Source organism: Streptomyces sp. NPDC001380 (genome assembly GCF_042895785.1).
GTDB lineage: Bacteria > Actinomycetota > Actinomycetes > Streptomycetales > Streptomycetaceae > Peterkaempfera.
This window is the reverse complement of sequence record NZ_JBIAWP010000008.1, coordinates 182,904-287,044: the sequence shown is the minus strand read 5'-3', so window position 1 is coordinate 287,044 and position 104,141 is coordinate 182,904. Positions and strand designations below refer to the sequence as shown.

At 77.4% G+C, this 104,141-nt stretch carries 83 protein-coding genes and 3 pseudogenes; 37 read left to right on the top strand and 49 right to left on the bottom strand.

Annotation, left to right across the window (positions count from 1 at the left end; all coding sequences use genetic code 11):
- Window positions 1-297 precede the first annotated feature (297 nt).
- The 5 genes from ACFY07_RS13070 to ACFY07_RS13050 all read left to right on the top strand — a co-directional run bounded on the left by ACFY07_RS13070 (window position 298) and on the right by ACFY07_RS13050 (window position 4,750).
- Window positions 298-708, top strand: coding sequence for a VOC family protein (locus tag ACFY07_RS13070; protein WP_230653618.1), 411 nt, complete (start codon window positions 298-300; stop codon window positions 706-708).
- A 188-nt stretch (window positions 709-896) separates the two neighbouring features.
- The gene (locus ACFY07_RS13065) at window positions 897-1,376 is read left to right on the top strand and encodes a helix-turn-helix transcriptional regulator (protein WP_390868718.1); all 480 of its coding nucleotides are present in this window, start codon (window positions 897-899) and stop codon (window positions 1,374-1,376) included.
- A 190-nt stretch (window positions 1,377-1,566) separates the two neighbouring features.
- A complete protein-coding gene (locus ACFY07_RS13060) occupies window positions 1,567-2,055 on the top strand; it encodes an iron chaperone (protein ID WP_390868717.1) in 489 nt (162 codons plus the stop codon).
- Window positions 2,056-2,409: 354 nt separating this feature from the next.
- Window positions 2,410-2,655, top strand: a complete 246-nt coding sequence (locus tag ACFY07_RS13055) for a hypothetical protein (RefSeq protein ID WP_390868716.1) — start codon at window positions 2,410-2,412, stop codon at window positions 2,653-2,655.
- A 478-nt stretch (window positions 2,656-3,133) separates the two neighbouring features.
- Window positions 3,134-4,750 (top strand): glutamate synthase subunit beta, encoded by a 1,617-nt coding sequence (locus tag ACFY07_RS13050; protein ID WP_390868715.1) that lies wholly within the window; start codon window positions 3,134-3,136, stop codon window positions 4,748-4,750.
- 121 nt (window positions 4,751-4,871) lie between these two features.
- Here ACFY07_RS13050 and ACFY07_RS13045 read toward each other — a convergent pair whose 3' ends face one another.
- From ACFY07_RS13045 to ACFY07_RS13020, 6 genes are all read right to left on the bottom strand, one after another.
- Window positions 4,872-5,453, bottom strand: a complete 582-nt coding sequence (locus ACFY07_RS13045) for an FG-GAP repeat protein (RefSeq protein WP_390868714.1) — start codon at window positions 5,451-5,453, stop codon at window positions 4,872-4,874.
- A 35-nt stretch (window positions 5,454-5,488) separates the two neighbouring features.
- Window positions 5,489-5,977, bottom strand: a complete 489-nt coding sequence (locus ACFY07_RS13040; protein ID WP_390868713.1) for a glutathione peroxidase — start codon at window positions 5,975-5,977, stop codon at window positions 5,489-5,491.
- 170 nt (window positions 5,978-6,147) lie between these two features.
- Complete coding sequence (locus ACFY07_RS13035; RefSeq protein ID WP_230653660.1) at window positions 6,148-6,891, bottom strand: amino acid ABC transporter ATP-binding protein; 744 nt, start codon at window positions 6,889-6,891, stop codon at window positions 6,148-6,150.
- Window positions 6,888-7,856 (bottom strand): amino acid ABC transporter permease, encoded by a 969-nt coding sequence (locus tag ACFY07_RS13030; RefSeq protein WP_390868712.1) that lies wholly within the window; start codon window positions 7,854-7,856, stop codon window positions 6,888-6,890. Before ACFY07_RS13030 ends, ACFY07_RS13035 begins: the two co-directional genes overlap by 4 nt.
- Before the next feature lie 10 nt (window positions 7,857-7,866).
- A complete protein-coding gene (locus ACFY07_RS13025) occupies window positions 7,867-8,754 on the bottom strand; it encodes an ABC transporter substrate-binding protein (RefSeq protein ID WP_390868711.1) in 888 nt (295 codons plus the stop codon).
- Window positions 8,755-8,969: 215 nt separating this feature from the next.
- Entirely contained in the window at window positions 8,970-9,104 is a 135-nt protein-coding gene (locus ACFY07_RS13020; protein WP_390868710.1) for an SAM hydroxide adenosyltransferase, read from the bottom strand.
- Window positions 9,105-10,262: 1,158 nt separating this feature from the next.
- On the opposite strand from ACFY07_RS13020, the pseudogene ACFY07_RS13015 reads away from it, so the two are divergent.
- Window positions 10,263-10,679 (top strand): annotated as a pseudogene (locus tag ACFY07_RS13015) (PPOX class F420-dependent oxidoreductase).
- Window positions 10,680-11,141: 462 nt separating this feature from the next.
- Window positions 11,142-11,468 (top strand): hypothetical protein, encoded by a 327-nt coding sequence (locus tag ACFY07_RS13010; protein WP_390868709.1) that lies wholly within the window; start codon window positions 11,142-11,144, stop codon window positions 11,466-11,468.
- 157 nt (window positions 11,469-11,625) lie between these two features.
- Here ACFY07_RS13010 and ACFY07_RS13005 read toward each other — a convergent pair whose 3' ends face one another.
- The 9 genes from ACFY07_RS13005 to ACFY07_RS12965 all read right to left on the bottom strand — a co-directional run bounded on the left by ACFY07_RS13005 (window position 11,626) and on the right by ACFY07_RS12965 (window position 23,672).
- The gene (locus tag ACFY07_RS13005) at window positions 11,626-14,334 is read right to left on the bottom strand and encodes a hypothetical protein (RefSeq protein WP_390868708.1); all 2,709 of its coding nucleotides are present in this window, start codon (window positions 14,332-14,334) and stop codon (window positions 11,626-11,628) included.
- Window positions 14,331-15,053, bottom strand: a complete 723-nt coding sequence (locus tag ACFY07_RS13000) for an N-acetylmannosamine-6-phosphate 2-epimerase (protein WP_390868707.1) — start codon at window positions 15,051-15,053, stop codon at window positions 14,331-14,333. Before ACFY07_RS13000 ends, ACFY07_RS13005 begins: the two co-directional genes overlap by 4 nt.
- A gap of 12 nt (window positions 15,054-15,065) precedes the next feature.
- Window positions 15,066-16,898, bottom strand: a complete 1,833-nt coding sequence (locus ACFY07_RS12995; RefSeq protein WP_390868706.1) for an FAD-dependent oxidoreductase — start codon at window positions 16,896-16,898, stop codon at window positions 15,066-15,068.
- The gene (locus ACFY07_RS12990; protein ID WP_390868705.1) at window positions 16,895-18,574 is read right to left on the bottom strand and encodes a DUF4127 family protein; all 1,680 of its coding nucleotides are present in this window, start codon (window positions 18,572-18,574) and stop codon (window positions 16,895-16,897) included. The genes ACFY07_RS12995 and ACFY07_RS12990 overlap by 4 nt, the downstream gene beginning before the upstream one ends.
- Window positions 18,571-19,611, bottom strand: a complete 1,041-nt coding sequence (locus tag ACFY07_RS12985) for an ROK family protein (RefSeq protein WP_390868704.1) — start codon at window positions 19,609-19,611, stop codon at window positions 18,571-18,573. Before ACFY07_RS12985 ends, ACFY07_RS12990 begins: the two co-directional genes overlap by 4 nt.
- Window positions 19,608-20,447 carry a GntR family transcriptional regulator gene (locus ACFY07_RS12980; protein ID WP_390868703.1) on the bottom strand — a complete coding sequence of 280 codons (840 nt, stop codon included), beginning with the start codon at window positions 20,445-20,447 and terminating at the stop codon, window positions 19,608-19,610. Before ACFY07_RS12980 ends, ACFY07_RS12985 begins: the two co-directional genes overlap by 4 nt.
- Window positions 20,444-21,379, bottom strand: coding sequence for a carbohydrate ABC transporter permease (locus tag ACFY07_RS12975; protein ID WP_390868702.1), 936 nt, complete (start codon window positions 21,377-21,379; stop codon window positions 20,444-20,446). Before ACFY07_RS12975 ends, ACFY07_RS12980 begins: the two co-directional genes overlap by 4 nt.
- The gene (locus tag ACFY07_RS12970; protein ID WP_230653688.1) at window positions 21,376-22,254 is read right to left on the bottom strand and encodes a carbohydrate ABC transporter permease; all 879 of its coding nucleotides are present in this window, start codon (window positions 22,252-22,254) and stop codon (window positions 21,376-21,378) included. The genes ACFY07_RS12975 and ACFY07_RS12970 overlap by 4 nt, the downstream gene beginning before the upstream one ends.
- A gap of 98 nt (window positions 22,255-22,352) precedes the next feature.
- Window positions 22,353-23,672, bottom strand: a complete 1,320-nt coding sequence (locus ACFY07_RS12965; RefSeq protein ID WP_390868701.1) for an ABC transporter substrate-binding protein — start codon at window positions 23,670-23,672, stop codon at window positions 22,353-22,355.
- A 313-nt stretch (window positions 23,673-23,985) separates the two neighbouring features.
- Between ACFY07_RS12965 and ACFY07_RS12960 the strand changes: the two genes are divergently transcribed.
- Window positions 23,986-25,314: a DUF3370 family protein gene (locus ACFY07_RS12960; RefSeq protein WP_390868700.1), complete on the top strand. Its 1,329-nt coding sequence runs from the start codon at window positions 23,986-23,988 to the stop codon at window positions 25,312-25,314.
- Window positions 25,315-25,429: 115 nt separating this feature from the next.
- Here ACFY07_RS12960 and ACFY07_RS12955 read toward each other — a convergent pair whose 3' ends face one another.
- Both ACFY07_RS12955 and ACFY07_RS12950 read right to left on the bottom strand, forming a co-directional pair.
- Window positions 25,430-27,271 (bottom strand): glycoside hydrolase family 15 protein, encoded by a 1,842-nt coding sequence (locus ACFY07_RS12955; RefSeq protein ID WP_390868699.1) that lies wholly within the window; start codon window positions 27,269-27,271, stop codon window positions 25,430-25,432.
- A 169-nt stretch (window positions 27,272-27,440) separates the two neighbouring features.
- Window positions 27,441-27,866: a PPOX class F420-dependent oxidoreductase gene (locus tag ACFY07_RS12950; RefSeq protein ID WP_390868698.1), complete on the bottom strand. Its 426-nt coding sequence runs from the start codon at window positions 27,864-27,866 to the stop codon at window positions 27,441-27,443.
- Window positions 27,867-28,440: 574 nt separating this feature from the next.
- On the opposite strand from ACFY07_RS12950, the gene ACFY07_RS12945 reads away from it, so the two are divergent.
- Together ACFY07_RS12945 and ACFY07_RS12940 are read left to right on the top strand one after the other, a co-directional pair.
- Window positions 28,441-29,499 (top strand): hypothetical protein, encoded by a 1,059-nt coding sequence (locus ACFY07_RS12945; RefSeq protein ID WP_390868697.1) that lies wholly within the window; start codon window positions 28,441-28,443, stop codon window positions 29,497-29,499.
- A 574-nt stretch (window positions 29,500-30,073) separates the two neighbouring features.
- Window positions 30,074-33,928 (top strand): S8 family serine peptidase, encoded by a 3,855-nt coding sequence (locus ACFY07_RS12940; RefSeq protein WP_390868696.1) that lies wholly within the window; start codon window positions 30,074-30,076, stop codon window positions 33,926-33,928.
- A gap of 182 nt (window positions 33,929-34,110) precedes the next feature.
- On the opposite strand, the gene ACFY07_RS12935 is transcribed toward ACFY07_RS12940, so the two are convergent.
- Together ACFY07_RS12935 and ACFY07_RS12930 are read right to left on the bottom strand one after the other, a co-directional pair.
- Window positions 34,111-34,344 (bottom strand): hypothetical protein, encoded by a 234-nt coding sequence (locus ACFY07_RS12935; protein WP_390868735.1) that lies wholly within the window; start codon window positions 34,342-34,344, stop codon window positions 34,111-34,113.
- 50 nt (window positions 34,345-34,394) lie between these two features.
- A complete protein-coding gene (locus ACFY07_RS12930; protein WP_390868734.1) occupies window positions 34,395-35,312 on the bottom strand; it encodes an NAD(P)-dependent oxidoreductase in 918 nt (305 codons plus the stop codon).
- A gap of 212 nt (window positions 35,313-35,524) precedes the next feature.
- Here ACFY07_RS12930 and ACFY07_RS12925 point away from each other — a divergent pair, with 212 nt between their 5' ends.
- The 3 genes from ACFY07_RS12925 (at window position 35,525) to ACFY07_RS12915 (ending at window position 43,661) form a co-directional block, all read left to right on the top strand.
- Window positions 35,525-36,121, top strand: coding sequence for a TetR/AcrR family transcriptional regulator (locus ACFY07_RS12925; RefSeq protein ID WP_390868695.1), 597 nt, complete (start codon window positions 35,525-35,527; stop codon window positions 36,119-36,121).
- Between the two features lie 299 nt (window positions 36,122-36,420).
- Window positions 36,421-40,995 (top strand): HAMP domain-containing protein, encoded by a 4,575-nt coding sequence (locus tag ACFY07_RS12920; protein ID WP_390868694.1) that lies wholly within the window; start codon window positions 36,421-36,423, stop codon window positions 40,993-40,995.
- A gap of 275 nt (window positions 40,996-41,270) precedes the next feature.
- Window positions 41,271-43,661 (top strand): PP2C family protein-serine/threonine phosphatase, encoded by a 2,391-nt coding sequence (locus tag ACFY07_RS12915; protein ID WP_390868693.1) that lies wholly within the window; start codon window positions 41,271-41,273, stop codon window positions 43,659-43,661.
- 153 nt (window positions 43,662-43,814) lie between these two features.
- On the opposite strand, the gene ACFY07_RS12910 is transcribed toward ACFY07_RS12915, so the two are convergent.
- The 4 genes from ACFY07_RS12910 to ACFY07_RS12895 all read right to left on the bottom strand — a co-directional run bounded on the left by ACFY07_RS12910 (window position 43,815) and on the right by ACFY07_RS12895 (window position 50,242).
- Window positions 43,815-45,503, bottom strand: coding sequence for a glycoside hydrolase family 13 protein (locus tag ACFY07_RS12910; RefSeq protein ID WP_390868692.1), 1,689 nt, complete (start codon window positions 45,501-45,503; stop codon window positions 43,815-43,817).
- Window positions 45,504-45,916: 413 nt separating this feature from the next.
- Window positions 45,917-46,954 carry a cation diffusion facilitator family transporter gene (locus ACFY07_RS12905; RefSeq protein ID WP_390868691.1) on the bottom strand — a complete coding sequence of 346 codons (1,038 nt, stop codon included), beginning with the start codon at window positions 46,952-46,954 and terminating at the stop codon, window positions 45,917-45,919.
- 248 nt (window positions 46,955-47,202) lie between these two features.
- Window positions 47,203-49,599: an ATP-binding cassette domain-containing protein gene (locus tag ACFY07_RS12900; protein ID WP_390868690.1), complete on the bottom strand. Its 2,397-nt coding sequence runs from the start codon at window positions 49,597-49,599 to the stop codon at window positions 47,203-47,205.
- Between the two features lie 217 nt (window positions 49,600-49,816).
- The gene (locus tag ACFY07_RS12895) at window positions 49,817-50,242 is read right to left on the bottom strand and encodes a helix-turn-helix transcriptional regulator (protein ID WP_390868689.1); all 426 of its coding nucleotides are present in this window, start codon (window positions 50,240-50,242) and stop codon (window positions 49,817-49,819) included.
- A 157-nt stretch (window positions 50,243-50,399) separates the two neighbouring features.
- Between ACFY07_RS12895 and ACFY07_RS12890 the strand changes: the two genes are divergently transcribed.
- Window positions 50,400-51,599 carry a CopD family protein gene (locus ACFY07_RS12890; protein WP_390868688.1) on the top strand — a complete coding sequence of 400 codons (1,200 nt, stop codon included), beginning with the start codon at window positions 50,400-50,402 and terminating at the stop codon, window positions 51,597-51,599.
- 117 nt (window positions 51,600-51,716) lie between these two features.
- Here the strand turns inward: ACFY07_RS12890 and ACFY07_RS12885 are convergent, their stop codons facing one another.
- The 6 genes from ACFY07_RS12885 to ACFY07_RS12860 all read right to left on the bottom strand — a co-directional run bounded on the left by ACFY07_RS12885 (window position 51,717) and on the right by ACFY07_RS12860 (window position 57,561).
- The gene (locus ACFY07_RS12885; RefSeq protein ID WP_390868687.1) at window positions 51,717-52,418 is read right to left on the bottom strand and encodes a GNAT family N-acetyltransferase; all 702 of its coding nucleotides are present in this window, start codon (window positions 52,416-52,418) and stop codon (window positions 51,717-51,719) included.
- Between the two features lie 242 nt (window positions 52,419-52,660).
- A complete protein-coding gene (locus ACFY07_RS12880; protein WP_390868686.1) occupies window positions 52,661-53,839 on the bottom strand; it encodes a lysylphosphatidylglycerol synthase transmembrane domain-containing protein in 1,179 nt (392 codons plus the stop codon).
- Window positions 53,836-54,702: a methyltransferase domain-containing protein gene (locus ACFY07_RS12875; RefSeq protein WP_390868685.1), complete on the bottom strand. Its 867-nt coding sequence runs from the start codon at window positions 54,700-54,702 to the stop codon at window positions 53,836-53,838. Before ACFY07_RS12875 ends, ACFY07_RS12880 begins: the two co-directional genes overlap by 4 nt.
- The gene (locus ACFY07_RS12870) at window positions 54,699-55,952 is read right to left on the bottom strand and encodes a glycosyltransferase family 4 protein (RefSeq protein ID WP_390868684.1); all 1,254 of its coding nucleotides are present in this window, start codon (window positions 55,950-55,952) and stop codon (window positions 54,699-54,701) included. Before ACFY07_RS12870 ends, ACFY07_RS12875 begins: the two co-directional genes overlap by 4 nt.
- Before the next feature lie 11 nt (window positions 55,953-55,963).
- Window positions 55,964-56,362 (bottom strand): 6-carboxytetrahydropterin synthase, encoded by a 399-nt coding sequence (locus ACFY07_RS12865; protein ID WP_230653737.1) that lies wholly within the window; start codon window positions 56,360-56,362, stop codon window positions 55,964-55,966.
- A gap of 197 nt (window positions 56,363-56,559) precedes the next feature.
- On the bottom strand, window positions 56,560-57,561 hold the full coding sequence (locus ACFY07_RS12860) for a zinc-binding alcohol dehydrogenase (RefSeq protein ID WP_390868683.1): 1,002 nt from the start codon (window positions 57,559-57,561) through the stop codon (window positions 56,560-56,562).
- Window positions 57,562-57,993: 432 nt separating this feature from the next.
- On the opposite strand from ACFY07_RS12860, the gene ACFY07_RS12855 reads away from it, so the two are divergent.
- Window positions 57,994-58,890, top strand: a complete 897-nt coding sequence (locus ACFY07_RS12855) for a CDP-alcohol phosphatidyltransferase family protein (RefSeq protein WP_390868682.1) — start codon at window positions 57,994-57,996, stop codon at window positions 58,888-58,890.
- On the opposite strand, the gene ACFY07_RS12850 is transcribed toward ACFY07_RS12855, so the two are convergent.
- The 3 genes from ACFY07_RS12850 to ACFY07_RS12840 all read right to left on the bottom strand — a co-directional run bounded on the left by ACFY07_RS12850 (window position 58,866) and on the right by ACFY07_RS12840 (window position 60,734).
- Window positions 58,866-59,549: a RibD family protein gene (locus tag ACFY07_RS12850; protein WP_390868681.1), complete on the bottom strand. Its 684-nt coding sequence runs from the start codon at window positions 59,547-59,549 to the stop codon at window positions 58,866-58,868. The two genes, ACFY07_RS12855 and ACFY07_RS12850, sit on opposite strands and share 25 nt — an antisense overlap.
- Before the next feature lie 92 nt (window positions 59,550-59,641).
- Window positions 59,642-60,436 carry an SDR family NAD(P)-dependent oxidoreductase gene (locus tag ACFY07_RS12845; protein WP_390868680.1) on the bottom strand — a complete coding sequence of 265 codons (795 nt, stop codon included), beginning with the start codon at window positions 60,434-60,436 and terminating at the stop codon, window positions 59,642-59,644.
- A 148-nt stretch (window positions 60,437-60,584) separates the two neighbouring features.
- Complete coding sequence (locus tag ACFY07_RS12840) at window positions 60,585-60,734, bottom strand: hypothetical protein (RefSeq protein ID WP_390868679.1); 150 nt, start codon at window positions 60,732-60,734, stop codon at window positions 60,585-60,587.
- 185 nt (window positions 60,735-60,919) lie between these two features.
- Here ACFY07_RS12840 and ACFY07_RS12835 point away from each other — a divergent pair, with 185 nt between their 5' ends.
- The 3 genes from ACFY07_RS12835 to ACFY07_RS12825 all read left to right on the top strand — a co-directional run bounded on the left by ACFY07_RS12835 (window position 60,920) and on the right by ACFY07_RS12825 (window position 63,286).
- The gene (locus tag ACFY07_RS12835; protein ID WP_390868678.1) at window positions 60,920-61,225 is read left to right on the top strand and encodes an STAS domain-containing protein; all 306 of its coding nucleotides are present in this window, start codon (window positions 60,920-60,922) and stop codon (window positions 61,223-61,225) included.
- A gap of 325 nt (window positions 61,226-61,550) precedes the next feature.
- A complete protein-coding gene (locus ACFY07_RS12830; RefSeq protein WP_230653753.1) occupies window positions 61,551-61,937 on the top strand; it encodes an ATP-binding protein in 387 nt (128 codons plus the stop codon).
- A 284-nt stretch (window positions 61,938-62,221) separates the two neighbouring features.
- Window positions 62,222-63,286, top strand: a complete 1,065-nt coding sequence (locus ACFY07_RS12825; RefSeq protein ID WP_390868677.1) for an NAD(+)/NADH kinase — start codon at window positions 62,222-62,224, stop codon at window positions 63,284-63,286.
- Window positions 63,287-63,339: 53 nt separating this feature from the next.
- Here ACFY07_RS12825 and ACFY07_RS12820 read toward each other — a convergent pair whose 3' ends face one another.
- Window positions 63,340-64,461, bottom strand: a complete 1,122-nt coding sequence (locus ACFY07_RS12820) for an NADH:flavin oxidoreductase (protein ID WP_390868676.1) — start codon at window positions 64,459-64,461, stop codon at window positions 63,340-63,342.
- Between the two features lie 687 nt (window positions 64,462-65,148).
- Between ACFY07_RS12820 and ACFY07_RS12815 the strand changes: the two genes are divergently transcribed.
- Window positions 65,149-65,916, top strand: coding sequence for a hypothetical protein (locus ACFY07_RS12815; RefSeq protein ID WP_390868675.1), 768 nt, complete (start codon window positions 65,149-65,151; stop codon window positions 65,914-65,916).
- On the opposite strand, the gene ACFY07_RS12810 is transcribed toward ACFY07_RS12815, so the two are convergent.
- A complete protein-coding gene (locus tag ACFY07_RS12810; protein ID WP_390868674.1) occupies window positions 65,904-66,056 on the bottom strand; it encodes a hypothetical protein in 153 nt (50 codons plus the stop codon). The two genes, ACFY07_RS12815 and ACFY07_RS12810, sit on opposite strands and share 13 nt — an antisense overlap.
- Window positions 66,057-66,891: 835 nt before the next feature.
- On the opposite strand from ACFY07_RS12810, the gene ACFY07_RS12805 reads away from it, so the two are divergent.
- Window positions 66,892-67,596 carry a type 1 glutamine amidotransferase domain-containing protein gene (locus ACFY07_RS12805; protein WP_390868673.1) on the top strand — a complete coding sequence of 235 codons (705 nt, stop codon included), beginning with the start codon at window positions 66,892-66,894 and terminating at the stop codon, window positions 67,594-67,596.
- A gap of 104 nt (window positions 67,597-67,700) precedes the next feature.
- Entirely contained in the window at window positions 67,701-69,080 is a 1,380-nt protein-coding gene (locus ACFY07_RS12800) for an aldehyde dehydrogenase family protein (RefSeq protein ID WP_390868672.1), read from the top strand.
- A 187-nt stretch (window positions 69,081-69,267) separates the two neighbouring features.
- Here ACFY07_RS12800 and ACFY07_RS12795 read toward each other — a convergent pair whose 3' ends face one another.
- On the bottom strand, window positions 69,268-70,065 hold the full coding sequence (locus ACFY07_RS12795) for a GNAT family N-acetyltransferase (protein WP_390868671.1): 798 nt from the start codon (window positions 70,063-70,065) through the stop codon (window positions 69,268-69,270).
- A 989-nt stretch (window positions 70,066-71,054) separates the two neighbouring features.
- Here ACFY07_RS12795 and ACFY07_RS12790 point away from each other — a divergent pair.
- The 7 genes from ACFY07_RS12790 (at window position 71,055) to ACFY07_RS12760 (ending at window position 80,115) form a co-directional block, all read left to right on the top strand.
- Complete coding sequence (locus ACFY07_RS12790) at window positions 71,055-72,212, top strand: DUF1611 domain-containing protein (RefSeq protein WP_390868670.1); 1,158 nt, start codon at window positions 71,055-71,057, stop codon at window positions 72,210-72,212.
- Window positions 72,213-72,238: 26 nt separating this feature from the next.
- Entirely contained in the window at window positions 72,239-74,173 is a 1,935-nt protein-coding gene (locus ACFY07_RS12785) for an ATP-binding cassette domain-containing protein (protein WP_390868669.1), read from the top strand.
- Window positions 74,174-74,318: 145 nt separating this feature from the next.
- Complete coding sequence (locus ACFY07_RS12780; RefSeq protein ID WP_230747773.1) at window positions 74,319-74,534, top strand: hypothetical protein; 216 nt, start codon at window positions 74,319-74,321, stop codon at window positions 74,532-74,534.
- A gap of 538 nt (window positions 74,535-75,072) precedes the next feature.
- Window positions 75,073-76,167 (top strand): glutamate--cysteine ligase, encoded by a 1,095-nt coding sequence (locus tag ACFY07_RS12775; RefSeq protein ID WP_390868668.1) that lies wholly within the window; start codon window positions 75,073-75,075, stop codon window positions 76,165-76,167.
- A 202-nt stretch (window positions 76,168-76,369) separates the two neighbouring features.
- Window positions 76,370-78,094 carry a DUF3556 domain-containing protein gene (locus ACFY07_RS12770; RefSeq protein ID WP_390868667.1) on the top strand — a complete coding sequence of 575 codons (1,725 nt, stop codon included), beginning with the start codon at window positions 76,370-76,372 and terminating at the stop codon, window positions 78,092-78,094.
- A complete protein-coding gene (locus ACFY07_RS12765) occupies window positions 78,087-79,496 on the top strand; it encodes a phytoene desaturase family protein (RefSeq protein ID WP_390868666.1) in 1,410 nt (469 codons plus the stop codon). Before ACFY07_RS12770 ends, ACFY07_RS12765 begins: the two co-directional genes overlap by 8 nt.
- 91 nt (window positions 79,497-79,587) lie before the next feature.
- The gene (locus tag ACFY07_RS12760; protein ID WP_390868665.1) at window positions 79,588-80,115 is read left to right on the top strand and encodes a YcxB family protein; all 528 of its coding nucleotides are present in this window, start codon (window positions 79,588-79,590) and stop codon (window positions 80,113-80,115) included.
- A 146-nt stretch (window positions 80,116-80,261) separates the two neighbouring features.
- Here ACFY07_RS12760 and mihF read toward each other — a convergent pair whose 3' ends face one another.
- A complete protein-coding gene (gene mihF / locus ACFY07_RS12755) occupies window positions 80,262-80,594 on the bottom strand; it encodes an integration host factor, actinobacterial type (RefSeq protein ID WP_230747785.1) in 333 nt (110 codons plus the stop codon).
- A gap of 194 nt (window positions 80,595-80,788) precedes the next feature.
- Here mihF and ACFY07_RS12750 point away from each other — a divergent pair, with 194 nt between their 5' ends.
- Window positions 80,789-81,226, top strand: a complete 438-nt coding sequence (locus ACFY07_RS12750; protein ID WP_390868664.1) for an ATP-binding protein — start codon at window positions 80,789-80,791, stop codon at window positions 81,224-81,226.
- A 63-nt stretch (window positions 81,227-81,289) separates the two neighbouring features.
- Window positions 81,290-82,237: a Rieske 2Fe-2S domain-containing protein gene (locus tag ACFY07_RS12745; protein WP_390868663.1), complete on the top strand. Its 948-nt coding sequence runs from the start codon at window positions 81,290-81,292 to the stop codon at window positions 82,235-82,237.
- Window positions 82,238-82,680: 443 nt separating this feature from the next.
- On the opposite strand, the pseudogene ACFY07_RS12740 reads toward ACFY07_RS12745, so the two are convergent.
- The 6 genes and pseudogenes from ACFY07_RS12740 to ACFY07_RS12715 all read right to left on the bottom strand — a co-directional run bounded on the left by ACFY07_RS12740 (window position 82,681) and on the right by ACFY07_RS12715 (window position 89,436).
- Window positions 82,681-84,641: pseudogene (locus ACFY07_RS12740) on the bottom strand (HelD family protein).
- A 422-nt stretch (window positions 84,642-85,063) separates the two neighbouring features.
- Window positions 85,064-85,879, bottom strand: coding sequence for a glycosyltransferase (locus tag ACFY07_RS12735; RefSeq protein ID WP_390868662.1), 816 nt, complete (start codon window positions 85,877-85,879; stop codon window positions 85,064-85,066).
- Window positions 85,876-86,502, bottom strand: coding sequence for a methyltransferase (locus tag ACFY07_RS12730; RefSeq protein ID WP_390868661.1), 627 nt, complete (start codon window positions 86,500-86,502; stop codon window positions 85,876-85,878). Before ACFY07_RS12730 ends, ACFY07_RS12735 begins: the two co-directional genes overlap by 4 nt.
- Entirely contained in the window at window positions 86,499-87,269 is a 771-nt protein-coding gene (locus tag ACFY07_RS12725) for a PIG-L deacetylase family protein (RefSeq protein WP_390868733.1), read from the bottom strand. The genes ACFY07_RS12730 and ACFY07_RS12725 overlap by 4 nt, the downstream gene beginning before the upstream one ends.
- Window positions 87,270-87,337: 68 nt before the next feature.
- Complete coding sequence (locus ACFY07_RS12720; protein ID WP_390868660.1) at window positions 87,338-88,507, bottom strand: acyl-CoA dehydrogenase; 1,170 nt, start codon at window positions 88,505-88,507, stop codon at window positions 87,338-87,340.
- Between the two features lie 377 nt (window positions 88,508-88,884).
- A complete protein-coding gene (locus ACFY07_RS12715) occupies window positions 88,885-89,436 on the bottom strand; it encodes a L,D-transpeptidase (protein ID WP_230747792.1) in 552 nt (183 codons plus the stop codon).
- 496 nt (window positions 89,437-89,932) lie between these two features.
- On the opposite strand from ACFY07_RS12715, the gene ACFY07_RS12710 reads away from it, so the two are divergent.
- Together ACFY07_RS12710 and ACFY07_RS12705 are read left to right on the top strand one after the other, a co-directional pair.
- Complete coding sequence (locus tag ACFY07_RS12710) at window positions 89,933-90,604, top strand: L,D-transpeptidase (protein WP_390868659.1); 672 nt, start codon at window positions 89,933-89,935, stop codon at window positions 90,602-90,604.
- Window positions 90,605-90,775: 171 nt separating this feature from the next.
- Entirely contained in the window at window positions 90,776-91,693 is a 918-nt protein-coding gene (locus tag ACFY07_RS12705; protein ID WP_390868658.1) for a rhomboid family intramembrane serine protease, read from the top strand.
- A 59-nt stretch (window positions 91,694-91,752) separates the two neighbouring features.
- Here the strand turns inward: ACFY07_RS12705 and ACFY07_RS12700 are convergent, their stop codons facing one another.
- Window positions 91,753-92,004 carry a WhiB family transcriptional regulator gene (locus ACFY07_RS12700; protein WP_390868657.1) on the bottom strand — a complete coding sequence of 84 codons (252 nt, stop codon included), beginning with the start codon at window positions 92,002-92,004 and terminating at the stop codon, window positions 91,753-91,755.
- Between the two features lie 214 nt (window positions 92,005-92,218).
- Entirely contained in the window at window positions 92,219-92,539 is a 321-nt protein-coding gene (locus ACFY07_RS12695; RefSeq protein ID WP_390868656.1) for a nuclear transport factor 2 family protein, read from the bottom strand.
- Window positions 92,540-92,553: 14 nt separating this feature from the next.
- Here ACFY07_RS12695 and ACFY07_RS12690 point away from each other — a divergent pair, with 14 nt between their 5' ends.
- The 4 genes from ACFY07_RS12690 (at window position 92,554) to ACFY07_RS12675 (ending at window position 96,915) form a co-directional block, all read left to right on the top strand.
- A complete protein-coding gene (locus tag ACFY07_RS12690; protein WP_390868732.1) occupies window positions 92,554-92,640 on the top strand; it encodes a putative leader peptide in 87 nt (28 codons plus the stop codon).
- Between the two features lie 149 nt (window positions 92,641-92,789).
- Window positions 92,790-93,902, top strand: coding sequence for an isopenicillin N synthase family dioxygenase (locus ACFY07_RS12685; protein ID WP_390868655.1), 1,113 nt, complete (start codon window positions 92,790-92,792; stop codon window positions 93,900-93,902).
- A 528-nt stretch (window positions 93,903-94,430) separates the two neighbouring features.
- Window positions 94,431-95,813 carry a PHB depolymerase family esterase gene (locus tag ACFY07_RS12680; RefSeq protein WP_390868731.1) on the top strand — a complete coding sequence of 461 codons (1,383 nt, stop codon included), beginning with the start codon at window positions 94,431-94,433 and terminating at the stop codon, window positions 95,811-95,813.
- 346 nt (window positions 95,814-96,159) lie between these two features.
- Window positions 96,160-96,915 (top strand): Pr6Pr family membrane protein, encoded by a 756-nt coding sequence (locus ACFY07_RS12675; protein ID WP_390868654.1) that lies wholly within the window; start codon window positions 96,160-96,162, stop codon window positions 96,913-96,915.
- 360 nt (window positions 96,916-97,275) lie between these two features.
- Here the strand turns inward: ACFY07_RS12675 and ACFY07_RS12670 are convergent.
- From ACFY07_RS12670 to ACFY07_RS12650, 5 genes and pseudogenes are all read right to left on the bottom strand, one after another.
- Window positions 97,276-98,340, bottom strand: a pseudogene (locus ACFY07_RS12670) (MFS transporter); the annotation flags it as partial.
- 525 nt (window positions 98,341-98,865) lie between these two features.
- Window positions 98,866-99,855 carry an LPXTG cell wall anchor domain-containing protein gene (locus ACFY07_RS12665; RefSeq protein ID WP_390868653.1) on the bottom strand — a complete coding sequence of 330 codons (990 nt, stop codon included), beginning with the start codon at window positions 99,853-99,855 and terminating at the stop codon, window positions 98,866-98,868.
- A gap of 487 nt (window positions 99,856-100,342) precedes the next feature.
- Entirely contained in the window at window positions 100,343-101,179 is an 837-nt protein-coding gene (locus tag ACFY07_RS12660) for an oxidoreductase (protein ID WP_390868652.1), read from the bottom strand.
- A 125-nt stretch (window positions 101,180-101,304) separates the two neighbouring features.
- Window positions 101,305-101,892: a TetR/AcrR family transcriptional regulator gene (locus tag ACFY07_RS12655; protein ID WP_390868651.1), complete on the bottom strand. Its 588-nt coding sequence runs from the start codon at window positions 101,890-101,892 to the stop codon at window positions 101,305-101,307.
- Between the two features lie 60 nt (window positions 101,893-101,952).
- Window positions 101,953-102,909 (bottom strand): helix-turn-helix domain-containing protein, encoded by a 957-nt coding sequence (locus ACFY07_RS12650; protein WP_390868650.1) that lies wholly within the window; start codon window positions 102,907-102,909, stop codon window positions 101,953-101,955.
- A 117-nt stretch (window positions 102,910-103,026) separates the two neighbouring features.
- Between ACFY07_RS12650 and ACFY07_RS12645 the strand changes: the two genes are divergently transcribed.
- The gene (locus tag ACFY07_RS12645) at window positions 103,027-103,989 is read left to right on the top strand and encodes a phytanoyl-CoA dioxygenase family protein (RefSeq protein WP_390868649.1); all 963 of its coding nucleotides are present in this window, start codon (window positions 103,027-103,029) and stop codon (window positions 103,987-103,989) included.
- Window positions 103,990-104,141: the final 152 nt, after the last annotated feature.

Below are 104,141 nucleotides of genomic sequence, written 5' to 3'. Positions count from 1 at the left end.
GCGCGGGGCGCCTCCCCCCGGGCGGGGGTGGCGGGGGGGGGCGGCCCCCCCCTCGGCCGCCGCCGCGGCCCGCTGGCGGTTGGCGCCCCCCCCCCCCCCGGGGCCCCCCGGCGGGCGCCCCCGCGGCCCGGGGCCCCGCCCCTTGCCCGCCGGGGTCCCGGGCGGGCAAGGGGCGGGGAGCCGGCCGGGGAGGGCGGGGAGCCGGCCGGGGAGGGCGGGGAGCCGGCCCGGGCGGCGGGCCGGACCGGTCAGGAACGGAGAAGCGCGGAACACCGTGCCGCGCCTACCGTGATGGCCATGGACATCACCATTCACACGAGCGTTCTCCCGCACGAGGACCCGGACGCGTCCCTGGCCTTCTACCGCGACACCCTCGGCTTCGAGGTCCGCAGCGACGTCGGGCAGGGCAGGATGCGCTGGATCACGGTCGGCCCCGCCGGCCAGCCCGACACCTCCATCCTGCTGGCCCCGCCGGCCGCAGACCCCGGGGTCACCGAGGACGAGCGCCGCACCATCCGCGAGATGATGGCCAAGGGCACCTACGGCTGGATCCTGCTGGCCACCCGGGACCTCGACGGCACCTTCGAGAAGCTGCAGGCCGGCGACGCCGAGGTCGTCCAGGAGCCGACCGAGCAGCCGTACGGCATCCGCGACTGCGCCTTCCGCGACCCGGCGGGCAACCTGGTCCGCCTCCAGGAGCTCCGCTGAGCCGTCCGGTGACCGGGCCGGGCCGGGCCTGCCGGTCACGCCGGTCGCGCCGGCGGCGGAAGCGCCCCCGGCGGCCCGCCCCGCCCCGCCCCCGCCGGCAGGCGTCCCATCCCCACCCGCGGGCACCCCGCCGCCCACCCCGCCGGGCGGCCCGGGGCCCGCGGACACCGACGCAAGGGAGTTCCCGCATGTGCCATCCCGCATGGGGGCGCGCACGCGCCGAGGCGATGCTCCTGGCAGACCTGGCACGGCTGCGCCGCGTCCGCGACCGGATCACCCGGGAGTACGCGCGGTCGCTGGACGTCGAAGCGCTCGCCCGCGACGCGGGCATGCCGCCCGGGCAGCTCGGCCGCCGGTTCCGGCTCGCCTACGGCGCGTCGCCGTACGCCTGGCTGACGGCGCGTCGCATCGAGCGTGCGGCGGCGCTGCTGCGCCGCGGCGACCTCGGCGTCGCCGAGGTCCGCTCGCTGGTCGGCTACCGGTCGCCGGGCGTCTTCGGCACCCGCTTCACCGAGCTGGTGGGCACGCCGCCCGGCGCGTACCGGCGCGGGGCGGCGGCCACGGCGGCCGCCGCCGCAGCGGCGGGTGTGCCGCCGCACGTGGCGGAACGGGCGACCGGACCGGCAGGATGCCGGGAGGCGTCGGCCGCCGAACCGCAGCCGGCGTGACCGCGGCCGGCCGGTGGGCAGGCGGCGGGTGTGCGCCGCCACCGCGCCCGCCCGGACGGCAGGCCGGTCACGGAGCGGCCCGCCGCCGGGACGGACCCCGGCAGGGGGCGGCCCCGGCCGGGCGCTCCGAGCACGTCGGGCACGTCGAGCACGTCAAGCACGTCGAGCACGTCACGAGAGGAGACCTGCGATGGGAAGCACGCGGACGTCCGCCGGTGGCACCGGCGCGGCCGGGAAGAAGGCCGACGGGACCTACGACGGGTTCACGGACGAGGAACGGGCCGCGATGAAGGAGCGCGCCGGCGAGCTGAAGGCGTCGGCGCGGCGCGGCGCGCGCGCGGCCAAGCCGGACGGGGAGAGCGAGGTGCGCGCGAAGATCGCCGAGATGCCGGAGGCGGACCGCGTGCTCGCCGAGCGCATCCACGCCGTCGTCAGGTCCAGCGCGCCCGACCTCACGCCGAGGCTCTGGTACGGCATGCCCGCGTACGCCAGGGACGGCAAGGTCGTCTGCTTCTTCCAGAGCGCGCAGAAGTTCAAGACGCGGTACGCCACGCTCGGCTTCAGCGACCAGGCGAAGCTCGACGACGGCACCATGTGGCCGGCCGCCTACGCCCTGGCCGGGCTGAGCGCCGACGACGAGGAGCGGATCGCCGCGCTGGTCAAGCGGGCGGTGGGCTGAGACCGGTGCGACGCGTGGGCGGCCGGACCCGGACGGGTCCGGCCGCCCGCGCGTCGGGCGGCGCCGGGCCCTCTCCCGAAGGTGCCGCGGCCCCGGCGTCCGCAGCGTCCGCCGAGGCCGGCGCCCGCCCTCTCCCCGCCCGCACGCGCACGCGCAGGACCCACCCCGTGCGGGACGCCGGGGCTCCCCGTCGCGGTGTCGCGGCGGCTCTCCCGCACCGGAGGCGGAAAGCGCGCCGGAATGTGCTTGCCCGGCGCCCCGCGAGCACATAACGTCCCATCTCGTCGGACGATTCGTCCAGGAAGACCGGACATCGGACGCCCTCCCCCCTTCCCCGCCCGCAAGGAGACGACCGTGACGGACACCGGCGAGCTCCCGGCGCGGACCGCCGGACCGCCGCCCCGCCGCGCGGCCCCGGACCGGTTCGGCGTCGGCCTCGGCCTGGATCTCGGCCTCGGTCTCGGGCTCCTGGAGCTCACCGCCGCCCCGCGGCACCCGGCCGGCATCGCCGCCGGCAGCACCTCCCCCGCTGCGGACGGCCTCCCCGGCGACGCCGCCGGCAGGGCCGGCCCCGGCCGGTGGACCGACCCCCTGCAGTGACCCCCGGACCGCCGGGTGCCCGCGTTCCCCCCCGACCGCGGGTGCCCGGTGCAACGCCTCCCGGATCCCTCCGCCCGGCCCGGATCTCTCGGGGTCCACCGCCCCGCCGCGGGCGGCGGACACACCCGGCCCGCTCGGCAGCGGATCCGGGAGGCCCGCCCCCACAGGGCCTCCCCCTCCCCCCGCCCCCTCCCGCCCCAGCGCCGGGCGGCGCGTCCGGGCGGGGAGGCGCCGGCCCGCCCGCCGGCGCCCGATCCGTTCCGCGCGGGGGCGCGCGCCCTCCTCCGGGCACCCCGCCGTCGCACACCCGCGCCACCGCACCGCCCCGGGGCAGGGGCGTCCGGGCAGGGGCGCCGAAGCCGTCGAATTTCCGGCATGACGGGCGTATCGTGACGGAACGACGTGGTGTGCCCCGCTCGCGGGCCCGGTCCGGCAGCGGCCGGACTCCCCCACTCCGCCCGCTCCCCCGGAGGCCGCCGTGGCCGACCCCAAGGGCTTTCTCACCATCCCGCGCCGCCCGCTGCCGCGCCGCCCGGTCCGGGAACGGGTCGCCGACTGGAACGAGGTCCACACCGGCCAGGAGCTGCTGCCGGTGGTGGCGGCGCAGGCCGACCGCTGCATGGACTGCGGCATCCCCTTCTGCCACAGCGGCTGTCCGCTGGGGAACCTGATCCCGGAGTGGAACGAGCTGGCCGCCCGGGGCGACTGGCGGGCCGCGGGCGAGCGGCTGCACGCGACCGACAACTTCCCGGAGTTCACCGGCCGGCTCTGCCCCGCGCCGTGCGAGTCCGCCTGCGTGCTGGGGATCAACGCCGACCCGGTGACGATCAGGGACGTGGAGGTGGCCGTCGCCGACCACGCCTGGGCGGGCGGGGCACTCCCCGCCCGCCCGCCGGAGCGGCTCTCGGGCCGGACCGTCGCGGTGGTCGGCTCCGGCCCGGCGGGCCTGGCCGCGGCCCAGCAGCTGACCCGCGCGGGGCACACCGTCACCGTCTACGAGCGGGCCGACCGCGTCGGCGGGCTGCTGCGGTACGGCATCCCCGAGTTCAAGATGGAGAAGCGCCACCTGGACCGGCGGATCCGGCAGATGCGGGAGGAGGGCACCCGCTTCCGGACCGGGGTGCGGGTGGGGGCCGACCTGGACGCCGCCGAGCTGCTGCGGCGCAGCGACGCGGTGGTGGTCGCCGTCGGCGCCACCGACCCCCGCGAGCTCCCGGTGCCCGGCCGGGGGCTGGCCGGGGTGCACCAGGCGATGGAGTACCTGCCGCTGGCCAACCGGGTGTGCGAGGGCGACTTCGCGGTGCCGCCGGTCACCGCCGAGGGCAGGGACGTGGTGATCGTCGGCGGGGGCGACACCGGCGCGGACTGCCTGGGGACGGTCCTGCGGCAGCGCGCGGCCTCCGTGGTGCAGCTGGACATCAACCCGCGGCCGGGCGGGGACCGGGCGGAGGACGAGCCGTGGCCGGTGTACCCGCGGGTGTACCGGGTCTCCCCCGCGCACGAGGAGGCGCGGGCGCTGGCCCTGCCGCACGGCACCGGCCCGCGGCGCCCCGGGCCGGGCGGTCCGGACCCCTGCGGCGGGGCGGACCCGGGCGGTCCCGGGCATCACGGCGGGGCGGCCTCCGGCGGGGAGCCGTCGGGCGCGGACCTGCCGCCGCCCGGGGCGGTGGGCGACGTGCGCGTCTTCTCCGCGTCGACCCTGCGGTTCGAGGGGGACGCCGCCGGCCGGGTCCGGGCGCTCCACCTGGCCGAGGCGGAGCCCGGCAGCAGGCGCCCGCGGCCCGGCACGGAGCGGGCGGTCCCGGTGCAGCTGGTCCTGCTGGCGCTCGGCTTCCGCGGGCCGGAGCGGGACGGGGGCCTGGTGGAGCAGCTGGGCCTGCGGTTCGACGCACGCGGCACCCTGGCGCGGGACGCCGGCTTCGGCGCGGGCACCGAGGGGGTATTCGTGGCGGGCGATGCGGGCCGGGGGCAGTCCCTGGTGGTCTGGGCGATCGCGGAGGGCCGGTCGGCGGCGGCGGCCGTGGACCGCTACCTGACGGGCGGCACCGACCTGCCGGCCCCGGTCCGTCCCGCCGACCGGCCGCTGGCGGTGTGACCGGCTCCTGCGCCGGGCCGCCCGATCGGCGGGCGGACCCCGCCGCCTCGCGCGCCCGTCGCACGGGCACGGCCGGCATCCGGTGCGTCCCGGCCGCCCGGGAGCGGCGGGACCGCGCCCCTCAGCGGTGGAGGAGCGGTCGGCCCCCGCCGCGGGCATCGGGGCGCTGCCGCCGGACGGTGCTCCGGCGCGGCGGCGCGGCCGCCGCCCCGGACACGGTCACATCTGGAGGTCGGCGCCCAGCATGTCCACGACCGCGGACGGTCCGCCGACCGCGGACGCGCCGAGCATGACGGCGGACCCGTAGGCGGGCTGGGACGTGCCGCCCGGAAGGGCCCACGCGGCTCCCCGGGCGCCGTCCTCGCCGGAACGCGCCGACCACGACGTCGGGGCGCCCGTCGCGGTCCGCGTCCCCGGCCGTCACGGTCGAGCCGAACGCGTCGCCCGGCTCCGAACCGCCCGGAACCCCTGCCGTGCTCTGCGAGAAGCTGGAGGAGCCCGCACCGAGCTGACCGGTACGCCGCCCCGGGACGACCACCACGTCCCCCGCGCCGGCCGCCGCGCCGAGCCCCTCACCCGGGACACCGACGACGATGTCGCCCACGCCGTCCCGGTTCAGGTCGGCCACGGCGACCGAGGCGCCGGAGGAGTCGCCGTGCTCGCCCGCCCCGGGGACACCCGCGGTGTCCTGGTGGATGCCCATCGGCCGCGCCGGGCGGGAGCGACTCTGACCAAGCGTCAGGCCGGGAGGTGGGACTCGACCGCCTTGACGACCTCCTCCGCCTCCGGCTCGGTGCGCGGCCGGATGCGGGCGACGGGCTCGCCCTCCGGCGAGAGGACCCACTTCTCGAAGTTCCACTGGACGTCGCCGGCCTCGCCGTCGGCGTCGGGGACCTGCGTGAGGGCGGCGAAGAGCGGGTGGCGGCCCTCGCCGTTGACCTCGACCTTCTCCATCAGCGGGAAGGACACCCCGTAGGTGGTCGAGCAGAAGGTGCTGATCTCCTCGGCGGTGCCCGGCTCCTGCCCGGCGAACTGGTTGCAGGGGAAGCCCAGCACGGTGAAGCCCCGGTCGGCGTAGCGCTGCTGGAGGCGCTCCAGGCCCTCGTACTGCGGGGTCAGGCCGCACTTGGAGGCGACGTTCACCAGCAGCAGCACCTTGCCGCGGTGGTCGGCGAGCGAGGTCGGCGCACCGTCCAGGGTGCGCAGGGGGATGTCGTACAGGTCCATGGGGTCTCCCTCGGGATGCGGGGGCGCGCGGCGCGCCCCACCGCACAACCTACGCCCGGGCAGGGGGGCCTCCTCCCCCGCGGGGGCTCCCCGCGGGCGCGGCCCGGGGCGGGCCGGGGGGGGGCCGGCGGCGGTACCCGGGCCGGGGCCCGCCGCCGGCCCGGTCCGGTTCAGCGCCGGTCGAGCACCCGGGAGAGGAAGCGCCGGGTCGACGGGTGCCGCGGATCGGTCAGCACCTGCTCCGCGGTGCCCTCCTCCCGGATCACACCGTCCTCCAGGAAGCAGACCCGGTCGGCGACCTGCCGGGCGAAGCCCATCTCGTGCGTGGCCATCAGGATGGTCATCCCCCGCTGCTTGAGGTCCGCGACCACGTCGAGGACCTCCCCCACCAGCTCCGGGTCGAGCGCCGAGGTGATCTCGTCGAGGAGAAGCAGCTCCGGCTCCGTCGCCAGGGCGCGGGCGATGGCGGCGCGCTGCTGCTGCCCGCCGGAGAGCCGGTCGGGGTGGTCCCGCTCCTTGTCCGCGAGCCCGAGCCTGGCCAGCAGTCCGCGGGCCGTCTCCTCGGCCTGCCGGCGCGGCACGCCGTGGACGATCCGGGGCGCGAGCGTGATGTTGTCGAGCACGCTCAGGTGCGGGAAGAGGTTGTACGCCTGGAAGACGACGCCGATCCGCCGGCGGGCGACGTCGGCGTCCAGCCGGGGGTCGGTCAGCTCGGTGCCGCCCAGGTGGACGGTGCCGTCGTCGACGACGTCCAGCAGGTCCACGCAGCGCAGCAGGGTCGACTTGCCCGAGCCCGAGCCGCCGATGAGGCAGACGACCTCGTGCTCGGCGACGTCCAGGTCGACCGAGCGCAGGACCGTGCGGGAGCCGTACCGCTTGTGCAGGCCGCGGATCCTCAGCAGGGGCTCGTTCACCGGGCCGCCTCCGCCCGGGTGCGCTGCGCCGCCCGCCGCTGCAGGCGGTCGGCGACGCGGGTCAGCGGGACGGTCACGGCGATGAAGAGCAGCGCCGCCCCGAGGTAGGGGGTGTAGTTGAAGTCGTAGTCCGCCTTGATCTGGGCGACCCGCAGGGCTTCGAGGGGACCGAGGACGGCGACCAGGGCGGTGTCCTTCTGGAGGGCGATGAAGTCGTTGAGGAGAGGCGGGAGCACGTTCCGCACCGCCTGCGGCAGGACCACGTGCCGCAGGGTCTGCGAACCGCTCAGCCCCAGCGCCCGGGCGGCGTGGCGCTGGGCGGGGTGGACCGACTCCAGTCCGGCGCGCAGGACCTCGGCGACGTAGGCGGTGTAGGAGAGGACGAGGGCGATCACGCCGAGCACCCACGGCTGCGACGGGGTGCCCTGCAGCCGAAGGGCCGGCAGGCCGAAGCCGACCAGGAAGACCAGCAGCAGGGTCGGCACCCCGCGGAAGACGTCCACGTACACGGTCGCGGCCAGCCGCAGCGGCTGGAGGCCGGGTGCCCGGGTCACCCGCACCAGGGCGACGGCGAGCCCGAGGAGCAGGATCAGCGCCTCGGCGACGAGGAACATCCTGACGTTGAGCCAGAAGCCCTGCAGGATCTCGGGGAGGGCCGCCCGGAACTCCCCGGCGTCCAGGAAGAGGCCGTGGACCCGGTCCCAGCCCGGGGAGGCGACGGCGGCCGCCGCCAGCAGCCCCAGGAAGGCCAGGGTGGACAGGGCGGCGATCCAGGTGTCGCGCCGCCGGCGGGAGCGCCGGAACCGCTCCCGCTCCTGCTCACGGGGGCTCGGCCGGTGCTCCTCGTCCGCAGCCCCGGTGGCCGGTGTCACGGGGGCGGGTGTGCCGGGGGCCGGTGCGGGCCGGTCCGGTACGGCTTCGCTCTCGGGCCCGGCGGTGCCGGGTTCGGTGGTGCCGTGTTCCATGGCGGGTCCGTTACTGCTTCAGCTCGGGGACGTCGGCCGAGGCGGACAGCCACTGGTCGGTGATCCTCTTCAGCGTGCCGTCGGCCTTCAGGTCGGCGAGGGCGCGGTTCACGCAGGCGGTCAGTCCGCTGCCCTTCTTCAGCAGCAGGCCGAACTCCTCGGGCGTGCCGCCGCTGTAGCCGAACTGGCCGAGGATCCTGCCGTGCTCCAGCTCGGCGCCGGCCAGGTAGAACACGGTGGGCATGTCGGTGACGATCGCGTCGATCTGGCCGTTCTGCAGGGCGCGGATCTCGTCGTTGGTGGTGTTGAAGACGCTGGGCCGGTGCGAGGGCCGGATCCGGTCGAGCACGGCCTGGTAGCTGGTGGTGGCGACCTGCACGCCGATCCTGGCGCCCTTGAGCCCGGCCAGCGACGCGGTCTTCGCGTACGGCGACCCGTCCAGCACGAGGACGCCCTGGCTGGCCGTGTAGTAGCTGGTGGAGAAGTCCACCGCCTTGGCGCGCTGGGGGGTGACGGAGATCTGGTTGATGTCGAAGTCGAAGTTCTTGGCGCCCGGGGCGTAGGAGTTGTCGAAGGGTTCGACGACCCACGTCACCCGGCTGCGGTCGAAGCCGAGCTTCCCGGCCACCGCGTAGGCGACCGCACTCTCGAAGCCCTTGCCGTTGGCGGGCTTGTTGTCCTGGAACCAGGGCGCGTAGGCCGGGGAGTCCGTCGCGACGGTCAGCCGGCCCCTGCGGTACAGGTGCGGGCTGTCCGGCGTGCAGGCGGAGGCGGCCTTGCCGGAGGGTGCGGCCGCGGCCGACGCGGGCTTCGCCTCGGGCTGGGGGGCGCACGCGGAGGCCGCCAGGGCGAGGGCGGCGCCCGCGCATGCGGAGACGAGGGTACGGAGACGGAGCACGGGGGTTTCCTTCACAGGGGAGTCCGGAGAGGGACGGTACGGGGGGAGGGGCCCGGGTCGCGCGCTCAGCGGCACAGGTCGGCAGCACAGCGCACGTGGGCCACGTGGCGGCGGCGTACCAGCGGGAAGGGTCCGGACATGCGTTTCAGCATTCCGGGCGGCCGAGCACGGTGTCAATTGCGGCGATCACCTTCCGATAACACCGCGACAACATGTCAGCTGGTGAGACGGAAGACCGGGTCGCCCTCACGCAGACCGAACCGTTCGGACGCGGAGCCGCCGCGCACCACGAGTTCGGCGAAGCCGATTCCCGAACTCCCGACGGTGATCCCGGGCTCGCCGTACGGCACGTCGGGCAGCCGGTCGTAGCGGCGCACCAGGACGCTCCGGCCGTCGCGCCGGCTGCGGACGGGCAGGGCGTCCGCGCCGCCCGGTCCGTCGGCGCCGTCCGCGCCGGGGGGCCGCGGCGGGCCGGTCCAGCTTGCAGTTGCCGAAGTTGTCCACGACGGCGACCCGCACCTCCGCGGGCTCCGGGGCCCGGACGGTGTGCGGCTGCGCGGGGACCGGGCGGCCGTCGACCAGCCAGCGGGCCAGCAGCGGCGCGTACCAGAGGCTGCGGAACTGGGTCCGGGCGATCTCCTCCACCTCGGCCGCACCGAGCCGCGCCCACTGCGCCGCGGCGGCCTCCAGGACCTCGCGCACGTCGGTGACCTGCACCTCCTCCAGGCCCAGGTAGGCCGAGAGCGGGGCGAGGACCCGGGGGTTCAGCGTGCTGACGACCAGGTGCTCCCCGTGGCGGAACCAGCAGAACGGCGCGCCGTTGGGCCAGTGCCCGTCCCGGGGGGCGATGTTGACGAGCACCACGGTGGGGTGGGTCGGTCCGCCGGTCAGGCCGGTGGAGCGCAGCAGGTCGAGCAGGGTGGGGGCGGCGGCGCCCTCCGGGTCCGGGCCGACCAGCGGGAGGAGGATCGGCGTGGCGCCGAAGAGCGCGGCGATCCTGGCGGACTGCCGGGCCACCGCGTTGGGGTCGGCGCAGTCGGTGAGGGAGATGACGGGGGGACAGGACATGGCGGGCCCTTCGGATTCCACACGGGGACAACAAAAAGGACCCTCCGTTTCCGGAGGGTCCGTCGCGTCGTGCGCGCACACGGCTTCGCTAGCGAAGCGCCTCCGGTGTCGGGGGCATCATTCGCATCATGGCGGACGCGGCGGTGTGCGGCATGCGGCGGAATACAGCACCGCCGGATATCGCGCGTTCACCGCTTCCGGTCCGTGGACACGCGGCACGGCACGGCGGAGCGGGGCGGGGGGTGGCACGGAGGAGGTGGCCTGGAGGAGGTGGCACGGAGGGGGGTGCGCGGCCCCGGGGCGGCGGGGCTGACCCGCGGGGAGCGGATGCGGGGTGCGGCGGCCCGGGTGTGGCACTGTGGGCACGGACGCCGCGGGGCGCACCCGCACCGCCGGCGCCGGGGGGTGTGGACACCGGTACGACAGCAGGAGGAGAGCCCATGTCGAACCCGCCGCTCCCGGAGGCCGCGGTCGCCATGCTGAGGAAGCCGAACCCGGCGGTCATCACCACGCTCCGGTCCGACGGCCAGCCGGTGTCGACGGCCACCTGGTACCTCTGGGACGACGGCCGGGTCCTGGTCAACATGGACGAGGGCCGCAAGCGGCTGGAGCACCTGCGCAACGACCCCCGGGTCACGCTCACCGTGCTGGACGGGGGCGACTGGTACACCCACGTGAGCATCATCGGACGGGCCGTCGGGATCCGCGACGACGAGGGCCTCGCCGACATCGACCGGCTGTCCCGGCAGTACACGGGCAAGGACTAACCGCGACGGGACCGCGCGCGGGTCAGCGCCTGGATCGAGGTCGACCGGTGGCACGGCTGGGGCTCGCTCAAGGACAGCAGCCAGGCCTGACACCCCAGCCCCGCGCCCCCCCCCCCCCCGGGCGGGGGCGCGGCCGTTTCCCGGTACCGGCACGGCCCCGGCCGGGACGGCCGGCCCGAGGCGGCCGGTGCGCGGCGGCCGGTGCGAGACAGCCGGGATTCCTCCGGACCGCGTTTTCCGCGGTGCTCGTTTTCCGCGTTCCGCCGACGGGGCGGTGGTCCGCACCCTCGACGGCGACGGTTTTCCGGACCGCGCGCCGCCCCTCCCCCGCCGGGTGCTCCCGATGACCGCCCGGCGGCCGCCCGACAGCTTCCGGGAACGCCATGAGCAGCGGTTTTGCTGCCCGCTAGCAAGGCGGACATAAAGGCGGCGTAAGATTTTTCCGACGGTTGGAGAATTGCCGCCGAAAGGATGAAACGAGGATTTCCCGCCCGGTTTCCGGTGGTAGGCATGGAGCGTTCCGCACGCTCTCCGGAAAGGGAGAAACCCATTATGGGAAACCGGTTCGTCCGCACCCTCGCCCTCGGCGTGGCCGCCACCGCACTCGTCGGCGGCGCCACGCTCACCTCGGCATCGGCCGCCTCGGCCGCCCCCGCCCGCACGGCGGCCCCGGCCGCCGCGTCCTGCGACCACGGCCACGACGGCGACCGCGACCGCGGCCGGGACCACGCCCGCGGCCACGGCCGGGAGAGGTGCGCCTGGCACGCGGGCTACTGGACCCGGACCTGGCACAGGGGCCACCGCGACCGCCACCACCGCTGGCACGCGGGCTACTGGACCCGGGTCTGGCACCAGGGCTACCAGCACTGCCACCGGTGAGCGTCGGCTAGGTCCGGCAGCGGCGGGAGGGCCCCGGTCCCCGGGGCCCTCCCTCCTCCCTGCCGTGCGGACCCCGCCGTCGGGGCCGGCGGGGTTCCGGGACCGCCCGGCGGACCCGGGGCGGGACCGGGAGAGCGGCACCGCCCCGGGCACCGCCCTACCGCGCGGGCGGGGCGGTGAGCCGCAGGGTCAGCAGGCCGCAGGGGCCCAGCGGGAGTTCCACCGGACCGCCCGGCACGGCGGGGGGCGCGAGGGCGGGGCCGTCCGCCGGCGACTCGTCGAGCCGGGCCGGCACGGCGCGCACCCCGGCCGGCAGGCGGAGGCGGGCGGTGAGGGCCGACCGGGTGGGGTTCGAGATCCGCAGGACCAGGCCGTCACCGTCCTCGGCGGTCTTCAGCGCCGTCAGCAGCGCCCCCTCGACCCGCAGTCCGGGGTCGAGGACGGGCTGCGGGGCGGTCCCCGGCCGCACCTGGAGGGCGTACAGCGGCGCGCGGGCGGCGGCGCCGAGCCGGGCGAGGCCGGGCTCCCCGGCGGTGTCCCCGTCCTCGCCGACGAGCACGTCGAGGTCGAAGCGCTGCGGGCCGCGGCACTGGGCCTCGGGGGTCGCGAGCATGGGACCGGCGCCGGTGGTGCGGGAGGCCAGGTCGAAGCGGGAGAGCCAGCCGACGGACCGCAGCAGGGTCACGGCGAGCTCCTCGGCGCCCGAGGGGCTGTGCTCGGGCGCGATGCCGGTGCGCTCGGGCAGGCCGGGGGCCGCGACGGCGACGCGCAGCGCGCCGGAGCCGACGGCGGAGACGCTCTGCACGGGGACGGCGCCGCACTCGGCCTCGTGGGCGCGCTCCTGCGGGAGCGGGCCGAGGTCGGGGCCGGTGGGGTGGTCGAGGAGACTGTAGTGGGCGTCGGCGGTCCAGCGGCCGCGGGCCCCGGGGGTGGGGAAGTGCAGGCGCAGCCGGTGGTCGTCGGCGGTGTTGTCGAACCGGACGGTCCAGCGCAGCGGCGCGTGCCCGTGCCAGCTCTCCACGGCGATGCGGACCGGCAGCGCGGTCGTCCCGAGGAGGCGGGCGGCGCGGTCGGGGGTGAGGCCGGCGGGCAGGTCGAGGACGGCGTCGAGCTCCAGCACGGTGCGGACGGCGGAGGTGCGGCGGCGCGCGGCGGTGAGCCGGGGGGCGGCGGGGCGGTCGCCGGGGACGGGGTCGAAGGTGTAGGTGTCGCCGCGGTCGCCCTCGTCGAGCAGCCTTCCCAGGCCGGGGAGGACGGTGCCGTCGGCGAGGCGGAGGGTGAGCGAGGCGTCGTCGGCGGCCTCGGCGCGGGCGCCGCCGGGGAGCGGCAGGGTGCGGGTGTCCGCCTCCGTCCGGACGCCGGCGGCGGGGGCGGGCGCGTCGCCGAGGCGGACGGTGTGCACGGCGCGGCCGAGCGGCGGGACGTCGCGGGCGAGCAGCGCCAGGCGGTGGCGCACGGCGGGCCGGGAGTCGGGCAGCAGGTCCAGGTCGGCCTCGAAGGCGGTCTCCTCGCCGAGCGTCTCGCACGCGAAGGGGACGTCGGTGCCGTCGGGGGCGGTGACGGCCTGCGGGTGGCGGCCGGGGGCGGTGAGGATCTCGACGAGGACCGGGCCGCTCGCGGTGTCGGCGTGCGGGTTGAGGACGGCGAAGGCGGCGGTGTCCGCGGCCGGATCCCCGTACAGGCGGGTGTCGAGGCCGGAGGCGGCGAGGGCGCGGCGGACGACGTGGTCGCCGGCCTGGCGGACGCGGTCGAAGCGGACCTCGTTCTCGCGGTGGACCTCGTCGACGCTGCAGCCGCACAGGGAGTCGTGGGGGGCGTTGCGCAGCAGCAGCTCCCAGGCGTGGCGCAGCTCCGCGTGCAGGGCGGCGTCGTGCGGGGCGTGGAGGGCGGTGAGGGGTTCGGCCCAGCGCTCCAGCAGGGTCTGGGCGGCGGCGTTGGCCTGCTTGAGGCGGATGCGGGCGGAGAGGGTGCCGGGGAGGAGGAAGGTGAGCCGGCCGGGCCGGTGCCGCAGCGGCCCCTCGACGACGGGCAGGTCCCCGTCGGCGGCGGCGCTGCGGGCGGCGGCGAAGAACTCCTCCAGGGTGCTCTCGCGCAGGGCGGTGCCCTGCTCCTCCGCCGCGGCGGCCACGGCGCGCAGCGCGGCGGCGGGGTCGGTGGGCGCGAGGTGGTCGCCGCCGTTCATCAGCAGCCAGGGGCCCTCGGGGAGGCGGGCGCGCTCGGCGGCGGCGAACTCCTTCAGGCGCGCCGCCCGCCCGTCGTCGCCGTCCGGCTCCGGCCAGAGGACCTCGGCGGCGTGGTAGCCCTGGGAGGCCGCCAGCACCTCGGAGCCGTCCGGGGAGCGCCAGCGGAAGCGGGCGACCCCGTCGGGGGCGCCGCGCCACACGAGGGCGGTGTCCATGCCGAAGCCGCGCAGGATGCGGGGCAGGTCGGCGGGGTGGCCGAAGGCGTCGGGGCAGTAGCCGACGCCCGCGAGGGCGCCGGCCTCGGCGCCGTGGCGGCGGGCGGTGAGCAGGTTGCGGACCAGGTTCTCGCCGGAGACGAGCTGGTTGTCGGCGAGGACGTGCCAGGGGCCGACGGTGAGGCGGCCGGCGGCGGCGTGGGCGCGCAGCCGGTCGGCGAGGTCGGGGCGGAGGGCGGCGACGTCGGCGAGGACGATGGTCTGGCCGTCGAGGTGGAAGGTGCGCATGCGGCCGTCGTCGAGTTCGGCGCAGACCCGCTCGGCGAGTTCGACGAGGCGGGCGCGGAACGCCTCGAAGGGCCGGTACCACTCCCGGTCCCAGTGCACGTGGGTGACGACGTGGCAGTCGACGGGGCCGGTGCGGGGCGCGGGGGCGGCGGGGGAAGGGGCGGGGCCGGGGGGCGTCACGACGGGGTCTCCTCGGTGCGGAGGGCGGCGGCGAAGCGGGCCGTCAGGGCGGCGGGGCGGGTGATGGCGCCGCCGACGACGACGGTGGCGGCGCCGGCGGCCAGGGCCGCCGCGGCCTGCTCGGGGGTGGCGATGCGGCCCTCGGCGACCACGGGCACGGCGAGGCGGGCGGCGAGGGCCGCGACCAGCTCCAGGTCCGGCCCGCTGCGGGCGGGACTGGCGGGGGTGTAGCCCGAGAGGGTGGTGGCCACCAGGTCGGCGCCGGCCGCCGCGGCGGCGAGGCCCTCGTCGAGGGTGGAGACGTCGGCCATCACGAGGGTGCCGCGCGCGTGGAGGGCGGCGGCGGTGGCGGCGAGGTCCAGTCCGTCGCCGCGGGGGCGGCCGGTGGCGTCGAGGGCGACGATGTCGGCGCCCGCCTCGGCGACGGCGAGGGCGTGGCGGAGCGTGGGCGTGATGTAGACGCCCTCGTCGCCGTCCTTCCACAGGCCGATCACCGGGAGGCTGCTGGCGGCGCGGACGGCGGCGACGTCGGCGGGGCCGTTGATCCGCAGGCCCACGGCGCCGCCGAGCTCGGCCGCTCTGGCCATCTCGGCCATGAAGTGCGGTCCGTGCAGGGGCTCGCCGGGCAGCGCCTGGCAGGAGACCACCAGGCCGCCGGCGAGCGCCTGCGGGAGGGGCCGCTGCGGTGTGCGGCGGGGCGATGTGTCGTGGGGGTACACCGGTTGCCTTTCTCAGCTGCGGGCACTGCGGTCCAGTGCCCGGTCCACGGCCGTCCCGAGGGCGGCGGTGACGTCCCGCCAGGTGGAGCCGGGGGCCGCCGGTCCGGCGGACGCGGCGGCACCGGGCGCGAGCCGCTCGGCCGCGGCGGCCAGGGCCCGCAGGTCGGCGCCGGTGGCGGGCTCGTCCGGGAGGGCGTCGAGGGTGCCGGTCCGCGGACCGGCGAGGCCGCCCGCTGCGGCGAGCAGGTGGGCGGAGGGGAAGAGGGGGTCGTCGGACGCGACGTCGAGCAGCCAGGCGAGCGGTACGCCGTCGCGGGCGAGGGTGCGCTGCAGCAGGGCGCGTTCGCGGGGGTCGGCGACGACGCGGGCGGGGCCGGTGCCGCGTCCGGCGGCGTGCGCGGCCAGCGCCCCGGCGGCCTCGCCGACCGCCCACTCGCCGTGGTGGACCCGGTAGGCGGCCGCGGCGACCTGGGTGGCGGCGAGGTTCTTGGCGGCGGCCAGCAGGTTGGCGGGGGTGTCGGCGACGAGGACGGACAGCGGCACCTGGAACGGCGCGGTGGGCGCGTACGCGGACTGCGGGTGCCCGACCCGGGCGTGCAGGTCGAGGTGGTACCAGGCGACGCCGGCGCCGTCGTGCCGGTGGGCGGCGCGGGCCTGCCCGGGGACGGGCAGCAGGTCCTGCTCGCGCACGGGGCGGTCGGTGAGCAGCCGCCGGGACTCGCGGACGTAGGGCTCGGCGGCCAGGCCGTCGGGGGTGCCCGCGGCGGCCGGGGCCAGGCGCAGGCCGGAGTAGCCGCGGCCGGAGCCGTCGTCGCGGGGGCACTCGGTCTGCAGCCAGTGGAGGAAGGCGAGGGAGAGGGCGCGGGCCTCGGCGCGGGCGCGGCGGGGCTCGTGGACCAGGGAGGCGTCGGCGTAGTCGTTGCCGGCCCAGTTGACCAGGGCAATGTCGCGTCCGCCGAGCAGGGCGCCGTCGCGCAGCCGCCGGTAGGTCCAGAACGGCGGGTGGCCGTCGGGGCCGTCGGCGAACATGCGGTAGCGGTGGAGGCGGTCGTCCCAGCCGGCGATCTCCAGGGTGAAGGGCTGGGAGTCGCGCCAGCGCCGGTAGCCGGCGGGGCGGGGGACGGTGTGGTCCTCCCCCGGGCGGTGCTCGACGGCGAAGCCGACGGTGCAGGACTGCACGGCGTGCGGTTGCGGGCCGCCGGGCAGGGCGAGGCCCTCGCCGTGGGCGTCGCGGCCCTCGGAGCCGACGGTCCAGGGGGCGCCTGCGAGGGGAAGCAGCTCACCGGTCTCGGTGGCGTCGCAGAAGACGTCGGCGGCGAGGGCGAGGCGGCCGTCCGCCCCGGCGGGGCCGTCCTGCGGCCCCGGGCGGTCCGGGGCGGTCGCGGGCGGGGGGGCCTCGGCCAGGTGGACCTCGGCGAGGCGGTCCCCGTCGCGCCGCGCCGCGTACGGGCGGACGCCGGTGAGGACGCGCAGCCGGCCGGCGGCGACGTGGGGGGCGAGCAGGTCGGCGAGGGCCTGCTCGGCGGCGGCGGGTTCGAAGCACAGGCGGCTCACCCAGCCGCCGCCCGGGTTGGCCAGGCCGCCGTAGCGGGAGCGGACGAGGGTGCGGAACTCCCGGTAGGAGGCGGACACGCCGCCCTGCTCGACGTGGGGGTGCTCGTCGAGGGCGGGGACGAGCTGCGAGGTGACCTGGCCGCCGAGCACGGGCTGGTCGCAGGTGAGCACGACGGTGCGCCCGGCCCGGGCGGCGGCGAGGGCGGCGGCGACACCGCCGAGTCCGCCGCCGACGACGGCGACGTCGGCGGTCAGGGTGCGGGACGGCCTGCCGTCCTGACGGTTCGTCACTCCTGCTCCTCGGCCGGACGTGCGCCGGCCGCGGGGCCGGTGGCGGGGACGGCGGTGGCGGGGACGGCGGCGGTGGCCTGGACGGCGGCGGCGCCCCCCGTGAGGGCGAAGTCGACCTCGAAGGTGCGGTTCCACGGCAGCACGACGGACCGGGGGTCGACGGCCAGGCCGCCGAAGCCGGGCAGCCGGTCGCGGCAGGCGGCGAGGTCGGCGGCGACGGCGGCGAGCACGGGGTGGTCCGCCGGGACGCGGTCGTGGCGGGCGGGGTCGCTGCCGAGGGCGGCGCGGGCCCGGCCGCGGGCGGACGCCATGTACCCCCAGTCCTCCAGGAGGCGGTGGAGCAGGAGCCTGCGGTGGGCGTCCGCGTCGAAGCGGCCGGCGCGGCGCGCGGCGACGGCGGCCACCGTGTGCGCGGCCACGGTGCCGAGGGTGTTGCCGGCGGTGTTCCAGCCCGCGTACGAGGTGAGCCGCTCCAGGACGCCCTCGGCGGCGAGCGCCGCGACCAGGGCCGGGTCGGCGCCGTTGGGCTGGGCGCAGTCGGCGACGGCGACGCCGTGGCCCCCGTCCAGCAGGCGGGCGGCGCGGGCGGCCAGGGCGGCGGCCGGGGCCGGGTCGGTGGCGGCGGGCGGCGCGACGGCCCAGTCGCCGGCCCCGTCGGGGGTGTGCACGAGGAGGACGGCGTCCGGGGCCGGCCCCTCCGGGGCGACGGCGGTCGCCCCGCACGCCTCCAGCTGGCGGGCGGCGGTCGTGCCGACGGGCACGTTCTCGTACGGGGCGGTGCGCAGCAGTCCGGCGGGGTCGACGGCCTCGACGCGCACGGCCACCGGCCCCCCGCCGAAGAGGCCGAGGAGGGTGCGGGCGACGAGCGCGGTGCAGGCCTCGTCGGCGCCGGGGCGGACCGCGACGCGGCCGCGCAGGCCGAGCCAGTCCGCCCACCGGTCGAGCCAGTGCAGCTCGGCGGTGGCCAGGCCGTGGGGGGCGGTGTCGTCGGCGCCGACGACGAGGGAGCGGACGGTGCCGTCGGCGGCCAGTTCCAGGGCGGCGAGGTTGACGGCGTGGTTGCGCAGCCGCCGGGTGAGGAAGTCGGCGCGGACCTCCGGCGGCACGCGGCCGGCGGCGTCCCGGGCCTCGGCGGCGGCGCCCGCCTCCCCGTCCGCGGCACGGTGGAGGGCGGCGGAGAGCCGGTGGAGGTCCGGGCCGTGGGGGTCCCAGTAGGCGGGCTCCTCCATCGCGTCGGCGGAGTCGGGGGTGCGGGTGACGAGCGTGACCGCGTGGACGGGGGTGCCGCGGGCGGCGAGCGCGCGCAGGGGCTCCCAGGCGGCGGTGGCGGAGGCGACCGTCGCGGGCCGGGTGCGGGAGGCGATGAGGCCGCCGTGGCCGAGGGTCTCCAGGGACACCACGGCGGCGTCGGCGTCCGTGGCGGCGAGCCAGGAGCCGAGCGCGGCGGGGTCGCCGGGGCGGCGCAGCGCGGGGAGGGCGGCGGCGGGCGGCAGCAGCAGGTCGGCGCCGGCCACGGCGGCGACCATGCGGGGCAGCGCGGTGCAGGCGGGGCGCTCGTCGAGGGGGACGAGGGCGATCCGGGGCCTGCCGCCGGGACGCGGGGCGGCGGTGTGCGGGGCCGTGGCGTGCGGGGTGGCGGTGTGCGGGGTGGCGGGGCGGCCGGGGCCGGCGGTCACGCGGTGGCTCCGTTCGGGTGGGCGGGAACGGCGTCGGCGGGGGCGGCGGGGACGGGGTCCGCGAGGGCGGCGCGGGCCTCGGCCGCCGCGCCGAGGAGGACGGCGTCCGCGTCCAGCACCGACTGCACGACCGGGACCGCGCGCAGCAGCGGCAGGGTGTGCCGGGCCAGGGCGGAGCGCAGGGCGTCCGCGTACCAGGGCCCGGCGGCCAGGACGCCGCCGCCGAGCACGACGACGTCCGGGTCGAGGACGGCGACCACCCCGGCCAGGGCCGTGCCCAGGGCCTCGCCGCCGGCGCGCAGCACGCCGGCCGCGGCGGGGTCGCCGTCGCGGGCCAGCCGGGCCGCCGCGCGCAGGTCGGGCACCGGCAGGCCGGGCCGCAGCCGCCGGACCCCGGCGGCCATCGCGGGCCCGGAGGCCAGCGCCTCCACGTGGCCGTCGCGCCCGCAGGGGCAGGGCCGGCCCTCCGCGCCGGGGACGGGGACGTGGCCGAGGTGGCCCGCGGCCCCGGACGCGCCCCGCAGGACGCGCCCGCCGACGGCGACGGCGCCGCCGATGCCGGTCCCGGCCATCGCGGCGACGGCGAGGTGCGCGCCGCGGGCGGCCCCGGCGGCGGCCTCGCCGGCCAGGAACGCCTGGACGTCGCCGAGGACCGTGGCGGGGACGCCGAGCGCCTCCTCGAACCGGTCGGCGACCGCGGTCCCGGCCCAGCCGGGGAGGGCGGAGGTCGCCGCGGCGACCGTGCGGCCGTCGGGGCCGACGACGCCCGCCGTGCCGACGCCGGCGGCGGCCGGGGCGGCCGCACCGCGGTCGGCCGCGGCGTCGCGGACGGCGCGGGCCAGGCGCAGCGCGGTGGCGAGGACGGCGTCGGGGCCGTCCTGCGCCGGGGTGGGCGCGGCCGCCCGGACGGCGATGCGGTGGCCGGGGAGGACGGCGGCGGCCGTGGTCGTGGTGCCGCCGATGTCGACGGCGAGCACGGGGACGGGCGGGGGGACGGGGCGGGCGGGCGCGGGCGCGGAGGGGTCCGCGGGGTTCATGTGCGGCGCTCCCGGGTGATGGTGAGGCGGAAGTCGTACCGGTCGGCGCGGTAGAGGCTGACGGCGCGCTCCACGGCGCGGCCGCGGCCGTCGCGGGTGACCCGCTCGACGTGCAGGGCGGGGAACTGCGGCGGCACGTGCAGCAGTGCGGCCTGCCGGGCGTCGACGACGGTGGCGCGGACGGTCTGCTCGGCGCTCTCGGGTGCGGACCCGGCGCGCTCCAGCCACCCGTACAGGGAGCCGGGGTCGCCGTGCTCCAGCAGTCCGGGCACGAGCTGCTCGGGCAGCCAGACGTTCTCCAGGCACATCGGCTCGCCGTCGGCGGTGCGCAGCCGCTCCAGGTGTACCAGGGGCGCGCCGGGCTCGACGAACAGGTCGCGGGCGTTGGTGACGTCGGCGTGGACGCGCTCCAGGACGAGCAGCCGGCCGGCGGGGACCATGCGGCGCTCGCGGATGTCCTCCGAGAAGGAGGTCAGGCGCAGCGACTTGCTGATGGTCGCCGGTTCGGCGACGAAGGTGCCCGCGCCCTGGACGCGGTAGATGCGGCCCTCCTGGCCGAGGCGCTCCACGGCGCGCCGCACGGTGACGCGGCTGACGTCGTAGCGCTGCATCAGCTCCCGCTCGCTGGGGAGCATCTGGTGCGGGCTGCCGGCCTCGACGAGGTCGAGCAGGGCGCGGCGCAGCACCTCGTGCTTGGGCTCGCGCGGGGCGTCCCGGTCCGGGGGCGCCGCCTCCGTGCCGGTTCCCGTGGCCGTGGCCGTGCCGGTGCCCGTGGCCGTGCCGGTGCCCGTACCGGTGTCCGTACCGGTGCCGGTTCCCGTGTCCGTGGTGCTCATCCCTTGACCGCCCCCTCGCCTGCGCCTCGGAAGAAGAGCCGCTGCAGGGCGAAGAAGAGCGCGAGCAGCGGCACGACGGCCATCATCGTGCCCGCCGCGATCACCCGCTGGTCGTTGGTGAAGGTGCCGGACAGGTACTGGATGCCCACCGTCAGCGTGTAGTGGGCCGGGTCGGAGAGCACGACGAGCGGCCAGAGGAAGTCGTCCCAGGCGAAGACGAAGCTGAAGACGGCGACGGCGGCGAGGGTGCCGCGGGCCGACGGCAGGGCGATGCTCCGGAAGCGCTGCCACTCCCCCGCGCCGTCCAGGACGGCCGCCTCCTCGACCTCGGCGGGCAGCCGGCGGAAGGCGTTGCGCATGAGGAGCACCGACAGGCCGGAGGCGGCGAGCGGCAGCATGACGCCGAGCAGCGTGTCGGTGAGGTGCAGGGAGCGGGCCACCAGGAACTCGGAGACCATGATGCTCTCGAAGGGGATGATCATCGTGGCGAGGAAGACGCCGACGGCGACCGCCCGGCCGCGGAACCGCATCCGGGCGAGCGCGTACCCGGCCATGGACCCGAAGAGGCAGTTGGTGACGACGGAGCCGACGGCGACGACCAGGGAGTTCCCGGCGTACCGCAGGACGGGCACGGTGTCGAGGACCTCGCCGTAGTGGCGCAGCGTCGGGTGGTGCGGCACGAGCTGCGGCGGGTAGCCGAAGACCCGCTCGCCGTTGCCCTTGAGGGAGGTGGACAGCTGCCACAGGAAGGGGCCGACGGTGAGGACCAGCACGGCGGTGAGCAGCAGATAGCGGACCGCGAGGCCGGCGGCGCGGCGCGGGTCGCGGGTGCGGGGGGCCGGTCCGGGGGCGGCACCGGCGGTCCGGCCGTCGGCGGAGGCGGAGGCGGGTGCGGACGCCGACGCGGCGGCCCCGGTGTGCAGGGACGTCATGCGCGCTCCTCCCGGGTGTTGAGGCGGGTGACGGCGACCGACAGGCCGAGGGTGCCGAGGAAGAGGACGAGGCTCATCGCGGAGGCGTAGCCGGCCTCGCCGCCGAGGCCGAGGCCGGTCTCGCGGATGGTGTAGACGAGGGTGCGGGCCTCGCCGCCCGGTCCGGCGGTGCCGCTGCTGAGGGTGAAGACCTCCGCGAAGACCTTGGCGCCGGCGATGGCCGACAGGGTGGCGACCAGAACCATGGTGGGCCGGACCAGCGGCAGGGTGACGCTGCGGAAGCGGCGCACGGGGCCCGCGCCGTCGACCTCGGCGGCCTCCAGCAGCGACCGGGGGACGTTGGCGAGGGCGGCGAGGTAGACGACCATGTAGTAGCCCAGGCCCTTCCACACGGTCATGGCCATGGAGCCGAGGAGCAGCATCCGGGCGTCGGTGAGGAAGGGCAGCGGCGCGTCCACCAGGTGCAGTCCGCGCAGCAGGGAGTTGACCAGGCCGTCGCTGGACAGCAGCCACGACCAGATCAGGCCCGCGACCACCATCGAGGCGACGACCGGCGAGTAGAAGACGGCGCGGAAGAAGCCGATGCCGGCGACCCGGCGCTGGACGAGGACGGCGAGCAGCAGCGGCAGCACGACCATGCAGGGCACCACGACGGCGACGTAGAGGGCGGTGTTGCGCACCGAGAGCCAGAAGTCGGGGTCGTGCGCGAGCCGGACGTAGTTGTGCAGCCCGGTGAAGGTGCCCCCGCCCAGGGTGCTGGCGTCGGTGAAGGACAGCACGACGGTGTTGGCGAAGGGGACGAGGAAGAAGGCCGTGGCGACGGCCAGCGCCGGGGTGAGGAAGAGCCAGGGGACGTACCAGCGGCGGCCGGTCACGGATGCCTCCTTGTCCTGCGGGAGCAGGGGGTCTCGGGAGCGCGGGGGCCGCGGGCCGGGAGCGGTGCGCGCCCGGCCCGGCGGCGGTCCTGCGCGGGTCAGCCGGCGGCGCCGGTGATGCGGTTCGCGGCGTCGACGGCCTCGTCGAGCGCCTTCTGCGGCGCCAGGCGGCCCTGGAGGGCGAGCTGGACCTTGCCGATGACGGCGGCGGTCACGCGGGCGTCGTACTGGACGGGCACCAGGTTCTTCGCGCGGGCGATCTGCTCGGCGGAGATCCGGCGGGCCTTCGCCTCGGGCGAGCCGTCGCCGGCGGCGGTGAAGTACGGGTCCTTGAGGGAGGAGAGGGTGCTGGGCAGGATCGTCACGATCTTGCTGAAGGCGAGCTGGTTCTGCGCGTTGGACAGGTACTTGGCGAAGTCCAGGGCGGTGGCGCGGTTCTTGCTGCTCTTCGGGACCATCAGGCCCATGACGGACATGTTGACGGCGCCGTCGGGGCCGGTGATCTGGGGGCCGACGCCCGTGTCGGCGGCGATGTCGGCGGCGTTCTGCTTGACGACGGCGAGGAAGTTCGGGCCCGAGGGGAAGAGGCCGATGCGCCCGGCCTGGTAGGCCTCGGTCTCCTTGCTGTGGTTCTGGGTGAGGGAGTCCTTCGGGAAGACGCCGCCCTTGTAGGCGTCCACCAGCTTCTGCAGGTAGGCGGCGGCCTCGGGGGTGTTGAAGGTCCACTTCTTCCCGGAGGCGTCCAGCAGGGGCACGCCCTGCTTGGCGAGGTCGGTGATGAACCGGTTCTCCAGGGCGGGGTGGATGCCGTAGAAGTCGCCGTGGCCCGCGTCGGAGAGCTTCCGGCCGTCGGCGAGCAGCTCGTCGAAGGTCGTCGGGGGCTTCTCGGGGTCCAGGCCGGCCTTCTCGAACAGCTTCTTGTTGTACATGGTGACCTCGGAGGTGAGGTACCACGGCAGGTCGAAGGAGCCGGTCCGGCCGGGGACGGCGAAGGCCTCCCACGCGCCGGGCACGTAGCCGGACTTCACGTCGGCCGCGGCCTGGTCCATGTCGACGAAGAGGCCCTTGGACTCCAGCGCCTGGGCGAACTGCGGGTTGAGGTTGACCACGTCGGGCAGCGCCCCGGCGGCGGCGTCGGCGGTGAGCTTCTCCTGGGCCCCCTCGAAGGGGATGTCCACCCACTTCACGGTGGTGCCGGGGTGGGACTTCTCGTAGGCCTTGACCACGCCGTTCATGTAGTCGGTGAACGTCGGCTTGAGCTGGAGGGTCTCCAGCGTGATGGTGCCGCCGACCTTCCCCCCGCCGGACGCGGCGCCCGTGTCGGTGGACGAGCCGTCGGAGCCGAGCCCGCACGCACTGCTGGCGAGGGCGACGGCGACGGCGGTGACGGCGAGGCGGACGCCTCTGCTGCTGGGCATGACTCTCCTACGGGCTGCGGGCGGGCAGAGCCTGACGGGCCGGGATGCGGCAAGTGGTAGTGACCACTTGGCGAGCAAGGTGCCAGGAGGTCCGCCGGTCCGTCAACCCTTCGTTCACCGGACGGACCGGCAGGGGCCTTTCAGGGAGGGACACTCCACCGCAAACCTGAGCACGATCGGCGGCCAGCCGGGGAATTCCGGTCGGACCGCTTCCCGGGACGACGCGCCCCTGGTATCTACCTCTTGGCTCCGATGGACGCCGCAGACCGCCGACGCACCCGCTCGGACGGCTCCCGGACACGAGGAGAGCTCCATGACCCGCGGTTCCACCCCCTCCCGCAGGACCCTGCTGGGGCTCGCCCCCGCCCTCCTGGCGGGCAGCGCCCTGCCGCTGGCCGCCGCCGGCACCAGCCGGGCCGCTGGTAGGGACCACTCACTGCCGGACCGGGCGGCCCGGCGCGCCGCCGCGTCGGCCGGGGCGGCGGACACGGTGATCGGCACCGACGCCTGGTCCGCGGGGACGCCCGCCGCGCCCGGGCCCACCGTCCCGCGCGACCTGCTGCTCCAGCTGCCCGGCGGCCCCGGCGGCCCCGAGATGTTCGTCTCCAACAACCCCGAGACGTTCACCGGCCCCGGGTGGCTCGCCCAGTGCGGGCGCACCACCGCCAACCGCGGCGGCGCCGCCCACCCCCTCTCGGGCACCTTCCCGGTGTACCTGTACCACCAGAACAGGACCGGGGCCACGGCCTGGCTGCACGTCCTGGCGTCCAACCCCGGCACCGCGCCCGTCACGGTCAGCGCCCGCGGCTCGGTGTGGACCAACGCCGACAAGCCCCTCGTCCAGGACCCGGCCCAGCGCGCCGGCACCGGCCCCTGCTACGCCACCTCCCTCGACTGGGCCACCGGCTCGCTGCGCGAGTACCTCGCGCCCACCTCCGTGGCCCCCCGCACCATGGTGGAGATCGCCCGCATACCGCTGACCTCGTCGATCGCCGACGGCCTGCTGGAGGTCACCGCGAGCGGCGGCGTGCACGTCTACACGGCGGCCACCGCGGACGGGAGCACCGCCGCCGCGATCAACTCCACCCAGCACGACGACCAGGCCGCCCCGGGCGACATCGCCTCCCAGACCGCCACCACCTACGGCCGCGAGGCGGGCGTCTACGCCGCCTCCCGCTGGGACACCGGCACGGTGGCCGTGGACGTCCCCGCGGCCGGCCGGTACCTCGGACTGGCCGTCAAAACCACCGTCCGGCAGCGGGCCGAACTCGACCAGACGGTGCCGGCGACCGCCGCCCTCTCCGACTCCTCGCAGCGCAGCTGGGGCAACTACGGCATGCGGTACGCCGTCGCGCTGCGGCTGCGCAACCCCTCCGGGACGACCCGCACGGTGGCGCTGACCTTCGGCTCGAACGTCACCGGCACCGTGGACGTGCCCGGCGACACCTGGAACGGCGCCGCAACGCTGCGGGTGGACGGCGGGACGGCCCAGGTGAGGACCGTCTACGTCCGGCCCACGGTTCCGCGCTGCGGCCTCGGCAGCTTCCTGCTCCCGGCGGGCGGGGAGACCCTGCTGGAGCTGGACTTCGAGGTGCCGGGCCTCATCACGGCGGGCTCGCAGCTGCTGCTGGAGAGCGTCTGAGGGTCCCCCGGCCGGGTCCCGGGGCGGCGCGCCTCCCCGTGACCCGGCCCGTCGCAGGCCCGGACCGTCCCAGGGCCGGACCGTCCCAGGGCCGGACCGTCGCAGGGCCGGGCCGTCACAGGGCCCGGTCGAGGGTGAAGGCGGCGCTGATGAGGGAGAGGTGGGTGAACGCCTGGGGGAAGTTGCCCTGCTGCTCGCCCGTGGGCCCGATCTCCTCCGCGTACAGGCCCAGGTGGTTGGCGTAGGTGAGCATCTTCTCGAAGGCGAGCCGGGCCTCGTCCAGGCGTCCGGCACGGGCCAGCGCCTCGACGTACCAGAACGAGCAGATCGAGAAGGTGCCCTCCGCCCCCTGCAGCCCGTCGGGGCTGGCCTCCGGGTCGTAGCGGTACACGAGGGAGTCGGAGACCAGGTCCGCGGTGAGGGCGTCCAGGGTGGACAGCCAGCGGGGGTCGGTGGGCGACACGAACTTCGCCATCGGCATCATCAGCACCGCGGCGTCGAGGACGTCGCCGTCCAGGCACTGGACGAAGGCGCGGCGCTCCGGCGACCAGCCGCGCCGCATGATCTGGCGGTAGATCGCGTCGCGGCTCGTCATCCAGCGCAGGAGGTCGGCGGGCAGTCCGCGGCGCCGGGCGGTGCGCACGGCGCGTTCGAGCGCGACCCAGCACATGAGCCGCGAGTAGAGGAAGTTCCGGCGGCCGCCGCGGGTCTCCCAGACGCCCTCGTCGGGCTGGTCCCAGTGGTCGCAGACCCAGTCCGCCAGCAGGCAGACGTCCTCCCACTGGTCGCTGGAGATGGGCTGCCCCCACTTGTCGTAGAGGTAGACCGAGTCGATGAGGGCGCCGTAGATGTCCAGCTGCAGCTGGGAGGAGGCGTCGTTGCCGATGCGCACCGGGGCGGAGTCGAGGTGGCCCCGGAGGTGGGCGAGTTCGCGTTCGGGCAGGTCGCTGCGGCCGTCGATGCCGTACATGATCTTCAGCGGGCCGGAGGCGCCGCCGTCCTGCGCCTTGATGCGCTCGGAGAGGAAGCCCATGAACGCCTCGGCCTCGGCGGTGAACCCCAGCCTGAGCAGCGCGTACACGCAGAAGGCGGCATCGCGGATCCACACGTACCGGTAGTCCCAGTTGCGCTCGCCGCCGATCCGCTCCGGCAGGCTGGTGGTGGGCGCGGCCACGATGGCGCCGGTCGGCGCGTAGGTCAGCAGCTTGAGGGTCAGCGCGGAGCGGTGCACCATCTCCCGCCACCGGCCGCGGTAGCGGGAGCCGGCGATCCAGCGCCGCCAGAAGTCGACCGTCTCCTCGAACGCGCACTGCGCCTCCGCCTGCGGGCAGGCCCGGGGGACGACGTCGCCCCCGACGCGGTCCAGGGCGAAGACGGCGCACTCGCCCTCGGCCAGCTTGAAGCGGGAGTGGACGTCGGGCCCGTCGCAGTCCAGCGGCACGTCGGAGGTGAGCGCGAGCGACAGCGGAGAGGAGTGGAAGAGCACGTGGCCGGGTCCGAGCGCCTGGACGGTGTGCGGCTCGCTCCCGTAGCCGAACCGGGGGGCCACGCGCACCCGGAACGGCAGCGTGCCGCGCACGCACATCACCCGCCGGATGAGCCGGTGGCGGTCCACCTCGCCCGGCCGGTCGGTGACCGGCATGAAGTCCTGGACCTCGCCGACCCCGTCGGCGGCGAAGAAGCGCGTGATCAGGACGTTGGTGTCGGGGAAGTAGAACTGCCGGACCCGGGCGGGCAGGTCGGCGGCGAGCTCGAAGGAGCCGCCCCGCTCGGGGTCCAGGAGCGCCGCGAAGACGCTGGGGGCGTCGAAGCGCGGGCAGCAGTACCAGTCGATGGTGCCGTCGCTGCCCACCAGGGCGGTGGTCCTGAGGTCACCGATCAGCCCGTGCTCGGCGATCGGCAGGCACCGGGGGCTGTCCGCCCCGGCGCCGGCACGTGGTGGGTCGTCCGTGGTCATCGCCCGGTCTCCCTGCGCCCCGCACGGCGGTCACGGGGCATCGGCCGCTTCCGGTTCGTTCCAGGGTAGCCCCGGCCGCCCGGACCCACCCGGCGGGCGGGCGGCCGGGCCCGCAGGGGCGGGCCGGGGCGCCGAGGGCGGGCCGGGGCGCCGGGGGCGCCCGGCGGGGTCAGACGTCGCGGGCGTGGGGCGGGGCGAAGGCGCCGGTGTCGAGGCCCCAGCCGAGGATGCGGCGCGGGGTGATGCGGATGAGCCCCTCGGGGAAGGCGGGCGGGAGGTCGGGGCTGCCCGGGGCGACGGCGGCGGCGACGCCGCGGATCTCGACGCCGCGGGGGGACCAGGGGTCGGTCGAGGCGAGGTCGTCGACGACGAAGGAGACCCGCGGGTCGGCCTGGATGTTGCGGAACTTGCGGCTGGCGGCCAGGTGGAGGCCGCCGATGTCGATGGTGCCGAGGTCGGCGTTGACCGTGTAGACGACGGGCCGGCTCTGGGGGGCGCCGTCCGGGCCCAGGGTGGCGAGCCTGCCCAGGCGCTGCCCCAGCAGGTACTCCTGCTCGGCCTCGGACCAGGGGGCGGCCGACGGGGTCTCGGTCATCTCGGTGCCTCTCCGGTGGCTGCACTGCCGTTCACGGCGTCCATCCTGCCGCGGGAGGGCCGGGAGCGCCCGTCGGGCTCCGGCCGCCGCGGTCCTGGACGGGCTCACCGGCCTCCGCCTCACCGCCGCCGCCCGCCCCGTCGGACTCCTCCACCTCGTCACCGGCGTCATCACCGGCGTCCTGCCCGTCCTTCCGACCGGCTCCTCCCCGGGTGCGTCGCTGCGGCCCGCCCCGCGGGATGTTACAGAGAGGGAAATTCCTTCCCCGTGTGTAAGGGCGGGAGGAGGCCGCCGAACAGCACGACGACACCGCCGGACCGCGCCTCGGCGGGGCTCCCGCCGCAGCCTGGCCGCCCCTGTCCCTGCACCCCACCTGCGCTTCCTTGCTGCGCCGTCCGGCCGCCGTGCTCCGCGACGGCCGGAGGGGGGCATCGGCCCGGCGGCGCGGACCGGTAAGGGCGGCTACCCGCCCCTGCCGTCCATCTCTGCGTTACACCTAGTGCAACTGATGGCTTCTCTGTATCTTCCGTGCTGGCTGCGCAGCCCCACCCCCGCCCCCCTTACAGGAGGACCCGTGCGTCCGCACCTGAACCGCCCGCTCCCCCGCAGGCTCGCCGCCCTCGGACTGTCCCTCACCGCCCTGACCGGCGCCGCACTGGTCGCCCCCCAGACCGCGCAGGCCGCCGTCACCCGCATCCGCCTCGGCAGTTCCTCCGACGTCAGCCGCACCGCGTGGAACGGGCCGGCGTTCACCATGAACGGCAGCGGCGCGGTCGTCACCGCCACCATGGCGAAGGCCGTCACCGCGATCACCGGCGGCAGCGGCAGCATGGACGTCGTGGTGCTCGCCGACGCCAAGACCACCTCGGGCAGCCAGACCCCCGAGTGCGACGTGATCATGACCCTCGGCGGCGTCAACTCCTGTACCACCGAGGTGCTGACCTCCGCGCGGGACGGCAACAACGCCCAGGTCAACACCGACATCCGCAACGCCGAGTTCGTCTACTTCGCGGGCGGCAACCAGTGCGACTACGCCGCGTGGAAGGGCACCGCCCTCCAGGCGTCGGTGCAGTCGGTCGTCGCCAAGGGCGGCGGCTCGGGCGGCGGCAGCGCGGGACACCACATCAACAGCGCCGTCGTCTACGACGCCTGCGGCGGCAGCACCGACTCCGCGACCGCCCTGGCGAACCCGTACGACAGGACGGTCACCTTCACCACCGGCATGTTCTCCTGGCCGAACTACGGCGACACCGTCAACGACTCCCACTTCGTCACCCGGGACCGGATGGGCCGCACCATGGCCTTCGTCGCCCGCATGCTCAAGGGCGGCCTGACCGGCTCCGGCAAGGCCTGGGGCGTGGGCGTCGAGCAGGGCGGCTCGCTCTTCCTCGACAGGAACGGCCTGGCCACCCTCTCCGGCGCCGACGCCTACGTGGTGCTGGGCGACCACCAGCCCGAGCAGGCCGTCTCGGGCAAGCCGCTGACGTTCTCGAACTACAAGATCTGGCGCCTGACCGACGGCTCCACCTACGACTTCGCCCACCGCCCGACCTGCGGCTACTACCTCCGGAGCGTCACCAACGGCGTCGCCGACGCCAACCTCTACAGCGGGACCCCGGTGACGACCTGCTGAACCCCGGCACGACCTGCCGGACCCCGGTCCCCGCCGCCCGCCCGCGCACGCCCCGGGCGGGCGGCGGGGACCGGCCCCGTCCGGGACCGCGCGCCCTCACGGGCGGCGGAGGCGGGCGGCGGGTGACGGACGGCGGCCCTGCCGGACCGGGCCCGGACCGGGCCCGGACCGGGCCCGGCTCAGTCCCCGAGCTGCCCGCGCACGCGGCGGGAGGGGGTGAAGGCGTACAGGTCGAGGACGCGGGGACGCCGTCGACCTCGACCACGACGGCGGTGCGGCCCCCGTCCTCCAGGTCCGCGGCGGCGGCCAGGGCGCGGGCGGCGGCCCGTGCGGAGGGTGACGAACCGTCAGCGCAGACGCGCGGCACCGGCCGGGCACCGCTCCGGCGCGCCCCGGCACCCGGTCGCGGCCGGCGCACCTGCCGCCCCGCGCCGCTTCCCGCCCCCGCCCCCGCCCCCGCATGTCCGACATGGACAGCACAGCACGTCAAAACCGTTGGCAGGTTTGCGTCACGGCGTCTTCCCGTCGCGCCGCGCCGTTCCGCCCGCCCGGGACCGGCCGGTAGACCCTCCCCATGACGAATCCCCCCTCCCGCCGGCGGACCCGCTCCGCGGTGGCCGCAGCGGCGACCGGCCTGGCGGTGACCGCCGCGCTGTTCGCCCCCGCGACCGCCGGGAACGCAGCCGCCGCGGTGCCCGGCGCCGCTCCCGGAGCGAGTCCGCAGCAGAGCCCGCCGGTCCGGGACCGGACGACGGTCACCCTGGTCACCGGCGACACCGTGACGGTCACGACCCTGGCCGACGGGCACCAGACCGCCGAGGTGGAGCGCCCGCGGGGCGCCGTCGGCGGTGTGCGGACCCAGACCGTCGGCAAGGACGTCTACGTCCTCCCCGACGAGGCGCTGCCGTACGTCGCCGCCCGGAAGCTGGACCGCCGCCTGTTCGACGTGTCCGCCCTGGTCCGCGACCGGTACGACGACGCGCACACCGACGGCCTGCCGCTGCTGGTCTCGTACACCGCCGCGCGGTCGGCGGCGCGGTCGGCCGCCGCGCCGGCCGGCGCGACGGTGACGCGCCCGCTGCCGGGCATCCGCGGCGCGGCCGTGCGGGCGCGGAAGAAGGACGCGCGGCGGTTCTGGGACGCGGTCGCCCCGGCGGCGGCACGGTCCGGGAAGGCCGCCCCCGCGCTCGGGAACGGCATCGCCCGGATCTGGCTGGACGGCCGCGTGAAGGCGCAGATGGCCGACAGCAACGCGCAGATCGGCACCGCCGCCGCGTGGTCCGCCGGGTACGACGGCAAGGGCGTCAAGGTGGCGGTGCTCGACACCGGCTACGACACGCACCACCCCGACCTGGCGGGCCGGGTGGGCGACTCGGCGAGCTTCGTGCCGGGCGAGACCGTCGAGGACGGCTTCGGCCACGGCACGCACGTCCTGTCCACGGTCGGCGGCAGCGGCGCGGCCTCCGACGGCCGGGAGAAGGGCGTCGCGCCGGGCGCCGACCTGCTGGTCGGCAAGGTGCTCGGCAACGACGGCTGGGGCCAGGAGTCCTGGATCATCGCGGGCATGGAGTGGGCGGCCCACTCCGGCGCGCGGGTGGTCAGCATGAGCCTGGGCTCCACCGACGCGTACGACGGCACGGACGCGGAGAGCACGGCGCTCGACAACCTCACCGCCGAGACCGGCGCGCTCTTCGTGGTCGCCGCGGGCAACCGCGGCTGCGAGGGCTGCATCGGCTCGCCCGGCGCGGCCGACGCGGCACTGACCGTGGGGGCGGTCGACTCCCAGGACCGGCTGGCGTACTTCTCCAGCCGGGGCCCGCGCTTCCGCGACTACGCCATGAAGCCGGACATCGCGGCCCCGGGCGTGGGCATCCTGGCGGCGAAGGCCGGCGGGACCGCCGCGACCGGCTGGTACACGAGGATGGACGGCACCTCGATGGCCACCCCGCACGTGGCGGGCGCCGCGGCGCTGCTGGCCCAGGAGCACCCCGGCTGGCGGGCGCAGCAGCTCAAGGACGCGCTGATGAGCACGGCGAAGCGGCTCGACGGCTACGACGCCTACGCGGTGGGCGCGGGCCGGCTCTCGGTCCCCGACGCGGTGGACGCCTCGGTCACCGCCACCGGCTCGGCGTACTTCGGCTTCGTCCCCTGGGGGCAGGCGGACGGCGGGCGCGTCGACCGGACCCTCACGTACACCAACACCTCGGACGCGCCGGTCACCCTGCACCTGAGGGAGACCGCGGCTGTGGCGGGCGGCCCCTACGACGGCGCGGGCGGCGGGAGCGGCCCGGGTCCGCGCAGCACGGCGGCGCGGGCGGCCGGCAGTGCGCCGGCGGTGGGCGACGCCGCTCCGGAGGGCATGTTCACCCTCGGCGCCGACACCGTGACCGTGCCCGCGCACGGCACCGCGGACGTCACGGCGTCCGCCGAGCCGCGCCTGGGCGCACCGGGCACCCGCTACCTCGGGCAGGTCACCGCCACCGACGACGCGGGCGCGGTGCGCACCCGCACCCAGGTGGGCCTCTACGAGGAGGACGAGCGGTACACCCTCCACGTGGCGGTGAAGGACCGCGAGGGCGGCCCGGCGGGCGGCACCCTGGTCTACCAGCAGGTGGGCGACCCGGACTTCTCCTTCGCCCAGGTCGACCCGGGGACCGGGACCGCCGACCTGCGGTGGCGCAGGGGCACGTACAACGCGTTCATGCTCGTGGACGTGCAGGGGTCCGGCGGGCCGGACACGCAGGGCCTGGCGCTGATGGGCGACCCGGAGCTCGTGCTCGACCACGACCGGGACCTGGTGCTGGACGCGCGCCGCGCCGTCCCCGTGAAGGCCGTGGTGCCCCACGAGACGGAGCCGCGCTTCCGGCAGATGGAGTGGTACCGCTCCCCCGGCGGCACGGGGTCGGACTCGGACACCACGTACCTGCTGCCCGCGCGGTACGACGACATGTTCGTCCTGCCGACGGAGAAGGTCACCGGCGGCTCGTTCGAGTACAACACCCGCTGGCGGCTGGCGAAGCCGCTGCTGAAGGCGTCCGACGGCGGCACGGACCTGCCGGTGGCCGTGCAGGCCGGCTCCGGCCTCTACGACGGCAGCGGCACCCTCGACGCGGTCTGGGCCGGGGACGCCTCGGCGCCGGACTTCGGCGCGGTGCGCGGGAGGATCGCCGTGGTCGCGGTCGGCGGCGGCTTCGACGGCCCGGCGCTCGCCCGGTCGGCCGCCGACGCCGGGGCGCGGCTGGTGCTCCTGGCGAACACCCTCGGCGGCAGGCTGTCCGCCTGGGTGGGCGACCCCGACGGCGGGCGCAGCCGGGTGCCGGTGGCGTCCGTGCCGACGGCCGCCGCGCAGCGGCTGCTCGCGGAGGTGCGGGCCGGAGGCGCCCGGCTGCACCTGGAGGGCACCCCGGACACCCCGTACGTCTACGACCTGCAGGACGCGCACGCCGGCCGGGTGCCGGACGCGCTGACCTACCGGCCGCGGGCGTCGGACCTGGCCCGGGTGGACATGCGGTTCCACGGCGGGGCGCGCGCCGAGGGCTCCGAGTTCCGCTGGGACTTCCGCCCCCACCGCACGAGGGAGTTCGCCTTCCAGCAGGTCCAGACCATGCCGGCGACCCGCGTCGACTACGTCTCCGCCGAGCCGGGCACCGGCTGGCACGAGGACCTGCGCACCGGGCCCGACAGCGCCTGGGAGTCGCGCGGGCCGGGCATCGTCTCCTACGGCCCGGGGCAGCACGTCGTGCGGGAGTGGTTCGGCCCGGTGGTCGCGCCGCGCAACGGCGTCGGCTACTGGCTCTCGAAGAGCGACTACGGCTGGACCTCCGTCAACCTGCAGCCGTGGTCGGACGGGGGCGACGGCACGGCAGGCACCATCGACGGCCCGACGGCGTCGGTGGTCCTCAAGGCGTACAAGAACGGCACGCTGGTGAAGACCAACACCTACGACGCCTCCGCCCACATCAGCACCGCGGGCGACACCGCCCCGGCCGCGATCGGGCTGGACCTGGAGGCGCGGCGGGACGGCGCGGTGTACGGGACCAGCATCCGCACGCACACCGTGTGGTCGACCCACGCGCCGCTGCGCGGGCCCGACGACGGCCCGGCGGTGCTGCCGCTGCTGCAGCTGGACTACCGGGTGGCCACCGACCTGGCCGGGGCCGCTTCCGGCGGCGTCCAGACGGTGGGGCTCTCCGCCTACCACCTGAAGGGCGCGGAGGGCGGGACGGTCGGCGCGCCGACGCTGGACGTCTCCTTCGACGACGGCGGGACGTGGCAGCCGGCCCGGGTGGCGCGCGGTGCGGACGGCACCTGGAGCACCGTCTTCACGGCGCCGGACCACGGCTTCGTCTCGCTGCGGGCGGCGGCCTCCGACGACCGGGGGAACGCCGTCACCCAGGAGGTGGTCCGCGCCTACGGGCTGAAGGGCTGACGACCGGACGGCCCGGGTGACGGGGCGGCCGCGGCGCACGGTGCGCCGCGGCCGCCTCCGCGTCTCCCCCTGCGGGGGCGGCCGCGGCGGGGCGGGCGCCGGGCGGGGGCGGCGGCGGCCCCGGACGGTACGGCACGGGCGCGACCGGCCGCCCGCACGCCGGCCCCCGGGGGTGCTGATGTTCAATCAGGGGCCGGCAGGCCGATGGGGTTGGGGAAGCGGAGCGAGGCCGCGCAGGCGCGGGCGAGCGGGGCGGCGAGGCGGTCCGCCGCCCGGGGGCCGAGGAGGGCCCACGGGCGGGCGGCGGCGCGGTCGGCGGCCTCCTCCACCGCCCGGTGCAGGGCGTGCCCGCCGCCGGTCGCGGAGCCGTCGGGGTCCAGGAGGCCGCGGGCGGCGAGCCGTTCCCGGGCGGTCAGGACGGCCGGGGCGGTCAGGACGGCCGGGGCGGTCAGGACGGCCGGGGCGGTCAGGGGGCGGGGGGCGGGGTGCCGGCCGGTCCGGCGGGGGGCCGGCCGGCGTCGGTCCGGGCCTCGATCGCCCGGAGGACCGCCACCATGTCGGACCCGCCGTGGCCCTGGGCCACGGCCTCGCCGAAGAGGGTGTGGCAGACGTCCAGCAGCGGCGAGGCCAGGCCGGAGGCGCGGGCGGCCTCGGCGATCAGCCGGTTGTTGTACAGGACGTCCCGCGCCGCGGCCTGGACGGTGAAGTCGCGCTCCGTCAGCTTGGGCGTCTTGGCGGTGGAGACGCTGCTGGCCATCGGCCCGGCGGCGAGGACGGCCGCGAACTGCCGGGTGTCGAGTCCGTGCCGGTCCGCGAAGTGGAAGGCCTCGGTGAGGCCGGTGACCATGGTGATCAGGAAGAGGTTCACCGAGAGCTTCATCAGCAGGGCGCCGGGCACGGGGCCGCAGACGAAGGACTCCCGGCACACGGGGGCGAGCAGCGGCCGGACCTCCTCGACCGCCGCGGGCTCCCCCGCGAGCATCGCCACGAGCTGCCCGGCCTCGGCGGGGCCGCGGGAGCCGGAGACGGGCGCCTCGACGTAGCTGCCGCCGGCGGCGCGGATGTCGGCCTCCAGGGCGCGCGAGTACCCGGGCGGGGCGGTGCCCGTGGAGACGACCACGTGCCCGGCGACGTTCGCCGCGAAGGCGGGCGTGCCGCGCCCGAGGACGGCGTCGGCCGCGGCACCGTCGGCGAGCATCAGAAGGACGGTCCGGGCCCGCGCGAAGACCTCGGCGGGACTCGCCGCGACCGCGGCCCCGGCCGCGCGCAGGGGTTCGCAGGCGCCCGGGGTGCGGTTCCAGACGACGAGCGGGGTGCCCGCCCGGGCCAGGTTGAGCGCCATGGGCTGCCCCATGACACCGAGTCCGACGAAACCGACGTCCATCCCGCACCGCCGTCCCTGGTCGAAGGACCCGCCGACTATGACAGCTGTCATAGTAGCGGCCCGCGGCGGCCGCCGCGGCGGACGGGCGCACTCCCCCGCCGGCGGCCGCGGCGCCCCCGCCGAGGGCCGCGGCCGGCGTCCCTAGACTGGTCGGGACCGCGGGGCGCGGACCGCTCCCCGGCCGGGGACCGGTGGTCGGCGGGAGGTGGGTGATGGCGGATGCCCGGCGGGGGCCGCGGGAGCGGATGGTCTTCAGCGCGGCCCAGCTCATCCGGCGCGACGGCGTCACGGCGACGGGCATGCGCGACGTCGCCGCCCATGCGCAGGCGCCCCGGGGGTCGCTGCAGCACTACTTCCCCGGCGGCAAGGAGCAGCTGGTGGGCGAGGCGCTGGCGTGGGCCGGCCGCTACGCCGGCGACCGCGTGGCGCGCTTCTGCGCCGGGATGCCCGAGCCGACGCCCGGCGGACTGTTCGCGGCCATGGTGCGGCAGTGGACCGACGAGTTCGAGTCGGCCGGCTTCGCCGCGGGATGCCCGGTGGTCGCGGCGACGGTGGACTGCGCCGGGTCCGCCGCGCCCGTCCGGGCCGCGGCCGCGGACGCCTTCGCGGCCTGGACCGGGCCGGTCGCCCGGGCGCTGGCCGGGATGGGCGTGCCGGCGGAGCGGGCCGAGCCGCTGGCGACGCTGATGGTCAGCGCCCTGGAGGGCGCGATCGTGATCGCCAGGGCGGAGCAGGACGTGCGCGCCCTGGCCACCGTGGCCCGCGAGCTCGCACCCCTGCTGGACGGCAGCGTCGTCCGGACGGGGTGAGGGCGGCCCGCAGGAGCCGGCGGACCGCCCGCCCGCCGGGCACGGCCACGGCGGACGGGCGGGCAGGCAGGCGGGCAGGCGGGCGGGCAGGCGGGTGGAGGAGCAGACGGCCGCCACCCGGGGACGGAATACTTGCCGGAGAGCAGGGGTGGGGTACCCTCCGATACTGCCGTACAGGTACCTAAAAACAAATATGGAAGAGCTCAAGTATCGGGCGGCCACCTCGTGTCCTCCCCGTGCTCGGGCGCGCCGCGGCCCTCCTTCGGGGCAGGCGTCGGTCATCCGGAGTGGGGTCGGGCATGGGAGAGATATCGGTCGACGGTTCGCGGCCGGCGGCGCGCAGCAGGACGCCCCGCGGCGTCGGCAAGGTCGGCGAACCCGAACTGCGCCTGCTGCTCGCCGGGCTGACCGCCGTGCGCGACGGGGACTTCGGCACCCGGCTGCCCGACGACGCGGACGGCCTGCTGGGCGAGATCGCCACCGTCTTCAACGGCATGGTCGACCAGCTGTCCCTCTTCACCTCCGAGGTCACCCGCGTCGCCCGCGAGGTCGGCACCGAGGGGCGGCTGGGCGGCCAGGCCGAGGTGCCCGGGGTGTCCGGCACCTGGGAGGACCTCACCGACTCCGTCAACGCGATGGCCGGCAACCTCACCAGCCAGGTGCGCGACATCGCCCAGGTCGCCACGGCGGTCGCGAGCGGCGACCTCTCCCAGAAGATCGACGTCGACGCCCGCGGCGAGATCCTCGAGCTCAAGAACACCGTCAACACGATGGTCGACCAGCTCTCCTCCTTCGCCGACGAGGTCACCCGCGTCGCCCGCGAGGTCGGCAGCGAGGGGCGCCTGGGCGGCCAGGCGCAGGTACCGGGGGTGGGCGGCGTCTGGCGCGACCTCACCGACTCGGTCAACTTCATGGCCGGCAACCTCACCGACCAGGTCCGCAACATCGCCCAGGTGACCACCGCCGTCGCCCGCGGCGACCTCTCCCAGAAGATCGACGTCGACGCCCGCGGCGAGATCCTCGAGCTCAAGAACACCGTCAACACGATGGTCGACCAGCTCTCCTCCTTCGCCGACGAGGTCACCCGCATGGCCCGCGAGGTCGGCACCGAGGGCCGCCTCGGCGGCCAGGCCGACGTCAAGGGCGTCTCCGGCACCTGGCGCGACCTCACCGACTCGGTCAACTTCATGGCCGGCAACCTCACCGCGCAGGTCCGCAACATCGCCCAGGTCGCCACCGCGGTCGCCCGCGGCGACCTCTCCCAGAAGATCGACGTCGACGCCCGCGGCGAGATCCTCGAGCTCAAGAACGCCATCAACACGATGGTCGACCAGCTCTCCTCCTTCGCCGACGAGGTCACCCGCATGGCCCGCGAGGTCGGCACCGAGGGCCGCCTCGGCGGCCAGGCCGACGTCAAGGGCGTCTCCGGCACCTGGCGCGACCTCACCGAGTCCGTCAACGTCATGGCGGCCAACCTCACCGCGCAGGTCCGCTCCATCGCCGAGGTCACCACCGCGGTCGCCCGCGGCGACCTCTCCCAGAAGATCCGGGTGGACGCGCGCGGCGAGATCCTGGAGCTGAAGGAGACCATCAACACGATGGTCGACCAGCTCTCGGCCTTCGCCGACGAGGTCACCCGCGTCGCCCGCGAGGTCGGCACCGAGGGCAACCTCGGCGGCCAGGCCACCGTCCGCGGCGCCTCCGGCACGTGGAAGGACCTGACCGACAACGTCAACGTGATGGCGAACAACCTCACCGGCCAGGTGCGGAACATCGCCCAGGTCGCCACCGCCGTCGCCCGCGGCGACCTGTCGCAGAAGATCACGGTCGAGGCGAAGGGCGAGGTCGCCGCGCTCGCCGGGGTGATCAACACGATGGTGGACACCCTGTCGGCCTTCGCCGACGAGGTGACCCGCGTCGCCCGCGAGGTCGGCACCGAGGGCATCCTCGGCGGCCAGGCGCGGGTGCCGAACGTGGCCGGCACCTGGAAGGACCTGACCGACAACGTCAACTTCATGGCGAACAACCTCACCAGCCAGGTGCGGAACATCGCCCAGGTGACCACCGCGGTCGCCCGCGGCGACCTGACCCGCAAGATCGACGTCGACGCCCGCGGCGAGATCCTGGAGCTGAAGACGACCATCAACACGATGGTCGACCAGCTCTCCTCCTTCGCCGCGGAGGTCACCCGCGTCGCCCGCGAGGTCGGCAGCGAGGGCCGCCTCGGCGGCCAGGCCGAGGTGGAGGGCGTCTCCGGCACCTGGAAGCGGCTGACGGAGAACGTCAACGAGCTGGCGGGCAACCTCACCCGGCAGGTCCGCGCGATCGCCGAGGTCACCAGCGCGGTCGCCGAGGGCGACCTGACCCGCTCGATCACCGTGGAGGCCCCCGGCGAGGTCGGCGAGCTCAAGGACAACATCAACTCCATGGTGGGGTCGCTGCGCGAGACCACCCGGGCCAACCGCGACCAGGACTGGCTGAAGTCCAACCTGGCCCGCATCTCCGGCCTCATGCAGGGCCGCCGCGACCTGGCCGTCGTCGCCGAGCTGGTCATGGACGAGCTCACCCCGCTGGTCTCCGCCCAGTACGGCGCGTTCTTCCTCGCCGAGGACACCGCGGAGGGCGTGGAACTGCGCCTCGTCGGCTCCTACGGGCACTCCGGCGGGGACGGGCCGCAGGCCCGGTTCCGCCTGGGGCAGTCCCTGGTCGGCCAGGCGGCCCGCAGCCGCCGCACCATCGCCGTCGACGACGTGCCCCCCGGCTACGTCGCCGTCTCCTCCGGCCTGGGCAGCACCGCCCCCGCCTGCCTGCTGGTCCTGCCGATCGTCGTCGAGGACCAGGTGCTCGGCGTCATCGAGCTGGCCTCCGTGCACCGCTTCACCCAGGTCCACCGGGACTTCCTCGACCAGCTGATGGAGACCGTCGGCGTCAACGTCAACAGCATCGTCGCCAACGCCCGCACGGACGAGCTCCTCGGCGAGTCCCAGCGCCTGGCCTCCGAGCTCCAGGCCCGCTCCGAGGAGCTCCAGGCCCGCCAGGAGGAGCTGCAGAGCTCCAACGCCGAGCTGGAGGAGAAGGCCGCGCTGCTGGCGACGCAGAACCGCGACATCGAGACCAAGAACCTGGAGATCGAGCAGGCCCGCCAGGAGCTGGAGGCCCGGGCCCAGCAGCTCGCCCTCGCCTCCAAGTACAAGTCGGAGTTCCTGGCCAACATGAGCCACGAGCTGCGCACCCCGCTCAACAGCCTCCTGATCCTCGCCCAGCTCCTCGCCCAGAACCCCGGCCGCAACCTGACGCCCAAGCAGGTCGAGTACGCGGGCATCATCCACTCCGCGGGCTCCGACCTCCTGCAGCTGATCAACGACATCCTCGACCTCTCCAAGGTCGAGGCGGGCAAGATGGACATCACCCCCGAGCGGGTCCCGCTGCGCCAGCTGCTGGACTACGTGGAGGCGACCTTCCGCCCCATGACCACGCAGAAGGGCCTGGAGTTCCGCATCACCACCGCCCCCGGGGTGCCCGCGGACCTGCTCACGGACGACTCCCGGCTGCGCCAGGTGCTCCGCAACCTCCTCTCCAACGCGGTGAAGTTCACCGAGTCCGGCCGCGTGGAGCTGCGCATCGAGCCCGTCGGCACCGCCGAGCTGCCCGCCCAGGTCCACTCGCACGGACCGGCCGTCGCCTTCCGCGTGGCCGACACCGGCATCGGCATCGCCGAGCAGCAGCTGGAGACCATCTTCGGCGCGTTCCAGCAGGCCGACGGCACCACCAGCCGCAAGTACGGCGGGACCGGCCTGGGCCTGTCCATCAGCCGGGAGATCGCCTACCTGCTGGGCGGCGCCATCACCGCCCGCAGCAGCCTCGGCCGCGGCAGCACCTTCACCCTCTACATGCCCGTCGCGCGGCCGGACTTCGAGGTCCTGCCCGCGGCCGTGCCCGCCGCGCAGCCCCTCCCGGACGCCGCGGGCGGACCCGGCGCGGAACCGGCGGCCGCGGCGGCCCCGCAGCCCCCGCAGCCACGCCGGCTGCTGGTGATCGAGGAGCGGCCGCGCGGCCTGCTGTCCCTGGTCGCCGAGAACGCGGTCGCGGACCTCGCCGACAACCCCGGCCCGAGCGGCGCACGCGGTCCCGTCGAGATCGTCACCGCCCTCAGCGAGCAGGAGGCGGCGGCCGCCCTGGCCGCCGACGCCTGCCACTGCGTCGTCCTGGAGCTCGACATGCCGGGCGGCGCGGCGCAGCGGTTCCTGGAGGCGGTGGACGGCGACACCGCGCTGCGGGCGCTGCCCATACTGGCCCACAACAACCGGCGCCTGGACCCGGTGCAGGAGCGGAGCCTGCAGTCCCGCGCGGACACCCGGCCGCTGGAGCTGCTCTCCAGCCTCGACGAGCTGCGCGAGCGGATCACCCTCCACCTCTCGGCGGACCAGCCGGGCGACGTGCTGCCCCTGGTGCGGCCGGAGGAGGTGCAGGAGCCGGCGCTCCCGGAGGCCGACAGCCGCCTGGCCGGCCGCACGGTCCTGGTCGTCGACGACGACGCCCGCAACGTCTACGCCCTCACCGGCATCCTGGAGCTGCACGGCCTGCGGGTGCTCCACGCGGAGAACGGCCGCAAGGGCATCGAGACGCTGACCGCCCACCCAGAGGTCGACCTGGTCCTGATGGACGTGATGATGCCGGAGATGGACGGCTACGCCGCCACCGCCGCGATCCGGGCGACCGCCGAGTACGCCCAGCTGCCCATCGTCGCCGTCACGGCCAAGGCCATGCCGGGCGATCGGGAGAAGAGCCTCGCGTCCGGGGCCAGCGACTACGTCACCAAGCCGGTCGACGCCGACGACCTCATCCGCTGCATCCAGCGCTGGCTCGCCGCGTGAGCGGCGGCCAGGGCCGGCCCGCGGGCCCCGCGGCGACGAGGGGGGCGGACCCCGGTGCGGTCGGCGGCGCCGGACGGCCCGGGGAGGACGCCCCGACGGGCGGCCCGTCGGGCTACACCGCCCCGCTCCCGGTCGTCCCGCCCGCGACGGCGCCCGCCGGGAAGGAACCGGACGGCGAGGCGTCCGGGGCTCCCGGCGACGGCGCCGTGCCCGGCGCCCGGACGGACGCCGTGCGGACGGACGGTGTGCGGACCGACGGTGTGCGGACCGACGGTGTGCGGACCGACGGTGTGCGGACGGACGGCCCGGGGACGGACGGCCCGGGGACGGACGGTGCCGGGGCGGAGGTCGGCCGGCTGGCTGCGACGGTCGAACGGCTCCAGCGGCAGATACGGGAGGCCCAGGCCGCCGCCGACGGGCGCGCCCTGATCGAGGTCGCCAAGGGCGTCCTGGTGGAGCGCCTGCGCTGCGGACCGGCCCAGGCCGCCGCGCAGCTCGACGCCCTCGCCGCCCGGGCGGGCCTGTCCCGGCTGGAGCTCGCCGCCGACATCGTCAACCAGGCCGCCCAGGACCGGCTCACCGAGGCCGCCAGCGACTTCCTGGCGCAGACCAGCGCCGAGGAGCGGAGCACAGCGTCGGTCGCGGTACGGCTGCGCACGGCGGAGAGCGGCGTCCTCGCCGCCGACGACGACACCCAGGCCGTCGCCGCGTCCCTCCTGGAGCACGCCCTGACCCCCCTGGGGGCGACCGCGGTCGCCGTCTGGGCCGCCGGCCCGGACGCGTCGCTCGCGCTGGCGGGCTGCGCCGGGTTCTCCGCCGAGGAGGCGCGGCGGTGGCACTACGTGCCCCCGGCGGTGGCGACGCCCGCCCGGCGGGCCCTGAGCGAGCGCCGGACCGTGTGGTTCCCCGCCCTCTCCGTCACCGGCCTCCCCTCCATCGGCCACCGGGAGAACCCGGGCGGCGGCCGGGTGGCCGTCCCCGCGGGCACGGGCGGCCGCATCCTGGGCGTCCTGGAGATCTGCTGGCCGGCCCCCCTGGATCCGCAGCCGCCGCAGATCCAGCGGCAGGTCGAGGCGCTCGCCGAACTCTGCGCCCACACCCTGGACGGGCGCGCCCAGGACGGCGGCCACGGCGCGCCGGGCACGCGGGCGCCGTCCGGCGTCTCCGAGCTGGTGGACCTGGCCGACGGCCTGCACGACCCGGCGCTGGTGCTCCTGCCCCACCTGGAGGACGGGCGGCTCACCGACTTCCGCGTCCACCACGCGAACCCGTCCTTCGTCGACCCGGCCGGACGCCCCCGCAGCAGCGTCGTCGGCGCACTGCTGCTGGAGACGTACCCGCTGGCGGCCGGGGAGGGCGGCCTCCTCGAGAAGGCCGAGCGCGTCCACGCCACGGGCGAGCCCTTCCGCGCCGAGCGGATCGCCCTCACCGCGCTGGTGGGCCAGGTGCCGCTCACCGCAGTCGCGGGCATCAGCCTGAGCCGCCACCGGGACGGCGTGCTGCTCATCTGGCGCGTCGAGGACGAGGCCGCGCGGCTGGCCGGACTGCTCCAGCACGCCCAGCGCCTGGGCCGCATCGGCGGCTTCGAGGAGAACGTGCAGACGGGCGAGCGGATCTGGAACGAGCAGCTCTTCAGCCTGTACGGGCTCCCGCCCACCGCGGAACCCGTCCCCCTGGAGCGGCTCGCCGACCACGCGCACCCCGACGACGGGGCGGCGATCGGGCGGTTCCTGCGGACCCTGCTCCACCACCGCCGCCCCGCCTCCACCGCCTTCCGGCTCCGGAGGTCCGACGGGGTGGCCCGGCACATCCGGGTGGTCGCCGAACCGGTGCTGGACGCCGAGGGCCGCCTGCTGGCCCTGCGCGGCGCCTACCAGGACGTCTCGGCGCAGCACTGGACCGAGGTCGCCCTGGCCGCCACCCGCGACCGCCTGGCGCACTCCGAGCAGCAGGCCGAGGAGCACAACCGCCTGGCCCTGCAGCTGCAGCACGCCATCATGCCGCCCGCCCGGGGGCCGGTGGACACCAGCGGGCTGGGCATCGCGGTGCGCTACCGCCCGGCGGAGGAGGAGCACCTGGTCGGCGGCGACTGGTACGACGCGGTCACGCTGCCCTCCGGGCAGGTGCTGCTGTGCGTGGGCGACGTCGCCGGCCACGGCATCGACGCCGCGACCGGCATGGTGGCCCTGCGGGGCGCCCTGCGGGGCCTGGCGGCCACCGGCACCGGCCCCGGCCAGCTCCTCGCGTGGCTGAACAACGTCACGTGCCACCTCACCGAGCGGGTCACCGCCACCGTGGTGTGCGGCCTGTACGACCCGGAGAGCCGCGTCCTGCGCTGGGCCCGGGCGGGCCACCTGCCGCCCGTGCTGCTGCGCCGGGGGCGGGCGTCCTCCCTGCCGCTGGTCGACGGGGTGCTGCTGGGGGCCGCCCCGGACCTGCCCTACGAGGAGGGCGCGCTGCAGCTGGAGTCCGGCGACACCCTGCTGATGTACACGGACGGGCTGATCGAGCGGAAGGACCGCTCGGTCCAGCAGTCGCTGAAGCAGCTCCTGGCGACGGCCGAGGAGTCCGCGGGCTCGCTGGAGGAGCGGCTGGACCACCTGCTCACCCACAGCAGCGCCGACACCGACGACGACACCTGCGTGGTCGGCGTCCACCTGCCCTGAGCGGACGCGCCGGGCGGGGCGGGCCCGGCGGGGGCGCGGGCCCGGCGGGGGCGCGGACGGCCCCCGCGGACGCCGGACCGGGCGGGGCCGCCGCACCCCGGGAGGGGCGGGCGGCGGGTCCGCCGCCCGCGGCCGACCCTCCCGGGGTGCCCGTCACACGAGCCAGGCGGTCGTGTCGGCCGGGAGCCGGCCGTCCTCCAGCGGGCCGCTGGCGACCGCGAGGATCCCCGGGGGCAGGTCGACGGGCTCGGGGCCGAAGTTGGTGACGGACTGCCAGCCGCCGGGCCGGCGCAGGTGGAGCACCCCCTCGCCGGAGCCCTCCACCCACTCCAGCTCCTCGGGGCCCTGCAGCCGGCGCCGCCAGGCGAGCGCCTCCCGGTAGAGGGTCAGGGTCGCGTGCGGGTCCCGCTCCTGCACGTCGGCGGCGAGCGCGGCGAACCAGGCCGGCTGCGGCAGGTGCGCCGGCCCGTCGCCGAACCCGAAGGAGGGCCCGTCCGCGGTCCACGGCAGCGGCACCCGGCAGCCGTCCCGTCCGACCTCCGTGCCGCCGCTGCGGAAGAAGGTCGGGTCCTGGCGCCGGTCGGCGGGGATGTCGGCGACCTCGTGCAGGCCGAGCTCCTCCCCCTGGTACAGGTAGGCCGAGCCCGGGAGGGCGAGCATCAGCAGGGTCGCGGCCCGGGCGCGGCGCAGGCCGAGCTCCGCGTCGAGGACCGGGGAGGTGCCGCCGGTCAGCAGCCAGTCCACCCCGTCCTGCCCCTGGCCGTGGCGGCCGCCGCCGGGCGGCAGGCCGTAGCGCGTGGCGTGGCGCACCACGTCGTGGTTGGAGAGGACCCAGGTGGAGGAGGCGCCGGACTCGGCGGCCTGTGCGAGGTTGTCGGTGACGACGGTGCGGAACTGCTTGGCGTCCCAGTCCGCCTGGAGGAGGTCGAAGTTGAACGCCTGGCCGAGCCCGCCGGGGACGGCGTAGCGGGCGCGGCGCGAGGCGTGGACCCACGCCTCGGCGACGGCCGTCCGCGGGGGCGTGTACGAGTCGAGGACCTCGCGCCACTCGGTGTAGATCGCGTGGACCTCGTCGCGGTCCCACAGCGGGTGGGTGCCGTGGGCGGCGTCGGCGATCTCCGCCGCGGAGGGCAGCGGCTCGGTGAGGTCCTTGGCCAGGGCGTGGGCCACGTCCACGCGGAAGCCGTCCACGCCGCGGTCGGCCCAGAAGCGCAGCGTCGTCAGGAAGTCCTGCCGGACCTCGGGGTTGTCCCAGTTCAGGTCGGGCTGCTCGGCGGCGAAGAGGTGGAGGTACCACTGGCCGGGCGTGCCGTCGGGCTCGGTGACCCGCGTCCAGGCGGGGCCGCCGAAGACCGACTGCCAGTCGGAGGGCGGCAGGGAGCCGTCGGGGCCGCCCCCGTCGCGGAAGAGGTAGCGGTCGCGGGCGGGCGAGCCCGGGGGCGCGGCGAGCGCCTCCCGGAACCAGGCGTGGCGGTTCGAGCTGTGGTTGGGGACGATGTCGACGATCAGCCGGATGCCCGCGGCGTGCAGGGCGGCCGCCATCGCGTCGAAGTCCTCCAGGGTGCCCAGGCGCGGGTCGACGGCGCGGTAGTCGTCGACGTCGTAGCCGCCGTCGGCGAGGGCGGAGGGGTAGAACGGGCTCAGCCACACGGCGTCGACGCCGAGGGACCGCAGGTGGGGGATGCGCGACGTGACGCCCCTGAGGTCGCCGAGGCCGTCGCCGTCGGAGTCGGCGAAGCTGCGGGGGTACACCTGGTAGACGACGGCCTGGCGCCACCAGTCCGCGTCGTCCCCGGGGGTGCGGGGCGGCACGGGCGCGGTCGCGGCGGGGTCTGGGGTCACAGGGCGGCCTTTCTCGGGTGTACGGGCAGGTGCGGCGCGGACGGCGGGCGGCGGGCGGGGTCGAGGCCGGGGCCGGGGCCGGGCGGCCTCCCCGGGCGGGCCGCGCCGCGGGGCCGAACGGGCCTCGGGTCACGGGTCACGGGCCGGGCGGGCCCCGGGTCGCGGGTCGGGGGTCGGGGGCGGGCCGGGCGGGCCGGGCGGGTCGGGCGGGTCGGGCGGGTCGGGTCGGGACTCCGCAGAGGACAGCGTCGCCGTCCCCACGGCCTCCTGTCGAGGACGGGCGGGGGGCGCACCGCGGCACCGCGGCGGATCGCGGCGCCCGTGCGGCGGGGACCCCCTACCCGGAGCCCCCGCGCGCACGCGCCCGGCCGGGGCCGGTCCGTCGGCGGCGGCGGCCGGACCGGCGGTGCCCGTCAGTGCCCGTGGGGGCCGGGCCGGTGGACGGGGCCGTGGGCGTCCTCGCAGTGGGTGTCGGCGGGCGGCCCGCCCGGCCGGGGGGAGATGTCGAGCAGGTCGGCGTCGGGGTCCTCGCCGACGTGGTCGACCTGGAGGGTGGCGTGGGTGATGCCGTAGCGCTCGCGCAGCTGCCGCTGCAGGGTGCGGCGCACCTGGTGGCAGTCCCCGCCGGGGGCAACCAGGACGTGGGCGGAGAGGGCGTTGTCGCCGGAGGTGATCTGCCACAGGTGGAGGTCGTGGATCTCGGCGACCTGGTCGGCGGAGGCGAGGCGGTCCCCGACCTCGGCCGGGTCCATCCCGGCCGGCGCGGCCTCCAGGAAGATCCGGCCCGACTCGCGGATCAGCCCGGTGCCGGCCCGCAGCATCAGGACGACCACCACCAGGGTGGCGACCGCGTCGGCGCGGGTGAGTCCGGTGGTGACCATGACGACGCCCGCGACCGCGGTGGCGAGGAAGGCGTACAGGTCGGTGAGGATGTGCTGGAAGGCGCCCTCGACGTTGAGGGAGGTGCGGTTGGCCCGGGAGAGCGCCCAGGCGGCCGCCAGGTTCACCGCGACCCCCACCAGGGCGGTGGCCAGCACGAGGCCGCCGGCGACCTCGGCGGGCGAGAGCAGCCGCCGCACCGCCTCCCAGGCCAGCCACACCGAGAGCAGGAGCAGGGTGATGCCGTTGGCCTGGGCGGAGAGGATCTCCGCGCGCTTGAGGCCGTAGGTGTACCGGCCCCGGGCGGGGCGGGCGGCGAGCCGCATCGCCACCAGCGCCAGCCCGATGGAGGCGGCGTCGGTGAGCATGTGGGCCGCGTCCGACAGCAGCGCCAGCGACTGCGCGACGACGCCGACCACGACCTCGCCGGCCATGAACACCAGGATGAGCACGAGGGCGACGACCAGCCAGCGGCGGTCCGCGTCGGCCGACACGCCGTGCGCGTGGCCGGCCGGCCCGTGGGCGTGGCCGTGCCCGTCCTGGCCGTGGCCGCCGTGTCCGTGGTCGCTCATGCTGCCCGGTCCTCTCCACCGCCGCGTGCACCCCTGTGACGGCAGTGAACCGCGAAACGGCCGAAGATCCAAAGACTGCAGTGGTGACCGTTGTCGTTGCCGGTTGCGGCGGACCGGCCGGGAGGACGCCCCCCGCAGCCGGCGGCCGGTGCCCTCCCCCTGCGGTCGGCCGGCCCCTCCCCCGGACACCGGGCGGGGCGGGCCCGTCCGGACGGACGGACCCGCCCCGCGGCGGCCGCGGGGGCCGGTCAGGCCCCGACGTAGGCCGCGAGGTGCTCGCCGGTGAGGGTGGAGCGGGCGGCGACGAGGTCGGCGGGGGTTCCCTCGAAGACGATCCGGCCGCCGTCGTGGCCGGCGCCGGGCCCGAGGTCGATGATCCAGTCGGCGTGCGCCATGACCGCCTGGTGGTGCTCGACGACGATGACCGAGGTACCGGAGTCGACGAGCCGGTCGAGCAGGCCGAGCAGCTGCTCGACGTCGGCGAGGTGGAGGCCGGCGGTCGGCTCGTCGAGGACGTAGACGCCGCCCTTCTCGGCCATGTGCACGGCCAGCTTGAGCCGCTGCCGCTCGCCGCCGGACAGCGTGGTGAGGGGCTGGCCGAGGCGGAGGTAGCCGAGCCCGACGTCGGCGAGCCGGCCGAGGACGGCGTGCGCGGCCGGCGTGCGCGCCTCGCCGGCGCCGAAGAACTCCCCGGCCTCGTCCACCGACATCGCGAGCACCTCGCTGATGTCGCGGCCGCCGAAGCGGTACTCCAGCACCGACGCGTCGAACCGCCGCCCCTCGCACTCCTCGCAGGTCGTGGCGACGCCGGCCGTCATCACCAGGTCGGTGTAGACGACGCCGGCGCCGTTGCAGGCGGGGCAGGCGCCCTCGGAGTTGGCGCTGAACAGCGCCGGCTTCACGCCGTTGGCCTTCGCGAACGCCTTGCGGACCGGGTCGAGCAGTCCGGAGTACGTCGCCGGGTTGCTCCGCCGCGAGCCGCGGATCGGGCCCTGGTCGACCGCGACCACACCGGCGCCGGCGCCCGCCGGACCGTCGACCAGCGACCCGTGCACGAGCGAGCTCTTGCCGGAGCCCGCGACGCCCGTGACGACGGTGAGCACCCCGAGCGGGATGTCGACGTCGACGCCCCGCAGGTTGTTCGCCGTCGCGCCGCGGACCGGGAGCGTGCCGGTGGGGGTCCGCACCGTCCCCTTGAGGGCGGCCCGGTCGTCGAAGTGGCGGCCGGTGACGGTGCCTGCGGTCCGCAGCCCCTGGACGGTGCCCTCGAAGCAGACGGTGCCGCCCGCCGTACCGGCGCCGGGGCCGAGGTCGACGACGTGGTCGGCGATCGCGATCACCTCCGGCTTGTGCTCCACGACGAGCACCGTGTTGCCCTTGTCCCGCAGCCGCAGCAGCAGGCCGTTCATCCGCTGGACGTCGTGGGGGTGAAGGCCGGTGGTGGGCTCGTCGAAGACGTAGGTGACGTCGGTGAGCGAGGAGCCGAGGTGGCGGACCATCCTGACGCGCTGCGCCTCGCCGCCCGACAGCGTGCCCGCCGGCCGGTCGAGCGAGAGGTAGCCCAGCCCGATCTCCACGAAGGAGTCGAGGGTCCGCTGCAGCGCCGTGAGCAGCGGGGCCACCGAGGGCTCGCCGACGCCGCGGAGCCAGGCGGCCAGGTCGCTGATCTGCATCGCGCACGCGTCGGCGATGCCGGTCCCGCCGATCCGCGACGACCGGGCGGCCTCGGCGAGCCGGGTGCCGTCGCACGCGGGGCAGGCGGTGAAGGTGACCGCGCGGTCCACGAACGCCCGGATGTGCGGCTGCAGCGCCTCCCTGTCCTTGGAGAGCATCGACTTCCGGATCCGCGGGACCAGCCCCTCGTAGGTCATGTTGATGCCCGCGATCTTCATCCTGGTCGGCTCGCGGTGGAGGAGGTCGTGCAGCTCCTGCGCGGTGTACTCGCGGACCGGCTTGTCCGGGTCGTGGAGGCCGGACTCGGTGTAGAGCCGGTGGTTCCAGCCGCCCCCCTGGTAGCCGGGGACGGTGATCGCGCCGTCGGCGAGCGACCTGGAGTCGTCGAGGAGCCGGGCGGGGTCGATGTCGGAGACCGTGCCCATGCCCTCGCAGCGGGGGCACATGCCGCCGGTGCGGGTGAAGGACGCCTTCACGGCCTTCCCGGCGCCGCGCTCGACGGTGATCGCGCCGCTCGCCCGGACCGAGGGGACGTTGAAGGCGAACGCGCTGGGCGGGCCGATGTGCGGCTGCCCGAGCCGGCTGAAGAGGATGCGCAGCATCGCGTTGGCGTCGGTGGCGGTGCCGACCGTGGAGCGGGGATCGGCGCCCATCCGCTGCTGGTCGACGACGATCGCGGTCGTCAGCCCTTCGAGGACGTCGACCTCGGGCCGTGCCGGCGTCGGCATGAAGCCCTGGACGAAGGCGCTGTAGGTCTCGTTGATCAGCCGCTGCGACTCCGCGGCGATCGTGCCGAACACCAGGGAGCTCTTGCCCGAGCCGGAGACGCCGGTGAACACCGTCAGCCGGCGCTTCGGGATCTCGACGCTGACGTCCTTGAGGTTGTTCACGTGCGCGCCCTGCACCCGGATCAGGTCGTGGCTGTCGGCACCGTGCGGCGCAGGCGGCTGCGCGTCCGTCGTCGTGGCCATGCTCGGCGTCTCTCCATCCGTCGTGCGGGGCCGGCTCCGCGGTCCCCGTCGGGGTCGGCCGGACCGGTCCGGCCGGCCTCGGGCGGTGCGTACGGTCCTCCTTCGCCGGCGGGCTGCGGCAGCGGCACGCCGCCCGGCCGGCGGTGCCGGCCGGTGCGTCGGACCGGGTCGTGGCCGTCGACGGCGGAGCAGGGCGGGAGCCCGGTGTCCACGCGTCTCACGCTACGGGCGGGGAGGGAGGTCTCGCTTCTCCGTTCCTGACCGGCCTCGTGTGGACCTTGGCCACGCAGGCCGGGAGGGCGGAGCCCTCGTCGGGGCGGCGGGCCCGGTACGCGCTCGGGCTCTCGCCGACCAGCTCGGTGAACCGCGAGCTGAACGACCCCAGCGAGGTGCAGCCGACCTCGAAGCAGACCTCCGTCACCGTCAGGTCGCCCCGCCGCAGCAGCGCCATGGCCCGCTCGATCCGGCGCGTCATCAGGTAGCTGTACGGCGTCTCCCCGAAGGCGGCGCGGAAGCTGCGGGAGAAGTGGCCCGGCGACATGAGGGCGACGCGCGCCAGCGCCGGGACGTCGAGCGGCTTCGCGTAGTCGCGGTCCATCAGGTCACGGGCCCGGCGCAGCCGGACGAGGTCCTCCAGGTTCACCCGGCCAGCCTCCCACAGCACCGGGCGGCGCCGCTGGCGGTGACGGCGGCGGCGATGGCGTGGGGGCCCGGCCGCCCGGAGGCGTGGCGCGCCGACCGCGCGCCCCTCGGTCCCGAGGGGCACCGACGCCCTCTCAAGTTAGGTTAGGCTAACCTTCATGAGCATATCGCTGGCTGCCGCGTCCGCAGCCCCCGACGCCGTTCCCCCGCTGTGGCGGATCCTCACCAGGTTCGGCTGGTTCGCCGGACTCTCCGGCGCCCTCGGCGCCACCCTCGCGTACGCGGCCGCGGTCCGCCCCGGGCTGCGCGGCGGGGAGGCCGGCGCCGCCGCCACGGCAGCACTGGAACGCCGGGCCGCGCGGTACCTGGCCTGGACCGGCGTCGTCCTGCCGGTCGCCGGCTACGCCCAGCTCGCCGCGCGGGTCGCGCGGGCCGACGAGGGGACCCCCTTCGGCCGGGCGCTGGCCCCGGGGCGCATCGCGGACCTCCTGGGCGCGCCCGCCGAACCAGGCGCCTGGGTGGCGCGGGGCACGCTGCTCACGGTGCAGAACGCGGTGCTGGTCCTGGCCGCCCTCGCGCTGACCGCGCTCTTCACCCGCAGGGGCCGCAGGCACCTGGACGCGCTCGTGCTGACCGCCCTCCCCCTCTGCGCGGCGGTCACGCTCGTCGGGTCCGTCCCGGTCAAGGCCGCGCCCGAGGTCCTGGACGACACCCTGGACCGCCTGCTCGTGCAGGCCCACATCCTCGGCGGCGCCGCCTGGGTCGGCGGACTCGCCGCCCTCGCCGCCTTCGCCGGGCTCCGCGGGGGGCGCGGCGGGCACGCGGGGGTGCTCTGGGCGGGCGTCTGGCGGCGCTTCGGCACCGTCGCGCTGGCCGCCGTGGGGGCGGTGCTCGTCTCCGGCCTCTGGCTCACCTGGCGGAGCGTCGGCGCGCCGGAGCAGCTGTGGACCACCGCCTTCGGGGTCCTCCTGCTCGTCAAGACCGCGCTGGTGCTGGGCATGGTCGCGGCGGGGGCCTTCAACCAGTTCCGGCTGATGCCGCGCATCGCCCGGGCCCGGGCGGCAGACGCCACCCCGACGCTGCTGCGGCTGACCCTGCGCCACTTCCCCCGGGTGGTCCTGGGCGAGACGGTCCTCGGCGTCGCCGTCCTGGCCGTCGTCCCCTTCCTGAACGGGTCGGCGCGCGCCCAGGCGGGCGACGCGGGCGACCCGCCGGCCGCGACCGGCGGGATCCTCGCCGCGGGCCTGGCCCTGGCCCTCACCCTCGCGGCCTCCCTCTACGCCACCGCGAGGGCCTCCGAGGCCCTCTCCCGCCGCACCGTCCGGGACGGGGGCACGGCACCGGCCTCGGCGCCCTGACGCGGCCGCCGGGCCGCAGCCGGGGAGCAGCGCACCGCTGCGGCCCGGCGCGGGCGCCGGTCGGCCGGGCCCGGGGCGGCGGGGTTGCGGCCCCGGGCGGCCGCGCGGAGCCCGGGCTCAGACCGCCGGTACCGGGTCGAGCGGGCGGGAGCCGACGAAGGAGGTGGTGCGGCGCAGGCGGAAGCCCAGCGCCTCGTACAGGCGGATCGCCGGGGTGTTGTCCGCGGCGGCGTGGAGGAAGGGCGTCTCGCCCCGGGCGCGGATGCCGGCCGCGACCGCGAGGACCAGCCGGGCCGCCAGGCCCTGCCCGCGGAAGTCCGGGTCGGTGCAGACCGCGCTGATCTCCGTCCACCCCGGGGGCCGCAGCCGCTCGCCGGCCATCGCCACCAGCGCGCCTCCGCGCCGGATGCCGAGGTACGTGCCCAGTTCGACCGTGCGCGGCAGGAACGGGCCGGGCCTGGTCCGCCCGGCCAGGTCCAGCATCTCGGGCACGTCGGCGGCGCCCAGCCGCACGGCCTCCGCGTCGGGGGCCGCGGCGAGCCCGTCGTCCACCAGCTGCACCCCCTCGACGCTGAAGAACGTCTCCCACCCCTCGGGCGGGGCGGCCGCCACGCCGGTGGTGAGGAGCGGCTCCGTGCCCGAGGCGGCGAGTTCGGCGACGCCCGCCCAGTCGGCCGTGTCCGGCTCGTCGGGCACCGCGGCGAACGGGGAGACGTCGGCCGGGTAGCGCAGGGCGCCGCCCCGCCGCTCGGCCAGGTGGGCGTGGGGGCCGGTCAGCGACCACCACACGGGGTTGTCCAGGGGGTGCGGTGCGCTCACGACGCGGCCCCGGTCGTGCGGGGCGGGGCTGCGGGCGGCTGCGCCTGGGGCATGGCGGGCGTCCTTCTGGTGCCGGGACTGCGGAGACGCCGCTTCAACCCGCGCCGGGTCCCCGGTATTCCCGCCCGTCCGGGCACCGGGGCCCCGGCGCGGGCACCCGGACCGCACCCGGACCCCGGCGCGGCGGCGGGCCGCCGGCCGGTACGGCGGCCCCGCCCCCGCCGGTGCCGCACGACGGGGCGTCAGGCGGCCGCGTCCCCGCGCCGGCCGGGGGATCCCCGCAGGGCGGCGGGCGGGGCGGCGGTCCGCAGGCGGCGGGCGCCGCCGGGGGCGGCCGGTGCGTCGGATGCGCCGGGTGGGGCGGCTGCGCCGGGTGCGACGGCTGCCGTCCGTGCGGGCTCCCCGGGGAGCGGACGGGGCGCGCCGCGGCGGAGGCGTCCGGCGAGTGCCGCGGCCGCCGGGGCGAGCAGCACCGCGGCGCCCGGCAGGGCCGCCACGAGGGTCAGCACCCCGTACACCACCGAGGTGGCGAGGCCCCGGTCGGCGCCCAGTCCGGCGGCGCCGAACGCCAGCGCGGCGGCGGCCTCCCGGGGGCCCCACCCGCCGACGTTGAGCGGGATGCCCATCACCAGCAGCGCCAGCACCAGCGGCGGCACCAGGTCGGCGGCGGGGGCCGCCGAGCCCGCGGCGCGCGCCGCGACGAGGAAGAGCGCGACGTGGCCCGCCATCGCGGCCGCCGACGCGAGCACCACGCCCGGCCAGACGCCGCGGGCGAGCAGGACCCGGCGCGCGTCGGCCGGGGCCGTCGCCGGGGCGCCCCTCCCCCGGTCCGTCTCCCGCCGGGCCGCTTCCCGCCGGGCCGCTTCCCGCCGGGCGGCCCTCCTGCGCAGGGTCCGGAGGGCGAGGACCGCGGCCACCGCCGCCACCGCCGCGCCGGCCGCGGCGAGCCGGCCGACCGGTCCGGGGGCCGGGGAGGAGGCGAGCGAGGCGATCAGGGAGGGCCGGGCGAGCAGCACCGCTCCCCCGAGGACGAGGACGACCGCCTGCCCGGCGACGCGTTCGAGGACCACGGCCCGCACCCCCCGGCCCACGTCGCCGGACCGCCGCCCGTGGTGCACCGCGCGGTGGACGTCGCCGAGCACCCCCGCGGGCAGGACCGCGTTGAGCAGCAGCGCCCGGTAGTAGTCCGCGACGGCCCGGCCCAGCGGCAGCCGCAGGCCGAGGCGGTCGGCCACGAGGCGCCAGCGCCACGCGCTGAGGACGGTGGTGAGCAGGCCGATGCCGAGCGCGGCGAGGACCGCCCGGCCGTCGACCTCGCGCAGGGCCGCCGTGAAGGCGCCGGCGCCGAGCCGCCGCACGAGGACGGCGAGGATCACGGCGCCGCCCAGGGCCCGCAGCAGGGGCCCGGTGCGCCGCCTCACCGGACGCCGCCGGGGGCGGCGGGCGGCAGCGCCAGCAGATCCCCGTGGCCGACCGTGACGCGCAGCGCGCCGGCGGCGCAGGCGTCGAGCCTGCGCCGGAGGTAGGCGTCCGCCCGGGGTGCGAGGCCGGGCTCCTGCTCGCACGCCGCGCCGACCCAGCCCCGCAGCCACTCCTCCGCCAGCGCGGCCCGGTCCGGCCCGAGCCGCCACGGGCTGGGGAGGTGCAGCACCGTCGCGCCGAGGCGTTCGAACGCCTCGGCCGCGGCGGCCACCGCGTCCGGACCGAGCAGGCGGCGGCCGCCGGTGCGGCGCCGCTGGTGGGCGTCGAAGGCGGCGGCGACCGCGGTGTCGAGGGGGTCGGCCGGGTGGAGGGCGACGCTGCCCGTGACGGAGAGGGTGAGCAGCGCCGGACGGCCGGCCCCGGTGCAGGCGGCGGCGAGGGCGTCCACCTCCTCGGCGGTGAGCAGGTCGAGGAGGGCGGAGGCGGTGACGAGCGAGGTGTCGGCGAGGTCCGCGGCGCGGAGGTCCGTGAGGTCCCCCTCGCGGGTCTCGGCCGTGACCGCGGTCCCGTGGGCGGTGAGGCGGGCGGTGCCCGCGGCGGCGAGGGCGAGCAGGGCGGGATCGCGGTCGTGGAGGATCCAGTGCTGGGGGCCGGGCAGCCGCCCGGCGAGCCAGCGGGCCTGGGAGCCGGTGCCGCAGCCGAGGTCGCGCACGACCAGGCGGCCGTCCCGGCGGGGGGCGCCGGCCGCCGCGAGGTGGTCCCGCAGCGGTCCGAGCAGGCCGGTGGCGCGGGCGTCGGCGTCGGCGTCCTCCCGCAGCGCCAGCCAGTGCGGGGTGAACTGCGGTGCCTCCGGGGCGTTCAACGGGTCTCCTCGTCCGGACGGGGCTCCTCGCGGGGGCCTGCCGTCCCGTGCGGGCCGGTCCCCCGGCGCAGGTCGGTCTTCCCGTGCAGGCCGGTCCCGCGGCGCGGACCGGTCCTCCCGTGCAGGTCGGCCGCCGTGTGCGGGGGCTCCGCGTGCAGCAGCCGCAGTACCGCGTCCAGGCGCCCGGCGGCCCGGTCCCAGCCCTCCAGGGCGGAGCGCCGCCGCAGTGCCGAGGCGCGCAGGCGCCGCCGCTCCTCCGGGTCGCCGAGCCAGCGGCGGAGGGCCGCCGCGAGGGCCGCCCCGTCGTCCGGGGGGACGAGGACGCCCGGCAGGCCGCCGTCGGGGTCGCGGCCGAGGGCGTCCGGGACGCCGCCGACGGCGGCGGCCAGGACGGGCAGTCCCCGGGCGAGCGCCTCGGTGACCACCATGCCGTAGGTCTCGGCGCGGGACGGCAGCACCAGCAGGTCGGCGGAGGCGTACGCCGCGTCCAGCGCCTCCCCCGCCAGCGGTCCGGGCAGGTGCACGCGGTCCGCGAGGCGGTGCCGTGCGATGCGCTCCCGCAGGCGGGCGGCGTAGCCGGGGTCGCGGCCGTGCGGCCCGGCGAACGTGCAGTCCCAGGGGAGGCCGGAGACGGCGGCGAGCGCCTCGACGAGCAGGTCCTGCCCCTTGCGCGGGGTCAGGGAGGCGACGCAGAGCAGCCGGTTCCCCGCGTCGCTGCCGGGTGCGGGCGGCGCCGGGTCGACGCCCGGGGCGACGACGTGGACCCGGGCCGGGTCCAGTGCATGACGTACCGTCAGGCCCTGTGCGGCCCGGGGGCTGGTGGCCACCACCAGGTCGGCGGCGCGCAGGGTCTCCCGCTCACGGGCGTCGAGCCGGGCGGCGCGGTCGGGGGCCAGTCCGGTCTCGTCGGCCAGGGGCAGGTGGACGAGGACCGCCGTCCGCAGCCGGCGCGTGTGCGGCACGACGACCTCCGGCACGCCGCACGCCACGAGCCCGTCGAGGAGCACGGCGGCGCCGTCGGGGAGGGCGGCGAGCGACCGGTCGAGCTCCGCCCGCGCGGCGGGGCCGGGCTGCGGCCAGTCGCCGGCGACGGCGACCTCGCGGACCGGCCGGCCCGCCGCGGCCAGGCAGCGGCTCATGCGGCGGTCGTAGACGTTGCCGCCGCTGGGCGCGCCCGGGTCGTCCACGTCGCCGGGGACGACGAGGTGGACGGGCCGGGCCCCCGCCGTCCCCGGCGGGGACCCCGTCACGGCGGACGTCCTCACAGCGTGCGCTCGTAGCTCGCCCAGGCGACGTGCGACTCGTGCAGCACGACCGCGAGCGACGCCAGCCCGCGGGCGCCCTCGCCGAGGGCGCCGGCCGCCACCCGGTCGGCGAGCCGGTCGGCGATGACCTTGGCCAGGAACTCCGTCGAGGTGTTGACCCCGGCGAACTCGGGGTCGTCGTCGAGGTTGCGGTAGTTGAGCCCGCCGAGCACCCCGGCGAGCTCCGCGGAGGCCAGCCCGATGTCGACGACGAGGTTGTCGGCGTCGAGTTCGGCGCGGCGGAACGTCGCGTCCACCAGGAAGGTCGCGCCGTGCAGCCGCTGCGCGGGGCCGAAGACCTCGCCGCGGAAGCTGTGGGCGACCATGATGTGGTCGCGGACGGTGACGCTGAACAAGGGGTCCCTCCCGGGGCGGTGGGCGGTCCCGCGGTGCGGGGACCGGGCGGTGCGGGGTCGGGGGTCGGGGGTCGGGGGTCGGGGATCCGGCGGTGCCGGGGCGTGCGGTGCTGCGGTGTGCGGCGCTGCGGCGGGCGGTCGGGCCGGGTGCGGCCCTGCCGGCGGGCGCCGCCGCGGCGTCCGGTCCGGGGGCCCGGTCAGGCGGTCCCGTAGACGATACGGTGGCAGAGCGCCGGAAGTTCACCTCCGGCGATCATCGGCATCACCCGGGGCAGGTCCTCGAAGGCGCTCTCGCCGGTGACCAGCACGTCGAAGGCGGGGTCGGCGAGCAGGCGCAGGGCCAGGGCCATGCGGTCGGCGAAGCCGCGCCGCGCGCTGCGGGCCGGCGAGACCGTGCCGACCTGGCTGCTGCGCACGGTGAGGCGGCGGGAGTGGAAGGCCTCCCCCAGGGGCAGCGCGACCTGCCGGTCGCCGTACCAGCTGAGGTCGACGACCGTCCCCTCGTGCCCCAGCAGGTCGAGGGAGCGGGCGAGCCCCTCCGCGGTGGCGCTGGCGTGCAGCACCAGGTCGCAGCCGCCCTCGGCCCGGTCGGGCAGCGCGAAGTCCGCGCCGAGGGCCTCGGCGACGGCGGCCCGCGCGGGGTCGACGTCGACCAGCTGGACCCTGGCCCCGGGGACGCGGGCGGCCAGCGCGGCGACACAGCAGCCGACCATCCCGGCGCCGACGACGGCGATCCGGTCGCCCACGAGCGGCGCGGCGTCCCACAGCGCGTTGACCGCGGTCTCCACGGTCCCGGCCAGCACCGCGCGCGCCGGGGGCACCCCGTCCGGCACGGGGGTGACCGCGGCCGCCGGGACGACGTACCGCGTCTGGTGCGGGTGGAGGCAGAAGACGTGACGGCCGGCCAGGTCCGGCGGGCCCTCCTCGACCACCCCGACGCTGAGGTAGCCGTACTTGACCGGCCCCGGGAAGTCCCCCTCCTGGAAGGGCGCCCGCATCGCCTCGCGCTGGCTCTGGGGGACGCCGCCGCGCAGGACCAGGGACTCGGTCCCGCGGCTCACCCCCGAGTAGAGGGACCGGACCAGGACCTCGCCGGGGCCGGTCGCGGGGAGGGCGGCGGACCGGATCTCCCCCGCTCCCCCGCCGGACGCTCCCCCGCCGGACGGGGTGAACCAGAAGGCGCGTGCCGTGCGTTCCACCAGAGACCTCCATGACGGACGGACGGGCGGCGCCCGCCGCCCCGGTCGTGCCGGTACCGTACGCGGTCCCCCGGCGCGGCCGCGGACGGGGGCGGTGCGGACCGGGGGGAGACGCAGGCGGAGACGGGAGCGGTGATGGACGTGCGGTACCGGCGCGGCGGAGGCACGGCCGGGCGCAGGCCGGCCGGGCACGGCACGGACGGGCGGGGCCCGGTGCGGCGCGGCGCGGACCGGCGGGGACCGGAGGGCCGCGACGCGGCCGGGCACGCCCCGCGCGGGCGGGGCACGGCCCGGCGGGACCGTCCGGCCGGGCACGGCGCGGACGGGCGGGGTCCGGCACGGAGGAGTCCGGCCGGGCGGGGTCCGGTCTGGCGGACGCCGGCCGCCGGTGCCGCCGCGCAGGTCCTGCTGCTGGTCCTGCTGGGGGCCTCGGTGGGCCTGGGCCCCGCGGGGTGGCTGACGGGCGGGGTGCTCGCCGTCGCCGTCCCGGCCCTGCTGGCCGGCGCCCTGCGGCGGTCGGGGGCCTCCGCGCCGGGACCGGCCGACCGCGTCACCCTGGCCCGGACCGTGCTCGGCGGCGGCGTGGCGGCGCTGGTCGCGGACGGCACCGGGCACGGCGCGGTCCTGACGGGCCTGGCCGCGGCGGCGCTCGCCCTCGACGCGGTGGACGGCCGGGTCGCCCGGCGCACCGGCACGGCGTCCCCGCTGGGGGCGCGGTTCGACATGGAGGCGGACGCCTTCCTCATCCTGGTGCTGAGCGTCCGTGCGGCCGCCTCGTGCGGCGCGTGGGTCCTGGCGGCCGGGGCCATGCGGTACGCCTTCGTCGCGGCCGCCCGGGTCGCGCCGTGGCTGCGCGCCGCCCTTCCGCCGAGCCTCGCCCGGAAGGCCGTGGCCGCGCAGCAGGGCGTCACCCTGGCGGTGGTGTGCGCGGGGGTCCTGCCGCCCGCGGCGTCGGCCGCCGTGGCCGCCGCGGCGCTCGCCGCGCTCGTGTGGTCCTTCGGCCGGGACACGGTGTGGCTGTGGCGGGCCCGGCCGCGCGGCGCCGTCGCGGCCGCCTCCGGGCTGACGGACGCCGCGGCCCGCGCGGGCCTCCCGCCCGCGCCGGCGGCCCCGGCCGGTCCCGCGCGGGCCGGCGGTGCCGAGGTGCTCCCCGTGGCGGCCGGGCTCCCCGGGCTCCCCGGGCTCGCCGTGGCTGCCGCGGTCGCCGGGCCGGCCCGGCCCCAGGACGGACCGGGGCGGGACCGCGGGGCGCGGGTCGCCGCCGGGCCGGTGCGCCTCCGTCAGGCGGGGTTCCCGGCGGAGGGTCAGTCGTCGCGGTGCGGAAGGTAGCGGAGCAGCACCACGTCGCCGATCTGCCGGGCCTCCGCCAGCGTCATGCGCCGGTCCGGCCCCTGCGGGAAGACGGCCGGGCGGACGAGCCGCGGCGCGTCGGCCTGGCCGACGAAGAACGGGGCGTACACGAGGTGCAGCTCGTCGACGACGCCGGCCGTGAGGAACATGGTGTGCACGGCGCCGCCGCCCTCGATCATGAGCCGCCCGATCCCGCGCCCCGCGAGGTCGGCCAGCACCGCGTGCACGTCCAGCGGGTCGCCCGCACCGACGACCGTGGCGGCCCGCCCCAGGCGCTCCCGGACGGAGGGCAGCGCCCCCGTGGTGGTGTAGACGAGCTTGTCGCCGTCGCCGGTGGTGAAGAAGCGGGCCGCAGGGTCGAGGTCCCCGCTCTCCGTCAGCGTGACCTTCACCGGCGTCGGCGGCAGCCCCTCGCGGACGCGGCGCAGCCGCCGGTCCTCCGAGCAGACCAGCAGCCGGGGGTCGTCCGCCCGGATCGTGGCGGCGCCGACCAGGATGGCGTCCACCCCGGCCCTGACCTCGTCCACCCGCTCGAAGTCCGCCTCGTTGGAGAGCAGCAGACGGGTGGAGCTGGTGTCGTCGAGGCACCCGTCCAGCGACGCGGCGGCCGACAGGAGCACATGGGGGCGCGGTCTCATGGAGGACAAGACTGGCACAGGCCCCCGCGGGGCGGGCGCCGGTCCCGGAGGTCACGGCGCCACGGGGTCACGGCGGATCAGGACCGGCGCCGTCACGGGACGATCGAGTCCACGTAGCCCCCGTCGACCCGGACCGCCGCACCCGTGGTCGCCGACGCCTGCGGGGAGCTGAGGTAGACGACCAGGTGGGCGATCTCCTCCGGTTCGATGAGCCGCCCCAGGAGCGACTGCGGCCGGTGGAGGCGCATGAACTCCCGCTGGGCCTCCTCCCAGGGGCGGTCGCGCCCCACCAGGTCGTACACGAAGTACTCGACGCCGGGGGTGTGCGTGGGCCCGGCGATCACGGAGTTGACGGTGACCCCGGTGCCGGCGGCCGCCTTCGCGAAGCCGCGGGAGACGGCCAGGAGGGCGGTCTTGGTCATCCCGTAGTGGATCATCTCGGCGGGGATGACCAGGGCGGAGTCGCTGGCGATGTTCAGGACCCGGCCCCAGCCGCGCCGCTCCATGCCCGGCAGGTAGGCGCGGATCAGGCGCACCGCGCTCAGCACGTTGGTGTCGAAGTACGTGCGCCACCGCTCGTCGGTGATCTCCAGCGGGGCGGCCACCTCGAAGATCCCGAGGTTGTTGACCAGCACGTCCGCGTCCGGGACCTCCCGGAGCAGCGCCTCGGCCCCCTCGGACGTGGTCAGGTCCGAGGCGACGGTGACGACCTCGGCCCCGGGCGCCGCCTCGGCGACCCGGTCGGCCGCCTGCCGCAGCCGGTCCTCGCCCCGGCCGGTGAGGACCGTCCTGGCCCCCGCCTGCGCCAGGCCGGCCGCGACGGCCAGGCCGATGCCCTGGGAGGAGCCGGTGACGACGGCGGTCCTGCCGCCCAGATCGATGCGCATGCGCCGCACGCTCGCACACCCGCGGGCGCGGGGCGGCCTGCCACGCGAGCGGACCCTCCCCCCGGCCCACGGACGGAGCAGCCCGGGAGCGGGCACGGGGGCGGGCGGCTGCGGGCGGGGGGCGGCTGCGGGCTGCGGCTCGGGCCCTTCAGCGGAGGACGGCGGTCATGTGCCCGCCCTCCACGGCGGTGCCGCGGCAGCCGCCGGCGCCGTGGACCGTGGGAGCGGTGGAGAGGAGCAGCCGGTCGTACCGGTGCCCGCCGCACACGTCCGTGCACAGGTGAGCCCTTGGCCGCATCGGGGTCGCGGGACGGCGCCGCGGGTGCCGGGGCCTGCGTCGGATGGCGCATTCCGGCCCCCGCGGCCGGCCCGCCCCGGGTCAGGGATGGGCGCAGGCCCCGGCATGTGTCAGGCTGGGGGCCGGCGGTACTCACCCGGACGGAAGAAGCCCGGTCACCGGAGGCCGCGGAAGGGGTGCGACCGGTGGAAGCCAGGACCGAGGTGGACGCGACCGGCACGGTGCGGGTCGCGGTGGCCGGCGACGTCGACTTCGACACCTGCCCGGTGCTGGCGGCGGAGCTGGCGCCCCTGGCCGAGAGGGCGCCCGCGACCGTGGTCGTGGACCTGACCGAGGTGTCGTTCATGGACTCCTCCGGCCTGCACGTCCTGCTGGCCGCACGGCACCGGATCAGCGCGGCCGGCGGCCGGATGCGGATCGTCGGGGCACGGGAGCAGGCCCTGTTCCTGTTCGAGGTGGCCGGGGTGACGGGGCTGCTGGACGCCGCGTGACGGGCGGCGCCGGGCCGGTACCGGGAATTCGCACCGCCCGACCGGGTATCGGACGCGGATCGGGGGGTAGCCGCCCGGGGTGACCACCCCCGACACCGCCGTCCGGACCGCGTCGGACCAGGACGAACCCCGGGAGCGGAGCCGCTTCGGCGCCCGCCTTCCCGGCCCGATCCGGACCGTCTGTGCGGGAACCCGCGCACCGGGCCCGTGTCCGCAGGGCCCGCCGCGCCCCGGCCCCGGCGGCGGCCCCCCGGACCGGCCCGGCGACGGCCACCCCGACGGCGGCGTCCCCGGCGGCGCACCCGACAGCGGCAGGAGCACGCCCATGCGCCGGCAGGCCACCCTCGACGGCACCCCCGGCACCGCCGCCACCGCCCGCACCCTCACCGCCGACCTCCTCACCCACGCCGCCGCCACCGGCCACCCCCTCACCGACCGCACCCGCGAGACCGCCCTCCTCGTCGTCAGCGAACTCGTCACCAACGCCACCCGCCACGCCCCCGGCCCCTGCCGCCTCGACCTCACCCTCACCGACCAGCACCTCCACATCACCGTCGAGGACACCCACCCCGCCCTCCCCGCCCCCCGCACCCACGACGCCGCCCGCATCGGCGGCCACGGCCTCGAAATCGTCCTCGCCCTCTGCACCCGCCTCCACACCGAGACCACCCCCCACGGCAAACGCCTCCACGCCCACCTCCCCCTCACCTGACCCCCACCGCACCGCACCGCACCGCACCGCACCGCACCGCACCGCACCGGCGGAACGCAACACCCGCCCGCCCCACCCCCGGACAGCCCGCAGCAACCGCACCACCACGGACGGACGGGGCACGGGCGGCACCGGCCGTGGCCCGGGTCTGCGGCACGACGGCCCGGCCGCCGTCGGCGTGGACGGCGGCACGGACGGCCGCGGGGGCTGCTCAGCCGGCGCGGCGGACGCGTGCCCCGGGGCGCATGCTGGAGGGCGGAACCGCTCGAACCGGGAGGTGCCCGATGCCCGTCGGCCGGGTCGGCATGGTGGTGCACGAGGGACGGGAGGAGGCCGTGTCCGCCGCCGAGGCGGTGCGCCGGTGGTGCGCGGCGCGGGACGTCCCCGCCGTGGACATCGACGTGTGGCGGGACGACGAGCCGCGCCACGGGGGCCGGGAGGAGGCCGAGGCCGCGGGGAACCCGGACCTGATCGTCACCCTCGGCGGCGACGGCACCTTCCTGCGCGGGGCACGGATCGCCGCCGCCTGCGACGCCGCGGTGCTGGGTGTGGACCTGGGACGGGTCGGCTTCCTCACCGAGGTCGCCGCCGCCGGGGTGGAGGACGCCCTGGACGCCGTCCACGAGGGGCGGGCGCTGCTGGAGGAGCGGATGACGCTCACCCTGCGCGCGTCCCGCCCGCTGGAGCTCCCCGAGGGCATGGAGGCCCTGCTGCGCTACGGCCGCGGGCCGGCCCTCCCCCCGCCGCACCTGAGGCCCGGCGACCCGCAGGACGTGGGCTGGGGCGTGGCGCTGGACGTCACCGCCCTCAACGACGTGGTGTTCGAGAAGCTCGCCCGCGACCGGCAGGCGAGCCTCGCCGTCTACCTCGGCGGGCGCCTGTTCGCCTCGTACTCCGCCGACGCGGTGGTCGCCGCCACGCCCACCGGCTCCACCGCCTACAGCTTCGCCGCCGGCGGGCCCGTGGTCTCCCCGCACGTCGACGCCGTCGTCTTCACGCCCGTCGCCCCGCACATGGTGTTCGACCGCACGCTGGTCGTCGCCCCGGACGAGGTCGTGGCCGTGCGGGTCCTGCCGCACTCCGGCCGGGTGGCCGTGAGCATCGACGGCCAGCTGCGGGGCGTGCTGGACCCCGGCGACTGGGTCGCGGTCTACGCGGCGCCCCGCCGGCTGCGGCTGGTCCGGCTGGGTCCCACCGACTTCTACGGCCGACTGCGCGAGCGCTTCCGGCTGGCCGACGCCCCGGCGGCCGCGGCGGACGGGCAGGCCCCGCCGCTGTACCGGCCCGACGGGCCGGTCCCGCCGGACCTGGCCCACCTGCGCCTGCCGCCGCACCCGGGTGACGGGTGACGGGACGGCCCCGGTCCCCTCCCGGGAGGGCCGGGGCCCGGGGCGCCGCCCGCTCAGTGCAGGGTGCGCAGGAGCTCCGGACCGAAGGGGACGAGGTCCCCGACGCGGCCGGAGCGGATCTTGTCGGCCCATTCGGGGTCCGCGATCAGGGCGCGCCCGACCGCGACGAGGTCGAACTCGTCGCGCTCCAGCCGGTCCAGCAGGCGCTCGATGCCGGCGACCCCGGCCTTCCCGCCCTGGAACGCCTTGATGAAGTCGCTGTCCAGGCCGACCGAGCCGACCGTGATGACGGGCCTGCCCGTGAGCTTCTTCGTCCAGCCCGCGAGGTTGAGTCCGGAGCCCTCGAACTCCGGCAGCCAGTAGCGGCGCGTGGAGGAGTGGAAGACGTCCACGCCGGCGGCGGCAAGCGGGGTCAGGACCGCCTCCAGCTCCTCGGGCGTCGTGGCGAGCCGGGCGTCGTAGTTGCCCGCCTTCCACTGGGAGGTGCGGAAGACGATGGGGAAGTCCGGCGACACGGCCCGGCGGCACGCGGCGACGATCTCGGCGGCGAAGCGCGTGCGGGAGACCGGGTCGCCGCCGTACGCGTCGGTGCGGCGGTTGGTGCCCTCCCACAGGAACTGGTCGACCAGGTGGCCGTGGGCGCCGTGGAGCTCGACGCCGTCGAAGCCGGTGCGCTCGGCGGCGGCCGCCGCGTCGGCGAAGGCCGCGACGACGGCGTCGAGGTCGTCCTGCGTCATCGCCCGGCCGGACCGCGCGCCGTCGAGGCCGAGGCCGGAGGGGCCGACCGGCGGGGCGTCCGGGTACGGGGGCGCGCCGGCGGTGCGGGCCATGCCGACGTGCCACAGCTGCGGGACGATCCTCCCGCCCGCACGGTGGACCGCATCGGCCACGCGCGCCCAGCCGTCCAGCGCGTCCTCCCCGTGGAAGCGCGGCACGCGGTCGCTGGTCCCGGCCGACGGGTGGCCGACGTAGGTGCCCTCCGTGACGACCAGTCCGACGCCGCCGGCGGCACGCCGGGCGTAGTACTCCGCGACGTCGGCGCCGGGCACGCCGCCCGGCGAGAACTCGCGGGTCATCGGCGCCATGACGATGCGGTTGGCCACGGTCAGGCCGCCCACCGAGAAGGGGCGGAACAGAACCCGGGCCGCGCGGTCGGCGGTGCTGCTGGAGGTCACGCCGGATACTCCTCGGGTCGGTGGCGGGCCGTCCTCCCCGGGCGCGGCCCGCAAGGAGCGGATACCGCCCCGGGAGGCTTTCATCCGGGGCCGGCGCGTGGCGCACCTCACACGGGTGCCGCCGGGGCGGCGCGGAGGCGTTGCACGGCTGTGACGACCGCCGGACAGGGCCCGGACCCCGGGCGGGCATCCTTCGGGCGGCGTCCGGACCGGCGGCCCGTCCGGACGCCGCCCGCCCGCGCACCGCGCGGCTGCGGCGGGCACGGCGGCGGCTGCACCCCCGGGGGCCTTCTCATGCCTGCTCGCACACTCGTCGCCACCGCCACCGCCGTCGCACTCGCCGCGGGCACGGCGGCCCTGCTCACCGGGTGCGGCCCGTCGGACGACGGCCGCACCGCGGCCGGCAGCCCGGGGTCTCCCACGGCTCCCGCCGCCTCCCGCGCCGTCCCGGCGGGCGGAACGGGGGGTTCCGGGGGCACGGGCACGGCCTCCCCCGGCGGGTCCGGGGGACCGGGAGGGACCGCGGGAGGGGCTGCGCCGGCCGTCCCTGCCGCGAAAGGCGGGACGGGCGCGGGCGGGACAGGCGCGGGCGGGACGGGCGCGGGCGGGACGGGCGCGGGCGGGACGGGCGCGGGCGGGGGGAGGAGCGGGACGCTGACCGTCAGCGACGGCACCCGGTACGTGCGGGTGGGCGGGGCAAGGGTCGACTTCGGCACCCCCGTCCGGGACCTGGCCTGGTCCCCGGACGGCCGCAGGGCGGCCTTCGTCGACGGCCGCGGCGACCTCGTCGTCTCCGCCCCCGACGGCAGCGGGCGGACGGTCGTGGCGGGGAACCCCGGCGGGCAGACCTGGTCCCACCCCGCCTGGCGGGTGATGGCGGCCGACCCCCGCCACGGCTTCAGGGCGCGCAACGACCTCGTCTTCGCGGCCCGGGTCGAGGGGGTCACGGGGCTGGAGACCGTGCCCGCCACCGGCGGCACGCCGCGGCCGCTGGACCTGCCGCTGCGGGCCGGGGAGGGCGGGAGCGGGGGGCCGCTGCCGCAGGCGGGCAACACCTGGCCGAGCGCGGGCGGCCGGTACGCGGACGTCGCCTACGCGAACCCCTCCACCGGGGAGGTCTACGTCCTCGACGACAACCTGCGCGCGACGAGCGCCCCGGTCGGGCACGGCTCGGAGCCCGCGGTGTCCCCGGCCGGGCCCGGCGGGGAGGTCGTCTTCGTCCGCTCGGTCGGCGGGCACGACCACCTCCTCGTGAGCAGGGCGACGGAGAACGGGCGGGTGACGAGGGACCTCACCCCGTACGCCGCGACGGACTACACCGAGCCCGCCTTCTCCCCCGACGGCCGCACCGTCGCCGCCAGGACCCCGGACGGCGTCGTCACGCTGCCGGTCGACGGCTCGGCCGGCCCCGTGCGGGTCTCCGACCGCCCCGGGCTGCCGGCCTACCGGCGCTGACCCCGCCCGGCGAGTTCGGCGCGCAGCTCGTCCAGGTGCACGTCGGACGTGTCGTGGGGCAGGAACTCGACCACGTCCAGGAAGCGGAAGAGCACCTGCGTCGCGGTGACCGCGTACTCGTAGGCGCCGAAGCCCGCCACCGCGCCGGTCGCACCCCGCGCGGCGCCCCGGACGGCGCGGCCGTGCCCCGGCGTGCGTTGGGCCGGGCCAGGTACGGGCAGACCATGGCGGCGTAGAGCATGCACGCCCGGTGGCCGGGGCCCTCGGTGGTCGGGGCGAGGTTGCGGTAGGGGCGGCCCGCGGCCAGGGCGTCGGCGATCGCCGCGCTCTCGGCCGCGCCCACCACCCGCCACACGCTCCCCGGGGGCATGGGCGTGCCGCAGACCGCGCAGAGCCGCATCCGCGCGCAGTCGGCGCTGCGGGCGTGGTCGGTGAGGGCGAAGCGCGGCTCGCCGTCCTCCCACGGGGTGACCGCTGGTACGGGGTAGCCCCGGGGGTCGCGGGGCCGGTCCCGGACGGCCGGGGGCGTCGGGACGGTGTCGAAGCGCACCCGCCATGCATACCAGGGCCGTCCGGACGCGGGCCAGGCCCCGTCCGGCGCGGGCCGGGCGCGCTCCGGCGCCCGGCCGGCCTCCCTCGTGCGGGCCGGATCCCGCCGGCCTCAGCGCACCGCCGGCCGCCCTCTGCGCTCCCGGCCTGCGCGGGCCGGGGCGCACCGGCCGGGCGTTTCGTCCGGCGCGGGCCGGGCACGGGCCCGGAGCAGGCCGTGTCCGGATCCTTCCGGCGGCCGGACGGCCCCCGTCCGGGGCGCCGGTGGCGCGGACCGCCCCCGGCACCGCCGGGGAGGCCGGGAAGCCCAGGATCACTTGACATTGTCAAATGCTGTCGTTTACATGTATTTAGTTGCTTGAGCTACTCAAGCTTATGCCGCGGGCCCCGTTCCCGCGGCACCGACACCGCTGCAAGGAGGCAGTCATGACCGCCGTCCTGTTCGTCGTCACCGGCGCCGACCACTGGACCCTCGCCGACGGCACCCCGCACCCCACCGGCTTCTGGGCCGAGGAGCTCGCCGCGCCGCACCGCGTGCTGCGCGAGGCCGGCTGCGAGGTCACCATCGCCACCCCCGGCGGCGTGGTCCCCACCGTCGACGCGGGCAGCCTGACGCCCGACGCCAACGGCGGCAAGGAGCACGCGGACGAGGTGGCCTCCTACCTGGAGTCGATCCGGACCGACCTGGAGCACCCCGCCAAGCTGGAGGAGGTCGACCTCGACCGGTACGACGCGGTCCTCTACCCCGGCGGCCACGGCCCGATGGAGGACCTCGCCGTCCACGCCGGCTCGGGCCGCCTGCTCACCGCGGCGCTGGACTCCGGCAAGCCGCTCGGCGTGCTGTGCCACGCCCCCGCCGCCCTCCTCGCGGCCCGGCGCGAGGACGGGTCCTGGCCCTTCGCCGGGTACCGCCTGACCGGCTTCAGCAACGACGAGGAGCGCGCCGTCGGCCTGGCCGACAAGGCGCCGTGGCTGCTCCAGGACCGCCTGGAGGAGCTGGGCGCCGACTACCGGTCCGCGGCCCCCTTCAGCGAGCACACCGTGACGGACCGCAACCTGCACACCGGTCAGAACCCCGCGTCGTCCGAGCGGCTGGCACGCGAGCTGCTGGCGGCCCTCGGCCGCGGCTGACCGCCGCCCGGCCGCCGCGGCCCGCGGACCGCGGCGGCCCGCACCCGGCCCGACCACCCCCGCACGCCGCCCCGGCGGCAGCACGGCACAGACGAGGCACACGCATGGCACACCCCGTATCCGACACCCGCACCCCCGAGGCCACCGCGTCCGGCGCCGCCGGCCGCGGGCAGGACGCCCCGGAGCAGCCCGCGGCGGTCGTCGCCCGGCTGCGCGCGGCCTTCCGCACCGGCCGGACCAGGCCGCTGGAGTGGCGCGCCGGGCAGCTGCGGCAGCTGCGCGCCCTGCTGACCGAGCACGGCGAGGACCTCGCCGCCGCCCTCCACGAGGACCTGGGGAAGAGCCGCAAGGAGGCGTTCCGGACGGAGGTCGACTTCACCGTCCGGGAGATCGACCACACCCTGGAGCACCTGGAGGAGTGGCTGCGGCCCGAGCCCGCCCCCGTCCCGGACTTCCTCGGCGGGGCCACGGCCTGGACCGTCCACGACCCGCTCGGCGTCGTCCTGGTCATCGCCCCGTGGAACTACCCGGCGCAGCTGCTGCTGGCCCCCGTGGTCGCCGCACTGGCCGCGGGCGACTGCGTGGTGGCCAAGCCCAGCGAGCTGGCCCCCGCCACCTCCGCCGTGCTGGCCCGCCTGCTCCCCGCGTACCTGGACGCCGAGGCGGTCGCCGTCGTCGAGGGCGGCGTGCCCGAGACCACGGCCCTGCTGGAGCAGCGCTTCGACCACATCTTCTACACCGGCAACGGCACCGTCGGGCGGATCGTGATGGCGGCGGCGGCCCGCCACCTCACCCCCGTCACCCTCGAACTCGGCGGCAAGTCCCCGGCGTTCGTGGACCGCGGCACGGACGTGGCGCAGGTCGCCGCCCGGCTGGCGGCGGGCAAGTTCCTCAACGCCGGCCAGACCTGCGTGGCCCCCGACTACGTGCTGACCGACCCGGAGACCGCCCGCGCGCTGGAGTCCGCCCTGGCCGACGCCGTCACGGCGCTGCACGGACCGGACCCGGCGGCGTCGCCGGAGTACGGCAGGATCGTCAACGAGCGGCACTTCGACCGCCTGGTCGGCCTGCTCGGCTCCGGCCGCACGGTGGTCGGCGGCGGCCACGACCGGGAGACCCGGTACATCGCGCCGACCGTCCTGGCCGGGGTGGCCGCGGACGAGCCGGTGATGCAGGAGGAGATCTTCGGTCCGATCCTGCCGATCGTCGAGGTCGACGGCCTCGACGAGGCGATCGCCTTCGTCAACGACCGCGAGAAGCCGCTGGCGCTGTACGCGTTCACCGAGGACGAGGACGCCCGGCGGCGGCTCTCCGAGGAGACCTCCTCCGGCGGCCTCGCCTTCGGCCTGCCGGTCGCGCACCTCACCGTCCCGGACCTGCCCTTCGGCGGCGTCGGCGAGAGCGGCATGGGCAGCTACCACGGCCGCTGGGGCTTCGAGACCTTCAGCCACCGCAAGGCCGTGCTCGACAAGCCGCTGGACTGACCCCGCCGCCCTGCGGCGGCACCGCCACCGCCACCGCCCGGCCGCGGATGCGCACCCCGCGCGTCCGCGGCCGGCGGCGTGCACGGGGGGCGGGGCGGCGGGCTCGACGGCGGGACCGCCCCGGCCGCCGCCGCGACGGCCGGTCGGGTCCGGCGGTCCGGCGGTCGACCGGGGCCGCGCCGCCCGGTCAGCGGCCGCGGTCCTCGCGCCGGGGCCGGTGGACGTACGGGGTCGTGGTGTCCAGCGGGACGAACCCGAGCCGCTCCAGGATCGGGCGGCTCCGGTCGGACGCGTCGACCCGGAGGTACCGGTAGCCGAGTTCGGCGGCGGCCCGGGCGCGGTGGGCGACCAGGGCCCGGTACAGGCCCCGGCCCCGCCAGGCCGGCACGGTGCCGCCGCCCCAGAGGCCGGCGAAGTCCGTGCCCGGCTCCAGTTCCATCCGCGCCGCGCACACCGGCAGGCCGTCGGCCACCGCGACAGCCATGCGGAGCGTCTCCGGGCTGTGCGCCAGCCGGTCGAGCAGCCGCCGCCGCAGGCGGTCGCCGTCCGCGCCGAACGCCTGCTCGTGGACGTCCACCACGAGGTCCACCCCGGCCGGGTCGGCCACCGGGAGCAGGCGGACGCCCTCGGGGAGGCCGGCGCCGGCGGGCAGGTCCCGGATCCGGGCGACCATCACGGTCTCCTCCGGCTCGGGGGTGAACCCGGCCGCCCGCAGCCGGGCGCCGAGGTCGCCGGGCCGGTCGCGGGCGTACAGCTTCCACTCGAACTCCCGCCCCAGCGCCGAGAAGCAGCGCACCTGGGCCGCGATCGCGGCGTCCGCCGTCCCCTCGTCGAGGTCCGACCAGACGACGCCGTTCCAGCCGTGCTCCGCGCCGACCTGCCGCACCACGGAGCCGTCCCGCTCCACGCGGGCGCCGGGGCCGTCGGGCCGCGCCCCGCGCCTCACCTGGCGGTCGAACAGGGCGAGCACCTCTGCGTGGTCCATCCGCCCATCCCAGCACGGGACGGGCCGCCGGTCACCCCGATTTCCCCCGCGCCCCCGCGGGGCTCCGCCTCCGAGGGCGCCACGGCCGGTACCGGCGGCTCCGGCACGGCCGCCCCGCGGCCGGGGTCTCCGCCGCCGGGGCCGACCCGCCCGGGCACCCGCGCCGCAGCCCCGCACCCCGCGGGGAAGCGGACGCGGGACGACCCGGTCTGCTACCTTCGCGACTGCGCGTCAGGTGTCGTGCGGTCAGGCGGGCTGCTCCGGGGAACCGGGACGCCACGGCCCGCGGCCGCCGCCCGCATCCGGCCCGCACCCGCCCGACGGGCGCCCTCGCGGCGCCCTGCGGATCCTGCCCTCTTCCAGGAGACCCGCCCCGCGGCCCCGCGCCGCGGACCACCGCCGCCCACGCCCTCTCGGGGGGCACGGGCCGCCGCCCCTCCCTGGAGAGTCCGTGCCTGCCCCACCCCTCCCCCCGGCCGTCCCGGCCACTGCGCAGGCGGCGTCCGCCGTCCCGGGCGCGGGCGGAACCCCGCGGGTCCGGGGACCGCTGCCGCGCCGCACGCGGGCCTGTGCCGACCCGGCGGCCGGGGCGGCGCCGGGGCTCCCCGCGGACACCGGCGGGGCGGCGCCGCCCGGCGGCCCGCCGCCCGGGAGGGCGGGGACGGACGCGCTCCGCCTGCCGCCGCGGGCCGGCGCAGCCCGCCCGCCGCAGCCCCGCGGCTGAGGCGCACCCACCGGACGCGCCACCGGCGCGCCCGGTGCGCCGCCGCGGACGCCGCGGCTCCCCGGCCCGTCCGCGGGTCCGCGGACCCGCCCGCGGGCGGGCCGCCCCGGAGGACGGGCCCCGCACGGACGGACGTGTGCGCACCCGCGGAGGGGCGCCCGCACCGGCGGACCGCCCCGGACGGACCGCCCCGCGCCCGGACGGCACCCCCACACGCAAGCCCCGGACCGGGCCGAGCCCCGTCCGCGAGCCCCTGGAGAGACCCATGGACCACGTGCACTTCGAAGGCGTCGCCGACGGCGGCGAGGCCAAGGTCGCGTACACCGCGCGCCGCCTGCTGGACGTCGGATACGGCACCCTGCGCCCCCTGCGGGTGCGGACGGGCGAGCACCGGCCGCGCCGGGGGGACCTGGTGCTCTGCCGGGTCACCGGCATCGGGCAGCACCGCTTCCTGGGGCAGCGGGACGGCGCACGCAGCCGGCTGTTCCCGGGCGACGGCGTGGTGGTCGTCTACGGGGACCGGTACGCGCCCGACCAGTTCGAGGCGGTGGTCCCCGACCACCTGGGCCCCTGCCACCTGGCGGCGGGCGGCGGGATCGCGGCGACGGTGGTCTCCCGGCACGCCTCCATGCTGCCGCCCACCGCGCTCCGCCCCGTCGGACTGGTGGCGGGCGAGTCGGGGGCGACGCTCAACCTGCGGGCGCTCGCCCACCCGCTCGGGGCGGACGGGCCGGTCCGGCCGCCGACCGTCGCGGTGCTGGGCACGTCGATGAACGCGGGGAAGTCCACCGCCGCGGCGTCCCTGGTCCGCGGCCTGGTGCGCGCGGGCCGCCGGGTGGGAGCGGCGAAGGTCACCGGCACCGGCGCGCCCGGCGACCCGGTGCTGCTGGCGGACGCGGGGGCGGCCTGCGTCGTCGACTTCACCGACTTCGGCTTCCCCAGCACCTACCGACTGGAGGCGGCCGAGGTCCTCGGCGTGCTGCGGGCGGCGGTGGCGCACCTGGCGCGGCAGTGCGTGGACGCGATCGTGCTGGAGGTCGCCGACGGCATCCTGCAGCGCGAGACGTCGTTCCTGCTGGGGACGGGGACGTTCCGGCGCCGGGTCGGCGGTGTGCTCTTCGCCGCGCCGGACGCGGTGAGCGCGGTGGCGGGGTCCCGGTACCTCGCCGGGCAGGGCCTGCCGGTCCGGGCGGTCGGCGGGGTGTTCACCGCATCCCCGCTCGCCGTGGCGGAGGCGGCGGAGCTGCTGGAGGTCCCGGTCTACGGGTCGGCGGACCTCTCCGAACCGGCCGTGGCGGCGTCGGTCCTGACGGGGGCTCCGGCCGTGCCGGCGGCCCGGGTGCCGGACCGGGCCGTCCCGCAGGCGCCGGAGCCCGGCGGGCGGCAGCTGGCGGGCTCCGGCGTCGGTGACGCGGTCCGGTGACCCGACGCGGCGGCCACCGCATCCGCATGCCGCGCACCCTGGGCGGCGGCCGGCGGCGGATGACGGTCCTGCTGGTGCTGGCCGGCCTGGGCCAGGCCCTGTGCGTGGTGGCGCTCTCCGTCGCGCTGCACGTGCTCGCCGCCCGGGCGCGGCACCCTCCCGGCCCGTCCGGGGCCGCGGCGGGCCCGGGCGGCGCGGGCGGCGCAGGCGGCCCGTCCGGCGGGGCGGTGTGGGACTCCCCCGCGCACTGGCCGGCCGCCGCGCTGGTGGCGCTCCTGGCGGCGGCCGCGGTCGCCGCGGTGGCCCTCCAGGCGGTGCGCCCGCCCCTCGCGGAGCGTCTGGCGCAGAGCTACGTGCACGCCGTCCGGATGCTGCTCTTCGACCACCTGGCGCACAGCGTCGCGTGGGGCCCGGGGCGCCGCACGGTCGGGGTGACGGTGCTGCGGTTCACCGGCGACGCGGCGGCCCTGCGGCTGTGGGTGGGCCGGGGGCTGGCCTCGCTGCTCGTCGACGGGGTGTCCGTGGCGGGCACCCTCGCCGCCCTCGCCGTCCTCTCCCCCGGGGCGGGCGCGGCGGCGGCCGTGCTGGTGGCGGCGACCGCCGCGGGCTCCGTCCTGGTCGGAAGGGGCCTGGCGGGGCGGCTGCGGGAGACGCGGCGGCACAGCGGGCGGCTCGCGGCGTTCGTCAACGAGCGCGTCACCCACACCGCCGTGCTGCAGTCGCTCGGCCGGGTCCGGCAGGAGCGCCGGATGCTCTCCCGGCGCAGCAGGCGCCTCGGCGAGGCGGCGGTGGAGCAGGCCCGGTGGGCCGGGGCGCTGGGGGCGCTGGCGGAGGGCTGCCGGATCGGGACCGCCCTGGTGGTCGTGGGGGTGGGGTTCTCCGACGCGTCCCACCGGGAGCTGCTGGGGTGGCTGCTGCCCGTGGCGGGCTTCCTCGGCGGTCCGGTCTCCTCGCTGACGCGGGTCCAGGAGTACCGGCAGGCGTCGGCCGTGGCCCGGCGCCGCATCTGCGAGGTCCTCTCCGTCCCCGCTCCGCTGCGGCCGCCCGCCGGCGCGGGGGCGCTGCGCGGCGGGCCCGGCCGCCTGGACCTGGCCGACGTGTGCGTGGAGGGCGTCCTGGACGGCGTCACGGCGTGCGCGGAGCCCGGGTCGAGGGTCGCCGTCACCGGCCCCGCGGGCGGCGGCAAGTCGCTGCTGCTGGCGGTCGCCGCACGGCTCGCGGTGCCGGACCGGGGGTCGGTCGCGCTGGACGGCCGGCCGCTGGCCCGCCACGACCCGGACTCGGTGCACCGCGCGGTGCGGCTGGTCAGCCGCGACCTGCCGCCGCTGCGGGGCAGCGTGTCGGCGGGCCTGCGCCACGGCGACCCGCCGCGACGGCCCGCCGCGCCGCGGACGCGCCGTCCCGGACCTCCCCCGGCGGACACGGCCCGCGACCGCGCCCGGAGGCACGCCCGGGACCACGCCCGCGACGGCGCCCGGGAGGACCCCCCGGACCCCGCCCGGGACGACCTGGCCGGACGTCTGGAGGAGCGCCTGGCCGCCGCCCTGCCCCGGGGCCTGGACACGCGGGTGGGCGAGGGGGGCCTCGGCCTGTCGGCGGCGCTGCGCCACCGGGTGGCGCTGGTCCGGGCGGTGCGCAGCCGGCCGCCGGTGCTCCTCGTGGACGAGGCCGACCTGGCGGGGGAGCTGTTCGAGGAGGTGTGGCGGGACTACCCCGGGAGCGTGGTGTGCGTGACCGCCGCCGCGCACCTCCTGGCCGGGGCGGACGCCGTGTGGGTGCTGGAGGGCGGCCGCCTGGCGGTCCTCCCGGCGCGGGCGGCGGCACACCCGGCGGGGGCGGCGCGCCCGCCCCTCCACGGCGCCCGGCGGGCCCCGGGCGCCGCAGGGGCCGGCCGGGGTGCGCCCCCGGCCCCGGGGGCGCACCCCCGGACCGCCCCGGAACGCTCTGTTACAAACCAGTGACACAGAGTCGCCGTCCGGCGCTTGCGGCGGCCTCCCGCGAGGCCGTAGCGTCCGGTGTCGTCGGACGGGACGTCCGACGACACCGGACGACGGGCCGCCGGCCCGCCGCCCCTTCCCACCCCCACTCCCCCCTGAGGAGATCCCTGTGATCGACGCCACCGAGCTCGAGAACGAGTCCGCCGAGCTGCTGCCGGGCCGCGAGGCCCTGGGCCGGTTCAGCCTCAACCTCACGAAGCTGACCTGCGTCACCAAGCACGTGGCCAACGTCCACGCCGACAACAGCTCGTACGCGGTGAACAACTTCTCGGACGACGCCGTCGCCCAGGCCAACTCCGGCCAGTGGATCAGCGTCAACCAGTGACGCACCGGGGCCGGGGCGCGTGGCCGCCCCCGCCCGGAAGGCGCTAGGAGAGGCCCTCTCCCCGACCGCCCTCCCGCAGCCCGGACCCCCGGGGGTCCACCGCTCCGGCGGCGGACGGCCCGGATCGGGCGGCGGGGCGGACACGGGAGGCGGGTGCGCCGACCGGACCGCCGGACGACCCTCGCGGGACCGGCCCCAGCAGGACCGGCTGCCACCGGTCCGACCGTCGAACCGTGGAAGGACGGTGTTCCCGGCGGCGCGGCACTCGCCGCCGGGAACACCCCGCCGCACGGCCCGTCCGCGGGCCGCACCGCCCCGGCCCCGTCCGGGGCCTTCTGCCGTGCGCCGCAGGGCGCCGGCGGACGCAGGACGCAGGACGCAGGACGCAGGACGCAGGACGCAGCGTACGGCCCGCCGGGCCGCCCCGCCCCCGGACGCGGCGCGCGGGCGGCGCCCGCGCCGGCCCCCCTCCCCCGCGCCGGTCCCGCTCCCCCGCACGACCCCGGTTCCGGACCGGGAACCGGGGTACGCGTGATTCGTGATCAGTGTGGGCGTGGAGGAGGAGTTCCTGCTGCTGGACCCGGTCACCGGTCTCCCGGTGGCCCAGGCCGAGCAGGTGCAGGCCGCGGCCCGTCTGCAGCCCCCGCTGGGCGACCGCGAGCTCTCCCCCGAGCTGCTCCAGGCGCAGGTCGAGACCGCCACCCCCGTGTGCCGCGACCTGTCGGAGGTCGGCGGCCACCTGCTGCGGCTGCGGCACGCGACGGGCGTCGCGGCCGAGAAGTGCGGGTGCCGGATCGCGGCGTGCGCGGCGGCGCCGTTCTCCTGCGGCACGCCGGTCCCCGTGGCCGACAGCCCCCGCTACCGGGCGATGCGGGAGCAGGCGCCGCGCCTCGTGGAGGAGCAGCTGATCAACGGCATGCACGTCCACGTGGGCGTGGAGGACCGCAGGACGGGGGTGGCGGTCCTCAACCGCATCCGCCCCTGGCTGCCCGTCCTGCTGGCGCTGTCCGCCAGCTCGCCCCTGTGGTGCGGCGCGGACACCGGTTTCGCGAGCTGGCGCACCCTGGTCTTCGGCCGGTGGCCGGTCAGCGGCCCGCCGCCGCACTTCGCGGACGCGGACGACTACGAGGAGCGCTGCCGGACCCTGCTGGGGACCGGGACCATCCGGGACCTGGGCCAGCTGTACTGGCACGCGCGGCTGTCGGAGCGCTACCCGACCGTGGAGGTCAGGGTCGCGGACGTGCAGCTGCGGTGCGACGACGCGGTGATGGTCGCGGGCCTGACCCGCGCGCTGGTGGCGACCGCGCTGCACGAGGAGGAGCGCCGCCTGCCGCAGGCGCCCCCTCCCGGCGAGCTGCTGGCGGCGGCCACCTGGCACGCGGCCCGCTCCGGCCTGGGAGGGAACCTCGTCGACCCGCGCACCGGCGCGGCCCGGCGGGCGGGGGACGTCCTCGGCTCCCTCCTGGACCACGTGGCGGCCGCCCTGGACGAGGCCGGGGACACCCGCGAGGTCGCCTCCCTGGTGCACCGGCTCCTGCGGGAGGGCACGGGCGCCGACCGGCAGCGGGAGGCGCTGCGGCGCGGCCCGCTCGCCGTCGTCGACCTGGTGACCAGGGAGACCGTCTCGGGCTGAGCCCAGCGGCGCCGCCGGGCGGGCGGGCGCGGCGGCCCCCGCCCGCCGGCGCGGGTCACACCGAGCAGGACCCGTCGCACCCCTCGCCGCGGCACGGGCCCGCGTGGGAGCATCGCGTCCGCGCACCGCCCCCCGCGCCGCACGGCGGCCGGAGGAGGGGCGCCGCGCCGCGCCCGCGGGCAGGACGAGAGGGAGGACCGGCATGGGATTCCGCACGCCCCGCCTCGCGGACCTCGACGTCGGGGAGTGGCGCTCGCTCCCCTACCTGGACCGGATCAGGCCGCTCGCCCTGCACTGGGTCGACCACGGCTTCGGCACCCCCGGCGCCGTCCACCTGCTCTACGCCGCGAAGACCGCGGTGTACGCGGCGGGCGGCCTGGCGGTCGTCGCGGCCACCCCCGGCCTCGGCGGCCTCGCGCACCTCGGCTCCTGGTGGGCGGCGCCCGTCGCCTACCAGAAGCTGGCCGTGTGGACGCTGCTGTGGGAGGTGCTGGGCCTGGGCTGCGGGTCGGGCCCGCTCAGCTCGCACTTCGTGCCGCCGGTCGGGGCGTTCCTGCACTGGGCGCGGCCCGGCACCGTGCGCCTGCCCCCGTGGCCGGGGCGGGTGCCGTTCACCGGCGGCACCCGCCGGGGCGCCGCCGACGTGCTGCTGTACGCGGCGGTGGCGGCCGCGGCGGTGTGGCTGCTCTGCTCACCCGCCGGCCGGGACGGGATGCTGCCGCGCGTGCCGGTCGCCGCCCTCGCCGCCGCGCTGGCGCTGCTGGGCCTGCGCGACCGGACGGTGTTCCTGGCCGCCCGCGGGGAGCACCACGGGCTGGCGCTGGTGCTCTTCCTCTTCCCCGCCGCCGACCTGGTGCCCGCCCTGAAGCTGCTCATGGCCGCCCTGTGGTGGGGCGCGGCGACCTCCAAGCTCAACCGGCACTTCCCCTTCGTCGTCGCCGTCATGGTCAGCAACAGCCCGCTCCAGCGGTGGCGGCGGGTCAAGCGCGCCTTCTACCGGCACCCGCCGGACGACCTGCGCCCCTCGCGGACGGCCGTGCTCGCCGCCCACACGGGCACCGCGGTCGAGTACGCCGTGCCGCTGGTCCTGCTGCTCTCGCGCGGCGGCACGGCGACGGCCGCCGCCCTGGCCGTCATCGTCCTCTTCCACCTGCACATCCTCTCCACCGTGCCGATGGGCGTGCCCCTGGAGTGGAACGTCTTCTTCGTCTACTCGGCGCTGGTGCTCTTCGGCCGGTACGCCGCCGTCGGGCCGACGGCGCTGCACTCCCCGCTGCCGGCCGCGGTCCTGCTCGTCTGCCTGGTGGGCGTCCCGGTGCTGGGGAACCTCCGCCCCGACCTGGTCTCCTTCCTGCCGTCGATGCGGTACTACGCCGGGAACTGGCCGACCAGCCTGTGGTGCTTCCGCCGCGGCGCCGAGGGCCGGCTCGACGCGGGGGTCGCCAAGGCCGCGGCGCTGCCCGTCGACCAGGTCGCGGCCCTGTACGGGCGGGAGAACGCCGAGCTGCTGCTGCACCTGGGCCTGGCGTGGCGTTCGCTGCACAGCCACGGACGCGCGCTCAACGGCCTGTTGCCGCGCGCCGTCGGGGACCCCGACGCCTACGATGTGCGGGACGGCGAGACGGTCGCCGGAGCCGTCCTCGGCTGGAACTTCGGGGACGGGCACCTGCACGGGGAGCAGCTGCTGCGCGCGGTCCAGGAGCGCTGCGGCTTCGCCCCGGGCGAGCTGCGCGTCGTCGCCCTGGAGTCGCAGCCGGTGCACCGCCGGTGCCAGCACTACCGGATCCTGGACGCGGCGGACGGGACGGTCGAGGAGGGCTGCGTGGACGTGGCGGACATGACGGGGCGTCAGCCCTGGCTCGACGGGCCGGGGAGCACGGTCCCCGTACGGCCCGCGTGCCCGGCGGCGGCCGGTGCCCGTGGCTGACGCCGTCGTCGTGGGGTCCGGCCCGAACGGCCTGGCCGCCGCCGTCACCCTCGCCCGGGCCGGCCTCGAGGTCACCGTCCTGGAGGCCGCCGACAGCATCGGCGGCGGCACCCGCACCGGTGAGCTGACCGTGCCCGGACTGCTCCACGACCACTGCTCCGCCGTGCACCCGCTGGGCGCGGGCTCGCCGTTCCTCGACTCCCTCGGCCTGGAGCGGTACGGGCTGACGTGGCGGTGGCCCGAGATCGACCTCGCCCACCCCCTGGACGGCGGCCGGGCCGGCGTGCTGCACCGCTCGCTCGACGCGACCTGCGCGGGCCTCGGGGAGGACGGCGCCGCCTGGCGGCGGCTCTTCGGGCCGCTCGCGGACGGCTTCGACGACCTGCGCGAGGACGTGCTGCGCCCGGTGGTCCGCGTGCCCTCGCACCCGGTGGCGCTGGCCCGCTTCGGTGCGCGGGCGGCGCAGCCCGCCGCCGTTCTCGCCCGGCGGTGGCGCACCGGGGAGGCGCGCGCCCTGTTCGCCGGGGCGGCCGCCCACGCCATGCACCCGCTCACCCGGCCCGCGACGGCCGCCGTCGGGCTGATGCTGACCGCCGCCGGGCACCGCTACGGCTGGCCCGTCGCCGAGGGCGGCTCCCGGGCGGTCACCGACGCCCTCGCCGCCGTGCTGCGCGAGCTGGGCGGCACCGTCGAGACGGGGGTGCGGGTGCGCTCGCTCGCCGAACTGCCGCCCGCCCGGGTCGTCATGCTGGACCTCGCGCCCGGCGCCGCCGCCGACGTCTGCGGCGACCGGCTGCCGCCCCGGGTGCGCCGCGCCTACCGGCGCTGGCGGCACGGACCGGCGGCGTTCAAGGTCGACCTCGCGGTGGAGGGCGGCGTGCCGTGGACGGCGGAGGCCTGCCGCCGCGCCGGGACCGTCCACGTCGGGGGCACGCTCGCCGAGGTCGCCCACGCCGAGCGGGAGGTCCACCGCGGCCGGATGCCGGAGCGGCCGTTCGTCCTGGTCGCCCAGCAGTACCTGGCCGACCCCTCCCGCTCCCGCGGCTCCCTGCACCCGGTGTGGGCGTACGCGCACGTCCCGCACGGCTGGGACGGCGACGCCACGGAGGCCGTGCTGCGGCAGGTCGAGCGGTTCGCCCCCGGCCTGCGCGAGCGGGTCGTCGCCACGGCGGTCCGCTCCCCCGCGCAGTTCGCCGCGTACGACGCCAACTACGTCGGCGGGGACATCGCGACCGGCGCCAACACCGTCCGCCAGCTCGCCCTGCGGCCGCGGCCCGCCGCCGACCCGTACCGCACCGGCGTCCCCGGCGTGTACCTGTGCTCCGCCGCGACGCCGCCCGGCGCCGGCGTGCACGGCATGTGCGGCCACAACGCGGCCCTCTCCGCACTGCGGGGGCTGTGACCGGGGCGGCGGCCCGGGCCGCGACCGGGGAGGTGTCCGGGGCCGCGGCCCGGACCGGGGGCGTCCGGCCGGGGCCGCTACCCTCTGCCGGATGACACAGCAGACCGGACGGACCGTCGCCCTCTCCTACTCGACCGACGCGGCGGACTGGGCGGACGCCTTCAGCACGGCCTTCCGCACGCGGCGGAGCTGGATCCTCAAACCCTGGTTCACGCTGCCCCTGTCCCTCGCGGGGGGCTGGGCCGCGGTCCGCGCGGGCGACTGGTGGGTGCTGATCCTGGTGGGGTTCCTGGTGGTGATGTCGGTCCTCCCCCACCTGGTCTTCCTCCCGGCGGGCCGCCGGATCGCCCGCAACAACCCGCAGGTGTGCCGGGACCTGGCGGTGACCCTCGACGACGGGGGCGTCCACACGGTCACCGCCGTCGCGGAGGCCCGCGCGTCGTGGGCCCAGTACGCCCACTACGCCGAGACGGAGCGGGTGTTCGTGCTGATGACCGCGAAGCGCGGCGCGATGGTCCAGCCGCTGCCCAAGCGGGCGCTGCCCGACGCGGAGACCGAGCGGCACCTGCGCGAACTGCTCGACGGACACCTCGTCAGGATCGGTCCCGGGCGGCGCTGAGCGCAGGCCTCGCCCCGGACCGCCCCGCAGGACGCACCCGCAGGACGCCGGACGGGGCCGGACGCGGCGCTTCCCGGTGGTCGTGCGTGCCGGGGGCGCCGCGTCCGGCCGTCCGGAGGGGCGGGCGGCGTACCGGGCGGGGACCGTCACCGGCCGTCGACGGCCGCCAGGAGCTCCGCGCGCTGGCGGGCGCCGAGGCCGCGGACGCGGCGGGTGTCGGCGATGCCCAGCTCCTTCATGAGCTGCTCCGAGCGGACCGAGCCGATGCGCGGCAGGGCCTGGAGGAGCCGCAGGACCGGGATGCGCTGCGCCACGTGGTCCCCGGCGTCGGAGCGGGACAGGACGTGGCGCAGCCCGTCGGCGCCGTCCTCGGCGACCTTGCGCAGGAGCGCGGAGCGGGCGCGGCGGGCCTCCAGGGCCTTGGCGAGGGCTGCGGAGCGCTGCTCGGTGCTCAGGGCCGGCAGGGCGGGAGCGGACATGGTGTCCTCCGATCGTAGGGAACGACGGTCCGCCCCTTCCCCGTCGGCGGGGGTTTCATCACAGGGCGCCCCGGGCTTCCTCCGGACCCGGCGGGACGGCACCCCCGAACGGGTGCATGAGGGGCGGGAGGTGCGGACAGGCGATTCGTGGACGAAAAGCACGGACCGAGCGGACCGGACGGGGCGGGAACGAGATGAGCGGAACGTCGATCAAGGCCAAGGGCTGGGTCAGGACCCTCCCGGCGTCGGCCGGGGCGCGCGCCGGGCGGCAGTGGACCCTGCGCCACCTGGAGTCCCTCGGGTGGCCCGACAGCGACCCGGAGACGGTGGACGCGGTCCTGCTGACCGTCTCCGAGCTGGTCACCAACGCCCACGTCCACGCGCACAGCGACGCGCACCTCGTCCTCGCCTGGGACAGCCGCTGCCTGCACGTCAGCGTCGGCGACTCCTCGCCGTACCTGCCCGCCCCCCGTGAGCCCGACCCGGCCCGGACCTCCGGCCGCGGCCTCGCCCTGATCGGGGCCCTCGCCGACACGTGGAACGTCCACCCCACGGCGGAGGGGAAGACCGTCACCGCCTGCTTCATCCCCTCGGCCCCGGAACGGCCCGGGGAACGGCCCGGGGAGCGATAGGCCGTCCGGGCCACGGGCCGCCGGCGGGGTTTGGGAGGCGCCTGTCCGGCAACCCGGCCCTCCATGGAACCGGACCAGGTGAAGCAGAGCGACAGGGTGGAGACGACGGTCCGCCGTGCCCGGCAGGGAGCACGGCGGGCGGCGGGCGCGGCCGGGGCGGTGCCCGAGGCGCTGGACGCCCTCGGCCGGATCGAGGCGCTGGACGGGGTGGTCGCGGCGGTGCAGCGGGCGGTGCGGGGGCTGCCCCTGGGCCCGCTGCGGGACGTGCTGCACGGCAGGCAGGTCGGGCACCCCCTGCACCCGGCGCTGGTGCAGCTGCCCATGGGGGCCTGGATGTCGGCCTCCGTCCTCGACCTCGTCCCCGGCGCGTCGCGCGGGGCGCGGGTGCTGGTGGGGGCCGGGGTGGTCGCGGCGGCACCCGCGGCGCTGGCGGGGTGGGTGGACTGGGCCGAGCAGCACGAGCAGCAGATGCGCACCGGGCTGGTGCACGCCGCGTCGAACGTGCTGGCCGTGGGGCTGTACGCGGGCTCCTGGGCGGCCCGCGGCCGCGGGCGCGAGGGGCTGGGGAAGGCCCTGGCGCTGGCGGGCCTGTCGGCCGCGGGGGCGGGCGGTTTCATCGGCGGCCACCTGGCGTACCGGCAGGGGGCTGGGGCGAACAAGGCGGAGCCCGTTCCGCACCTGGTGGAACCGGGCTGGCACACCGTGGGCCGGATGGAGGAGTTCCCCGCCGGAGCGCCGGTGCGCCGGGCGGTCGGCGAGGTGCCGGTGCTCGTGGTGCGGGAGGCCGGCGGGAAGGTCCACGTCCTGGCGGACCGGTGCAGCCACCTGTCGGGACCGCTGTCGGAGGGCGAGGTCGCCGACGGCTGCGTGACCTGCCCCTGGCACGGCAGCGTCTTCCGGCTGGCGGACGGCAGGAACGTGCGCGGGCCCGCCACCGCGCCGCAGCCGTCGTTCGAGGCGCGGGTGCGGGACGACGGCACGGTGGAGGTCCGGCTCCCGGACGCCGGCTGACCCCGGCTCCGGCCGGTCCGGGCCCGGCCGTACCGGCGGCCGATCCCGGGCCCGGCCGTACCGGCGGCGGGCGGGGCCATGCCGGACGTCGCGGCGGGCCCCTCCGCCGCCGGCAGGGGGATCGCCGAGGCGGGCCCCCGAGGGGCAACGGGACGGTCATGGCTCCCTGAGGCCGCACCCCGTCACATGTCCGGCCCTGCCCAGTCGGTGCGACGCCGGGCTCCCGGCATCGAGCCGGGGGCGTGCGCCCCGGGGCCCGACGTCGGCTCCGCCCTGCTGCGCGGAGGGGATCCGGACGCCGTCGGCCCGGACCGCACCGCGTGATGCCGGGTGCGGCCGCGGGCGGTGAGGCGGCGGGCAGCCCCGTGCGCGCGGGCCGGTGTCCGTACCGCTGTCCGCACCGCGCCGGGTGCGCCCGCGGCGACACCGCGGGCGCCGGGCCGTCAGGCGGGCCGGACGGTGACGGTGCAGAGGCGCTTGGTGGCCCGGGTCAGGCCACGTACAGGTCCCTCTCCCCACCGGGGCGGGCCGCGGTGATCTCCTCGGGGTCCACGACGACCCCGTCGAACTCCAGGCCGCGCGCTTCGGAGGCCGGCACGACGCGTGCGTGGCGGGCGACGCCCCGGGCCGTCAGCCCGCCCACCCTGGTGTCCGCGCAGACCACGCCCAGGAGCTCGCCCGGGTGCGCGGCGCTCTGGGCGCGGAGCTCCCGGACGACGGCGGCGGCCAGCCCGTCCGGAGGCGCGGTCACGGTGCGGGGGACCTCACCGCTGCGCAGCGACCGTGCGGGCCTCCGGTCCGGGGCGATCCGCGCGAGCAGGTCCCGGACGCCCTCCAGGATCTCCTGCGTGGTGCGGTAGCTGACGGTCAGGTCGTGCAGTCTGAACCGCGGTCCGACGTGGGGGCTCAGCGCCTCCTTCCAGTCGCGTGCCGTCGCGACCGGGCCCGCCTGGGCGAAGTCGCCCACCAGCGTCATCGACCTCGACGGGCAGCGGCGGACGACCATCCGCCACTGCATGGCGGTCAGCTCCTGCGCCTCGTCGACGACGACGTGCCCGTACGTCCGCCCCGGGGGCCGTCGACCAGGCTCGCCGCCTCGTCCAGCAGCGGCACGTCGGCGTCGGTCCACGGGTCGTCCGGACCGCGCAGCAGGAGGGACCGCTCCTGCGGCGTCAGGCGGGGCAGGTGCTCGGCGAGGGCGCCGGCGTCCGCCAGGAGCGCCTCGACGAGGTCGCCGGGCGCCAGCCGCGGCCACAGCGCCTCGACCGCCCGGTCGACGCCGGCGTCGCCGAGGAGGTCGGCCCGGACGGCGTCCAGGTCCAGCTCGTGGGCCGGACCGGGGTCGGCCGCACCCTCGGCACGGCCCCGGGCGGCTCCCGTGAACCGGTCGAGGTCGAGGCCCGTCATCCGTTCGGCGTCGGCGTCGATCTGCTCCAGCAGGTCGCCCATGTCCCGTTGCAGAGCGTCGGTGACGGCGTCGACCAGGAGCTCCTTGAACACCCGGCGTGCGGGGTTGTGCCCCGGCACCGCCGCCACGGCGGCGTCGCGTGCCCTGGCGACCTCCGCACCGGAGAGGCGGACCGGTTCCCGCCCGACCCGCACGGTGAAGCCGCCGGCGGGGGCCTGGCGGACGCGCAGCAGGCCGGCCAGGGCGTCGGCGAGGTCGGAGCCGCCCTTGAGGCGCGCCGTGCCGGCCGGGTCCGCCGTGTCCGTGGACACCCCGGCCAGTTCCCCGCAGGTCGCCGGCACGACGTCGTTCTCCCCGAGCGAGGGGAGGACCTGGGAGATGTAGTCGAGGAACCGGGTGTTCGGGCCCACCACCAGGACACCCTCCGCCGTGGCGCGCGGGAACGCGTACAGGACGTAGGCCGCCCGGTGCAGCGCGACCACCGTCTTGCCGGTGCCGGGCCCGCCCTGCACCACCGTCGCCCCGCGGTGGCCGGAGCGGACGATCGCGTCCTGCTCGGCCTGCAGCGTCGCGACGGCCGCGTGCATCCTGCCCGTCCGCCGCGCCGACAGGACCTCGGCCAGCGGGCCGTCCCCCACGACGTCCTCGCCGGTCGGGTCGGTCCCGTCCAGCAGTTCGTCGCTCACCGAGACGACCGTGCGCTCCTCGACGCGCAGGTGCCGGCGCCGCCGCAGGCCCATCGAGTGGACCGGTGTCGCCTCGTAGAAGGACCGCGCCGCGTTCGCGCGCCAGTCCACGAGCAGGGGCAGGTCGTCCTCCTCCGTCTGCAGTCCGATCCGCCCGATACGCAGGGCCGTGCCGTCCGCCCCCGTCGACGCGCCCGAAGACCAGCCCCTTTTCGGCGCCCTCCAGCCGGCCGATCTCCTTGGCCAGGCGCTCGGCGGCGATTTCCCTCTCGTACACCTCTCCGGCACTGCCCGCCGGGGTTTTCAGCACATCCGCCCGGCGTGCTCGCGCCTCGGAAATCCGCCTGGCGAGCAGCTCGTACAGGGAGGACGCACAATCCTGCTCCAAGTCAACCGCACGCGCAGCGGGATCATTGGTTTTCGACAAAAGAGAGCTCCTTCGATTCGGTAAATACCATACAGCCGCATTCCCCCGAGGATAAGTCTTGACTTGTTCCGCGAGGTCATGGCCTCGCGGGTCCATTCACGGCGGCCGGCTGTACGGAACATCGCGCATTCCGGCGTTCCGCATATCGCCGGTTGCGCTCCCGGTTCCCGTATGCCTCGGGCCTTGTCCCCCGCGGTGAATGCGGCCGGTCGTCCGTGGCGTGCGACGGCGGCGGCGGGGTCGCAGAAGGGCGGGCGGAGCAGGTGGCCGCGTTCGCGGCGGCCCGCGGCCGGGCCGCGGAGCCGTCAGGCCGGGTGGCTGCAGGGGGTCCGGGCGGGGCCGGGCGGCGGGCCGTCGCCGGCGGCGGCCCGCCGCGGCCCCCGGGCCTCCGCCTCCAGGCCGAGGAGCAGGTCGCCGAAGCCGCCGCGCGCCCGCGGGGTGCGGCGGGCGGAGGTGCGGACGGGGCACTCCTCCGTCCGCCGGATGCGGTATCCCGCGGCCTCCAGCGCCGCCGTCAGGGCGTGGTCCTCGCCCACGGCGGCGGACGGGAACCCGCCCGCCCGCAGGTAGGCGTCGGCCCGGACGGCGAGGTTCGCGCCGTGGACGTGCGGGTGCCCCTGCCCGGGGACGCCGCCCGCGGCCCCGGGGGCGGCGCGGTGGGCCTCGTACAGGCGGCGGAAGCGGAGCGCGGTGGCGGGCAGGTGCCCCGCCCAGTCGTCCACCTCGACGGTGCCCGCCACGGCGTGGAACCCGGCGGCCGCGGCCTCCAGGTGGTGGGCGAGCCAGCAGGCGGGGACGCGGGTGTCCGCGTCGGTGTGGGCCAGCCATGTCTGACGCTCCGCCGGTCCGCCGGTCCGGGACAGCAGTACGGCGAGGGCCCGTGCGGTGCCGAGGGCCCTGGCCCGTCCGGCGCTGTGCACGGCGGTCTCCACCACGGCCGCGCCGTGGGCGCGGGCCAGGACGGCGGTGCCGTCCCGGCAGGCGTCCGCCGCCACCACCACCCGCACGGGGACGCCGCGCAGGCGCGGGTGGGCGGCGGCGCGCCGCACCGACTCCAGGCAGGGGCCGAGGAGCCGCACCTCGTCGTGGGCCGGGACGACGACGGCGACCGCGCGGATCACGCCAGTCCCTCGGCGGCCGCGACCGACAGGCTCCCGGGGTCCGGCCGCTCCCCCGGTCCGGGGCGGACCAGGACGTCGAGCAGGAAGTCCGGCTCCTCGTGGCCGGCGGTGCGCACGAGGCCGGGGGTGGCCCGCACCGCCGCGTGGACGGCGTCGCCGCTCTGGGCGTGGTCGGGCGCGGGGCGGCGCCAGTGCACGGCGAGCAGGGTGCCCCCGGGCTCCAGGGAGGCCGCCGCGCGCTCCAGCAGGTCGCGGACCCCGGCCGGGTCGAAGTAGTACAGGACCTCGGAGAGCACGACGAGGTCGAACCGCTCCCCGGGCCAGTCGGCGGGCAGGGTCAGGTGCTCGACGCGCACGTGCGGCCGGTCCGCGAGCCGGCGGCGGGCCGCCGCGACGGCGCGCTCGGAGCGGTCGCAGCTCAGCAGGCGCTCGCAGCGGTCGGCGAGCACGGCGGTGAGGACGCCGACCGAGCAGGCGGGCTCGAAGGCGCTGCGGTAGGAGGGGCGGGGCAGCGAGGCGGCGGTGAGCGCGTACTTGCGACGCTCGTACCAGCGGCCCGCCAGGTCCCAGGGGTCCTCGGCGTCCCGGTACATCGCGGCGAAGTACTCGGCGGGCGTGTTCACCGCAGCACCACCTCGTGGTCGCGCAGGAAGTGGGCGAGCTCCTCCGGGGGGAGGACGGGGGCGTCGGCGGGGTCGTCGCCCAGCGGGCGGACCTGGCTGGCGAAGCAGTCGAGCGCGGCGCGCTTGCGGACGGCCGCGTCGGCGCCGAGGGGGATCCGGACGGCCCGGTGCCAGGGGACGCGGGGGTCGTCGGGGCGCGCCCAGTGCCAGGTCCACACGGGGTAGTGCAGGACCGGGACGCCGGTGGCGGCGCCGGCCGCCGCGGCGGCGCGGCCCGCGGCCTCGTGGTCGGCGTGCACGTCGCCGCTCCAGGGGGCGGCGACGGCGTCGAAGCCGGCCGCCAGGCCGGCGAGGCGCTCGACGAGGACGTCCTCGTGACGGGCGACCTGCGTGTCCGGCAGGCCGAGCGGGACGACCTCGGTGTCGCCGGCGCCCAGGGCGGCGAGGGCCCGGACGGCCTCCTGCCGGCGGACGCGGGCCAGGTCGCGCGCGGCGGCGGCCGTGCTGTGCGGGTGGGACGCCTCGCCGTCGGTGACGGCCGCCAGCCGCAGGCGGGCGCCGGCCGCGGCGAGGCGGGCGACGGTGCCGCCGAGGCCGAGGACCTCGTCGTCGGGGTGGGCGGCGACCAGCAGGACGCGGCGCAGGCCGGAGAGGTCGAGCTCGGGGAAGGCGGCGGGGGCCTGCCAGGCGGCCCACACCTCCTCGGGGGTGCCGGGCGCCTGGATCGGGTCGGCGGGCGCGGTGGGCCCCGCGGTCACGGCGGTCACGGCGGGCGGCGCGGAGGCGGCGGCTGCGGCGTCCCCGGCGGGGCGGCGCGGCGGGCGGGCGGGACGGGTCACCGGTCCTCCTCCCCGGCCGCGCGCCGGGCGTCCGCGACCGCCGCGCCGAGGGCGGCGAGGTCGCGTTCGCCGTGGTGCTGCCGCAGGTAGACGGTCAGGTCGGCGGTGGTGCGGGCGTGGACGGGGTCGTGCACGAGGGGGCCTGCGCCCAGGGCGCGGCCCGTGCGGTGCAGCACCTCGGAGGCGACCGCCTCGGTGAAGGAGCGCACCCGCAGGGCGCGCAGTGCGGCGCCCCCCGCGCGGTCGCCGGGATCGGCGTCGGTCTCGGCCGCCGCCCGGTCGAGCAGGGCGTCGACGGCCTCCAGCGCCGCGTCGGCGGCGCCCAGGTGCGCCAGGGCGTGCGGCTCCGGCGGGCGCCGGGCGGCGGCGTCCCGCAGGGTGCGGGCCACCGCGCGCGCCCCGCCGTACCAGCAGGCCGCGACGCCGACGCCGCCGTGGTGGAGGCCGGGCCGCTCCAGGTAGGCGCCGGGCGGGCCGACCGGCACCGCCGGGGCGGAGGCGAACGCGACGTCGAGCGTGTCGCTGCCCGCCATCCCGGCGGACTGCCAGCTGTCCGGGACGGGGGCGGCGGTCGCCGGGTCGAGGGCGACGGCGAACAGCCTGCGCTCCTCCCCCTCCCGGGCGGTGACCAGGGCGTGGGTGCAGACACGCGCACCGGAGCAGTACGGCTTGGGACCGGACAGCAGGAAGCCCCCGTCCGGGCCGCGCACGGCCCGCAGCCCGGGCCCGGGCGGTTCCGCGGCCCAGACGCCCCAGCGGGACCCCGGGGCCGGGTCGGGCACGCCGGGGACCCCGGCCGCGCGCAGCTCCGCCAGGATCGCCAGTGCGTCGGTGTGGCCCTCGACCAGGCGGGCCAGGGCCAGGTCGCGCTCGGCCACCGCGGTGAGGGCCCGCCAGCGCTGCCGGGTCCGGCCGCCGCCGGGGAGGGGGAGGTCCAGCCGGCCCTCGTCCGCCATGCGGGCGAACTCGGCCGCGACGGCGCGGCGGTGGGCCTCGGGACCGGTCCCGGCGGCGCCGCTCCCGGCCGGGCCGCCGTGCAGGCCGCCGGACAGGCCGCCGTGCGGGTCGCCGCCCTGTCCGCCGTACGCCGCCGGGTGCGCGGCGGGGTCCCTGCCGCCGCGGTCCGCCGGCGTGTCCGCCGGAGCGGTGCGCTGCCGTGCCGCCATCCCTCGTGGCCTCCCGTCTGTTCGGTCCTCCGGCCCCTCCGGCCCCTCCGGGCCCACCGGGGCGCCGAGCCCCCGGGGCGGCTGCCCGGGGCCGGACGGCGGAAACGGGCGGACGGCCCCGGGGTGTCCGCGTCCGCGGCGGCCTCCCGGGGCGTCGCGGCAGGACGCCCCGCCCGGACGGTGCGGGCCCGGTGCGGGCCCGGGGCCCGTCCGGGAACCGCGGCACGCGGGGCGCGGGGCGCGGGGGGCCCGGCCGAGGAGGCCCGGCGGCCCGGCGGCCTGGCGGGGACGGCGCCGCTCCGGGCCGGACGGCGGGATCCGTCCGGCCCGGGCGGGGCGCGCGGGGTGCCGTGCGGACCGGGCGGTCCGCCGCGCCGTCAGGTACCCGTGACGATCACCGTGTCGCCGACCCGGCTGAAGTCGTAGAACCACTTGGCGGCCGCCGTGCCGAGGTGGACGCAGCCGTGGGAGATGTCGGCCGAGCCGATGGAGTGGTCCCAGGGGGCTCCGTGCACGAAGAGGCCGGAGTCGGTGAGCCGCACCGCCCAGGGGGCCATGACGTCGTAGTAGTCGGGACTCGCGGGGTTGCAGGTGAGCCGGATGCTGCACGAGGTCATCTCGACGACGGCCTCCTTGCCGAGCACGTGGTAGGTGCCCGACCGGGTGGGGAAGCGGGGCTGCCCGAAGCCTGCGGCGAAGACGGCCACCGTCCTGCCGTCGACGGTGGCCCGCAGCTGGTGGGTGCGGGCGTCGATCACCGTGACGTGCCCCGTGGCGGCCGCGGGGGCGCGGACCGGGGACGCAGCCTGCCGTGCCGGGGCTCCGGCGGCGGGTCCGGCCGCGGCCGCGCAGAGGGCCGTCGTCAGCAGCGTCGCGAGGGCGCCGGACGCGGCGGCGCGCCGCAGTCCGCGGAGTCTGTTCCTGGTCATCCTGATCACCACCGTGGTGTCGGTGAGCACCTGCGGCCGCGGGGGCGGAGCCGCGCAGGCGGGTCGGGTCACTGGCGGCACCAAGGCGGCGACGGCCCCGGGAGGAGCCCGGTCCACGGGAGGTGTCTGCGCGGCCGCCCGGCGGCGGAAGCGCACTTCTGCGCCTTGGTGAGCGATTTGTCGGGATGATGCAGCCGTCCTCCTACCCAGCCGCACGCCTCCCACACCGGCGAACCGGCCCGCACCGTCCCTCATCGATCCGAACCGTTCTGAACCATTCTGAACCGGCATGAAACATCCCGAAACTCCCTGAAACGGCCCGCACGCCCGGGAGCCGGCGCCGAGGAGGCCGGCGGCCGGAGGAGCGGCAGGTCCGCCCGTCGGGGTGAAAGGGCGCCGGGCGCACCGCCGGTGCGGAGGACCGGCGCCGCACCCGGGGGAGAATCCGACCGCGGCCGGAAGGCGCGGCAGCGGAGCGACGAAGGAGCAGCACCCCGTGCACACCCGTTCCCGACCGCTCGCGGCGTCGGTCGCAGCGGTGGCGGCCCTCGGCGCCCTGTCGCCGCCGCAGGCTCCGTCCTTCCCGGTCCCGGCCTCCGTCGGCGGCGCGACCCAGCTGATCACCGTCGAGGCCGACGGCTCGTACGCCACCGTGACGGCGTGGGAGAAGGGGCCGTCCGGGTGGGCACCGCAGTTCGGCACCGCCTCGGGGCGCGTCGGCTCCCGCGGCGTGACCGACGGCGCGACCAGGCGCCAGGGCACCTGGACGACGCCCGCCGGCACCTGGACGGTCACCGAGGGGTTCGGGACGCTTCCCGTCGGGACCGCGATGCCGTACACCGTGGTCGGTGATGACGACTGGTGGGTCGAGGACCCGCGGTCGAGGTTCTACAACCGGATGCACGGCGCCCGGGGGGCGGACTTCCCGCTCACCGAGGCGGGCGCCCGGGGCAGCGAGCACCTGGTCGACCACCCCGTGCAGTACGCCGAGGCCCTCGTGGTCGACTTCAACCGGTGGCCCGCCGTCCCCGGCCGCGGCGCCGGCATCTTCCTCCACGTCAACGGGCGCGGCGCGACCGCCGGCTGCGTCTCGGTGCCCCGCGCGACCATGGACCGGATCATGGCGTGGATCAGGCCGTCCGCCCACCCCCGGATCGCCATCGGCTGACGGCGCACGGCGGACGCCGCCCCTCCAGCGCGTCGACGGCGCGTCACCCCGCGGCACGGACGGCGCGGCTGCGACGGGGCGTGGGTGGGCCGGCGGAGCTTGCGCGCGGGCGGCTCCTGTCCGTAGAACAGCGCACGACACCACCACGGCAAGGACGGAGCCACCCTCCCGATGGACACCGGACAGACCGGGACGACCACCTGCTACCGGCACCCGAAGCGGGAGTCGTACGTCCGGTGCACCCGCTGCGACCGCTTCATATGCCCCGACTGCATGCGGGAGGCCTCGGTCGGCCACCACTGCCCGGAGTGCGTGCGGGAGGGCAACCGGGGCGTCCGCGAGGCCCGTACGGCGTTCGGCGGCCGCCTCACGGCCGTCCCGGCGGTGACGTCGGCGCTGATCGCGCTCAACCTCCTCGCCTACCTGGTGGAACTGGCCCGGCCCGGCGTCGTCGCGCGGCTGGACGCCCTGGGGACCGGCCTGGTGGGGCCGGACGGCGGGCAGTACGTCGGCACCGGGGCCCCCTACCCGGGGTTCGAGGCCGTGGGCATCGCCCACGGGGAGTGGTACCGGCTGGTCACCTCGGCGTTCCTGCACGCGCTGCCCACCGAGGGCCTGTTCGGGATCACCCACATCCTCTTCAACATGTCCTGGCTGTGGCTCTTCGGCCGGGTGGCGGAGGAGCAGCTGGGCAGGGTCCGCTTCCTGGCCCTCTACCTGCTCTCCGCGGTCGGCGGCTCGGTCGCGGTCTACCTGATCTCCCCGGACCGGCCGACGATCGGCGCCTCGGGCGCCGTCTTCGGCCTCGCGGCGGGCTGGTTCGTCCTCTCGCGCCGCCTGCGCCGCGACCCGCTCGGGGGCGGCCGGATCCTCGTGTCCTTCCTGGTGTGGATGGCGGTCTCGGCGCGGGTCACCTCGTGGCAGGGGCACCTGGGCGGCCTGCTCACCGGCGGCGCGGTGGCCCTGGTCCTCGCGTACGCGCCGAGGGCCCGGCGGGCCGCCGTGCAGGCGGCCGGGTGCGGGCTCGTCCTGCTGGTGCTGGTGGTCCTGGTCGTCCTGAAGACCCGTCAGCTGACCGGCGCGGCGTGAGACGGCGGCAGACCCCGGCGCCGGAACGGCGGCCGGGGTCCGCCGGTGCGGGGCCGGAGTCAGCGCACGCCGGTCGCGGCGCGGGCGCGGCGCCGGCGCAGGGCGGTCCGCTCCTCGGGCGTCGTGCCGCCCCAGATCCCGGCGCGCTCGTCGACCCGCACGGCCCACTCCAGGCACGCCTCCTGCACGGGGCAGCCGCGGCAGACGGCCCTGGCCCGCTCCACCTGCACCAGCGCGGGTCCCGCACTGCCGACGGGGAAGAACAGTTCCGGGTCCGCCTCCCGGCACGCGGCGCGGTTCCTCCAGCTCATGTGTCCCACCTCTCCGTCCGTGTCGGTACCGGTGCGCCGCGGGCGGCGGACCCGGGGCGTCAGAACCCTGCACGGAACGCCTGACCCGGATCCCGCCGGGCACACCCCCGGGGTGCGGACGACTTCGGACCGCACGGTGACGCGGCGTCCGCACGGAACGGTACGCGCCGAGGAGCGGCACGGCCGGAAGCCGCGCATGCGGCAGCCGGGGGGTTCAGGAGGCGCCGTCGAGGGCTGCGGCCACGGCCTGCAGCCGGCCGAGGGCGTGGGCCGCCCCGAGCGCGTCCAGGCAGTCGCGGACGTGGACGAGCAGGCCGCCACGGACGCGGAGCACCAGCACGCCGGGGAAGGCGAAGGGGCGGCCGTCCGGCTCCAGGGTCCCGGCGACGGCCTGCTCGACGACGAGCACCTCGGGGTCGGCGCCCCCGTGGACGACGACGTCCCGGATCTCGCGCGGCCGGGCCGGGCGCGGCGGAGGAGCGGAGGAGCCGGCGGGCCCGGCCCCGGACGTCCCGGCCGGACCGTGGCCGGACATACCGGGCGTCGCCTATGCTTTCCCGCATGGTCATGCTCGTCAGCCGCCGCCACGTGGACCTGCTCCGCGTCGCCAGCGCCTCCTGTCGCCGCGGCGCCTGACCCCTCGCCCCGCCCGCACGGGCGTCGTGCCTTCCCCTCCCTCCTCTCCACAGGACCGGTCCTGCCCCCGCGGCACCACCCGCGGCGGCAGCGCGTACGGCCACCGCCGGACCCCGCCGCGTCCCCGGACGACACCCGCTGGATGACCCATGCCCGAGCAGTCGCACCCGTCCGCCCCCGCCGGACCCCCGAAGACCGCCCTCTCCCCCGCCGCGAACCGGCCCGCGGCCGGCCCGTCCGTCGCGGGCACGCCCGTCGCGGACCTGCCCGTCGTGGACCTCTCCGCGGCGGACCGGGGTCCGCGGGAGCGGGCCCGGTTCCACGACGAGCTGCAGCGCGCCGCCCACGAGGTCGGCTTCTTCCACCTCGTCGGCCACGGCGTCGGCGCCGCCGAGACCGCCGCGCTCACGGACGCGGTCCGGGCGTTCTTCGCCCTCCCCGAGGCCGACCGCCTCGCCGTCTCCAACCTCCGCTCCCCGCACTTCCGCGGCTACACCCGGATCGGCGACGAGCGCACCGGCGGCAGCCGCGACTGGCGCGACCAGCTGGATGTCGGCGCCGAGCGCCCCGCCCGCGTGCCGGGCCCGGGCGAGCCGCCGTACTGGTGGCTGGAGGGCCCCAACCAGTGGCCCGCCGCCCTGCCGGAGCTGCGCGCCGCGGCCCTGGGGTGGATCGACCGGCTGAGCGCGGTCGCCTCCCGGCTGCTGCACGAGCTGCTGGCCGCGATCGGCGCGCCGCCCGACTTCTACGACCCGGTCTTCGCCGAGCGGCCGCACCTGCACCTGAAGCTGGTCCGCTACCCGGGCCGCGCGCCCGACGGCGCCGACCAGGGGGTGGGCGCCCACAAGGACTACGGCTTCCTCACCCTGCTGCTCCAGGACGAGGTGGGCGGGCTCCAGGTGCAGGGGCCGGACGGCGCCTTCCTGGATGTGCCGCCCCTGCCGGGTGCGTTCGTGGTCAACCTGGGCGAGCTGCTGGAGGTGGCCACGGACGGCTGGCTGCGGGCGACCAACCACCGCGTGGTGAGCCCGCCCGGCGGCCGGGAGCGGTTCTCGGTTCCGTTCTTCTACAACCCGCGCCTGGACGCGCGGATCGAGCCGCTGCCCTTCCCGCACGCCGGCCGCACCCCGGGCGCCACCCGGGACCCGGCGAACCCGCTCTTCGCCGAGTACGGCCTCAACGAGCTCAAGGGCTGGCTGCGCGCCCACCCGCAGGTGGCCGAGCGGCACCACCCGGGCCTGGCGGCGGCCTCCCGCGGCTGAGGCCCCCGGGCGCGGGAGCCGGTCCGGAGCACCGGCCCGGGGAGCCGTACGACCGGCTCCCCGGAGCCACCCGGAGCCGCCCGGCGCCGCCCGGCGCCGCCCGGAGGCTGCGACCGCCGGCGGGCGGGCGCCCGCGCCGGGGCGCTTCCGGCGGGGCGGGGCGTCGGCGGATGACCGGGCGTGCCGCACCGGCCGGCGGGGAGGCCCGCCACCGGAACTCCATGGGGACGGAGCACATGACGCGTTCATGAAGGGTGGATTCCGGGACCATGTCTCCCCCGCGGAGGGCGGTCGCATGATGCCTGACAGCCCGTCGGACGGCCGGGCGGAGGTGTCAGGCCCCCGCCCGGGCAGAGCCCCCTCACCGGACGGCGGGCCCACCCACCCCGCGCCCACCCGGAGCCGTCCATGGCACGTCCCACCACGCCCCGCGCCCCCAGACGACACCCTCTCGGCCGGCACCCCCTCGGCCGGCACCTGCGCCGCTGGACGACCGCCGCCCTCGGCACGCTCGCCCTCGCCGCAGGCATGGTCACCGCCGCACCGCAGGCCTCCGCCGCCGGGCTCACCCAGGTGAGCAGCTTCGGCAGCAACCCCGGCAACCTGGCGATGTACGAGTACGCACCCGCCGACCTGCCCAGCGGCGCACCGCTGGTCGTCGCCCTGCACGGCTGCACGCAGAGCGCGCAGGCCTACTACGCGAACTCGGGCTGGGCGCAGTCCGCCGACAGACTGGGCTTCGCCGTCGTCTTCCCCCAGACCAGCTCCTCCAACAACGCCCTGTCGTGCTTCAGCTGGTTCGACTCCGCCAAGAGCACCCGCGGCAAGGGCGAGGCGGCCTCGGTGAAGTCGATGGTCGACCACGCGGCCCAGCAGTACGGCTCGGACCGCAGCCGCGTCTTCGTCACCGGACTGTCCGCGGGCGGCGGCATGGCGGCCGACCTGCTGGCCGACTACCCGGACGTCTTCGCGGGCGGCTCGATCGCCTCCGGCATCCCGGCCCAGTGCGCCACGACCCAGAGCGCCGCGTCGAGCTGCCAGAACCAGAGCCAGAACCTCACCCCCGCGCAGTGGGGCGACAAGGTCCGCGCCTCCTACCCCGGCTGGACCGGCCCCTGGCCGCGCGTCGCGATCTGGCAGGGCACCTCCGACACCACCGTCCACCCGGTCAACGCCACCGAGCTGCGCGACCAGTGGACGAACGTGTGGGGCATCGGCCAGACCGCCTCCGGCACCCAGAGCCTCACCGGCGGCACCACGCTGAGCACGTACAACGACGGCTCGGGCAAGCCGGCCGTCGAGCTCTACTCCGTCTCCGGGATGGGCCACGGCCTGGCGGTCGACCCGGGCACCGCCGCCGACCAGTGCGGCGCGACCGGCGCGTACTTCCTCGACACCATCTGCTCCACCTACTACACGGCGAGGTTCTGGGGCCTCGACGGCTCCGGCGGGGGCGGCACCTCCTCCCTGCCGGCCCCGACCGGCCTGGCGGTCACCGGCACCACCGACACGACGGCCTCCCTGGGCTGGAACGCCGTCAGCGGCGCCGCCTCGTACGCCGTCTACCGCAACGGCGCCAAGGTCGGCTCGACGACCTCGACCTCGTACACCGACACCGGCCTGGCCACCGGGACCGCCTACCGCTACACCGTGGCGGCCGTGGACCCCTCCGGCGCCGCCGGGACGGCGTCCGCCGCCGTGAGCGCGACCACGACCGGCTACACCCCCACCTGCTTCACGGCCAGCAACTACGCCCAGACCACGGCCGGCCGCGCCCACCAGAGCGGCGGCTACACGTACGCCAACGGGTCCAACCAGGCCATGGGCCTGTGGAACACCTTCACCGTCCACACCCTGGAGCAGACCTCGCCCGGCTACTACGTGATCGCCGACAGCGGCTGCCCCGCGTAGGGGGCGCACCCGTCCGGTGTCCCGCCGCACCCGTGCGGCGGGACACCGCACGTCCCGGGAGTCGCAGGGCGGTCCGGGACGCGGCGCCGTTCCGGCGGGGGCCCGGCGAACCGGCCCACGGGTACGCGGGCGGACGGGTGGGGCTGCGACGGCCCGGCCGCCGGTGCGGCAACCGCGGGCAGGGCGGCCGGCGGAGGCGGCGGGACGCCCGGCGGCACGGGGTTCCGACGGTGCGGGTACGACCCGCCGGGCCGCCGCAGATCCGGGTGCGGCCCCGGGCCCGACGGGCCCCGACCCGTGGGTAACATGTCCGCTCCCTGTCCTGCCGCACGCTTGTGGAGCAGCCATGCCAGCAGACCGCACACCGGTGCCCGTGACGAGGACCGCGCTCAGGACGGCCCTGTGCCTCGCGGGGGCGGCCGGCATCGCCGGCACCGCGTCGCAGGACATCGGCGAGCCGGGCCCGGTCGAGTTCTGGGTGTACTTCACCGTGCAGAGCAACCTGCTGCTGACGGCGTACTTCGCCGTGCTGCTGGTCCGCTCGCTGCGCCGCCCGGACGCCGACCCGGCGTTCCTCCCCGCCGTCAAGGGCGCGGTGACGCTGTACATCCTCATCACCGGCACCGTCTTCAACCTGCTGCTGGCCAACCCGGCCAGCCCCTTCTACACGGTGCAGCGCGAGTCGCACTACACGTGGGACAGCGTGCTGATGCACGTGGTGACGCCGCTCGCGGCCCTGCTGGACTGGCTGCTCTTCGGACCGCGGGGCGCGCTGCGGTGGCGGCACGCGCTGGTGTGGCTGGCGTACCCGCTGGCCTACCTGGCGTTCGCCCTGGTCCGCGGTGCGGTGGTGACGACGGGGATGCGCTACCCGTACCCGTTCGTGGACGTGGCGAAGGCCGGGTACGCGATGGTGTCCGTCAACTGCACGGTGCTGGCGGTCGCCTTCTACCTGCTGGGCACCGGCTTGGTCGCGGCCGACCGCGCGCTGAGCCCGCGGGGGTCCGGCGCGGTGGCGGCGGCGTCCGTCCCCGGACCCGCCGGGGAGCCGGCGGGGGAGCCGGAGCCGGAGACGGCACCGGTCCCCGGGGCTCCGCTCTAGGCCCGGGGCGGCCCGGACGGCCGGTCCGGTGACGGGCCGTCCGCCGCCCGCACGCCGGGCCGCACCCGGGACCCTGCCCCGGGGCGGCCGGGGGGGGCGCCGTCCGGGCGCGCCCGTCCGGCTCCCGGCCAGCGAGGACGGGCGGACCCCCGGGACGGGCACGGGGACGTGGGCAGGACCGGGGAGGAGCGGGGGCGGGCCGGGCGGCCGGAGCGCCCGGAGCCGTCGCGCACAGGCGCCCCGCCGCACGGCGGCGAGTCCCGCGACCACCGCCCCCAGGACGACCCGGCCCCCGGGGCCGGCGGCCGTCACCCCGCCGGTCAGCAGGGGCGGTCCGGTGCACTTCTGGACGGACTGGGACATACCGGCGACCCCCAGGTACGCGGCCCGGGCGTCCCGGGGTGCGAGCAGGACCGCCAGCTCCCACGAACTCACCGAGCGCACCAGCTCCGCCAGGGTGACCAGCAGGGCTGCGGCGGACATGAGGGCGGCCGCCGTCCAGGTCCCGCCGTGGGCGGCGGCCGCCACGACCGTGCAGCACGCACACGTCAGCACCCCGTACAGCGCGACCGCCCGTACCGCGCGGTGCGGCCCCTCGGCCCTGGCCGACACGCCCATCTGCAGCGCCACGACCATCACGGTGTTGACGACCAGGAAGACCGGCACGAGGGCGTGCGGCGCCGGGGTGCGGTCCACCAGCCACAGCGGGAGTCCGACGCCGAGGATGGAGCCGTCGACGGCCATCGGGACGTCCAGCAGCACGAACAGGAGGCAGCCGGGGTCGCGCCACGGGCCGGCACGGCGGGAGGGCGGGCGGTCCCCGGGCTCCCCGCCGCCGCGCCGCACGGCCCCCGCGTCGTCGTCCCGCGGTTCCCGGGTGCGCCGCACCAGCGCCGCCGCGGCGGCGAACGACAGCGCGTCGCCCAGCAGCAGGGCGCCGTAGGCGCCGCGGGTCCCCACGGCCAGGCCGGCGGCCGCGATCCCGGCACCGAGGGCGTAGCCCGCGTTGGCCGCGCTGCGTGACGGCGCCCGGTAGGACGGCCGCCGCTCGCCCGCCGTCCGGACGGCGAACAGCATCTCCGCCGTCTTGGCCGCCCGGTCGCCCAGGGCGGTGACGACGACGACGGGGAGCAGCACGCCGAAGCCGGTGCACGCCGACAGCAGGCAGAGGACCGACAAGCGGAGCAGGTGGCAGCCGATCAGCAGCGAACGCACGGGGAAGCGGCCGGCCAGCCGTCCGGCCAGGGGGGAGCCGGCGATGCCCGCCACCCCGGCCACGCCCAGCAGCAGGCCGACCTGCCGGGCGCTCAGGTGCACCACGAAGGTGAAGCAGAGGACGGAGAAGGAGGCCCACAGGCCCATGCCGGTGCGGGCCAGGGCCAGAGCCAGGGTCAGAGCCAGAGCAAGAGCCAGAGCCAGCAGCATGGTCCGCTCGTCGCGGCCGCCCGGCGGACGGCGCAGCTGCGCCGGCAGGCCCCGCCCGCGCCGCGGGGTCCGCCGCCCGTCTGCGCCCTGCCGCATCGGCCGCCCCGAATGCATCTCGGTGTCAAGATATCGGGGGAGGCCTGTCGGATTTCGCCTCGATGTCAAGATACTTGACATCGACCTATCTGTCGCACCGGTGACGGACCGCCGGCCGGGACCCCCAACGGGACCGGGCGGGCCGGGACCCCGCCCCCGCCCACGGGCGGGGCGGACGGCGCGGACGGCGCCCTGGCGGACCGCCGCACGGCGGCACGACGCGGAGGCGCCGCACGGAAACACCGCACGGAAACACCGCACGGAAACGACGCACGGAAACGACGCACGGAAACGACGTGACCGGCCGCCACGGGGCGGCCGGTCACGGCGGACGGGCCTGCGGTACAGGCGCTCACCGCGCCGGGGGCGCCGGGAGCACACGGAGGGCCGGGCGCGCCGGGCCGGGGGCGCCGGCCCGGCGGCGCCGGGTCAGGAGCGGCGGCCGGAGCGTCGGCGGGTGAGGACCAGGGCGGCGCCGCCGACCAGGACGACGGCCGCACCGCCGACCGCGAGGCCGAGGGTGTCGCCGGCGCCGGTCTCGGCCAGGCCGGGGCCGGTGCTGCTCGGGGAGGGGGCGGCGGAGGTGGGGGGCGCCGGGGAGACCGTGGGGTTGGTGGTCGGCAGTCCGCCGCCCTGGGAGGAGCTGGGCCGCGGGGACGACGGGGTCGCGGAGGGCGACGGCGAGTCGGAGGCCGGCGGGGCGCTGGACTCCGGCGCGCTGGACTCCGGCGCGCTGGGCTGCGGGGACGACACGCTCGCGGAGGGCGACGGCGAGTCGGAGGCCGGCGGGGTGGACTCCGGGGCGGAGGAGTTCGGCGGCGGGGTGGTCTCGGTGCAGCCCTTGGTTCCGCCGTTCCACGCGGCGATGAGGTCGTGGGGGGTGACGACGCCGCCCGGCTGGTACGGCAGGGGGCCGTGGCCGGGGGCGGTGCCGCCGTCGTAGACGGTGTCGTTGCCGTAGAGGTCGATCTGGCCGTAGCAGGTGCTGTCGAAGGACGCCTGGACCGTCAGCTTGTCGCCGTCGCCGCTCCCGTCCTCGGCCGCCACGTCGTCGGCGGTCAGGTAGACGGTGTCCGAGCCGAGGTAGGCCTGGCGGCCGGAGTTGCCCCAGTTGGGGCCCTCGGTGCTGTAGAGGGAGAGGGAGACCGGGTACCGGCAGCCCTCGCCGACCTGCTGCCCGGCGGCGAGCCGCACCTGGACGGCGGTGGGGGCGTCCTTCCAGCCGTGGAAGCCTCCCGCCGAGGTCCAGCCCTCGACGGGGCTCCCCTGGCCGTCGAGCGCGCGGTACTCGACCTTGGCCGACCCGCACTCGGGGGTGGAGGCGGCGGCCGGGGCCGCCCCGGACGCCGCACCCGCGAAGGAGGCCAGGACGGTGAGGGCGGATGCGGCCGCGAAGCGGGCGTGCCGACGAGAGGACAAGGGGACTCCCGGACTGGGTCGTGACGGGTGGGACCCTCCCTTCAGACGTGCACACGACAAATAGGCGCGGCCATCCCGCCCCCGCGAAGGAGTGGAGGAGCATACGTGAAGGTGGGCGACCAGATTCTTGCGATCTATGACCGCATCCGTCAACCTTCGTCCGCACAAAGGCTTTTGGACCTCCGGCCGGAGCCCGGGGTGCGGCCGCCTCCGGGGAGGGGAACGCGGGCGGGGCGCGCATGGTTCACCCCGCCCGCCCGCCTTGCCCGCCCGCCCCGCACGCCCTGCCCGTCCGTCCGTCCGTCCACGACAGCACGACAGCACGACAGCACGACACCACGGCATCGGACCGGCCGGGGCGGGCCGGTCCGCCGCGCACACCGCCCCTGCGCGGAGCCGGTGCCGGCGCACGGGGCCCCGCCTCCACCGCCGGCCCGGGGGTCCGCCCGCGGGCCGGTCCCGCCGGAGTGCCCGGGCCGGGGGCGGCTCAGGCCCCGCCGCGGAACTGCGCCTTCAGGTAGGTGTCGAAGACGCGCGCACCGAGGAGCCGCCGGGTGTGGACGAGCGCCTTGGCGGCGGGGGTGACGACGTACCGGATCCGCGGCCGGGGGTGGGTGGCCGCGTGGTCGATGACCCGGGCGACCGCCTCGGGCGGCGCGGAGAGCGCGGTGGAGCGGTAGGACTCCGCCATCTGCCGGTCGACGGCGGCGGTGAGGGCGGCGTACGGGCCGTCCTTCGCGGAGGAGCCCGCCAGGGTGTGGGCGGCGGTGTCGCCGAAGGAGGTGCGGATGAGACCGGGCTCGACCAGGCTGACCCGGATGCCGAAGGGGGCGACCTCGAAGCGCAGGGCGTCGGTGAGCGCCTCCACCGCGTACTTGCTGGCGTGGTAGTAGCCGCCGCCGGGGAAGACGATCCGGCCGCCCATGGAGCCCACGTTGACGATCCGCCCCGCCCCGGCGGCGCGCATGCCGGGCAGGACGAGCTGGGTCATGCGGGCGAGGCCGAAGACGTTCGTCTCGAACTGGCGGCGCACGCCGTCCAGGCCGGTCTCCTCGACGGTCCCGTACTCGCCGTAGCCGGCGTTGTTGACGAGGACCCCGACGGCGCCGTGCTCGGCCTCGACGGCGGCGACGGCGGCACCCATCGACTCCTCGTCGGTGACGTCCAGGGCGAGGGTGCGGGCGCCGGCGTCGGCGAGGTCGGCGACGGCCTCGGTGCGGCGGGCCGTCGCGTAGACGGTGAGGTCGGGGCGGCGGGCGAGCCGGAGGGCGGCGGCCCGGCCGATGCCCGAGGACGTTCCGGTGATCAGTACGGCGGTGGTCACGGTCGCTCCAGGGTCGGGGTCGCGAGGTCGGGGTCCCGGGGTCGGGAAGGGCGGGAGGGGGCGGGTCCGGACAGGTCCGGGACGGGCGGGGGGCGCCGGGAGGTGCGGTGCGGCCGCAGTCCGGGTCAGGCCGGGCCGGGGCCGCCGACGGCCTCCGCGGGCAGGCCCAGGCCGGCGACGAGCAGGGCCACGCCGCGGCGCAGCAGCCGGACGGGGGCGCCGGGGTCGGAGAGGTCGCCCTCGACGCCGCGGGCGAAGGCCAGGAGGAGTCCGGCGAACTCCTCCGCCTCCCCCCTCGGCAGCGCGGTGCCCGCGGTGTCCGCGAGGAGGCCGCGCATGGCGGTGTCGTAGGAGGCGATCAGGTCGGCGGAGAGGCGGGAGTCGACGCCGAGCAGTTCGGCGGCGTGCGCGGGGCTGTCCCGCCACAGGCCCTGCACCAGGGCGAGCTTGGCCTCCAGGGCGGCGGCGAGGCGGTCGGCGAGGCCGCCGGGGGCCTGTGCGGCGGAGCGGGCGTCGGCCAGTGAGCGGTCCAGGAGCCGCGAGGCGAGCCGCCGGAAGGCGTCCTCCTTGTTGCGGACGTGCTGGTAGACGGCGGGGCGGGACATGCCGGCCTGCCGGGCGATGTCGTCCATGGTGGTGCGCCGGACGCCGTGGCGGGTGAAGCAGGCGTAGGCGGCGTCCAGGACGAGTTCGGCCTTCTCACTGTCGGACATGCTGACAATCCTTGCATGAAACGTCAGAATGTCAAGCGGCGAGGTGCGGGACGCCCCGCCCTACGGGAGGCCGCCGGCGCCGCGCGCGGCGCCGTGGTGGAGCCTGCGGTAGGCGGCCGGCGGCATCCCGCACGCCTCGGTGAAGCACGAGTAGAAGCGGCTCTGCGAGCCGAACCCGGCGGCCTCCCCGACCTCGGCCACCGGCATGGCCGTGGTGACGAGGAGCCGCTGCGCCTCGGCGACCCGGCACTGCGTCACGTACGCGGTGAGGGTGGTGCCCACGACCTCCCGGAAGAGCCCCATCGCGTAGTGCGGGTGCAGCGGGACCGCCGCAGCGATCCGCTCGGCCGTCAGGGGTTCGCGGAAGTGCAGGGCGACGAACCGGGCCATCCGGGCGGCGCGTTCGACCGCGCCGTCCGCCCCCGTCCCCGCCCCCGTCCCCGTCCCCGCCCCTGTTCCTGCCCCTGCCCCTGTCCCGCCCGCCGCCCCCGGCCCGCCGCCGTGTCCGCCCCCGTCCTGCGGCCCTCCCCCGTCGCGGCGGCCGGCGGACGCCGCCGCGACGAGCCGGCGCAGCCGCGCCTCGATCTCCAGCAGGGTGATGCGGCGCAGCTCCCCGTCCCCGCCGGCCAGGTCGGCGGACCACTGGCGGAACAGGGCGGCGTCCGCCTCCTGCCGGTCCGCGGCCCCCGCCACCAGCGGCTGCCCCCGCAGCAGGGCCTGCACGGCGTGGTCGGGCAGGCCCCAGCGCAGGAAGACGGCCAGCGGGACGGTCAGCCACCGCACCGGGGTGCCGGGGTCGGCGCCGACGAGCTGGTGCGGCACGGCGGCCCAGAACGCCGCCATCGCACCGCGCTCCAGGACCACCCGGCGGCCGCCGAAGAGGTAGACCAGCTCGCTCCCGGCGGCCAGGTTGACCTCGATGTCGTCGTGCCGGTGGGCGTGGTCCATGAGGGAGGCCGGCCCCTGCCAGCAGGCGAGGCCGAAGACGTCGTCACGGGGGTCCGCGGAGAGGCGCATGTGAGGATCCGGGAAGGTCGCAGGAGGAAGGAGGAGGAAACCACAGGTCGGAGCGGGTTGAGTGGAGGACGCCAGAAGCTTTGCACCCGGATCCACCGATGTCGACCAGGAGGAGCCATGACCGGCACCACCACCCCCGCCCCCGCCGGCGCGGCGGCCGCAGCCCCGACCAGCCCCTTCCACCTCTCCGACGAGGAGGTCCGCTTCTTCGACGAGAACGGCTACCTCGTCCTGCGCGACCGCATCCCCCGCGACCTGGTGCAGCGCCTCGCGGAGGCCTCCGAGCGCTGGATGGCGGACGGCCGCCGGGCGGAGGCCGAGGGCCGGAACACCGGCGACCACCACTTCGCCGACCGCCCGAGCGGCCGCGTGCTGTTCCGGGTCGACTACCTGCACGGCAAGGGCGAGCCGGTCTCCCTGGAACTGCTCGGCTGCCCGGAGGTCCTCGGGATCGCGGAGAGCCTGGCCGGTCCGAACCTCGTCCCGACCTACGAGTCCCTGGTGCTCAAGGACGAGGGCGACGGCGCGGCCGTCCCCTGGCACCAGGACGCCGTGCACCCCCGCACGCACCGCATCTTCAACATCGACGTCTACCTGGACTCCTCGCTGGCGGGCGGCGGCGCGCTGCGCGTGGTGCCGGGCTCCCACCGCCGGCGGGCCGACGTGTGCGCACTCACCGACGAGCACGGCTGGGACGTCCCCGGCACGGTCGTGGTGGAGATGGAGCCGGGCGACGTCCTCGTCCACGACGTGATGGTGGTGCACGGCTCGGAGCCGGTCCTCGGCAACCGGCTGCGCCGTACCGTCTACTACGAGTTCCGGGCCGCCGAGCAGATCCTCGCCGAGGGCCCCTGGGACCGGGAGTGGGTCGACGCCCGCCTGCGGCTGCTGCCCCTCGCCCTGGACCGGTGGGCGGCCGTCCACCCGGACGGCCCCCGCTTCCCCTGGTCCGTCGACGACGCCCTGCGCCCGGAGCCGCGGGGCGACGCCGCGGCCGAGCTGCGGATCGTGCACGGCGTCCACACACCCGGCTCGTACTGCAGCGCCGGCGACGTCCCCGGCGGCGCAGCGGACGAGTGAGCCCGCACCGTGCGGGCGCGCGGGCGTGGGGGGGGCCCCGCCCCCCCCCCCCCCGGCGGGGGCCGCCGGCGCCGGGGGGGCCGGGGGCCGGCCGGGGCCCCCGGGGGGGGCGGGCCCCCCCCCCCCGCCCGCCCGGGTCCGCGGGCCGGCGG

Coding starts and splice junctions, on each gene's coding strand:
- ACFY07_RS12695 (WP_390868656.1), bottom strand. CDS start 92,539: ATGTCCGGCCACGGTCCGGCCGGGACGTCCGGGGCCGGGCCCGCCGGC.
- ACFY07_RS12925 (WP_390868695.1), top strand. CDS start 35,525: ATGGCGGATGCCCGGCGGGGGCCGCGGGAGCGGATGGTCTTCAGCGCG.
- ACFY07_RS12900 (WP_390868690.1), bottom strand. CDS start 49,599: ATGGCCACGACGACGGACGCGCAGCCGCCTGCGCCGCACGGTGCCGAC.
- ACFY07_RS12685 (WP_390868655.1), top strand. CDS start 92,790: ATGCCCGAGCAGTCGCACCCGTCCGCCCCCGCCGGACCCCCGAAGACC.
- ACFY07_RS12745 (WP_390868663.1), top strand. CDS start 81,290: ATGGAACCGGACCAGGTGAAGCAGAGCGACAGGGTGGAGACGACGGTC.
- ACFY07_RS12770 (WP_390868667.1), top strand. CDS start 76,370: ATGGGATTCCGCACGCCCCGCCTCGCGGACCTCGACGTCGGGGAGTGG.
- ACFY07_RS12850 (WP_390868681.1), bottom strand. CDS start 59,549: ATGAGACCGCGCCCCCATGTGCTCCTGTCGGCCGCCGCGTCGCTGGAC.
- ACFY07_RS12720 (WP_390868660.1), bottom strand. CDS start 88,507: ATGGCGGCACGGCAGCGCACCGCTCCGGCGGACACGCCGGCGGACCGC.
- ACFY07_RS12840 (WP_390868679.1), bottom strand. CDS start 60,734: ATGCGGCCAAGGGCTCACCTGTGCACGGACGTGTGCGGCGGGCACCGG.
- mihF (WP_230747785.1), bottom strand. CDS start 80,594: ATGTCCGCTCCCGCCCTGCCGGCCCTGAGCACCGAGCAGCGCTCCGCA.
- ACFY07_RS12980 (WP_390868703.1), bottom strand. CDS start 20,447: ATGAGCACCACGGACACGGGAACCGGCACCGGTACGGACACCGGTACG.
- ACFY07_RS12975 (WP_390868702.1), bottom strand. CDS start 21,379: ATGACGTCCCTGCACACCGGGGCCGCCGCGTCGGCGTCCGCACCCGCC.
- ACFY07_RS12675 (WP_390868654.1), top strand. CDS start 96,160: ATGCCAGCAGACCGCACACCGGTGCCCGTGACGAGGACCGCGCTCAGG.
- ACFY07_RS13045 (WP_390868714.1), bottom strand. CDS start 5,453: ATGGGCATCCACCAGGACACCGCGGGTGTCCCCGGGGCGGGCGAGCAC.
- ACFY07_RS12690 (WP_390868732.1), top strand. CDS start 92,554: ATGCTTTCCCGCATGGTCATGCTCGTCAGCCGCCGCCACGTGGACCTG.
- ACFY07_RS12960 (WP_390868700.1), top strand. CDS start 23,986: ATGACCCGCGGTTCCACCCCCTCCCGCAGGACCCTGCTGGGGCTCGCC.
- ACFY07_RS12795 (WP_390868671.1), bottom strand. CDS start 70,065: ATGGACCACGCAGAGGTGCTCGCCCTGTTCGACCGCCAGGTGAGGCGC.
- ACFY07_RS12905 (WP_390868691.1), bottom strand. CDS start 46,954: ATGAGCGACCACGGACACGGCGGCCACGGCCAGGACGGGCACGGCCAC.
- ACFY07_RS12705 (WP_390868658.1), top strand. CDS start 90,776: ATGGACACCGGACAGACCGGGACGACCACCTGCTACCGGCACCCGAAG.
- ACFY07_RS12930 (WP_390868734.1), bottom strand. CDS start 35,312: ATGGACGTCGGTTTCGTCGGACTCGGTGTCATGGGGCAGCCCATGGCG.
- ACFY07_RS12955 (WP_390868699.1), bottom strand. CDS start 27,271: ATGACCACGGACGACCCACCACGTGCCGGCGCCGGGGCGGACAGCCCC.
- ACFY07_RS12650 (WP_390868650.1), bottom strand. CDS start 102,909: ATGCGCCTCTCCGCGGACCCCCGTGACGACGTCTTCGGCCTCGCCTGC.
- ACFY07_RS13010 (WP_390868709.1), top strand. CDS start 11,142: ATGGGAAACCGGTTCGTCCGCACCCTCGCCCTCGGCGTGGCCGCCACC.
- ACFY07_RS12940 (WP_390868696.1), top strand. CDS start 30,074: ATGACGAATCCCCCCTCCCGCCGGCGGACCCGCTCCGCGGTGGCCGCA.
- ACFY07_RS12645 (WP_390868649.1), top strand. CDS start 103,027: ATGACCGGCACCACCACCCCCGCCCCCGCCGGCGCGGCGGCCGCAGCC.
- ACFY07_RS12950 (WP_390868698.1), bottom strand. CDS start 27,866: ATGACCGAGACCCCGTCGGCCGCCCCCTGGTCCGAGGCCGAGCAGGAG.
- ACFY07_RS13060 (WP_390868717.1), top strand. CDS start 1,567: ATGGGAAGCACGCGGACGTCCGCCGGTGGCACCGGCGCGGCCGGGAAG.
- ACFY07_RS13065 (WP_390868718.1), top strand. CDS start 897: ATGTGCCATCCCGCATGGGGGCGCGCACGCGCCGAGGCGATGCTCCTG.
- ACFY07_RS13030 (WP_390868712.1), bottom strand. CDS start 7,856: ATGGAACACGGCACCACCGAACCCGGCACCGCCGGGCCCGAGAGCGAA.
- ACFY07_RS13070 (WP_230653618.1), top strand. CDS start 298: ATGGACATCACCATTCACACGAGCGTTCTCCCGCACGAGGACCCGGAC.
- ACFY07_RS13040 (WP_390868713.1), bottom strand. CDS start 5,977: ATGGACCTGTACGACATCCCCCTGCGCACCCTGGACGGTGCGCCGACC.
- ACFY07_RS12890 (WP_390868688.1), top strand. CDS start 50,400: ATGAGCATATCGCTGGCTGCCGCGTCCGCAGCCCCCGACGCCGTTCCC.
- ACFY07_RS12790 (WP_390868670.1), top strand. CDS start 71,055: ATGGACCACGTGCACTTCGAAGGCGTCGCCGACGGCGGCGAGGCCAAG.
- ACFY07_RS12785 (WP_390868669.1), top strand. CDS start 72,239: ATGCCGCGCACCCTGGGCGGCGGCCGGCGGCGGATGACGGTCCTGCTG.
- ACFY07_RS12680 (WP_390868731.1), top strand. CDS start 94,431: ATGGTCACCGCCGCACCGCAGGCCTCCGCCGCCGGGCTCACCCAGGTG.
- ACFY07_RS12750 (WP_390868664.1), top strand. CDS start 80,789: ATGAGCGGAACGTCGATCAAGGCCAAGGGCTGGGTCAGGACCCTCCCG.
- ACFY07_RS12655 (WP_390868651.1), bottom strand. CDS start 101,892: ATGTCCGACAGTGAGAAGGCCGAACTCGTCCTGGACGCCGCCTACGCC.
- ACFY07_RS12965 (WP_390868701.1), bottom strand. CDS start 23,672: ATGCCCAGCAGCAGAGGCGTCCGCCTCGCCGTCACCGCCGTCGCCGTC.
- ACFY07_RS12715 (WP_230747792.1), bottom strand. CDS start 89,436: ATGACCAGGAACAGACTCCGCGGACTGCGGCGCGCCGCCGCGTCCGGC.
- ACFY07_RS12920 (WP_390868694.1), top strand. CDS start 36,421: ATGGGAGAGATATCGGTCGACGGTTCGCGGCCGGCGGCGCGCAGCAGG.
- ACFY07_RS12825 (WP_390868677.1), top strand. CDS start 62,222: ATGCCCGTCGGCCGGGTCGGCATGGTGGTGCACGAGGGACGGGAGGAG.
- ACFY07_RS12805 (WP_390868673.1), top strand. CDS start 66,892: ATGACCGCCGTCCTGTTCGTCGTCACCGGCGCCGACCACTGGACCCTC.
- ACFY07_RS12800 (WP_390868672.1), top strand. CDS start 67,701: ATGGCACACCCCGTATCCGACACCCGCACCCCCGAGGCCACCGCGTCC.
- ACFY07_RS12700 (WP_390868657.1), bottom strand. CDS start 92,004: ATGAGCTGGAGGAACCGCGCCGCGTGCCGGGAGGCGGACCCGGAACTG.
- ACFY07_RS12830 (WP_230653753.1), top strand. CDS start 61,551: ATGCGCCGGCAGGCCACCCTCGACGGCACCCCCGGCACCGCCGCCACC.
- ACFY07_RS12845 (WP_390868680.1), bottom strand. CDS start 60,436: ATGCGCATCGATCTGGGCGGCAGGACCGCCGTCGTCACCGGCTCCTCC.
- ACFY07_RS12760 (WP_390868665.1), top strand. CDS start 79,588: ATGACACAGCAGACCGGACGGACCGTCGCCCTCTCCTACTCGACCGAC.
- ACFY07_RS12985 (WP_390868704.1), bottom strand. CDS start 19,611: ATGAACCCCGCGGACCCCTCCGCGCCCGCGCCCGCCCGCCCCGTCCCC.